The following is an 85,705-nucleotide window of genomic DNA, read 5'->3' on the forward strand; positions in this document are numbered from 1 at the left end:
CCGCCTTGAGGGGGCGGTTTCTTCTTTGCGATCCAGGCTTGAGGGGCCTCGGCTCGCGTATTCACTGAGTGCAGTCACGCTATAGATCCTATATAGCGTTTAGCTAAACGTCAACTAAACACCCCCCCACGCCCATTCACAAGCCGCCCGTCGGGCAGGTATGATGCCGCCAGCTTGCTTGTGACCCCTCAGTGAGGCGGGACCTGGGTGTCAAGATTTTAGGAGAGAACACCCCTCCGACACGATGTGAGAAACCGTGCCGGCAAGCTGCACTTTGGAGGGCCAACCAACTGGGTCACTTCACTGAGTGCAGTCACGAGCACTCCGAAGGCGTTGAAGTGCCGGTTAGACGCTGGAAGAGACCTGCCTGTACGGAGGTAGGGTATGAAGCGCATGCTAAATATTCTGAGCCACGTATGGACTGCCTACAGAGCCCTGAGCACGCTCAACTCTGTATGGGAGTTCCTGCGTGATCAATACGACGGCTTCTAACAGCTCGTTTTATTGATGTAGCTTTGATGTAAAAAAGGCCACCCGAGCGCAAGCAGAGGTGGCCTTTCTGGTTCCGGCCTGGGATCAGCCGTTGTGCCTGCTGGCCCGCCCGATAGCTCGGATCAGGACAATCTTCTTCCATTCTGGGTTGCTTCTCTTGGCTTCGGTTACCAGGTAATCCATAGCGGCATCCCCGCCCGCTTCACCAAGCGCCTCCAAAAGGCACTGCTCTATGTCATCAGGATTCGATCGCTTGGCCTGTTCAATCAGGTAGGCCACTCCCTTGTTCGCCTTGATCACGTTACTTCCTCTGGTTCATTGCCTGGTGCTGTCTCTGCGTCCACCACCAGCTGGTTGAGGCCGCCTATCAGCTCCCCTACCGCGTCGGTGTATGCAGCGTCAGCCTTGCCCATGGCGCGGAGCAGCTTTGCCCGCTTGCTATGCGACATGCTCATTACGTCGCTCATATCTGCTGTGGCCTTGCGTCGTGCCTCGCCGGCCTCATTGACCGGGTCCAGGAAGCGCCGCAGGGCTATCGTATCAACCTTGGCCATTGGCATCCTCTGGTAGCGGATCCAGCTCGTGCTTCAGCACGTACCGGGCGATATCGATGCAGCCTGGGCAGTCGACCAGGGCATCGGTGGGTAACCCCTTCTGTTTCGGATCGGTCCAGTCGGTGAACCGGCACAGCGTTGTGAAGCCGCTGGACGGGTTGCCGGCATAGTGGGTCACGTCGCGGTAGGGGTCATACACCCTTTCCACGAGCGGTAAGCGCTTGGCCATCTTCCCCTCCCTGATTATCTGGCACGAAGCCTCGCCCGTCGCACACGGTGCAAGTTTCGCGGCTGTATAGTGGTTCGTGGCCGTTGCAGGCCGGGCAGCCATTGAATGGCGAAGCGTCCACCCAGGCGCGCAGCATGTGAGCCAGACGGCGGTGCGGGCTGGCCTCGGCCTGGACGCAGGCTTCGAGCAACGCTGAGTAGACCTGCATGTCAGTGGTTGGCTCGATCAGCACCGGCCCGTACACGCCTGAAGGCTCCTGCTTGAAGCAATCCAGCTCTTCCAGCACCGGCACTGTACAACGCTCGCAAAGCGGCCCAACCGGCGGTGAGCCGACCTGATGCCAGCGTTGTGCCCCGCATTCCGTGCAGTCAGCTGCGCGCACGCGCTGTTTTGCTTCCAGCCGCCTGCGGGCGTCCTCCCAGCTTTCACCAGGACGCGCGCCCGCCTGAATCTGTGCGTCTGTGAGTGTGTATTGCGACACACGGCCTCCTACAAATCGGCGCCAGCACCTGGTCGCGGCCTGGCTGTGCCGATCATGGCATAAAGTCACAACATCACAAAAGAGCCGAATGCGCCTTTCTTTGCCAACCGTCCCGGGCCCAGGACGTTTGCGGCAAACCTACGGGCGCAACGTTGCGCTACAACTCAGTCGTCGTAGTGAAGGCGGCATTGCAGGATGGTGAGTACGTCGGCCTCGTAGAAGTAGACCAGACGGTGCTCTTGGGTAATGCGGCGGGACCACAGGCCGGAAAGATCGCCCTTCAGGGCTTCAGGCTTCCCGAGGCCAGTGAATGGAGTGCGGCGGCACTCATTGACCAGGCGGTTGATGCTTTCGTGAATCTTGGGATCGGCTTTCAGCCAGTGGCAGTAGTCATCCCATGCTTCGTCGGACCACTTCAGGCCGGCGATCTTACGTGCTTCATCTTTGTTCTTCTGCTTCTGCTTGCTCATTTGTGATCAATTCCTTGGTTACGGCTTGGCCGGACCGGAGTTGAGCAATGGATGAGCGGAGACGCGCGGCGTTTTTGGACGAGGACAAGAGGTGCAGTGTCTCGTTCATGCCGTTGTAATCTTCCAGAGAAAGCATTACGACGGGTTCGCCACGCTGTCGCGTGATTATGGCGGGCTCGTGATCCCGGCAAACATCATCCATTGTCTGCTTCAGTTCGGCGCGAGCCTGGCTAAAAGTCAGTACGTGCATTAGGTATCCTCGGCTGCTTACTTGCCAGCCAATAGCTCTCGTAGAAACCTGCAATGGCAAGGCTACGATGACGGTGTTTCAAATGGTCATTGACCCGCGTCGTGGACAGTCCGGGTGACCCGTGAAGTGCTTAGCGCTAAATCACCAACAAGGCCAAAAGCTAATGAGGCTTTACAAAAGGCCTTGAAGCAAGTCGCCGTGTGGCAACGATTGAATAGTACAAAACGTTGTACCATCTTGTCAATAGTAGGTTGAGAAATACCTTGACATCCGTGTCACTCGACGTTAGCTGCTCTTCACTGCCTTGAGCTGCGTGGTCTCGCAGCAGCTGCCGCACACTACTCGCATTGCCCCTGAGCGCGTTTGCTTGAGCGGCCCGCCACACTGGCATTTGTTGGCTTCCAGGAACCTGGCCACTGCCGCGTTGATGGCAGCGCCATTGTTGCGCCTGGGCATGACGTGGCCCAACGCCTTGGCCACACGTTTGTAGTCACGGCGAATCCAGCCACCGCCGGGTTCGTCGGCCAGGCCGTCACCGATCATGTCGCCCAGCTTGACCAGGTCCTTGTAGAGGCGGGCCTTGGGGTCTACAACCGGCGCTGGTGCCGGCTGCGGTGCGGGAGTGCCGAACAGATCCGGCTGGATATCATCTGCTATCACTCGCTATCCCTCGGTATCCACTGTGTGGGCAGCGGGTTGACCATGCACTGAATCTGGGCCGTGGCCTCGCCCATGTAACCGCCCAGGCAGAATCCAGCTGCAAGGCACAAGGTGGAGGCGACGAACACCAGCACCAGCGCAGTCTCAATCTTCAAGGCCCTGCTCCTTACGCGCTGCTGCAAGCCTCACCGCGTCAACCCCGCTCGCCATCTGGTCATTGTGGGCTCGCAGGCGATCGGCCAGGGTGTTTAGCGCCGCTACCCCTCTATTGTGTGTGTTTTTAAGCTCTGTCAGCTGGTCAACTACCGCCTTTACACGGGATGGAATGTCGGAATGGCTGTAGCGGGTCAGTGGGGGCTCAGGGCCGCGCAGCACGATTGCCACTTCACTCAGCAGCGCCGCCTGGCGTTTCACCAACTCATTGAGTTCCTCGCATTCTTCACGCAGTCGCTCAACCTCGCGCGCACTGGCCTGATCGGTATGGCCTGGCGCAGCAGCTGGCAGTGGCAGCCAGCCAATCGGCTCGCCTTCACCGTCGCGGAAGCAATCCTGCTCCCAATCCCACCCAGCAAACTGCCAGCTGTCGTGGCCGGTATCGCTCAGTGCGTTGGCGCCGATCGTCACACACACTTCCTGGTCATCGGTCGGGTTGTCACGGAAGCGCACGAGCAGCAGCACCAGCGTGTTGGTTTTGGGGGCGGTGGCCATGTCCAACCAGGACGTGGCCGACACTACGCCGAATACCTGGTGCTGGACTGCCTGAAGGGTGCTGATCAGGAACGATAGTGATTGCAGACCAATCAGCTTGGAGCGTTTGCCATTCAGGTGAACCCACAAGGCTCCGTCGCTGTGCTCAAGCTTATCCAAGGTCCCTACTGGCTCTGGATAGGCGTTAGGTGCATCAAGTGGGAAGTACTGCGCAGATACGGCGTTCATGCTTTCACCTCATCGCTGGTCGCACGGCGGATCGGCAGCATGCCCCCGCGGTTGAAGGACATCCCATTGAAGATGCCTGCCCCTACAGGCAGCCAGGTCACGCCATCCTCTTCCAGGTACTGGTCAGTGGCCTTGATGACATCCCCATGGTTCAGCAATTGGTACGCTGCCGGGCTTGGTTCAGCACCGGCGCTGGCGAACAATGCAGCGCGCAAAATGCCTTGAGCCATGTCTACGGTGCAGAACCCTGGGGTGAACAAATCCATGACTGCCGATAGAACGCGGTCAGACGGCGAGCGGAGGCTGAGCAATTGAGCCCGGAACCGGTCATTGCACTGCCTTGCAGACTTGAGGTCATCTTTGACTGCCTGGAGGCGCGCTTTCAGCCGCTCGGCCTCGCAAGGAACGGCGGATGCTGGTGGCTGGAGGTAGACATAGGCGCTGCCATCTTCGTCGCACAGGTCATTTGCTTCAGCCATAGCGAACAGCACTTGCTCGGGGAACTCCATTTCAGCGATACCGCCCTCCAGCAACCACTCCAGGCGCAAGCCGTCCTCATCATCTTTGCGAGTGACTGCCACGGCCTGTATCAGTATCGGCCCGCCCTGTTGCTCCTCGAGCGTGCTGGCGACGTCGATTGGCATGTCTTGGGCAGAACTGGCTAACGTGTACAGGCTCCACGCTCGGGCGTATGGGTGGAATTTGTAGGTATCGCCTTCGCGGTTGGCCTGGATGCCGCTTAGCAGCATCTGCCGGACATCTATGTCTCCTAGATCCTTGTGGTCTTCAGTCATCGCCATATCGAAGTCCACATAGGACGCTTCAAAATGCTCTCGGCTTGGTACCGGCAAGCCGTTGCTGAGTAGGGTCGGTGTGCTGGTCATGCGCGGTTTTCCTTTTGGCGTTCTACGTCGATTTGTTCGTAAAGGGCATCTACCCTTGCTTGCTTACGTTCCAGCGCCTGATAGCGCTTGCGGTACTCTGCAAGCGCCTTCTCGAATGGCTCTATCTGCTCTAAGAGGCGCAGACGCTCCGCCGGGTCTTTCGACTGGTTGAAGCAGGTGGCCAGCCGGTCACGCTCTTTGAGGTCCATCGCCTGAAGGTTGCGGTTTTCTTGCTCCCGGTCTGCCTGCACAGCTGCCGCCTGCTTTTCCCAGCGCATGGACAGCACATGGCTCATCTTGGGGCGCTCAAAGAAGACACGTTCCCGGATCCAGGTAACCAGTTCTTCCTTGGTCATCTGGTCCAGCACGTCTTGCTGGGGTTGGCCGCGCTTCATGCGGCCTCCTGGGTGCGTTCGTTGGCCAGCCGGCGGAATTTCCAGGGATCGTTAGCCTTGGCGAAAGCCGCCATGGTCCCCGGGCTGACGCTGTTGCCGCACATATGGGTTTGCTCGCTTACTTTGAAGGGCACACCGTCATGGCCATGGCTGATGATGTAGGTGGCTGGAAAACCTTGGGCCAGGTACAGCTCACGGGGACGGAGCATGCGCATGCAAAGGTCGACAATCGCCCACTGCTCACCTGCAATCCACACGGTGACCAGCGCCAGCCGGTCCTTGGTGGTGATAGTGGTCACTGGGTCATTCATAGCGGCCCACTGGCCGCCCGTGTGGTGGTAACGAATCAGGAATGCCGCAACCCGCAAAGCGCCCTCCATGTGCTCTGGGGACAGCGGCAGTTGCTCAAGGCTGGTGCTGGCCAGCGCATGGTGCTCCCCTCCAGTGAGTGTGCTGATAGGGTCATCTACGGCACGCCCGTAACTACCGTTGCGTAAGGTCACCAGGTGGGCCGTGGCCAACTGTTGCTGGCTGCCTGAGGTGGTAATGGTGCTCATGCCCTTCGTCACGCTGTGGGCCGCTGTGGTGTTCTTTCCGCCATTGCATTGCACCAGGACGGGAGCCACCAGCGAAAAGTGCCCACCTTTGACAGCTGCGCAAATGGTCGGAATCGATGTATCTACCGGCATGACGCGCTGACGTGAAGCATTCGCGTGCTCAGTGAGGAATGGTGCAAGCAAAGGGGCCGCAGACGTCAGGTCAGCACGCTGCGCCGGGGTTACATTCGGGAAGCCTCTATCGCTCACGAACTTGGATGGAACGAAGAACGGCCTCTCCTTCTCGATCACCTCACGCACTACCCCCTTGGCCAGCCGCGCCAGGGTCTTATCAACCAGGGGGTTCTTGCGTTTGAAGATCGACTGACCAAGGTCGGAGAAGTCGATGCACTCGGCAGCGGTGCGGTATGGCTTCTGGCCCTTGGCCGGTTTGGCGGCGTGGGTTTTGGGCGGCGCCACCGGCTTCTGGTCATCGGCGGTGGCCACCATGTACAGGCGCTCGCGGGTGGTCGGGTCGCCGTAGTCGCAATTGCGCTCTACCCAGTAGTTGACGTTGTAGCCCAGGCGCTTCAGCTCGTTGATGAAGTGGCGCCAGGTGCGACCCTTGCGCTTTGGATCGGGCACCAAGAACTGCTCGTGACGCGGCACACGCTCGCCCACGGCTGCCACAGAGCCATCCAGCTTGACCACGCGGCCTGTGTCCTTGTCGCGCTTGGCGATCATTGGGCCCCACTGCTGGATTTGCTTGACGTTTTCGAGGCTGATAACCCACGGGCCCTGGTTGCGCTTGCGCAGCTTGCCGGCGTACTTGATCACCACCCAGCTCAGGTCGCGGATTTCTTCCTTGCGGGCCTGGCCTCCCAGCGCCTGACTGAAGTGCCGGCAGTCAGGCGATGCGTGCAGCCAGCCAACGACACGCCCCATGGCCGCTACCAGCGGACACACGCCCCAAACATCGTTCTGGTAGTGCTTGGCATGCGGGTGGTTGACCGTGTGCATGCTGATGGCTTTGGGGTTGTGGTTGATGGCCACCGCCACCTTGCGCCCCAGGCCAATCTCCAGGCCGGTACTGGCACCGCCGCCGCCGGCGAACAGGTCGATAATGATGGCCTGGTCGTTATCGTCCAGGGCCAGGGTGTACTGCGTTGTGAAGTCCAGCTGGCGTGGTTTCTGAAGTACGGACATGGGGAATCCTTACCGCTCTTGGCAATTGCTCGAAATTTGGGAGGAAGGCGCTGACCAGCAGCGCCTGTAAGGTCAGGCGGTGATGCGCTCGCCTATGACCTTGGTGGTGTAGGACACGGAGTACTCCAGGCTCAGCTCGAACTCGCCTTCACAGACATCGCATGACATGTTCTTGTCCTGGTGGTCATCGCTTTCAATGTGGATGACCGACGCGCAATGCGGACACTTGCACTGGTCTTGGGCCCGGTAATCCCACTCGTCGTAGGGGGACTCCGCTACCTTGGCCAATGCAGAGGCTTTCTCGGCAGCGCGCTGAAGGTCATTGCACGGAACGCATAGGAACCCATTACGCACACCGTACGGCGTCTCGGTTAGTTTCGAGCGGTGGGTGCCGCAGCCTTCGCACACGTTGTGCTTATCGCACACGATGTAGCCCGAGCCATCGTGGTCACCGCTGCACTTCCGGCAGCCGGACACCCAGTACCAGGCATTGTCGATACGCTCTGCATACAGGCCCTTCTCTGGCGGCTCCAGCCTCACCTCAGGCAACCCGTTCGAGTGTGGGCGGTCATGGCTCATGCTGTTCCAGATGTTGGTATGGCCGGAGCGGGAGCGCTCGGTCCATGCTCCTGGAATCTCGGTGATCAGAATTTTGGTGTTCTTGTCCATGTGAGTCCCCTTCAGCCGGCGTTGCGCTTGAGCTGGTCGACCAGCACCGTTGGCAGGTTGCGAATCAGCAGCGTGCCGGCCTCCTGGTCGTACTCGACCTGGTCGCCCAGCAGGTGCGCTTCAAAGCTGATCGACAAGCCGTTCACGCGCCCGGTGAACCGGCGGAACTGGTTGAGGGTGCGCTTATCGGCAGGGATCACGGGCGACAGCCCATAGTCGGCGTTGCGGATGTGGTCGTAGAACGACTTGGGGCGATCCTCGTCAAGCAAGGTCGACAGCTCTTCCAGGCTGATCGGCTCACCCATTTTGGTCTGGGAAGTGGCGTAGGCGACCAGGTCCTGGGTTTTCTCGCGCGCCGATTCCTCGGGCAGATCTTCGCTTTTGATGAAGTCGCTGAAGGCCTTGAGCAAGGTGCGAGTTTCGCCAGCGCCGTCGATGCCTTCTTGGCAGCCCACGAAGTCACGGAAGTAGTCGCTGATACGGCGGCCGCTTTTGGCCTTCAGGTAGGAAATGTACTGCCGGGAGGCGGGGTTGTTGCGCCACTCCGAAAGGTTGATTCGTGCCGCCAGGTGCAGCTGGCCCAGGTCCAGGTGCCGCAATGGGGTTACGTCCAGATCCGCGCTTACCGCCACGCTCTCGCTGTGCCGCAGCAGGGCGATCATCAGGTACTGGGTGAGGCCTTGCTGGTAATGCACGAAAAGGACGTGGCCACCGGTCGACAGGTTTGACTCTTCCATCAGCTTTTGCAGGTGTTCGACGGAATCGCGGCAGAACTCGACGTAGGTGCTTTGGTCGTCCAGGTACTTCTTCAGCCACCCGCTCAGTGGGTAGGCGCCAGACTCACCGTGGAAGAAGCCCCAGCCTTTGCCGGCTTTGGCGTTGTAGGCGTCATTGAGGTCGGCCAGCAGGTTCTCCAGGGCATCGCTGGAAGGCAGCTCGGTATCACGAGCATGCAGCACCGCGGGGCTGCCGTCGGGCTTCTTGTCGATGTAGTGCACGACGGCGTGGCGAATGGGCATGTGTTGCTCCTTGGGTGAACGGCGCACGATCCCCCGCGCGCCAGCAGTTGATCAGTCGTAGGTAACGTCGTCTTCTTGGCAGTCCAGGATCAGCTTCGAGGCGCCGAAATACAGGCACGCCACGAGTTTTTGCCACTTGGACTTCATGGAGAAATTGCGCCCGATCGGCTCGCCCTCGATCAGTGCGCTGATGACTTCGCCCACTTCAAGGCCACGGTCAGAATGGCCGGTAATGCGCACAACCAGGCGGTTGGCGTACTCCATGTCACTGCGTGGGCGTTCGCGCAGCGCATTGCGCTCACGGAAGGCACTTTCTGGCTCAGCGTCGAAGAAAATGTGGATGTAGCGCGCCCGCTCGCCATCGCCTTCACGCATGGCGACGTGTGGCAGGTGCCAACCGCGCTCAGCGGCCTTGCCCTGGTGGACCTCGGCAAACGCCTCAAGCACCGACCTCAGGCTGATCACCTCAGGGATGAAGTCGGTGTTCAGGATGTCGTCAATTGCCGCCACAGCACGGCGCAACAGGTCACCAGTGGCGCCGGCTTCGGCCCAGCGCTCACGCAACGCGGTGGCAATCAGGTCGTTATAGCGGGGTAGGTCAGCGATCTTGGACAGATTCGCCGGCAGGGCCTTGGCCAGCTCTTCCTTCAGGTTGGCGGCAAAGGCGCCGTGTGCGCTGAAAGCCTCGCGGCAAACCTCGGTGAACAGCTTTTCGACGTGTGCGCCAATGATTTCGGCGGGTCGGTCGCTTTCGGAGAAGGCCTGCACCTGGTTAACCAGGATCGCCTCCAAAGTCATCTTGCGGGCTGCGTTCATAGTGCTACTCCCTACTTCACACTGATGGATTGGTGCCGTTGACTGATCAACCGCAGTGACATAATGGCATAAAGTCACAATATCACAATAGCGTTTTATTGGTGTTTTCACGCTATCCCGCCTGCCTATTGTCGTGGTCGCGGTACTGCTGGCTCTCGTACCACTTTGCGAGCAATGCCCGGACTTCAGCCGGCACCACCCGCCCCGCCGCTTCCACCATCCGCACACAGCACTCCACCAGCTCAATCTCCCGCGCGTACTCGGCAATGAACTCGGCCTTGTTGCCGTGCACCGCCTTCATCGACTTCAGCGGGCCATTCCCGGGCTGGTGATGGCCAGCGCACAGCGGCAGCACATACCAATGCGCATGGCGCTTCGTTCGGCCATCGCAGTGATGGATCGATACATAGGCCTGCTCTTCGTAATTGCGGGGGCGGCCATCGAGGATGCAGCAGATGCACCCGCACACGTCCGCCACGGTGTCATGCCAACGCACCTCACCTACCGTCCTGGTCCGACCTTCCATCACTCACCACCCCTATGCGGTCAGTTGCTTGTTCGTTTCGCTCCACCTGGTCTGAATCTGGTGGCAGCACCTGGTCATCACCGCACTCCACTCCCCGTGGTACCGCAGGGCTTTGGCTGTTCAAGGCGGGCACGGCAGGGTCAACAGCGCCGCCTGTGGGGGCTGTTATCTGATGTGCACCATGCTTAACGCTTGCGGCTTGGCCCTGAGCGCCCTCCGCTTTGGCCTGGCGAACCTCGGCCAGGACGGTGATTTTCTTGGGCTGCTGGACGTCGACCAGGACGTGCTGGTACTTGCCCACGGTCTGGCGGGACAGCTGCGCCAGGCGCGCAACGGCGGCCTGGGTGATGGCCTCACCACGCTCCAGCAGGCCGACGCATGCGGCGCGGATCTTGGCCTCGGTAGCCTTGCGGCGTACGTCGTGGGTGCGTTCTGCGGCTTGCTTCTGGCGCTCTGCCAGCGGCAGGGACGGATCCAGCTCCATCGAGCCGCGCACGCGCCCGCTGCCGGTGTAGCGGTACCAGCACCACCTGGCCACGGAGCGGACAGTGGCGCGGATCGAGGACAGTGGGAGGTCGCGTGCGGTGAAGCCGGCACGAGCGAATCGATTCTCGCTGTGGGCGTACTGCTCAAGCTGGCGGGTAAAGGACTGGAAGGTGCCCCGATCGCGCTCACGGTTCGTGATGCTGTAGGCGAAGTGGCGCAGCTTCTCGAACATGATGCAGTGGCGCGAATGCGACACCTGGTCCAGGTCCGGGCCTTTGCGCCAGGTAGGTAGTTTCAGCTCGACATACTCGGCCAGCTCGCCCAGGTCGTAGACGTGTGCGTGCAGGTCCGTGGTCTGCCACCACGGGTGGCCAGGCGTCTTGGCCACAGGGCCGCTGTGATAGTCCTCGTCGGCCTGGAGGCGTTCCGCGAAGGCGGCGTACACCGCTTTCATGTACCTGACGGGCCGTTCGCGCGCCTTTTCCGACGTACAGATAGGGCTGATGGCGTAGTAGAGGTGCGCGTGGCCGTTCTTGCGGTTGCGAACAATCAGGTTCGGTGCCGGCAGGCCGGCGTCATCCCAGGACAGCGCGTTGGCGTGGTCCAGGTCGAAGATCAGCCAGGACACCATGTCGCGGCGGTTGATCTGCATGTAGGGGAAGTGGGCGGCAGCATGCTCGCGGGGGCGGACAAGTGCGGCGGTCTTGTTGTCGCTGCAACGGGCCAGGTAGGGGGCCTCGTGCATGAAACGCTCCATGGCGGTAGCGAACGTAACGTTCTTTACCTGGTAGGAGTCTGGCGGGGGTGTAAGGGTGAATTCCATTGTCATCGCCATTCCGGCGGCGAGCAAACTACGGCGCTTCACCGGCTTGCAGGAAGCCGAAGTGACAGCCATAATTGGCCCACCTGAAGTGGTTGAGCAGACCTGTCCTCGTCAAAGTTCGGTCTGTTCAGTTTTCCAAGAAGCCCCGCCTGCGAAGCGGGGCTTCTTGCTTTCTGCTATTCGGACTTACATAAGGTTTGGCTCCAGTCGGGCGACGGTCGCCCCGATGTCATCGATAATCTCGGACAACCAACCTGCCCGCCCCGGATCGCTCTCCAGCGCGTAGTAATCGCGCAGGTCAGACAGCGCCTCGGACAGGGCGGTGAAGCTGGATTCATCAAGGCGTGGCGCGGTGGCCGCGGTGCTGTTCGTGAAGGGCATCATTTGACCCAAGGCGCCACCCTCCGGCTTGTGAGCGATTGGATGAAGGCCCTGGGACGGGCGGAAATTTGCGGAAATGATTAATGCGCAGGCGCCGCGACCACCCCGTTTGGATGGATTTTGGCGTGGAGACTGGGCCAATTGGCGGCCCATATCACATTTTTTTGCCGGCAACGAGGGCGAAGTGCCGTCAGAGGCTTTGCTGCTTGACCAATTATGGTAAAGTCCGGTCACGATGCTGCGCTCCCCTGTTTAGGTGAGCACATACGATCTCCACGGCATAGCGCCTTGAAAAAGGCCCGCCCAGAGCATGGAAGGCTTGGTGGTGCGAAGGGTTTAAGCATCGTCTGTGTTAAAAAAGAACCTACTGCTTGCCGGCGGACCAGGTTCTTTTTTTTCGCCTCGATTTTGTGTTCGGTGATAAGCAGGCCGCCTGTATACCATACCGGCCATCTGCCATCCAGTTAATCATGTATCCCCGGACATTGTAATACTGTTCACATGAACAGCGTCACTGATTTCTTTCCTCCCGCGGCAGTTTCCTCAGGGCCTTCATCGCCTTCTCATAGAACGCGGCGGACACGCCCCGCTGCCCTTCACACGCCAGCTCCAGCTGCTCGAACTTGCGCTTGCCGATCGCTACCACAGCCGCCTCCCCGCGCGGCTTCGCATAGCGCATAAGGCGCCGTGCACGTACCAGGGAAGCCCGTAATTCTGGGTACGGGTAGGGTTGCTCAAGATAGCCATACGGCAAGCCAGACGCCTCTTCCACCCTGCGCGCCAGGTATTCCGGGAAACCTCCCTTGGCCTGTGACGCCTGGATGATCTGATTTGACAGCGCTTCGCCTTCAGCCTGCGGCAGGTGCGCCAGCAAGGCGCGCATGCCCTTGGGGCTATGCAGGTCCTTGTACAGGTTGAATCGCTGGTACCGCGCTCGCTTGCTGGCGTCTACCGCCTCCCTGGCGGTCTCGGCACCCTCAAACACTTCTAGGTTCATGCTCTCGCTTCCATTGGTAAACCGTGGGTAATTTACGCAATACACCATAGAAACGCTATTAAACTTTGATAAACCTGTTTACTCTGCACGGATTGGGGAGTAAGGGCGCAAACAGATAGGTCCGGGGATCGTTCTGGACCGGACATGAAGCGCCCCCACTCGCCACCCACCGCAAGGAGAACCCATGTTTTTCAAGCACCTGAAGCTCTTCCGCCTGACACAAGAAATCCCCCTCGATGTCGACACCCTGGAGGCAGCCCTGGCCAGCAAGCCGGCACGCCCCTGCGCCAGCCAAGAGCTGAGCACCTATGGCTTCACTGCGCCATTTGGCAAAGGTGATGACGCCCCCCTGGTGCACGCCAGCGGCGAATTCCTCCTGATCGCTACCCGCCGGGAAGAGCGCATTTTGCCCGGCAGCGTGGTAACCGAGGCACTGCGCGAGAAGGTCGAAGAAATCGAGGCCGAGCAGATGCGCAAGGTCTACAAGAAGGAACGCGACCAGCTCAAAGACGACATCATCCAGGCCTTCCTACCCCGGGCATTCGTGCGGCACGCCCTGATGTTCGCCGCCATTGCTCCCCGTCTCGGCCTGATCGTGGTGAACACCTCCAGCGCCAGCCGCGCTGAAGACCTGCTGTCGACCTTGCGCGAAGTGCTGGGCTCGCTGCCAGTACGCCCGGTCACGGTGAAGATTGCGCCAACCGCCACCATGACTGACTGGGTCAAGTCGCAGAAGGCCGCCGAAGGCTTCTATGCGCTGGACGAATGCGAGCTGCGCGACACCGCCGAAGATGGCGGCATTGTGCGCTGCAAGCGCCAGGACCTGACCGGCGAGGAAATCCAGCTGCACCTCGGTACCGGCAAGCTGGTCACGCGGCTGGCCACGGCCTGGCAGGACAAGCTGTCGTTCGTCCTGGACGACAAGCTCGGTATCAACCGCCTCAAGTTCGAGGACTTACTGACCGAGCAGGCTGAACAGGACGGCGGCGATGACGCCCGCGGCCAGTTCGACGCCAGCTTCAACCTGATGATGCTGACGCTGAAAGAATTCCTCCCTGCCCTCCTGGAAGCCCTCGGCGGCGAGGAACTGCCGGCTTCCGTGTAACTGCTTTGCAAGGCGGGACCGCCCGCACGCACTAACGCCAAGGATTAGCGATGATCGTGAGTTTTGATGGACGCCGGGAAAGCAGCACCGGTGACAAGCCGAACAACCTGGTTCGGTGGACAGGCCAGTTCCTGGTCGCGGACGCAGACGGAAACAAGCTGGAGCACAGCTGGGAGTCGAACGGGGTGCCCCGTATGAACTACCAGGGTGCTCGTAACAGCGCCTCGCAATTGCTCGACCGCCTCACCGCGAGGCTGTACGAAAAACATCTGCGACCGATCCGCAAAGCGACCTACACCCTAACCTCACGATGAGGTATCACGATTTAAGCGCAGAGGCTTTCCGCTTGCCTCAGGTCCTGGTTCCGCCGCAGGTGTGCGGCAAGATCCAGGATCGGACGGCAGACAGCTTGATCCTGCCCCTCCAGCCGCAGCCCGACTTCAGGGCTGCCGCGCTAGCAGGAATCTCCGCCGGCACTCTGCTGGCGGAAGCGCGCCTTGCCTTCGGTCAGGGGCTCATACCCCCACCCATCCGGCTAGGTTACGCTTTTGAAATACGGTCAGAAGCCGTACCAGGAAAATTACAAAAAATTGGTACGGGGATAGTTGGAAAAATAGGTATAACTGGGCTTCAATATATAACCGATTCGGACTTATTAAGTGCTGGCTATATGACATCACAGGAACTAAGGGCGTTCTGGCACCAGGTTGCAGGCGATGAAGTAATGACGCCGGATCCGTGGTGCTGGCTGATCGAATTTGTTTTCAAGGGGTGAGCATGGCTATTGCAATCATTTCAGCGGTGCTGGTCCACGTTGTGTGGCTTGTGCATGGCTACAAACACACGTCGCCGGAGACAGCCCGCAAGGTGCGCACCGCCGCCGCTTTTACGTCACTCGCGCTGACAATCGCCCTGTTCATCTTGATTCAGCGGGAGTTAGCCGCATTTTTGACGCTATACGCATCAGCGTCAGCACCTGTCGCGATTGAGCTGATGGCACAGTGACGCTCGTCTGCAATTACTTGACGTCATGCTTCCGTGGCAACTACCGTTCGTCGGACCAGCTTACCAATCATGAACTTATTCCATAAATTGACACCACACCCTTGTGTGTGGGGCCAAGTGTGGGGCTGGAATCCTCCGTTATCGGGGAAATCCCTACCCCACAAGGGCTAGAAGGGTGGTATTCCGGGGATAGTGTATCCCCGGAGCTTTCGTTAAAATCTGAGCCCTTTTTACCTACAGAAGTATACGGACCAAGCTCTAAATCTACCCCTGTCACTGGTCCGAGAATGGAAGCTGCAAGCAATGCGAACCCAAGCCGTTACACCCTGCAAAAAGGTCGAAAACTATGTCGCTCTCCCAAAAAGTTATCGAGAAGATAACTACTCCCGGCAATTACCAGGATAGGAACGGGCTGATCCTCAAAGTCAGGCCCAGCGGGTCCAAATCTTGGATCTTGCGCTACCAGGTCAACGGCGAACGCCACGACATGGGCTTGGGCAGCTTTCCCGGCCTGAGCCTGGCTGAAGCCCGTAAAAAGGCCATCGAACAACGCGCCCTAATAAACCAGGGTGTGGATCCGCTTGAGCAGCGAAAAGAGGACGCCCTTGCGGCGATCACTCTCCAGGACGCGGTTATGGCGTTTATTGAGCGCCACGCCGCAGGCTGGTCGACCAAGCACACCAGCCAATGGCAGAATTCCATGCAGGAGCATGTTTTCCCATTAATTGGCACCGTGCCTGTACGTGACCTAGAAACACCGCACATCATGAAGGTGCTGGACCCCATATGGCGTAACAAGCACGAGACGGCCAACCGCGTGCGCAACCGCCTGGAGCGCGTCATTGACCAAGAAACGGCACTGAAGCATAGGTCGGGCGAAAACCCTGCGCGCTGGAAAGGCCACCTGCAAAACCTCATGCCGATCGTTCAGGCTGTGCCAGAGCCACTGGAAGCCATGGATTACAGCCGCCTGCCATACTTCATGCGGGTGCTGGACGGCGAGGATTCCCGCGCAGCGCGCTGCATGCAATTCCTAATATTGACAGCGTGCCGGACCACAGAGGCTATGGGCGCCCGCTGGGACGAAATTGACTGGATCAATAGGGTTTGGACCATACCCGCTGCGCGCATGAAGGGCGGTGAAGAGCACCAGGTGCCACTCAGTGAAGAAGCCATTCAGGTACTGAAGGACACCGGCACGCGCAACCGGTCCGAGCTGATTTTCCCTGCCGCACGCTCGACCAACATGCTGGCCGACAACGCGCTGCGCAGGCTGATGAAGAAGCTGGGCGAGCAAGCCACGCCGCATGGCTTCCGGTCGACCTTCCGCACCTGGGCCGCAGAGAAGACGGCTTTCTCCCACGAGGTATGCGAAATCTCCATCGCCCACGTCGTCGGCAACGCAACGTCTCGTAGATATATACGTGGTAACCAGCTCGAAAAGCGCCGCCCCTTGATGGCCAAGTGGGCGAAGTACGCAATGGAAAAGGTGACGCCACACCACCCCGTCATGGCCAAGCGCTCAATGCCTGAGACCAGGACGTACATGTGATAGAACAAGCCCGGCGGGTGGCCGCCGGGCTTATCAATACACAACTTACGCAAGTGATGCCACTTAGGTCACTTGCGCATATGACGCAAGCTACATCACTTACTCAACTTCAATCACTTGAGTCGCTTGGATCACTTGCGCAGGTGGTGCAACCCAGAAATGCGCCAGCACGATCGGCTCAGGGGTAATCTTAACCTTCACCGCCCATTCCTCGGGCTGCTTGGTCACTTGCGAAGCCACAGCGAAAGCAACGCCGAGCTTCTTCCAGAGGATATGCAGCACGTTATCAACGATGTCATTCGGGCCTTGCGCAGCCTGGTAGGCCTTGTCGAATTCCTTCACCGCCCGGACCTTCAGCTGCTGGGCCAACTCAGCCTGGTCATTGTTGAACTCTTTAGCGAGCGACGAGCCATCTGCGATCAAAGCGGCGGCGGCGGCCTCAGCGTTCAGGAAAAGAAACTGCATCGGTAACTCCTTCAGTGTGTGCACCCCGCGGTGATAGGGGCGCGCTCACTATGAAACGATGCTGTATGAGTGTCCAGTGATTCAGGCTCAGTTGCTTGACCTAGAGGCTTCGCCACTATCTGGGGGCTGAGGTTTGAGCAGTAGATGACCTGGCAGCGGCACTTCGCGGTTCTGTTTGGCAATGCACCCCAGCACCTGGGCCGCGCAGGCCTTCAGCTCGACCTCCAGCTCATCTACGGCTTTCGGCCAGTCCTCATTCTGCCCGGGCGCCGGCCGTCCCGGCAGACGGCACGGCACCAGGTTGCACGATTGCAGGGCTTCCGTAGGCCCGGGGGTCGGTTGTTTCGGGGCGCTCGTACAGCCGGCCAAGGCGCTCAGGGACAGCGCCAGCCAGATACTGCATGGTCTCTTGATCATTTCGCTTCAGGTCCTCGAAGGCGCGCGCCTGGTCGCTGTTGTACTTGCGGATGTCGACACTCAGTTGGCTGACGGCCAGCTCAACCTGGTTAAGGCGATCGGCCTGCACCTGGTTGGCAAGCAACTGGGCGTTCTTGTCCTCGATCGTTGCCTTGGCGCTGGCCAGGTCCTGGGCGCTGCGGGCGGCGCTCTGCTCGGCCAGGTCAATGCGTGGGCCCAGCCCCCACCAGACCAGGCCGGCGCCAGCGCCGACCAGAGCCACCGCCAGCACGCCATAACCCAGCGCGCGGCGTGCTGTGGGGCTAGCCAATACAGTCACAATGCTCATTGCTGCCCCTCGCTGGTGCCCTGCCCTGCCGGCGGCCTGCGCTCGACGGCTTTGCCCCCGACATAACCGGCGGTAACCGCTGTGAGCACCATGCCGGCGATCACCTCAAGTGAGCTGGCGATGATCCGCGCCAGCTCCAGCGCCTGGCCCGGGCCAGCGGACCAGGTCACACCGGCCAGCACCCCACCGAAAAGCGCCATGACAAACGACAGCACAGTCACTGACAGCAGTAGGCCGAAGCGCTTGGCCGAGGGGTGGCCACTGCGCCCCTCTTCGCACACCCGCATGAGCCAGGTGGCCAGCAGTACCAGCGCCCTCATGACAGCACCTTCAGCACCCGGGCCAAGTAGGCCTTGCGGTCTTCGAGGCCCAGCAAGGCCTTGCCATTGATACCCTCGGTCACAGCCCGCACATCGTTGGCATCAGCTGCCGCATTGAGCTTACGATCGGTCCAGTACCAGCAGGCGGCGTGCACCCCGTGCACTGGCACTTCCAGCAGCTCGGGATAGTCGACCAGGTTCTCACCGATCCCTTTCCCGCACTGGGTGTAGTTGGAGCGCCCGGTCAGCTGGATCAGGCCGCGCCCACGGAACTTGAACCCGTCGCCACTCGCCTCGGGGCCGTTGCCATTGCGGTTGGCATAGGCGCGGTTGGCCAGCTTCTTCGAGTTGCGGGTATAGCCCTTGGCGAACTCGACTTCAGCAGGGTCAATCTTCTGGTTTTTGTTCAGGTCGAAGCCCGACTTGAAGATTCGCGCCACTCGCTCGGGGTCGGTGTAGTAGAGGCTTTCTGCCTTGGCTGTGAACTCGCCAGACTCATGCGCCACCTGAGCGATGAAGTGCCCCACCCGAAGGCGCGAATTGATCTGGTACCGCGCCATCAGCTCGTTCAGCGCCGGCACATAGGCCGCACAGGCATTCTGCCCGGCAGCCGTGATGCACACCGCTTGCAGCTGGGCCAGGGTGATTAATGGCTTATCGGCCATGGCCACCATCCTTTTCCAGCTGTTCAACCTGGAAAATGATCCGGGTGACACGCTGTTCAAGCGCATCAGCCTTGCTCTCGACCTTGCTAACCCGCTGTTCCAGAACCACGGTGTCGCGCTGCTGCTGCACCTGGGCAGCTGCGATGTCAGCAATGGACTTCACCACACCATCCAGCTTGGCGCTGAAGTTGGTCACCGACGTCGTGATGCTTTGGCCGACCCACATAATGAAGGCGATGCACAAGGCCTGCGCCACGCCCATCACCCACTTCATCCCCGGCCTTTCCAAGGCTTGCGAAGTCTCTGTAGCCATATCCTGAACCCTTACCCGGTAAGCACATGGCCACCATTTTCAAGGGCCCACCGGATACACCCCGGGGCGGGTTTGCGCCCTACCGGCGCCCGCGGCTCAGTACATTGCCAACCATGTTCAGGCCCTTGATCACGTTGTTGACGGCATTGATGATCGAGGACACACCTTTGCTCTTGTTCTCCTGCGCCTTCTTCCAGTTCTGGAACGACTGGCATTCAAACAGCGCCGTAACCTCGGTTTGCGTGAGTCGGCCTGCGGTCGTCAGGTCCTGGCCGTAGTACAGCGCCAGGTCAGCCTTGGTGTTGGTCAGTTGCTTCCAGGAGTTCACACGCCCCGCGGCTGATTCCGGCACGGGGATGAAATCGGGCCAACCCCAACTGGGGCACCCCCGTTTCCGCGTCCGGCTCGCTCACCTGCGCGGCAAGAATGCCGTCCTTGTTGAACACCGCATGCACGAAGTGCTGAAGCCTCAACGACGCCTCTGAATAGGCCTCATGCAGGCTCACAAACTCGCTTTCTGGTGCTCGCCTGAGGATTTCCACCCGCTCCATCAGTGCTTTGCTGTAGGCCACAGGGTTTTCGTACACGAGGGGCGTTTCGTTCACACCCCGGGTACAGGCGGCCAACGCGCCCAGCAGCCAGCCGTAATACGACTTCGGTACCTTGCCGGTCAGCACCATCTGCTCGATCGCCTCGGCTTGATAGCCCAGCAGCGGCGTGCAGATCATTGGCTCTTCACCGTGCATGAATTCGACTTGCTCGACGTAGTCCGTCTCCCCCAGCAAGTAATCACTGAGGTGGCCAGCGCCCAGCGCGAAGTTTGGGCCGTCATCGAGCATGGCGGCCAGGTAGTAAATGACCACGTTCATGCGCTCATTCACCGACCACAGCAGAGGGTCCACGACCTGGAGCTTGCCGGCAGGCCGGGGAATATGTTCACAGCACGCCCGAATAAACGCCGTGATAGTGCGTTGCTCAAACTGGTAGGGAATAGCGCACAGATCCTGCACTTGGCCGATTTGCAGCTCGCGGGGCTGCACGGAGATACGTGCGGTATGCACCGGCTGGATGGATTTCATAGGGCCCCTAAGGATTCGTATTCGATAAACGTCAGGTTCAGCTCAGCGAAGTCGTCTATCTTCCGGGTTTGCGCCACCTGCATGCTCACCGGTACCAGCACCATGGACTTTTGGTAGCCGCGCCCTTCTTCAAAGGCACCATGTGTGATGGTGAACGTGTTGGCATACTCGCTGGGCAGGCCGAAGGTCCCGTCAGGGTGAGCATGCAGGCGCTTGAGGTTTTCAAACCAGGTCTTGATTTCGCCGTCGACGTCGTAGCAGGTGAGGGTCAATTCGATCGGATCAGCGCCGCTTGCAGCGTGGGTGAAACCGGACCCGATCTTCTTGACGTCGTACCCCAGCTGGACGCCGTTGTAACTGACCTCGGTGGCCAGCAGGTTCACCCGCGGCGCCACCACCCGGCCAATGGGCTCGACCAGGACATGCCAGAGGTTCGTGCGCTCGCGCAGTACGTTTTGCGACTGCTCGAACATCGTCAGCAGCGTGGACCAGCTGGAGCCGGCCAGTGCAACGGTTTCGGCGGTGCGGCCATAGGAGCTATACGCTCCCAGGCCAATGTCCAACAACCCGCCGGCAGCGCCAGCAAGGTCGCCATTCAGCAGCTTGCCGAACGCGCCGGAGTACTTCACGACCTTGGCCGACGGGTTGACCGGCTTCGTCACGCGCTCTGCAACCTGGTAGCCGATGCGCTCGAAGATACTGGCCATCAGATCGTTACCCAGTCTTCGCAGAACGCCAGGGCTGGCAGCCTGGCTTCATAGTCGATGATGCTGGCCTGAACCTCGGACACAGCACGCCCATAGACTTCAGCGCCCTGCGTCCTTGATGCCTCCAGCGCCGTGCTGTTTTCGCGCTCCATGTACAGCAGCCACAGCGGCTTGATGATCGACAGTTCGCTTTCGCTCACCTCAACATCGTCGCCGGCCTCGCCCAGCGCCAAAGCGCTCACGCTGCCCCCTGAAGCCAGGTCAGCGTGGCCACAGTAAAACCGCGTGGCATCACGCAGGCTGCGCAGCACCTGGTCATCAGTCAGCACGCAACCGATGGGCAGTACCGCCATGTACTGCGCCACCAATACGCTCAGCTTCATCGTTCAGCCTTACTTGTTGGCGAACCAGTGGAAGTGGATGGTGCCGGCGAACATCAGGGCGGTGTCGTTCTCCCAGTCACGGTCCGGCAGGTCCATCACCAGGGTGCAGCGCAACAGCTCTTCCTTGCGCGAGTGGTCTTCAGGGCGCCCAGCGTAGACAGTGGCGTCGAACTGCGCGCCGCTTTCGATCAGGGCGATAAGAGCATCAGCCACAGTGCCCGGATAAACTTCGTAGAACGAGATTGGCCCCTCGAACTTGGTTTTGTTGTTCTGGGGTTGGACCATCAACTGTCCATTGGGCCCGTAGTGCTCGATCATGTCCTTGACGGTCGAGATTGGCCACGGGAACTGCTTGGTGAGCAGCTGAAGGTTTTCGTGGCCATGAATGACAATCATCGCGTCAGCGGTCGAGGCTTTGCGGCCCAGGTCGTTGACGTTCTGGAAGGTGGTGGATAACACCGAATGGTTGTTTACCGTCATGTGACGCCCCTGCGTGAGTGTGTAGTCAGGGGAAATGATCAGGGATAGAAAACCCCGCTCTTGGGCGGGGTTTGCGCGGTTTTGCTACCCAAGTCGGGCGAAAAATCGCTTGATGTCTGGCCTGTCCAGAGCGGTCAGGGTGGCCATGGATACCTGGACCGTCAGCTCGGTGTAGTTGCCCCGGGAATCCTTGGGCGCCGACAGCGGGTAGCTGATCGATTCGATAACCATGGGCGCCGCTGTTCGCCCGGCGTAGGTCATACCGAGCAGCTTGGGGGCATAGGACGGGAACAGCGCCTTGATGAAGCTATCCACGTCGCGCGTGGTTTGCAGCACCTCGGACAATATCCCCTCTTCAGCAAGCTCCTGGGGAAACACCCACTCCATCAGGCGCTGCAATGGGGCCTCGACTTCCTTGGCAGCGTCCGCAATAGCCCGCAGCACCAGGCTGAAGTTCATGCGCACTGGGGGCATACCAGTGAAGACCTGCCGCGAATTCAGCTTGGTCATACCGGTGCGCCCTTCAAGCTCACGTACCGCGGCCTTCAGCTTGTCGGCGCTGGCGTCCAGCACCCCGCCAACCGTGCCATTGGGGCTAGGGTTTACCGCCTGAAGCGCATTGAGCACCGGCACCAGGGCGCCACTTTGGAGCATCGCCGTCAGTGCCGGCGCCTTGGTCTCGGGCCCCATGTTCTCGAACGGGCTTTGCCAGTTGAAAGTAGCCTCAAACGAGCCTTCTTCCATGGCTCCGTAGACACCCTGAAGCTCCTGGATGTCGGGAACGCCCTTGGAGTTGCAAACAAAGATCCGCGCCAGCAAGTGGGGCGACAGGTTGCCCCAGTTACTGCCAAGGTCGTTGTTCGATACCCGCAGCCCCAACAGGGAGTCGACGTTTTCACTGAAGATCGAGCCACCCGAGCTGGTGTCGAACAGACCGCCAACCGAGCTTTTGATCTTCTCCCCGACATCCGCGAAGGTCGTTTCGCCATTCCAGAGGTCCGAGACGGTGCTGGTGATGCTGGAGGCGCCAGACTCCAGCATCTTGAGGTTTTCAGCACCGCCGACGTATGCCCCAGCAGTATCTCGAATCAGGCCTACGCCGCCCTTAATCAGGCCATCAGACACACGCCCTGCCGCACCGGCTGCCGACCCCAGTATCTTGTTTGACGTGCTGCCGGCGGGGATGCTGGCCACCCCCTTGATCGTGCTGGAAACCAGCTTGCCGGCGGCGTCAAAACTGAGGTCGATCGCCACGGCTTACAGGCCCATCTTCTGGCGCAGGCGCATGGACTTCGCCCGGCGGATCTTCGCTGCGCCGCTGAAGGCCTTGCGCTGCATCTTGCGAACAGCGGACTTCTGGGCGGCGGTCAGACGCACAGTGCCGGCAATGCGCTTGTTCATGCGCACCTTTTTGCCGCCACGCACTGCGAATACCTTACGGTAGGTCGCATCGAGCATGTCAGCGTCGTCACCGTCCACAAAGCGGCCAGCATCGTCCAGCATGGCTTCTTCGCCATTTGGCATCTTGTCCAGCAGCGCCTCATGGACGCGCTCGGCCACGTCGTTGTTGAACTCGCCGTCACCCAGCAGCGCGTCGACGTCATCTTCAGGGATTCCCTTTTCCACCAGGTAATCGCCTACCAACTCTGCCACCATGCCGCCGTATTCGATTTCATCGTCGGTCAGGTCGGTATCACTGTGGGCGGCGGTGCCGACGATCAGCGCGAGCAGGCGATCGCCATAGCCTTCATCGGGGCCCAAGTCCTCGCTTTCCAGCCACTCACGCACCACGCGCACAGCATCCTGGCGCATGTCGTCGGAGTAGACGATGTCCGGTACGTCCGAGTTTGCCCCGTCCAGCATGCCACCCGGTTGTTTGAGCGGATCTTGCTGAGGCGTTGCCTGGTTGGCCTTTTGGACCGCCAGCGCTACAGCATGGGTCTGGGTCAGGACGCTATTTACAAAGTTCATGGTGAGTCTCCTTAGCCCGCACGGACGATGGTTTGGGATCCGCGGGTAACGCGGTTGGTGCCGTCCCAGCTGACGTCGTAAAGCACGTCCATTTCGTCATTCGGTGCCAATGCATTGCGAAGAACATCAGCCTGGTAATAGCCGCCGTCCAGCTCGGCAGATGGGGTCATCCACTTCGCGGAAGACATCGCCTTCAGCAGGTTGGCCAGGTTGCGGCGCATCATGTCGATGGCGTCAGCCATTGGGCGTTGCAGCGATTCCTGGCCCAGCGCGGCGACTTTGTCGTCCAGGAACGTCGCCATTTCGGTCACAGCAATCAGCTTGGTACCACCCGTGGTCTGCGCCCCGGTCAGGGAGTCGACCCAGGCGAATTTGCCTCCGCTGGCGTAGTCCTTGAAGATCACCGGGTTGATCTGGTTTTCAGCCAACAGCTCCAGCTCATTATCATCAGGGGTGTAAGTCTGGGTGATGCTGGTACCGCTCAGGCCATAGTCACTGCCCGCAATCGGGTAGTTACGCGGCGCGATGCCCTGGCCGTTGATCTGTGCGTTACGCGCGCAGCGCAAGCCGATCTGCTGGCCAGAGGTGCCGAAGAACGCCTTGCCGCCCGCAATCGGGTTGATACGTTTCAACGGTGCCCAGTAGGCCTGGCAGTACATGCTCTTGACGCTCGCACCGATCGATTGCACGAACGCCACCGCAGCAGCGGGCGCCAGGCGCCCCGGAACGTCGAAGATGAACTGTTTGTTGATTTCCTTGCCCAGGTCCGCCAACAGGCCCAGCAATGCCACGTTCTCGCTACCGCCGGCACCCAGGTAGGTGAAGTTCGGGCGCGAACGGCGCAGACGGTCGATTGCCGCCGACATTTCTGCGTTGGTGTAAACGGTGCGGCCTTCGCTGAAGTAGAACATTTTGCCGCTGGCAAACTTTGGCTTGTTGTTGGCCTTGCCGTAGAACTGGCTGTCTACTGCTACCGTGGCGTCCTTGGCCACGTCGATGACCTTGAGCACGTCGGTTGCCTGCTCGATCACATCCGCGATGTACGAGCTGTTGTTGTATTCGTCCTTAGCCAGCGGGTCGAGCGAACCAGTGAACGGCCCGATAATGACGGCATTGGATACCGGATCCAAGAACTGAACGGTGATGATCTTCGATGCCGCCGGCACGCCTGCGGATTCAGCCGCTTCAGCATTGATTTCGCAGATCAAGCCGTCGTTGAAGCACTCCAGGTGCTTGAACGCGATCAACGAGCCCGCCGGCAGGCCGGCGCTTTCCAGGCCAGTCGACCAGACAGCCGGGCCGGTACCGCTGACGTCCAGCTTGCTGGACTTGGCAATCAGGATCTTGTTCACAGCATCGTCAGCGACCAGGCGCGAGACGATCATCTGCTGCGCACCATAGCGCAGCGACTCGTAAGCCTGGACTTGAGCCTCGCCGGTTGCCGACACCGTCAGGCTGACAGGCGAGCCCAGCAAGCGCTCATGCTTTTCGCGGGAGACGGCAAAGACCTGGTCGATACGTCCGCGAGTGAAGCGCCCGACGGTTGCGGCGCTGTAATCGCCGGCCACAGAGCCGATGGTCGATTTGTCTTGAATGAAGTTCTGCTGGTAGCCAGAACGCTTGTTGACGCTACGGGACAGTTGAACGGTCATGTGACCCCCTTATTCGGCGGCGCCGCCGGCAGCACCGGCAGTTTGATTGGCTGGCTGTTCCGCTAGCGTTTCAGGCGCTGGCGGGATGGTGAGGGTTACGAAGTCTTCGGCTTCGCTGCCGTAGCGCTTGGCCAGGGCTGCAACGTCGGTCACCACCACCCAAGCCTGCTCAAAGCTCTTCACCTTGAACGGCACGGGCTCGCCGGACGGAATCAGCTCGTCGTGGCGCGTGGATGGCACCACGAGCGGCTTGTAACACTTGTGCTCCAGGTGGACCTCGAACGGGAACTCGCGGCCTTCCACGATGGCTTGAGCCAGCTCGGCAACCTTCTCGCCAGATGCAGCGCCCAGGTTGATTACGACCACGCCGCCGGCATCGACGGTCTTGAGGGCAGCAGCGGCAGCCTGCACAAGCGCCGCGGTGTCACTCGCGGGGCCCGCGGTGACCACGGCAGCATTGGTGCTGACCTGGACAACCTCAACGCCCTTGTCGGCGCTGTCCACGCCTGCCTTGGTGGTGCTGTCGACCTTGTCGACGCCTTTACTATCGTTCTTCGCCATATTTCACCTGTAACCCGATGTCTGAATCCCAGCACTCGCGCAGTGCTCGTGTTGCCAGCTCGCGCGCAATCTCCTGGTACTGCGCCGCTTCCTGGCACTGCACGGTGACCTCACCGAAACGCCTCAACCGCACACCCAACGCCCGGACTACCAGGGTGTTGCGGGTGTTGTTGATTAGCGTCAGCTCGGCAGGAAACTCGGCAATGTCAGGCAGTGCCCACGCCAGAGACTGTACGGCCTGTTCAAGGTCCGACTTTTCGGGGGTTTGCGTGGGTTTCCAGTCATCAGGAAAGCGCCCCATGCCGAAGGAAGTCCCCGGCTGGGACTCGCCCGCCAGGGCCGATGTGTTGGTAGCAGCGTCTGCCTGCCCACCTGGTGTGGAAACGGGCGCTTGTGCGCCCGTGTCCTTGTCCTGGTTGGCGGCGGTGCTGCCAGTCGACTGACGCGGTTTGCGCGGCGCTTTTGTCGCCTTGTCCGCAGCAGTCGAAGCTGGAGCCTTTGCCATGCTCGCCTCCTATTAGGGAACCAGGGTGTCGACGTTCTTGACGGTGATCAGTGCGCAGCCCATGGCCGATGCCTTGTGCGGGTTCACTTCGGTCAAGTTGCGGCCATACAGCGCGGAGCCCGACTTCAGGTCGCTGATCAGGGCCAGCGGTACCATGGTCGGCGCCACTGCGTCGGAGAACACGATTGGGTTACGAGCCACCTGCGCCGCACGACCCACTGCCAGCATCTGGATGTCGGTTGTGGTCTCCTTCAAGCCACGCGGGGTGTAGTAGACGTCGTACTGGTTCTTGTAGCGGCCTACACGGTAGATGCCTGGGCGGGCTGTTACACCGGACGGCACGAAGTCGTCGCTACCCATGGAGCGGTAGTTGGCAGCACCTTTCTTGCCTACCCACATGATGCCGAGGCCGAATTCGCCAGTGTTGTTCGCAACCTCTTGGTCGACCTCACCGAAGAAAGCTGCGAAGTCGCGCCAGCGCTGGGCACGGGACTTCTCCAGCAGTTGGTTAGCTGCGTCGTAGTCGAATTCGCGGTGGGTGAGGCGCGCAATCTCGACCAGCTTTTCCAGCGCGGTGTAGTAGCGCTCGTTGGCCAGCTGGGCACGTGCCGAGTTCACCGCCACGCTCAGGAAGTCAGTACCCAGTTCGGCCTGGCCCTGGCTGCGGGCGCCCGGGGTGGTCTGCATCAGCACACGGTATTCAGCGCAGTACAGCGAGAAGGTTTTGGCCTCGGTCTTGATCGAGGGCGTCAGGGCTGGCTTCGCCTCGTAGTCGATGAAACCGACAACCTTGACTTCGGTACCTTCTGGCAGCGCAGGGTTGAACGCCAAGGAGCCGGTGCCGGCGGCGAAATCTACCGAACCGCTGATTGCGTGTTTGGCACCGCTGATATCGACTTGACCGGCGATCTGGCGCTGAGCTGCCGTATCGTTCGCGTCGAGTTCACCGGCCACCTTGAAGCCACCGACTTTTACATAGGTGCGCGTCGGCAACAGAGGAACTGCGGCACCGCCACCTTCCAGCAGGGTCTTGAACGCGAAGGTTGCCGTGGTGCGGTCACCCGCCAGGGCCGCGACAACAGTACGCTCGGGGCTGATGTAGCGAAGACCGCCGCCCACGCCATCCAGGATCGAGCCATCCTTGTACGCGCCAAAGTCATTGCCGGCCTGGCTGTTGACGATGGACAGGCGGGATTCGTTGGAGCCGATATCGGATGGCAGGTAAGCGCCAGCTGGGAACGCCTCAGCAATCGAACCGCACAGCGCCACCGAAGTGCGGTTTGGTTGGTGGGACAGCGGCGAGGACTGGAGGGAGCTGCTAACGCTATCGAGGGTGGCGCCGCCTGGCAGGATCGGAAGCGAGCCGTTAGCAGCAATTCCGGCCTGATACAGGGCCGCGTCGATGATGTCGGCGGAAGGAGTGTAACCGTGCTCGTACTCGAAGCGACGGATGCCGTCGAGCATGGCCGCAACCACCTTCGGCTTGTCGTCTTTGTCCATCATTTCCAGCACCGACACCATACGAGTCGGCAGCAGGTCGCCAGGGTTCTTGATCGCTTCACCGATGGCGCCTACGCCGCTCGAAGACACGCTATCGAGCATGCCACCGTCGTTGCGGACCATCTTGGCCAGCTGGCCAACCTTCTGTTCGTCTTCCGCCAAAGTGGTGTTGGGCGCATAAATAAAGGTCATCGTTGTTACCTCGTTCCTGATGGTGGGCAGCGCCCGTGCAGTTCAGGAACAATGGTAAGAGCGGCAAAGCCCCCGATTTCTCGGGGGTTTGCATGGTTTGCACGCTCGAAGCGATTACTTGCGCAGCACAATCAGACGGGCATTTGCGGAGGTTTGCGCCAAAAGCGCGTTGTCCTGGAAGGTGCCGCCTTCCAGCTTCTCGACCTCGGCGCCGTGCTGGTCCAGCCAGTCCCGGAAGTGCTGGGCAGCCTTGTCCGAACCGAAGAACACGCCTTCACCTGCGATGGCCACCAGGGTGCCGCCAGCGGCCAGCATCCCGAAGGCGCGCATGATGTGCTCGGCATCCTGGCGCTTGCTGAAGGGCGGGTTCATCAAGATGGCCTGGTAGGGTTGCTCTGGGGTGAAACCCATGAAGTCGTGGTCGACCACGGCATAACCCTTGGCAGTCAGGATGTCCCGTAGTTGGCTGCTGATTTCAATGACGTCCACTTCGCCGCCGGCAGCCGCCGCCGCGTCGGCCAGGTTGCCATTGCCCGCGCTGGGCTCAAGCACACGGTCACCCTTCCCGATCCGCGCCAGCTTGGCCATACGGTGCGCGACCGCTGCCGGCGTCGGGAAGAAGTCGATACCGACCTTTTGCCCAATGATTGCGCGCTCGGCCTTGGCCACCGCGCTTTCCTCCTGCTTGGCTGCCAAGTGGGTCAGTAACGCCCGGCATGCGTCCTGAAGCTGGGCGTCAGTAGTGATGCCCATACGCCTCAGGCGCTCGGCCTTGGCCAGCACTTCCATCGGGGCTTCCAGGTACCAGCTTTCCTTAACGGTCTTCAGCACCTGGTACGCCTTGCGGGTAATGGCGATATCGGCGTCTTTTTCCAGGCTCCACCGTTCCACCCGTCCCGCCATCTTGGTCAATGCAGCAATCAGCCTGCTGTTTCCCGTCGGCGCCTTTCTGGTCATTTCCCGGGCAGCATCCCGGTACCAGGATCCCCACACCATCCTCGACGGCATACGCACCAGGTGAATCACTTCCTCGCCTACTGGCTGGCCCTGCCGCGCCAGCTGGTCGGCGTAGGAAAGACCGGCCTCCGAATCGCTCTTGGCCCTGCTCAGGGCGCGCTTCAGCTCCTGCAACTGGGTGCGGCTGGTCAACCCAGACAGCGCGCCAGCGGCGCCGACCTCAATGGCATCGGCAATACGGGTAAGTGTTTGCCCTTCGGCCTCGTCATTGGCAGCCCGGGCGAAGGCGCTGGCGGCCATGCCGGCACGGCGTGATGTGTTGGTCTTGCGGTCGGCTGTCATCCCCTCATTGCCGCTGGCAATCGCCTTGGCGCCAGCCTGGCGCAGTTTATCCGCCTGGGCCGCGACGGCCTTCTGCTGGCGTTCCAGGGCCTCGCGCTGGTCACGCTCCTGCTTTTCCGCCTCCTGCTCGGGCGTCAGCACCACCGGTACCGGCGCGGCCTGGATGGCGCTGGTATCCCCCTCCAAATGCTTCTCGCGGATGAAGTAGCCGCCATTCATGCGCCAGGTATAGGGGTCGATGGCTTTGGCTTCGGCCAACGTCAGGTCGGTGCGGATGATGCCGCGCAGGATCTTGTCGCGCTTGGTCTTGTACTCAATGATTTCCGGCGCAGGCTGCTGGGCCTTCTTCACCCGCTCGGCCAGGTGCTGGTCAGCCCATTCCCGGATGTAGGCCAGGTAGGCGTCCTTGTTGGTGGACGGGCGCCCCCTGCCAGCGCGCTCGAACTCGCCAGCACGGATACTTGCCCACCCCAGAAAGCCCGAATTGCCCTGCTCGAAGGTGGGCAGCTCTTCCAGAGTGTCCAGGTAGGCTTGGTAAATGGGGTTTTCGACTTTGCCGGCGCCGACGGTGCGCTCAAAGTCTTCCCGCGCCAGCTGGTTTTGTCCGGCAATCAGCGCATCCAGCTCTTGCTGCTTGGCAGCCTGGTCAGCGGCCTGTTGGTGCGCTTGCTGCTGGACCTGAGCGGCGGCGTCGGCTTCAGCTTGGACATTGTCCCGCTTGCGCTGGGCAATCTCGGCCTGGTCCTGTTCGTAGGCCTCGATGTCAGCGGCGTCAGCATCCTCACCGAAGACCGTGCGGTACTTCTCCGCCCCCCAGCGCTGCGCCATTGCGCTTTTCAGTTCGGGCAGGCTCCGCGCGATGCCGGATAGCTCACCCTCGAAGGCAACCGCAACACCGATATCATGTGATATCTCTGAGTATCTGTAGATAACAGCTCCGCTGGCCAACTGCTCGGCGCCGATCGGGAAGTACTTCACCTTGTCGGCCTGGCCCTTGGTCAGCACCAGCCCATCACCCGCTTCAGTGAACTTCACCAGGTCTAGATACTTACGTGCGTAGGTGGCCAGCGCAGCGGGGTCACCCTGCAACAGGACACCCCCGCCTTTCTGCTGAATCTGGCCAGTAGTGACGCCAAGTTGAGTGGCTTTGGCTGCGCCTGGCACTTCGTTGGCAGCAGGCCCCTGTGGCTCGACAACAGCCACCGCAAGGATGGTGATATTGAGGTCGTCGTCTGCTACAGTGTCCTCGACGGTACGTAAATCCTGCTCTCGCTGGGTGGAATCCAGCGTGCCGTTGTCGGCGTCATCGGAGCGGGGCCCTACCCCCGCATAATCCGTGGCGCCGTTTTCTTTTGCCTTCCAGGCTTCACGCCCTTCGTGGGACACGTTGTAGAACAGGTTGCCCCTGCTATCCTCCGCAACCGTCACTCCCGCCGTTACCAGCAGCTCATCTACCCTTACCTGTTTCTGGATGAAGTGGAACGCCACGAAGTCATCAGTGCGCACCTTGTGCGGCGCCTGGCGCTGGCCGGCGGTACCGGTTACCAGGATTTCTTCAACATGCTCGATCAGCTTGGCCTTCAGGGTGTCCGACTTCATGCCGAGCTTCGCCTTCTTCCAACCGGTACCGTTAATCTGCACCGGGCCAATCACCGACTGGATGACCCGCCCCTTCAGATGCTGCTGGTAGAAGGTGCGCGCCGCCTCAAAGGCAGCTTGGCCTTCCTCTGGCGCAGCCTTGGGAGCGCCCAGCAAGTCACGGATGGCCAGAGCCCTGGCGCTAGCCCGGGCCCGCTCGATCGGGGAAAGCGTGTTGCCGACCAACTGGCCGCGGATCTGCAATAGCTCGGCGCTTAGGCGCGCGCGCTCGATGGCTGGCAGAACGCCGGCCTGGCTCAGGTCAGTCATGGAAGCCTCGGAAAATCGAATCAAGTAGTGCGGTGTTGGCCAGCGCCGTCTCGAAGGCCTTGCCTTCGCGCAGGGCGGCGAACAGCTGATCGAAAGCAGCGCTGATACGCTGGCGCTCTTCCCCCTCCGGGTATGGCTTGAAGGGCTCGCCTTGAGCGGGGAAGTAGTGGTGCTTGTTGTCGGCCAGGCAGCTCAGGTAGTCGTTCTGGCGGTCCATGCTGGCCAGCTTGTCTTCCAGGTAGGACTGGAACGCCCGGGCGGCCATTTCAGGCGCCGACGACCAGTATTTGCCTTCCTTCGAGCCATCCAGGAATGCCGCCTCTGCCATAAAGCTGGACACGGCCTTACCGGTGTTCAGTTGCACCTCGGTCGTGCCTTCAGGCGTGAAGTACGCCGCAGCGAGCGTGCGCCAGGTCTTCTGGTCCTTCTGCGCCCCGCGGTAGTTGCGCCCAGCGTAGAACCCATCAACCACCAGCACCGCGGCTTCGGCGCTGCCGGCGGCCTTGATACGCTGCGCCAGCTGCCCGCGCGGGTTGTCCAGGTTCAGCTTGGCGTTGGCGAATGTGCGCGGGGTGAACTTGATGGTTTCCGGCAGGCGCTGGGTGCCTTCGGTCATGGCCGTTTTCAGCGCCGCGAAGGCGTCTCGCACTGGCCCTTCTGGTACCAGCTGCGGGTTGTCCGTGGCGAACTCAGTGGCTGCGCCAGGCTCGCCGCGCAATAGCCCGGGCAGGATGTTGTCCAGGGCGTGCATCTGCTCATGGCCAGCACCGCCGCCGCCGTTCATCTTTGTGATGTTGATAGCGCGTAGTACTGGCTCGTATTGCGCGGTGGCTGCGCCCTTCCCGCCCTTGCCCCGGGCGCCGAATGCAATCCCCAGGCGCCCGCCGAAGCCCAGGTGCTCTTCACTGATCCCCAGGACATCGGCCATATCCATCATGGCGCCAGCGAACTGCTCCACATGCCATTTCGCGCTGTCTGGGTCATCCAACACCCAGTTGCCAGACTGTACCGCCCGGAAGCCACACAGCTGCTGTAGCGCCCTGGTCGAGTTGACATCGACCGCGCGCCCGCCTTTGCGGTCGAACTTGTCCACCACCCGCAGCGCGAAGGTCTGCCGCTTCTTGGTTGGGGCCTTGGGAGCGCCCAGCATTACCTCGCCGCCCTTCTTATCGGCCCACTCCCAATCCTTGGGGTCGCCGGAAAGGGCGTTGGATACGTGGCGCGCGAAGGCCTCGGAGCCGGAAGTGCTGCGGAACATCAGGGATTTGACGAAACGATCACCCAGCGACATCCATGCCCGGTTGATCGGGGAGCCCAGGTTGCGCGCCTTGGCCACACCCATGATTTCTGCACGTTCCTGACTCAGGGCGCTCGAAGCGGCGCGCAGTTGCTTCAGCACTGGCTTGTTTTGGTCCAGGAGGTCCGACCAGGCCTGCATGGCTTGCTGATACTCAGTCTCGGCAGCCTTGGCCGCCTGCTCGTGCTCGGCAGTGATTGACCAGCCTCGGGAGGCTCGGTTGTCCAGGTCGCGCTTGGCCTTGTTGTTGAGATTGCTGGCGGCATACATGGCGCTTTGCGCGCGGTTTTCGTCGTTCTGGATCGCCGCAATCTGCTTGCCGATAGTACGCTGCCGCTCGGTAATGGCCTGGTACTGCTCGGCCTCGTCGGCGTCCAGCTGCGAGCCAAGCAGCTCTTCCCGAATGTCGGTCAAGGTGGCCACCACCTCTTTCGAGGTCCGGCACAGCTCAAGGCGCGTGCGCAAGGTCTCCAGGCCCAGCACATAGGCTTTGCGCGCCTCGGCGCTGTCCTCGGTCGGTTCCTTAGCGATCGACGCATAAACCCGATCCATGAGGAACGCAGCCGCGGGCTCGGTGCCCTGCTCTTTCAGGCCGTCCCAATCAACCACGCCAAACAGGTTGGATTTGACGACCAAGGCCCGGGCCTGCCGTGGTGTTTCCTCAATGGCTGCGAAGTCGATGTCGGTGCTACGCAGCATCCGGCCTTCGGTGCGCGCCTTACGGATTGCGCCAGCGGCCTCTTCCTTGCGGCTACCTGGTATGTAGCCCACGTCCGCATAGCGGTAGTTGGGGCTGTTGGGGTCATCACTGAGGCCGTCGTCGGCCTCCAGCTCGGCAGCGGTCTCTGCATCGACCACGGGCGGTTTCAGGTCCAAGGCGCCCAGTTGCTTGCGAATACTCAGCGCCTCGGCGCTGACGCGGGCTTTCTCCAGCGGCTTCAGCGTGCCGGTCATCAGTTGTGCGCGCAGCCGCAACAGCTGGCCGCTCAGCCGCGTTTTCTCGATGGGGGATAAGGACATGGTGACGTGCCTGTACGGTTCCAGGCGCGTATTTTCCGGCCCCGGTGAAGGGGTCTACGGGGAGGCTTTGCGCCAGCCCGCCAATAAAAAAGCCCCGCCAGGTGGCGGGGCTCTGTGTTACTTACGAGTCGAGACGATCAAGCATGTCCAGCACTCCGCTGAACAGGCGACCGACACTGTATGCGCCGGCAATCGCTCGCAAACCACGCCATAACTGGCGCAATGAAAGGGCTATCCCCATGAGGGAGTTCCTTGTCTGCGAGAACCCTTGGCACCACCCGCCTCTCCGGGCTTGGCAGATGGTCACTGAAGAAGAATTGTAGGTTCACTTCAGTACGCTAGGTATTCGGTTTTTCGGCCCATTCCCGGCACGGTTCCCACCGCGGTTGAGGGGCCAAGCGACGGCATGCCATCGCGTGCAATCTTTTTACCACTATCGATGCCGTTACCTGTAGCGCGACAGACGGCCCAACGGCAATCTGACCAATATTCCCGACGAACGGTATGCCGTATTCAACAGGCAGTTGAATAGGCTTCAGAGCTTCAGACCATCACAGTAAAATGTACGGAAAAGACACTAATTTAGGGTCAAAACGCCAATAACAGGCGTTATTTACGATTTTGCGCTGATCTGCGCAGAAATCGGATGGTGCTTCCTGAAACGTCGCTAAACGCGCTCCTAGGCTGATTAGCGAGCGCTAATCACTTTGACACCCTTGACGGGTGACACTAGTGGCACCACTATCGCCTCGTAGGTTCACTTCAGTACCACTTCCGCAGGCCCCATCCAGGCCAAGCGGAAGACAGACAAGCCGCCCCATCCAGGCGGCTTTTTTGTGCCCGCCTTTTAAGCCCGCTCAGAATACTCCCCTTGGAACTGTTTTTGGGGAAAGCTGCGGGCAAGTCACGCACGACCGCTCGTCATAGCACGCGACTATACCAACGATGAAACCACGTCCTTACAGGCGGCGCGCAGGCGAATTTTTCCGCCATCATCCAGCTTCACAGCGTGCACACTCCCATTCTAGCCGCAGCGTCAGTCGGGCTAAACATCCATGAAGGGCCAGCAGCTGTTAAAGAGATGGAAAAAACGCTACCGCAGTTACGGTCAGCGGATCTCAACGAGAAGGGATGGCTCAATAGCTCTGGGAGAGATCGACGTAAGACGATCGTATGCGCCTGGAAAGAAAGACCCCGCCATTTGGCGGGGTCGAGGGTTATTGCATGTTGTGGTCGTTCCAGCGATCTACCAGCCAGAAAAATGCCCTGACTGCTTGAATCACCTTCATCACGCCACAGGCGCACCGCCAGCAAAAGCTGACCGAAGCTTTTAACCATTCCATGGAGAAAGGTTTCCTGTATAGGGAACCTTGGCGCAGCTTGCCCTTACCGGCCAGAGCAAGCGGCTACTGAAAGTGTGTCAAGTACTTCAGTACGCCAATGTTCGAGTGGACCCACCTTGCGTGACCGGCACGTCTTCCGGACGTGGTTGCAAGGGCCCAGTGCAGACGCAAGCGGCTGCGGTGCTAGTTTAACCACGCGCGCCTGAGCGCTGCGGCAAATTTTTCAAACTTTTTTCAACTATCCGACGAACGGTATTTAGTTTATTAAACAACTTTGGTTAACACTTGCTCCCCGGGCACTTAGTTGCACTGCCCGGGGGGCTGCCCGGGCTTAACCCCCGGTAAATCAAGCCTTTCGCTGCGTTTCACGCAAACCGGCCGATTTGACGCTGTCTAACGGTCCATACGCTACGGAGAAACTTCCGTAACGCAATTGCGCCGTTATTCAAATATGAATAACCATGTACGCCCGGGCAGACGTATTGCGTACCTTTGACGCACTGTTTATAGTCGTGTTCGTCAAGTACTTCAGTACGTCGTCGGCGTGGCCTCCAACCCGCCGGCCAAAGAAACCGCCTTCCAAGGCGGTTTTTTTGTGCCTGCGATTCGGACCCGAGATTACCACGCGCCTTGGCGAGGTGATCGACCGAGGATCATTGGCAAGCACAAGATGCGATTGCCGGTAGCTTGAATTCGCCCTTTCCGGGCCCGTTCCAACGACCTTCTGTTGCGCCTACTGCACCCTCTACGCCGCCGAATCGTCAAGCCACTTTACAGCGCGCCGTCAGCATACCGCGCAGAGCGGCGCCGATACTGAACGGGACCATTGCAAAAAAATGCGATAGCGGGGGTAAAGAATACCACGGTGCCAATCACCAGTCCGCGCAAAGCGTCAGCCCATTCCCAGAAGTATATGTCGGGCGTCTCACAGTTCGACCCGGAACCCTTCTAGCCCGGCCTCTTCGGCAAACTTCACTAGGGTGTCCAGCTTCGCCCAGGTCTTCACTTGGTCACGCTTGGAGCGTACCGGTATCAGCCCCGACGTGGGGCCGCCGACGCGGATGCTCAGCGTCCACTGACTGCGGTCGTCTACCCAGCGGCCGGCCACCGCATCGCGCACCTGGCGGGTGCTGGCCAGCACGCGCAGGATGTTCACATCCACCGCCTGGCCGATCACTGCATGGCCCCCAGCACGGCCAAGCGCTGATTGGTAACGTCCTCGATCACCAGGTACAGACGTTCAATATGGCCGGCCGGGATGCCATGGGTCACGGTCTCCAGACATTCCACCATGCCCTCGGCGCGCGCCTGGGCGATCAGGCAGTTGACCGGGGTCGCGGCGTCCTCAATGTCGGCCAGTCGCCGGCGCAGCGCCGCCTCATACGCCGCCGGCAACACCAGCCCGCCCGGCAATGCGATTTCGTTACGCATAACGATTCCCCTGTGTCGCATGCGACACGGGGGCAATCTCAAAATAGTCGCCGCTCTCGGAAATACCCTGCACCGCGCCGGCCAGTACGGTGCCGTCGGGCAGCACCAGGGTGGCCCGGCTGACGCCCGGGGCCAGCAGCAGGGCCACCCCCAAGGGGCGGTCGACCAGCACCGACACCGGCGCGCCCCCGCTGGGCCGGCTCACCACCACGTCGACGCCCGGGCGCTCGGAGCTGGGGCCGAGCCCGGCCGCGGTGCCGTAGGTCAGGGTCAGGTCGGCCGGTCCCCGATAGGACAGCGCGCCGGCGCTCATCGCGCCTTGACCTGAGGCAAAGCCCGCATCAGATCTTCAAACAGCTTGCCATCGATCACATTCAGGCTGTAAGCCGTGGTGACGCTGCCAACCGCTTTGCCAAAGCTCACTCCCTGGTCATAGTCGCTCTCGGCCTGGCTGTGGTGCAGTCCAAACAGCGCGTTGCCCAACATATGGCGGAACCCGTCGGGCGTGTGTTCCAGGCGGCGGCGCAGGTTTGCCGGCAGCAGTGCCAAGCCCTCGGCAATTTGTAGAGCAAGGCGGTCGGTGGCTTGCTGCTGAGTTTCGCGCATGGTGGACAGTTCCTGATGTGATGGGGTGGGATACGCCGAAATCACTTTAGCGGTTTTGGTCGCCCATTTCCGTCGTTTTGGGAACCACGGACAAAAGAAAGGCCCCCGCACCTTTCGATACGGGGGCCTCTATTTAACGGAAATCTGTTGTGGACAACGACGCCACCACGGACCATCACGCCTTGTCGGCGGCTTCCTCGGCGGCAGTTTTGCTGCACCAGTCGCAGGTGTCACCAAAAGCAGGGTTGTAGCGCTGCTGGCTGACAATCTTGTGATCGGGGCCTGCTTGGCTGTCCTCGGACACGCAATCGTCACACAGGGGCACGGTCGGGTACTGCTCGGCGGCGCTGTCAGCCTGCATGTCGCCATACACGGTACAGGTTTTCATCGGTACTGCTCTCCTTGCTGGAATGATAGCCAAATGAAATCATTTTTCTGACGACTGGAGCAATCGGCCTTCAGCGCGCTGGCTCAATGCCTCGGCCAAAGCCACAGCAGCCCGTAGTGCCTTGCTGCGCGACTCGTTGTCGGGCTGGGTCGTCTGAAATTTTTGCCCCGGCCGCTGCGCGGCATACGCCTCCTGCCGATAGGTATTGAGGTCGCGCAGTTCATCCTGGCTCAGAGTGAACTCAAAGGGTTCAGTCAGCAGCGCCGGTGCTGCTCGGTGCGGGGTTTGGGAATTCATGGGGTGGGTTCCTTTCCTTTATCAAACTTGCGTGTTAAATGCGGGCTTCGACCACCTTAACTTGGGTGGAGCCTAGAAAGTCGTGACAACTAAATAGGTGTTCCTTTTCAATACTGGGACACCCATCATGCGCTACCTCACGTGGCTCCAACGCTCAGCCTATGCATTGCTTTTCACTGTGACCCTTCTGGCCGAGCTGACAACGATCATTCCAGACGCGCCTCCCGGACCAGTGACCCTGCCCTTACCCGCTCCCGTCACACGCTGCTCTGATTACTGACGAATCATATGGTCTGGCGTTCCACAGGGTCACTCAGGTATCGCTCGATGCCTGACTCTTTGACTGTGCGAGGGTGGTATACGCACGCACAAGGTGGGCGAGCCTGCCAGGCACAACGGATGCCTTTTTTAGGGCCGTATTCACATTGTGCTCTTGCCATATATCCATAAGCACTGTTTCTTTAACGCCGGTCTGCTTCAAAATGTGATTAAAAATCTTAGGAGGGACCTTGGCAATCACGTACTGCTCGAGACGAGTGTTCTTGTAAAGCGGCAGCCACGCTTTCAGTGCCTCAGTCAACTCATCGAAGCGCGTCTGCTCAATGAGGATTCCGACAACGCTCAAAATCACTCCAGACTGGCTACGCCCTTGCGGATCACTCAAGGCCTCCGCAATAAGGTCGGCCAAAGGCTTCTGCTGCACATCAGGTTGTTGCGTTGTCATGTAGACCTCCTGGAATGAAAAGGGCCGACCCAAAGGCCAGCCCATTTTTGCGTAAAGCCGCCTTAGTCAGGCTGCTTTTGGTCTTACGGTGATATCAATTTCCAGATCTGCGCTGGCCAGCATGTTCACCAAGGCGTCCAGGGAAAACTTGTCGATTTTCCCGTTTAGCAGCTCGCTCAAGCGAGGCTGAGTAACGTGCAGCTGTCGTGCCGCTTCCTTCTGCGGCAGGTCCCAAGACCGAACGGTTTTGGTCAGTACGCGCATCAGCTTCGAGCGTAGCCGAAGATTCTCGGCCTCTTCTGGCGAGTCAACCAACGCATCCCACACGGAGGTAGAGCGTTCGATTGCCATCATTAAAAATCCTCTGTTTTACATCTTTTGCATTCAGGAATAGTACCTCGAGTCGACTGATCTAGATCTATACCCCTAGGTGCATGAAGGGGTAGCTACCTCCCCCCGGTTTTCACCAGGGGTATTGCAGTCCATCAGTCCAACGACTTATAGCGATCTTTTGCCAGATCAATGTCGCGCTTTTCCGTCTTTTCAGTGGTCTTACGGAACGCATGCAGGATGTAGACAGCATCCGGTCGGTTAACCACATAAAACACGCGAAAAGCCCCGTCTTTACATTTGATACGAATTTCCCGCGTTCCGGGCCCTACGCTCTCCATAGGTTTCCAGTCTGCAGGTTCCTCACCCTCTTGGATCAGTTCCAGTTGATAGCCAGCACGCTGCTTTGCCACCACAGGAAAATCCCGCAGGTCTTCTTTACTGCTGCCTACCCATTTGAGCGGCTTTTGCGACGGTCGTTCGTCTAGCATCGTTGAGGTTCCTTAATCGATGTCGGTGTCGATGTCTGAGCGCTTTGGCTGCTTGGTATGCGGTCACGTTGTTGCCCCTGTCTGGTCATTAGGAATGTGCTGATCCTCTCGCTTGCCAGCGCGAGCCTCTCAGAATCAGCAAGAAAACCTTATATCGGTTTCGAGATACAGTCAAGTGTACGTCACTATTTCTATATCGAAACCGATAAACGACAAAAACCCACCGCCTAGGCATCTCCTATACCTATTGTGTGGGTTTTTGTGGGCGGTCCGTCTGCGCTGAGCGAGTGGGAACGCTGGTGAGCTACTCCAGCACTTGCACTGATTGAGGTTCAGTACCGGCAGCCTTCAACGCTTGATATGCCGCTAAATTAGCAGCGTTGGCCGCCTGCGAAAGGTCGCGGGCCTCTTCGGGAGTGAACAAACCAACGATCCGTAGTTCATTGATCCTGCCATGCAGACTTCCATGCCGGAAATGCCGCAGACCCGGTTGATCGTTGACTCGCAACCTTTCGATCGCAGATAGGATCGATTCCAAGCGCTGGGCTTTCACTTGCTCCCATTCAGGCCCCTGTACCCTCGTCATGGCTACGCTCCTCTGCTCAATTGACGATCGATACTGTATCGATCGCTACGGCAGCCGTAAGCAGTGCGTACAGCTGCCGCTGAATTTTTGACTGGACCATGGCGCCGCCCCGAGCCCAGCCGCGGTGTGTATCGCCCTGACCGATGTACTTCCTTTAATGGTGGGCTCAAGCGCCTTGGATGGCACGGCGCCATGATGGGCCGAATTCCGCACCGGTGCAAGATCAATATTGTGCAACTTGCGCAAGTTGCTCGCATTGCTACGCTTGCGCAAGTTGCACACGTTGCGTATCTTGCTCGCCATGCGCAACTGACAGAAGCTGCGCAACACTCCCCAATTGCGCAAGTTGCGCCATTTGGGTAACTTACCCAAGCTGAACAAGTCGAGGACTGGCAATGATCATTCTTTTGGGCTCCGAGAAAGGCGGCGTAGGCAAAAGCAACCTGGCGCAGAACCTTTCTGTACTCATCGCTCAGTCGGGCGGTGACGTCCTGTTGGTGGATGCTGACCCGCAGGAAACAAGCTATGAATGGGCAGCGGAGCGCGAGAGCATGCGCGAGAAGTATCCCAAGGCCGCCCTGGTGCACTATGCGAAAGCTAGCGGCGAGATCCGCGAATGGCTGAAGGAAAAGGCCACCCGCTACAAACACATCGTGATCGATGCGGGGGGTGCGGACTCCAACGCACTGCGTGCGGCAATGACCATTGCGGACTACATGATCATCCCTTTCAGGCCTAAACGCCGTGACCTGAAGACCTTGCCGAACATCGCCAGCCTCATGCGCATGGCGTTGTCGCTGAATCCTGAGTTGCAGGTGCGGGCACTCGTGTCGCAGTGTCCGGCTCTTCCGAGCCAGGTCTATCGCATTCTGGACGCGAAGGCTGCATGCGAGTCTTTCGGTCTTCCGACCCTCAACGCGATCACCATGAACCGAAATTCGTACGATGACGCCGAGGAAGATGGCCTGAGCGTTCTCGAAAACAACATTGATCCGAAGGCCGAAGAAGAGATTCGCGCCATCGCACTGGAACTGTGGGGTAACAGATCATGGCAGGATTAAAAGGGCTAGACGCGGCAAGTGTCGCTGCTCGCCAGGGTACGGTGAATGAAGAAGACCTGAAAAAGTTCATAGGCGGGGCACCCGTACAAGCCCAGCCTGAACCTGCACCCGAACCTGCCAAAGCAGCCAAAAAGCCGAAAGGGCCGACGTTCAAGCGCACTAACTTTTCGCTGGATGAAAAGACAAACAGGCAGATCGACAAGTTGTCGCTGGCACCGCGCACGTTCAAAGCATCCCGAAGCGACGTAATCCGGGCTGGCGTGAAAGCGCTCACGGCAATGCCCCGTGCCGATCTGGTCGCCCTGCTGGCCACTGTGGTGGATGCAGATGCGAGCGGGGAAAGCGAGCAAGGCGAGTAAGTTGCGCAAGTGATGCCAGTGACGCAACTGATATCACTTACGCAGGTGGCGTAACTTGCCTAAGTTAGATCACATGCGCAATTTGCATTATTGCGTAAGTGACACCAGTTGCGCAGCTTGCTCCCATTACACAACAAAAAGCCCGCACACCGCGGGCTTTCTGGTTTCTAGCCGATTAGAACTCGTCAGCTGTTGCCTTCAGCGCGTGCTGCGCGAATGCCTCAGCGGCGTCAGCGAACAACCCGCTAAGCTCACCTTCGCCATAGGCCGCGTAGATTTCTTCAAGGCGCTTCATCACCTTGTCCGGCACGCTCATATCAGCAGTACCTTCAATCACGCTATCCAAATAGGCCTTGGCTTCCTTCACTGCATCATCCTCGCTTTCGTTCTCGACTACAGCAGGTGCCGCCGGCTGGGCAGGAGGCGCCTGGTTGAAGAGGTCATTCTGCTCGATCGCAAACACGCCTTCACCGAATTCCTTCTCCAGCTGCTCATTGGCCGCTTTGACGATGTCCACAAACCGGGCAGGCTCGTCACCAAACAGGCCGGCTGTCTGCTTGCGCTTGGCCTCAGTTTCAACGAACTGGGCCATGGCCTTGAACGCGGTACCCAGGCGCTTGGCGCTGCGGTTGTTCTTGCTGATGAACATGGCCATGGCTGCCACAGCGGGATCTACGCCGCCGAACATATCGCCCTGGCGCAGGAACTCTTCCAGCCCCATGCCGCTTTCCTTCGCCTTGCGCAGCATGTTCGTGGCATCAAGGATGGCATTGACCGCTTCCTGGTCCAGGGAAAGCTCCAGGGAGTCAGCCACCTTCTCGGCGGCAGTTTCGGCGCCGACCTGGTCCAAGTCTTTCGCCCGCATGAAGTCGGGGGCGGCCATGTTCAAGGCGCTGACGATGTTGGCGATTTCAGGCTTGCTGACGTCGGCGGTCAGTTCCAGCAATCGATCGTCGGAGTAAGCGCCAGCGAAGAGGGCGGCTTGAACCCGACTGATCAGGCTCGCGGTTGGGTTTCCATCGCTGGTCAGGTACTGCGCCGCCTCGGCATCACCCAGGCTTTGCAGGAAGGCATTCACGAACGAGCGGTTGCCGGCGCTGGACAGGTCCCCATCGGCCAGTTTGGCCATCATGGCGCTGTCCAGGCGCTTGGCATCGCTACGGGCCTTCTCGGTGGCGGTCATAGCCAACTTGTCATCCTGATTGGCCTCCACAGCGAATTCCGCGCGGTTCACTTCGCTGGTCCGCACACGCACCAGCACAGGCGCTTTCATCGCCTCGATCTTGGCCGTACTCACCTTGAAGTAGTCCGCATGCTCAAGCAGCCATTCCCGGTATTCTTCAGCCTGGCCGATCCGGTAAGCCTCGCGGATGGCCATTGCACGACCATTGCCGGACTCGACCACACGATCCGGTCCTACGATCGGCGCACCGCTGTCGGCGCGGTTGGTGCGACCCAAGCTGTCGGGGTCCAACGACCGGGCAGTCTTCTGCACCCAAGCCTGCGATGTCGCACGGGCGCGGTCTCGCGGCTGCAACTCACCCGGGTAGTCCGGGTTCGCCGTGCCATCGGCCTCATGACTGATGATCAGGTTTTTGGCCTCGATCACCCGGAAGCCCGTGACTACCTTGGTGCCCTTGGCCGTTTTAACGGTGTTCTCCCGGCCCTCAGGGGCGATATCACCGGTATCGTCATCTTGGACAACCGATGGGGCAGGGGGCGGCTCTGCGGCTTGAGCAGCGGCTGCCTGAGTCGCTTCATGCGCTGCCTTGTCCATCGCCGCCAGGCCAAAGCCATCCACCTTGTTACGGCCTGCACGCACCAGGTCACGGCCTACGCCCGACAGAATCTCATCTACCGTGGCGGAAACACCCAGGCTGAAGCCTGCGTCAGTTACCAGCTTGCGCAACACTGCGGGATCCTCAAAGCGCTGAAGCAGGCTCAACGCCCCCAGGCTATCGCCGGCCTTGAGGGAGTCGGTCAGCTTCTGCAAGTCGCTGCGGTTGTCTCGCAGCGATGGATCGTCGCCAAGCATGTCGGGCTGATCAACCTGTGCAGCCTTCTTGATGAACTGAGCCGCAGCCTCTGGGGTAGCGCCAGCCGCGAACTGGGTGTCGACCACCGCTTCGTGCGCCTCCATGACACCAGCTGCATCGCCGTAGGTGGCGCGCATGCTATCGGCCAACGCTTGGGTCACCGCTTCTTCCCAATCGGTGCGATTCTGCGGCTCTGGTGCTGCCTGGATGGCTTCAGGGCCTCGATAGCCTGCGTCCCAGAGTTGCGTGGCCATGCCGGCGATATCCGTGGCCAGGTTGCCGTAGAACGCATCACCAGGGGCCATACCAGCCAGTTTGGCCCGTGCGGCGGCCAGCATTTCCAGCAAGCGCGCGATCTTCTGCGCTTCAGCGTCGTCGGCGCCGTTACCATGGTCCTGGTTCTCGGTGCCGCCGGCCTGCTGGGCCTCCAGCTCGCGCAGCTGCTTGGACAGGTGATATTCGTAGTTGTTGGCATTCACCGGGTAAGTGATACCGCCTTTGTCGAGCGCTTCCTGAACCTCAACGATGCCCTTTTCCAGCCAGGCAATGGCCGCCTTCTTGGTCCCGCCCTTGCCGACCACGCTGCGTGGCTTCACCGTGCCGGCGCGCACGCCCGCTAGTGTGTCCTGGTATTCCTTCAGGCGTTCGGTCAGGGTGTCCATGCTGAAACCTAAGCTTTCGCCGCCGTTCACCTGCGCCATGAACTCTTCACGGGTCATCGGGGTGACGCCTTGGGCCTTCAAGCGCTCGGCGGCGGCATCCGCCTTGGCCAGCGCCCGCTGGGCGTAGCTGACATCCTGAGCCGGGGGAGGGGAGCTGCCATCTTCAGCCGGCTCAGCGGATGCCTTCGGCAGCGCGTCGATTTTGGCCTGCAACTCGGCAATTACAGCGTCCAGCCGTTCCACTTCGGCCACTTTCTCTTGCGCCTGGGCCTTCAGACCTTCCAGCTGGGCTGTCTTTTCCGCGCTGGCGCCAGCAGCCTGAGTGAATTTGGCGCTGTTCTTCTGCACCAGGGCCATGATCCGGCGCACGACCTGGCGTGGGCTGATGTCCTGGCCACGCTCTGGCGCCACCACAACAGTGATGTCCTTTTTGTTCAGTACCCACTTCCAGCTGATCAGGTCGTCAGTCGGCGCCAGCTTGTTCGGCGTGCTGTCTGGGTTGTGGAAGAAGACTGAAACGCTCTGCCCGTCGCTCATGCTGAAGAGCATGGCCACCTGGGTAGTGCCGCGGTTCTTGAAGGGCTTGCTGACCTCGACCGACTCGGCCTTCACTTCGCCAGTATCAGCCTGCATTACGCGCAAAAGCTGATTGGCCTTGCGGTCGAACTGGGCGTACTCGATCACCATGGCGTCAAGCATGCTGCCGTCGCTCAGCAGCTCGGTGATGTCGGCCATGGTGGCGCTGTCGAGCATCAGCTTGTCCTGGTCAAGCCGTCGCAGGTCATAGATAACGTCCCCAACCGTCACGCCTACTGGTAGGTCGTTCTCGCCCCAGGTCACGAACGCGACACTGGTGGCCTTCAGCTGGTCCTCCACCAGGTCACCCGCAGCCAGTGGCTTGCTGAACTTGCCAGCCTTCAGCCAGGCCTTGAACTGGCGGACGGTACACACGACATAGCTGCCCATACCGCGCCAGTCTTTCTGGTAGCTGTTGCGGTAGGCAGTCAGCGCCGTATCGACGTCGTGGAAGCCCAGCACAGCCTTGTGCTCGTCAAAGCTGCCGTCCTTTTTCACCTGGTTGACCACGACCACCAGCGTGCTTTCCGGTACCGGCCCCACGTAAACATCGAAGGCATCGCCGTCAGCGCCTTTGGTGCCGTTGATGTAGCCGTAGTTGGCCATGCACACGATCGACCAGGGCTGACCGTCTTCCTTGCCGGTGCGTGGGGTGAACATGGGGGTTTCGATGGTGATGGGCAGGCCATGCAGCCGTAGGCTGCCCTTGGCGTAGTTGCCGGCACGGACCTGGTCCGCTGTGGGGGTGCGCTTGGCACCGAGACCGAAGGCGCCACTGTGGGCGGCGCTGGCCAGCTGGGTGTAGGAATCGCTCATGCTTCACGGGCTCCGCGGGAAAGTCCCACGATAGCCGCGGCTTGAGGCCTCCCCCGGGGAGGGTTTTCACCCGTAAACGGTAACTACCAACGCTCTTTCGAGGAATGGAGCCGTTCAAAGTCGCCGGCAAGTGAAGATATCCCTGAATACATTCGGTTGAATCTCAGGGTGCCTTGAATGACACCAATCGACTCCAGGAAATGTGGCGCGAATGCACCCAGCAGCTGCCTCTGGATATCAGAGGCTTGCTGCGGATCAAGGATACGCTTAGCGATGATAGAGGCCTGAGCCTCACGGAGTGCGTCCGCCGTCGCCAAGTATCTAGCCTGCTCTTTGGAGCCGTTCTCGTGCCGATCAGCCAAGCCGTTGAGGACTTGGACAACCTCGCATACAGACTCGTAGTTGACCCTTCGCTTGTGCGATCGGTAGATAAAAAAGGCAACTACGCCTACGACGACCAAAAGCACTGGAGTAGACGTATCCATACCTGCTCCCCAACCTTCCCTGTCAGTACTGGCGATCAGCCCAGCTTGATTTTCGGCTCTGGAGCCTTATCGATCAGCTCGCCCACGATTGTCGACTCAGGCACGTTGCGCGCGAACGCCAGCCCGCGAACCTTCTCAATCTGGGAAGCGGTCAGGTAGAAGGCTTTCCGGCCCTTCTCTTCCTTGGGTTCGGCCTTCGCGTCGGTCTTTGCCATGAGGGGTCCTAAGTCGTTGAGAAATTGTGCCTTTATGATATGTCACATTCTCAGCGATACGCCATGCCGGCGGTGAAGAAAGCAGCCGACGGCATAGCGAGTTGTCCGGGGACTGAATTGGAAAGGCCCTGCGCATTGGCAGGGCCTTCTTTTACAGCGAAACCAGCCGCTCCCCCGGGGTTAGGTCTGGTGCTGGGCAAATCATGCCTGGCTTCGGCTCCCACAGGTCATCGCGCACCATCTGGCAATACAACTCCTGGTATGCAACCTCATTCTCGTAATCGCTCTGGCCAACCCATCCGTACCCGGCCATAAGCATTCCGCCTAGCAAACCCCAAACAAGTTGCTTGGGGACGATCCCTACAATCTTTCGCATGACGTTTTCCTTCTCTCGCTGGTAGTCGCACTCCGCGACGAGGAAAACATTATAATTTTCTTGGTTTTCTTACAAGGGAAAACATTACCTTTTTATTGGTATTTTTAGCCATGAAGATCATGTCATCCGCTACCGGCTACTCAGGGGACCCCATAACGCTCATAGCAATGCTCGATCCGGCTACCGGCGTGCTGGCGATCGTGAAACGTTCTGAAGAGTTTCGGGAGGAACCCCAACCAGGCTTTGCCTTCGTCACCAATGTGCGGTGCGAGGCCTATGATTGCCTGTTCCAGGAAGAGCATTGGGACGATGCCATCAGGGCCTACAAGCAGGCCGAGGGCAACGAAATGGTGGCCTTTGACGACGAGGTGGCGCGGTACACGCCGCGCATCGAGGTGGACGGCATTGACGAGAAGGGGCAGCAATACCGCTTGCACCCCGATCTACAGAACGGGGAGGTTGCAGTCCTGGGGCTGGTTCACTTCCAGCAGCGCCAGCGGGGAATCCTGACCGCTGAAGAGGCCATGGACGAGTGGTTTGACCTGATCAGGATTTAGCTTCGGATTCTTCCGCACCGTCTTCGGTTTCGTCAGGATCTTTGGCTTCAGCCGGCGGCTCGCCTACCTTCCACTGATCTGCGATAGCCCGGTGAACCATATGCAGCACTGGGCCGTCCTTGCCGGGCTCTTCGACCAAGGCATATTCCGGCAGGTCGTTCACCTTCACCAGCTCCCGGACCGCTCGTGTGAACTCTTTGAACGTCCCGGTGCTGCCGCTGCGGTCAAACAGGGTCTTGAACCCCCAAGCGGCAGTGCCCCGGCCAGCTGCCTTGCGCGCCAGCCGGTAGATGAACCTGGCAATGCCTGACTCGCGCAGGAAGTAGTCAGGATGCACCGTCAGCACGTCCGGGCGGCTGCCCTGAGTTATCTCGTTGTACATCCAGTCGGCAATCTTGATTTCGATGTACTCGACCTTCTTCTTCGCGTTACTGACGGTCTTGAATGGGCCGATCAGGTTCTCGCCCTCGTTCACGGTCACCACCTTGCCGCGCACCTGGACAGTTCGCTCGATGCCGACAAAGGTAGTGCTCAGGCGCTCCAGCGCGCCCACGACCGCGTCCTTCTGGTTACCACCGTTGTCCTTGCGGCAGAACTTGAGCACGTCACCAATGTGGGGCTTGAAGATCTGCGACGGCTTCTCGCCTTTGCCGTTCTGGTACCGGTTCATGGCCTCAGTGAGGTGCGACACGGCCATCAGCACAATGTCGTAGTCCCAGACTGACGCCATACCGTGCGGGCCGGAGGTGACCACCACATGGCCATCGGGTAGGTCGTAACGAATCATCGCGTTCTCGCGCTTGTCTTTCTTCGACAACCGGAAAACGGCCACGTCCATCACGCCGCGGCTGTCCTTGGCGCCGACGTCGTAAAGCACGGGGGTGAAGAAGTCTCCTTGAGTACCGGGCATGTCGGCCTTACGGCGACTCGGCTTTTCGGCCTTGGGCTTGGGCTTGGTTTTCCGCTTCGATGGGGCTTCGGCTTCGCCAGAGGCCGGCGCTTCGACTCTTTCCGCAGTGGGGGGCGGCGCTGGAGCCTGTTCGGGCGACAACAGCTCGTGCTGCACTTCTGCCCGCTTAACGGATGACTTGCGCGCCTTTCTCACCGCCCCCTTCTCCTGGAGCGCCTTGAGGCTGCGATTCAGCCTGTCATCTGGGCCAGCAGTAGAGGTTTGAGAAGCCATCGGCAGTTCCGTCCTGATTCGATCCGTAAGTACACCCGGCAAGGAAGCCGAGGCTGGATGATAAGGCTTTCACCTGGTGTGAGAAACCGCCATCGAAAATCGGAGGGTCGCGCGGTGGGTAAATTACGGAATTTTTCGGCCAAACCCGCATAAACCGGGCTCTGGAGGGGTGCCGCACACCGTAATTTACCCACCAAGGGCCTTTCTGGAGGCCAGGAGTAGCGCGGTTTCCGTAATTTACCCACCCACCACGGAAAAACGTAATTCACCCACCCAAACCAGTAATTCACCCACCAAAAAGCGTAATTTACCCACCCGAATCAGTAATTTACCCACCCGCCCACAGGGTTGTGCACATCCCGAAAACCGCGCGAATTATGGCGTTGAGCCACTTATTCACATTGCCCAAAACTATATTTAAAACGTTTCTAAAACTAATAAAACGTCATTTACCCACCGGTTTTTGTGTGCGGCACCCTGTTGGGCCGTAGTCCTGACAGCGGTAGCAGCGACAAACGAGGACTTGCAGGCCGGTGGTTCGGCAATAAATTGGGGCGCTCATGGTGTGTCAATTTCCAATAATTCAGATTCAGTGAAGGGGATGTCGTAGAAACCCAGCTGCCCCTTCACCGGGGTAAAGGGCAATGGCACGGCATCACGCAGCACCAGAGCGACATAACCCATGTACCAAGGCGATGGGCTGAAGGGCAGGCAATCGACCAAATCAACCGCACCCACAATGCCGCCCCGGGCAAGATCGTTGAACGGCGGCAGGTCAACGCCGCGCGAGCGGGCGAACGCCACGCAATCGGTGTATTCGTCCCAAGTCATGCCCTTAGATGCCACCACCAGGAAGCGACCACGGAAGTTGGTACGCCTGGTACGGTTCTCGATGTCTTTGACCAGGCCTGCGGCCACAGCCGCTGCACGCTCTTCAGCGTTCACCAGGTCAGGCCTGGTGATCAGCCAGGCCCACGGTTGACGAATGCTCAGGGCTTTCATGCAAGCTCCATCTGTTCACGAAGGGGAGTAGGTTCAGCTGGATCGGCCACAGCAACGTTGTTGTCTTTGAGGAACTTGGCCGCCAGGTCGCGCAGCTTGTTCCCGCCGGTATCCAGGCGCTCAAGCAGGTTGTCTTGAGGGTTTCTCACCCCTTCGATCTGCTCGCGCTTCACACCCAAGACATCCGAAACGATTGGGTCGCTACCCTCGTCGGATATCAGGAAGTACGCCATTACGGGGTTCTGCTGGCCGTCACGGTGTACACGGCCCGTGCACTGCTCATGCACGCCCGGCGACCAATCCAACTCACCGAACACGACGGTGCTACAGACGTGTTGGAGACCGTCGATACCAGCGCCAGCACGCAGGCTGATCAACATGACGCGGCTATCACCGCGAATGAACGCTTCTTTGGCTGCCTGCTTCTGCGCAGCAGACTCACTGCCGGTGTACATGCACGGGTTGTATTCGGCCAGTTTCTCGGCCCAGATTTGGTACACGTCACGGTGCCAGCCGAACAGCATCACCTGCTCACCACTCTCAACCAGGAGCTTGACGAACTCCGCCACATACGGCGCTTTCGCCACACCGGTCGCGTGCCGTACCAGCAGGTCCAGTTCGCCAGCGGCCTGCATCTTCTCGCCGCGGTAGCTTTCGTTCTTGGCCATGATGGTCCTGGCCAGCGCCACCGCATTTCCGGTGATGCTTTCCAGCACCTTGGCGTCGGCTTCGATTTCGTGCGGGATCTTCGACAGCGCCGGCAGCTCGCGCCCGACTTCTTTTCGCGTGCGTCGGAGCATGATGCCTTCACGGCGCAGGTAACTGCCGAACAGCTCGGCATCATCCAGCTTGGGCTTGTCCCCAAAGCCGCTGACGCACCATTCCCGGATGAACTCGTCGTAATCGCCCAAGGAGTCCGGTAGGAGCACGTTGACGACGTGGTAGAACTCACCGCCGTAGTTGTAGATCGGCGTTGCAGTGAGCCCCATGCGCAAGCGCGCCCGAGCGGCCAGATACTGGCAGGCACGGTAGATATCGCTGCCAGGGTTACGCAACTGCTGGCATTCCTCGAATACCACGTACTGTGCTATCTCACCCAGGACCTCAGCCCAACCTCGGAGCTTGTGATAGCTGACCAGGATGACGTCAGGCAGGGTGTCCCACAGGTCTTTGATCCGCTGGCGGGGTTGCCTGGTCAGCGGGTATGGCTTGCCGGCGCGGATATGGTGCACCCGTAGGTTGGGCGCGAACTCGGCCATTTTCTCAGGCCAATGGTTCGGCAGCGCCGCGGGGTACACGACCACAGCCGGCAGGTTGGCCGGAATGGCCATTGGGCACATCCCCGTAACGGTCTTACCCAGGCCCAGGTCATCAGCCAGCAGCAGGCCGCCACGAATCTCCAGCTGGGTCGCAGCAACGCGCTGGTATTCACGGGCAGGCTTGGCCAGCTCAAATGGTGGGATGGCCAGCCGTCCTGCAACAAGGTCGGCCAGGCTCGTCTCCATTTGCACATGCTCAGCGGCCAGTGCCTCAAGTTTGGCACGCACGTCTGCCGCCATATCCATGGGGTAACGCTGGAGGAACCACAGCAGCTCACGGCTGTTTTCAGCGCTGGCGAGCAGCTGCTGGGTATCCGCCGCATGCTGCGCCATCCGTGGGAACACGCGCTTGAGCCGGGAGCGCACTTGTGGCTCGCAGCTGACGAACCAGCTGCGGCCATTGAAGTCGACGGCACCGAAAGTCATAGGTATTGCCTCACCAGGCGGACCATTTCAAAGGGTTTGTTTTGCCAATCCGGCTTTTCCACCAACGGCTGGGACGCCCAGCGCGGCGTGCCGGCGAGAATCACGCCCGTCACTTGGGGAAGGTTGATATACCGGTCTACCTGGCGCAGGGCGTCGGACATGGAGCCGTCGACCTTCACTTCGATCACGATGCCGTCCACCCAGAAATCCACGCGGTTGCGTGCGTCCAGGGCGTACTCACGGGTGAAGGCGAAGCCGTTGTCTTCCAGCACCTTGGCCATTGATTCGTGCAAGGCGACTTCGCTGCTGTAGCGGTAGGCGAAGCGGGTCAGATGGTTGGCAATCGCACGCAGCGCCAGGCGGGGCTCAGACATGGGCGGCCTCGGCGTCGATCGTCAGTGGCGTGTCGTTCCACAGCGTCACCAGCTTGCCCAGTGAATGCCCGCCATTGTGGGGGAGCTGTACGTTATGCCCGCAGCCAATACACACCAACCAGTTCCGCTGGGGGTGGGTTGAACGAATCTCTACCTTGCCAGGCTCTATCTCTGCACCGCAGGCGCGGCAGTCACGCATAAGCGAATGCAAGAGGCGCAATTGTCCGTCGGTATCAAGCTGGCTGGCCGCAATATCAACTGCGCGCTCGAATTCGATATCAGTGTCATAGCTGGCGCGATCAAGGCCCCGCTTTCCGTGCATACAGTCCCCCAAAATGGCCTGGCAGGCCTTAATAAACTATCCCCGGACATTATGCGCGAATTTTACAGGCATTTCGCTAATGTTTTTTGAGGATCCTTTGTGGGACAGCAGGATCAGAAACGGCGCCAATGGGCGCCGTGGGGGAGGGGATCAGGACTTGCCGCCTGGCTTGTGCGTTTCCGCCCAGCCTGGCCGGCCTCGCGGTGGTTCTGCGGGCGGTGGACGGCGACCAGGTGCCGGCGGCTCAATGGCAGCTCTGTCACTGCAAATACGCCTGTAGAACCCATGTTCAGCGTGCGGGCCCTCCCATTCCTCGGGCATGCGAAATTGCAGTTTGTGCGCCAGCCCACAGGGGTTGTAGTCGGCTGGCGGCTCGCCACGGCGTGCCCAGGGCTTGAAGCGGGCGCAGTCGTGGCAGTATTCGACGTTGTCCCAACCCTGCTCCTTTTCAAGCCGCCGATTCAAGAGCTCGTCTATCAGGTTTTGGTCGGTGTACTGGTCCAGGCTCAACCGTGCTTCTCCAGCGCGCTCGCCACAGCCTGGTCCAGCGCTTTGCCGTGGAGTACTTCACCCAGGCCGCACCGAACCACCGGTACGTCGCCGCAGCTGGCGCGCGCGCTCACCGCTTGGTCACGCAGGAAGCGATAGGCCTCAGCGTCAGGGCCTGCGGCCTTCCACATTTTCCAAGCGATGGATTCCAGGTAGTGCAAGTAGTCGCCGCATGGCTTTCGCTGGCTCAGTGAGTGCTCTACGGTCGATCGGAAACCCTCACCGCAACGGCGCAGCTGCTCTTCCATGTAGGCGGCCTCAAAAGCCTTACGGCTGCTCATGCTTTACCCTCGGGGAACAGCTGCATCATTTGTTCGACCTGGCCTTCAAGCCTATCCAGCTCGTCAAGCGCTACACGCAGCGCGCAGTCGGCTTCGTAGCGTTCGCGGTATGCCGCAAGCGCCTTCTTTTCGAGGTCCGAGCAGCGCCTGTACCAGAGCGTGCCGGCGAGTGCCCCGCCGCTCAGGTAGCCGCACACCAGCCCCAGCAGCACGATCAGTAGAAATCCATCCCAATCAAACACTGCCACCCTCCTGGGCGGCTTTCGCTGCCTCCTTGGCTTGGCCAGCTGCGATGGTTTCCTGTTCCTTGTCGCGCAGGTTGTCGCAGAAGAACACTTCGGTATTGAACTCGTCGGTCTTGAACCGGAGCAGCTTGATAGCCCGGTCACCCTTGCGCTTACTGTTCAACCGGCGCAACGCCCCGGGGCTCACCCAGCCGGCGGGCTTCATCGGTTGATCCGCCCGTTGCCGGTACAGGCCAGCCTCGGCATGCGGCAGCAGCTCGCTCAGGTCTTTGACACTCAGTTCAATGCGGCGGGCGCCTTCGTTCTGTGCTCTGTGCACCAGCGCGCGGACGTAGGCCAGGATTTCTTGGCTCATGGGTTCAGTCTCTCTTCTGGGTCCAGGCGGAACTCACGGCACAGGGCGTAAGCCTGGGTCGAGGCGATGGCGAAGTAGTCACGGACCAGGGCCCAGCGCATGGTGGGGACTCGGGTAGGGCGCATCTTGCGCATTGCAGCAGCGAGCATTTCGCGCTCGTCTACTTGAACGCCGGCCAGGATCATCGGACACCCCCGATCGATCCCAGCAGGTTGAAGCGGTCACATTCCTTTTGACGCATAAAATTATCCCCGGACATTTATGCGCCGATTAAACAACAATTTTATAATGTTTTCGATAGTCTTTTTTGCTGGTGTGCTTCTTCACTCTGTGAAGGGCTCGCCGTAGGCATCCATTCCATTGGCATTGAGGTGCTGCCGGCCTTCCTCGGTGAGGAAATAGATACCCTCGGCAACGTCCACCATCGACAGCGCCAGCAGGGTCGCCAGTGCGTCCTGGTCTTGAATCTCGTCCTCGGTTGCAGCATCTGCCTTTGCGATGGCCACCAACTGCGCCAGCGCCTGGTCATCCATCTGGCGGGTACCGGCGTTGTCCAGCATGGCAATGGCCGCTCGGAATGATTCAGCCATGTGCAACTGGTGGCGCATCTGGGCGATATCGCCGCTCTCCAAGCTGATCGGGGCGTTGTGCTCCACGATCTGAAGCCCGATTTGCAGATAGGCCTTCGCGCCTTCGGTTGAGGCGGTGGCGCTGTCCAGCATGGTTCCGGTGGCCGCGGCCAACTCGGTGGCTGCAACGTAGGCGCTGGCGAATGGAAGCACCCCCATGGGCTCTCGCACGCTAGTGTCCGCGGCTGTCGGCGGTTCTTCGCGGGCCACTGCATCCAGCATCGCGGCGCAGGTTCGGCCCTTGTCACTCAGTACGTTCTCGCCCTGGTCGGTGTAGCGGTCGACCATGCCGAGGTCTACCAGGACGTCACGACCAGCCTTGCTGGCCACCTGACCATCCTCCAGGACATTCCCGTCTGCGTTGGCCAGCTGCATCAGCACTTCTCGTGCTGCGCCGTTCTGGTCGTCCAGTTCGCGCGGAACGGAATCGGTCATTGCGCCGCCGTCCAGCTGGGCCTTCAGCTGGGCAATGGTGGCCTGCTTGGTGCCGATCTGGGCGTCCAGGTCCGCAATTTGCTGATTGAGCACATCGACCTGCTTGGGCTTCGGCGTGCTCATGCCCTTGGGCAGCGCCACAGCCTTGCGGGCCTGGGCTTTTTGGAAGGCTGCCTGGTTCTTCTCGGCCATGCCTGCAATCTCGGCTACGGCCTTGGCGGTGTCGGTGTGCTCCCTGAGCGGCTTTACCGAGCCGTTCAGCAACACCTGGTAGATGTCACCGGTACCGTTCACGCGCAAGGTGATGGTCTGCCCGCTGGCCAGCACCAGCAGCGCCTCGCGGTAGGTGGTATCGGAGGAGCGGCGTGGCTTGGGGCTGAATTCGGTGGAAACTACGGCCTGCCCGGCACGGCCCAGCAGTTGGCTGACTTGCTTGAGCGCGGTTTCGGCGCCAGCAGCGGTAGAGAAGTCGAGGGAGTTGGTTTGCGGCACGGTGGACCCCTGAAGATTGGTTTGGGGTCCATTGTGCGGCGGTGGGCGGCAGCCACCTGGTGGGCGTTTGCTAGTTGGCCATCACATTCACAGCGCCGCTGGCGGTGTGGCCACAGCTTGAGGCGTCACCGGCCCGGCATACGGGAATACCGCCTGCCATGACGGTCGCGCTCGATCCAACCATCACCTGGGCAACGTGCAACCCGTGCGGGTCGACTTTGGCGCCCTTCACTGCGATTGGCGCCCCGTTAACGAGGACATTGGGCACCAGCACACCGCTGATGGTGCCGCCGGCCTGGTCGATACCTGCTCTTGATACACCTGGCATGGTCCTTTCTCCTTAGTTGAGGCTGATTAGCGCGGCTATCTGCGCGATTTGGGCCGGGGTGATGGTGATAGTGCTGGCGCCTACTTGCAGCAGTATCTGGGTACCCGCCGTAATGGTGACCGTCTGCCCGGCATCGATCGCAACTGTTTTGCCTGAATCCAGATTGATACTGATACCGGAATTCAGCGTGTAATCCTTGTCTGCATTCAGCTCGAAGTTGTCGTGGTTCCAGCGTCTGGTACCGACCTCGTTTCCCACGTTCACCGGGCGGTGCCCCATGATGATCGGGTAGCGCTCATCACCACCACGGAAAGCCACCCACACCGGCATATTCACCACCACGCGGATTTCCGTATTGGGGGAGTCGTCGCCAATCGGGTAGCACATTTCGGCAATGGGCCATTCGTTGGCGCCATCGGTGTAGGGTGGGATTTCTACGCGAATTTCCCGCCGGCCACGGTCTACGGCCCGCACAAAGGCCGGTACAAGGCTAGGTAGCATTGATCAAACTCCCCAGCCACAAGCGGCTGTAGCTCTCCATGGCGCCCGTCTTTTGCACACCAGCGTGCGCCGCAGTCATCACCACCAGGTTTTCCCCGGCTACGTTCAGCACATGGCCGGCCTGTATCTGCTGGCACTGTTGCGAGTCGACAGTCTTGGTGCGCACCAGGACGCACGACGAGTTACGCAATTGGTGCTTGTCTCCGCGTGGCAGGAACTGCACCACCCGCGAATCACCCATCTGGCCGGTGACGATCGCGCCCCTATCATCCACGGTGTACCAGCTGGGTACGTGCTGGCGTTCCAGGAATTCGCTGTCGATCTTCGCGCTGCTGTCGACCTGGCCAATGGTGTCGATCGCCGTTTGACGCGCCAGGTCGGTGAGACGCATGGCCTGCAACTGCCCGCCGGCCATCACCAGCACCGCACCTTCTTCCTGCAACACCGTGGCAAGGCTGTAGCTGGGCTGCTTACCGCGGAAACAGGTGAACCTCGGTACGTTGAAGTCGCCGTCACCAATACGCATGTAGGCGCCACAGCTGCGCAGTACGTTCGATAGCGCCGCATTGCGCAGCACTACTGCCTTGGCCAGCGGCTCGGCCAGAGGGGCGCAGTTTTCCAGGAGTGCGGTCACGCTCATGGATTGCTGCTGATCGCGGCCCTGAACTTGACCTTGGGGCGGATCACGCAGCGTTTTGACGATCTTGTACGGCAGGTTCTCCCGGCCAGACCACACCGTGACGCCCTTCTTCAGGCGCTCTTCCACGCCACTGATTAGCTTCACGGTGAATTCCAGGTTGCGCGGGATCGGCGTAAGGTCGGAGCGGTTCACCCAGCGGATTACCACGTCCGTAGGGATCTGGTCGCCCAGCTCACCGCGCTCACTCAGAAATACGTTCAATGTGCTTCACCATGTGCTCGCGGTCGGGGCCTGAGCTTTGCTGCGCGTGAACCTTACGGACTACCGGGTAACCTGGTGGCACGTTATCCGAACCATCGTTCTGTTCGTCTTCACCCGGGGCCCGGAATACAGGCACAACGCACTTTAGGGCCACGTCCCCGGCCAGAATCTTGATGTTCTTCAGGTCGTGTTCTGCCCGCATCCAGTCAATGCGCTTGGTCTCCAGCTGTATCGGCGCCGGCACCTTGTACTGCCCGAACTGGTAGGTGGCATCGAAGTATCGGTGCTGGGGCTCCTGCATGTAGGCGCTGAGCTGCGCGGCAATGGATTTGGCGGTGTCTGGGTCGCTGGCGAAGATGACGACCTGAATCCGGCGGTCGTGCATGTCCTGCCGATGGTCGTACCAGGAACCACCTTTCAGGATCTGGATACGCTTGAAGCCGGTGTGCTGGCCGCCCCAGTCCGGCCCTGTGCCCAAGAAATCATCGTCCGTGGCCAGAATGACGATCGGCAGCTTGGTCGTTGCCGCCTTGGGCCCGTTCTCGTTCTTGCGGTACTGCGCCAGCATCGCCTCGGCCTTGTCGATCATGCGAGACGGCGCCCACTGCATGGCCTGGGCAGGCGGGCGAGACTTGAATTCCTTCAGCGCAGGGGTATCGGCGTACAGGCCCTGGAACCACTTGAGCATGTACCAGCCGAAGGCCTCTTTCTGCTGGATGAAACTTCCGTTGAGTTGAGTCATTGGCACCCCAAAAAAGGGACAGCCCGTTACCGAGCTGCCCTGCGCCCCTGGAAGAGCGTATGTGTTATTCCGCCGGCTCTTGCGGCTCTTCTACTGGCTCAGGCTCACCTGCTTCTTCTGCCAGCTTGGCCTGGTCGGCAGCCTGCTTGAGCGCCAGGAAACTGATGGTTTCGCCCTTCATGGCCCGGTGCAGCATCTTGTACACCTGGGTCTGCATGAGCGGACCAGGCCAGTAGAGGCCGTCCAGCTGCGCCAGCACGTTCTGGTCCATGTTCTCCCGGATGAAGGCCACCGGAATCCACTGGTTTTCCACCATGATCACTTCCGCGCAGGCGGCCAGATCGACGCCGCGCTCGCGCAGGGTGTCGGCATCCACGATCAGGCCCTCGTGGTCATAGATCTTGAGGTTGGCGAAGCCCGAGGCCTCGGCGCCCATGCGCTCGATGTCAAGAGTGACGGTCTCGCCTTGGGTGAGGATTGCGCGCTGGAGCACGGCGCATTCTTTATCGTCCAGGCCAGCATCGCCACCAGGTACCACGTTGTCGCCGGCATTGCGGATGGCTGCGAGCAGGCCTTCTACGGTTTGAAAGCTGGACCATTGGCCGGCGACGAAGGCGATACAGATATTCAGGTTGCTCATGGGGTGTGCTCCTACAGGGTTGAGGCGTTGATAAAGAGTTCGTCCAGGTCACTGGAGGTCATGCCGATTTCGCTGGTGATGGCGTTCAACCAGGCGTTCTGGCGCGACCACTCAGCGGTGTCGAATTCGATTTGCGCTTTGCGCTTGTCCACCGGGCTTGCGATGCCCGCAATGGCCGCTTCGAGGTCGTCCAGCATCCCGACGTCCAGGAGCGCCAGCAGGCCTTGGCGCCGCGTAATGGTTGAAGGTACGAGGCGTGGTGCGGTGCTGGGGTCGTAGGCCTTGATGTCGCCAGCGGCGCCGGCCATCAGCGCGGCATGCGTCTCCCGGCCCATGGGCTCACTGTCATCGGGCGAAGCGGTGAACTTGATCCATCCCAAGGTTGGGTGCTTCAGCTCGCAGTCGATGGTGCCCACGGCGTTGAACGCCGGGGCACGTACTTCAATCTGGGTTTCCAATTACGCGATCCTCATAAAGGTGCCGGACTCGTTCGGGTAGGCGTAGGACATGCAGCGCCAGGTACCCTGCGGGACAGTGATTGCCGGTGTGTTGCTGCCGCTGTAGACCAGGCTTGAGCCCGGCACTTCGTCGCCAATGTTGATGATCGACGCGGTCTTGTTGCGCAGGAACGAGTAGGTGCCCAAGCCCCCAGCGCTCTGCCCGGAAATCGCCACGCCGGCCTGTGCAGGGGTGATGGTGACGGTGATGTTGGCCGAGCCATCGAACGCAACGCCGTTAATATTGCGAGGGGTGGCCAACCTGGTTGCGGTGGTGGCGGTAGCGGCGTTACCCGTGGTGTTGAGCGCGTAGGTGCCGGTGATGGTGCCGCCGGTGATGGTCACCGCGCCGTAGTTCTGGCTGGCCAGCGTGCCCAGTTCCAGCGCCGTGCGGGCGGTGGCTGCGGTGGTGCCAATGTTCAGCAGGCCCAGGCGAGCAGCTGCAATGGTGCCGCTGGTTACCTGCGAGCCGTTCAGGCCGGTCAGCTTGCTGCCGTCGCCCTGGAAGTAGCTGCACTCTACGGTGACGGTACCGCCGCTGGCCGTGTTGCGCAGCGCCAAGCTCGAAGCGGTGCCGTTCCAGTAGGCGCGCATGGTGGAGCCGTCATCCATGGCCGCGCTGAAGGGGAACATAGTCAGGTAGCCGCTGGCATGAGACAGCTGGGCTTTGACCGCACCACCGGTCACGCTCACGGCGTCCGCGTTCTGCGTGGCCATGTTGCCGAGCGCCAGCGCTGTGCGTGCAGTAGATGGCGTGGTGCCGATGTTCAGCATGCCGATGTAGGCCGGTGCAATCACGCCCGAGTTGACTGCGGAGCCGTTCAGGTTTTGCAGGTTAGTCAGCTGGCTGCCGTCGCCCTGGAAGTAGCCCGCCGCGAGCGTTACCGGGGTAGCACCGTTCGATTTCCTCAAGGAAATGGTCGAGGTGTTGCCGCTCCAGAACAGCTGGCCGGTGGTGCCATCGTCATATGCCGAACCGTAGGCGCCGATGTTCATGTAGCCACTGCTGTGGGCCAAGGCCGCTTTCACCTGGCCACCGGTCACGTTCACCGCGCTGGCGTTCTGCGTGGCCATAGAGCCCAAAGCGAGCGCATCACGCGCCGTGGCGCTGGTGGTACCGAGGGCCAGCTGGTTCAGGGTGTGCCACAGTTCGCTGCGGGTAATGGTGCCGCCCGTGGCCCCCTGGCGAATCATGAAGATCCGGTGCGCAGTACGGGCGAACATCAGGCGGAAGAATGCGCCACCAGAGCGGGCGATGTTCAGGATGCCGTCGCCATAGCTGGTCAGCTCTTGGGTCGGCGGGTTCGCGTAGTTGTTGCCGGTCTCGTAGAAGCCGGTGCGCAGGTCCTGCTGTTCGACGTCAAGAATGACCGGGGAAGTAGCACCGCCCAGACCGAAGTCGCCCACGCGAGTCATACGGCCCGCCGTTGCGTCCGTGCTTCCGGTGGTGGCGTCGGCCTGTGCGGCGGTACCGAGCCCCAGCGCTGTGCGGGCCGTGGCTGCGGTGGTGCCGATGTTCAACAGCCCCAGGCGATCTGCTGCGATGGTCCCGGTGGTGACTTGCGAGCCGTTCAGGTTGCTCAGCTTGCTGCCATCGCCCCAGAAGGCGCCAGCGGTCATGGTAACTGTTCCGCCGGCAGCGGTGTTGGCCAGCACCAGGGTAGCCGCGTTGCCGTTCCAGTAGGCCCGCATGGTTGAGCCATCGTCCATGGCTGCGCTGAAGGGCGCCAAGGTCATGTAGCCGGCGGAGTGATAGAGCTGCGCCTTGACCGAACCGCCGCTGATGCTCACGTTGTCGGCGTTCTGGGTAGCCATGGAGCCGAGCGCCAGCGCCACGCGCGCTGTGGCCGGGGTGGTACCGATGTTCAGCAGGCCCAAGCGCTCTGCGGCGATTGTGCCGGTAGCGACCTGCGAGCCATTGAGGTTCGTGAGCTTGCTGCCGTCGCCCTGGAGGTTGGTCAGTTTGCTTGCATCGCCCTGGAAGTAGTTGGCTTCAAGAGTGACGTAGCCGCCGCCTGTGTTGCGGTAGGACAGGGTTGCGGCGGTACCGTTCCAGTACATGCGCAGCGTGGAACCATCGTCCATCGCCTGGCCGAACGGGAGCATGGTGAAGTAGTTGCCCGAGTGGGTCAGCTGCCCCTTCAGTTGGCCGCCACTGACGTTCACGGCGTCGGAGTTCTGGGTGGCCATGGTGCCGAGCGCCAGCGCAGCACGCGCCGTAGAGGCTGTGGTACCGATGTTCAGCAGGCCCAGGTAGGCCGGTGCAATCACGCCCGAGTTGACCGCAGAGCCGTTCAGGTTCTGGAGGTTGGTCAGCTTGCTGCCGTCGCCTTGCAGGTTGGTCAGCTTGCTCGCGTCACCTTGGAAGTAGCCGGCCACCAGTGTGACAGGCGTATTGGCGCCCCCGGCTTTCCTGAAGTTTAACGATGATGTGATCCCGCTCCAGTAGATCAGGCCGTTGTTCCCGTCGTCATATTCCGGGCCATACGCCGCAACGTTGATGTAGCTGCCAGTGTGAGTCAGTTGCGCCTTAACCTGGCCGCCGCTGATGTTGACCGCGTCTGCGTTCTGGGTGGCCATCGTGCCAAGCGCCAGCGCAGCGCGTCCGGTTGCCGGGGTGGTGCCCAGCGCTAGCTGGTTCAGGGAGTGCCACAGCTCGCTGCGGGTCAGCGTGCCACCAGTGGCGCCCAAGCGGATGTAGAACAGCCGGTGAGCCGTGCGGCTGAAGAACATCCGATAGAACGCCCCGCCGGAGCGGGAAATGTTCAGAATGCCGTCGCCATAGCTGGTCAGGTCAGGTGCTGGAGGGTTGGCATAGGCGCCCCCGGTTTCGAAGAAGCCTGTGCGCAGGTCGGCCTGCTCTACGTCGCTGATCAGGGGCGAGGTGGCGCCGCCCAGGCCGAAATCGCCCACGCGGGTGACTCGCCCGGCGGTGCCGTCGGTGTTGCTGGTGGTGAGGTCTGCCAGCGCAGCCAGACCAAGCTCCAGAGCCTGGCGCGCGGTGGCCGGCGTGGTACCGATGTTCAGAATACCCAGGCGCGCCGCAGCGATGATGCCGGTGGTGACTTGGGAGCCGTTCAGCCCGGTCAGCAGGCTACCGTCGCCAGCGAACCCCGAGGCCGCCAGAATCGCCGCCGTTGGCCCGGTCCCACCTGCCGACTTGAAGAAGATCAGCCTCCCGGCGTTGCCGTCGAAATAGGCGCGCATGACCGAACCGTCGTCGCGCGCGGTGTCGAAGGGCGCGAACGTCATATAGCCCGATTTGTGGTTGAGCGTGGCGGTGACCACGCCACCGGACACGTTCACAGCGTCTGCGTTCTGGGTGGCCATGCTGCCCAGTTCCAGCGCAGCGCGAGCCGACGAAGGCGTTGTGCCCAGCGCCAGCGAGTTGAGACTGGTGAAAAGGTCGATCCAGCCAGTCCAGGCCACGCCGTTCCAGGTGCGGTAGGCCTGGCGGTTGTTGGTGGCGGAATACACGTTGGTGACGGTCTGCTTGATCCCGCCAGCCGCAGCATAGCGCTCAATCTCGACCGTGCAGTTGGTGCCGAATGGGTTGTCGGGGTCGGTTTGGAGGACGCGATAGTGCCCGATCGGTGTGGTGGAGTCGGCCAGGGTGATAGCCCGAGGCGAAGCGGCCCCCAGACCGTGTGCGCCGTTGAGCAACAGCACGCCCACGGTATCGTCCGCAGTGTTCAGCTGCACGCCCAGCAGGGCCGCAGCGCCCAACATCAAGGCGGCCCGCGCGGTAGCCGGAGTGGTGCCGATGTTCAGCAGGTTCAGCCGCTCGGCTGCGATCAGGCCGGCGGTGATGTAGGAGCCGTTGAGGTTGCGCAGCTTGCTGCCGTCGCCTTGGAAATAGTTGGCGCTCAGCGTGACGTAACCGCCATCGGTGTTGCGGAACTCCAGCACCTCACTGACGCCGTTCCAATACATGCGCAGCAGCGAACCGTCGTCATAGGCTTCGCTGAAGGGGGCCATCACGAAATAGCCGCCGGAGTGCGACAGCATGCCTTTGACCTGGCCGCCCTGGATATTCACGTTGTCCGCGTTCTGCGTGGACAGGGTGCCCAGCGACAGGGCAGCGCGCCCCGTAGCGCCAGTAGTGCCCAGCGCCAGCTGGTTGCCAGCGTGCCAGACGTCATAGCCCTTGATCCTGACCGCGGCGATATCGGCGCCCAGGTTCATCAGTGCAGAGGTCACAGTCAGGTAAGTTGCGCCCCCGAGCTTCAGGGCCACGCTGGCGGCGTCCAGGGCCAGCTTCTCGTCATTGAGCTTCTTGCCCATGGCCGCGGTCAGCGCTTCAGTGGCGCTGGTGGAGGTCAGCGTGTTGTTGAGCATGATGGCGCCGGCCTGGCTCGCCAGCTTGAAGCGGGTACCGTCGTAGATGGCGTCATAGACCGCCCCTTTGACGATATCGCCAGGGGTCAGCGCCTCGCCCGCGTTCTTGACGAAGGCCTTGGCGCCCAGGCCGTTGACGTTCACGCTCACGGCCCCGGTGTTGCCGTAGGCGGCCATGAAGCGGAAGGTCTGGCCGACCAGGTACTCTTGAACGTCGATCCCCGTTCCCATGGTCAGCGCGATGGCATTGGCGGTGCCGGCGACGTTTTTGGCCCACACGTACGACATCGCGTCAGGGAAGCGCGACCAGGGCAGGTACTGGGTGTGAGGGTCAGCTGATTCGACTTCGTGCGACAGCAGTGCTGCCAGCGCCACGCTTTCGGTCGGATCAATGACAAAGCTGATGCTATTCGGCGCCTGGTCAGCAAAGCCGAGGTCGCTGAAGAGCACGAACGGCGCGCCGTCGGTCTTTACCGTCAGCGCGTTGTTGACGTTATCGACGGCCCAGACGAAGACAGGGACAGCGCCCTGCCACCAGATGATTTCGGTGATAGGGACCTGGCCGACATCCTCGTTCCACACGCTGATAATGCGCAGCTGGTAGGGGTTTGGCCGAGCGCCAGCACGCACCGTCACTTTGGCGCCGACTTGCGACTTCATGGCCGTCTCGTTCCCGGTAGGCTTGTACAAGCCCTTGCCGAAAGTCACCCCGTCAATCTTGAGAGCAACCCCAGACCCCGAGGCGGCCATTGCCTTCTTGCCGGCCAGTGTCAGGGTGGGCGAGATCGTTCCGATAGTAGCCATACAGCCCTCAATGCGTGCATACGTGCGTTTGGCTGAATGGTACGAGCTGCAAAAAGGGCTACAGGAGGTGGGTTTGCATGCTTCGGCGGAAAGGCGTGCGACCGACTTTGGCGGAAGAGGCGGCCATACCTACACCCAGATCGAAGCGCACGCGCTTGGCCACGCGAATCTCCAGGACAATGCGCGCCGGTACCGCCGTTCGGGCGGCCATCAGTACCCGCGTGGGAACAATCAGCGTGTCGATGTCGACGCGCACCCGACTTGTCAGGAAGTAGTTGTTCAGGGAGTGCCCGAGCGTCTGTACCTCGGTTTCGCTGATTGCGTCCTTGGGGTACGTGCCATTTACTGGGCACCACAGCTGGTCGATCGAGAAAACGTTGCCGAAGAGCGCTGTGAGGTAGGTTTGCAGGAACGCGGTACCGCGCTGGGGGTTGAGGTAGCGCCAGGCGTTGAACAGCATCCTTGTCCTGGCGTCCGTCGTGTCGTTCATCAGCGCCAGCCCGTCGTTGTTCAGCTCCCGGCTGATCAGCGAGTCAGGCCCCAGATGCGGCATGCCCAGCGATGCCGCTTCATCCAGCTGGCTGCCCAGGCGCTTGCGGTACAGGCTCAGGAACAAGGCCTTGAACTGGGCTTCGAGATTGTCGAATTCAGCGCTCTGCTGTAACGGCTTCAGTTCCATCACGCGCCCTCCGCCAGTACGACAAGGCTTTCCTCAGTCACATACCGGAAATATTCCGGCAGGTCGTTTGCGGTGCTGCCGACCGAATCCACGGTGATATCAGCGATTCGCTGCGTCAGCGCCGGCACGTTCTTGCGCAGCAGGTCGTAAATGTCCTTGCGCAGAATCTTCGCCTCGCCACGCTTGGCCCACGACGAATCACGCCCATAGTTGGCCAGCAGCACCTCGCGCACCGTTTGGCGCACCGCAGCCACGTCGTAGGTCGAAGGCACATAGAGCGTGAGTTGCAGCGCGATCGGCTTCTCGACCGCTTTGACAAAGTTGACCCGGTAGCTATCGTCTGCGGCCTTGATGATGGCCCGCACCTTCGTCTCCAGGACCGCATTGGTGACCCCGTTCTTGAGCACAGAGACAAACAGGCGGTTCATGTTGGTGACCTTTGCCCCGCGTGCTTCCTCTTCCTTCAGCTCATTCCAAACGTTCAGGAAGACGACGGCCCCCAGATGCTTGCGCACCAGGAAGTCGAAGTTGGAGCGGAACACCGCGTTTTCGCTGTAGATGCCAGGGTAAGTACACACCTCACGCAGGGTGGTGAGGTTCATGGGCGCCTCGCCGGCCTGGCTGACTTCGGTCAGCTCCATGGTCGCTTTCTCAGTGGCGGCGCCATATTCAAAGTAGAACGCCATGCCCACGCTCGGATCGATGTCGCCCTCTGTGTCGTAGATCGAGATTTTCAGCGCCAGCCCCATGTCGGGCTGTTTGCCGGCCAGGCCGTCCACACCAAACACCAGGCCCAACTCCAGGAACTCGTTCGACTGAATGTGATAGATCAGGTCACCGTCCTGGACGTTGCAGAATTCAGGGGTGTATTGCCAGCCTTCGACCAGCACTTCCGCGATGTGGCCAATGTCGGGCTCTGGCACGGTCACAACGTAGAACGGTTGGTTTTGCGCCACAGTGTGAGTGATCGTCCGCAGCGCCACCTGGCGCGCCACGATCTTACCGGTGGCGCTCGCCGCGATTTGGGCACCCGTAGTGACCTGCCACAGGCGCCCGTTCTGGTCGCGCAAAACCCGCCCGGCGATGATGTTGAGCCTGGCGGCACCGGTATTGGTGACAGAGATAGTCGCCACGCACGGCACGCCGTAGGGCAGCACGCCTTTCACCGCAGCATCAGCCAGCACAGTGACGTCCCTGGCTTTCAGGTAAACCTCACCCGTGGTCAGTTCGACCTGCTCGGAAAGGTCGCTGAGCATGGCGGCCATTGCCGCAATGTGCATCTTGATCAGGGGGTCGCCAATCTGGAATCGCCGCGCCAGGTCTGGATAGTTGGCGATTTCGTTGACGGCATCCTGAACGAACTGCTCCTTAGAAATTGCCACGGGATACCTCGGAAAGATCGGAAAGCTGGATCGACTGGCCTGCAAGCTCGATGTGAACGTCTTTGATGTCGACGCCCTGCTGGTCGACGTACAGATTGAGCATTCCCGCCGGTAGCGCCCCCAGAACGGGGATGTCCTCGATCATCTTGGCCAGGTACCAGTCACCAAGGGACGTGCTCAGGGGCTTTTGTAGGAGGTCGTCGGCGGGGTTGCCGTAGGTGCTGCCGTAGTAGGTGTTGGGCTTGGTCTGCCACCAGTGCGCGATCATGCGAAACAGCAGCTCGGTGTTTAGGGGCTCGGCCATGGTGGGTGCTCACAATGCTTTGCACCCATCATGGCTCAGATTGCTGGCGCCCCCGGCCAGCGGTTTGCGGCCCTATCGCATGTGCATCCCAATGCCCCCGGCTGCGGCGTGGGCAATGGACCGGTCGCCAACGTCCTGTGTAAGCGGCACCTCAAGGGTAAATCCAGGCGGAGGATTGCCCTTGCCACCGCTCGGCAGCGGCGTTTTCACCTCGGACACCGCCGGGATCTTGGCCTGGCTGGCGTCTGCGGCAGCTGGTGCATAGCTGCGCAAGGTCGGCGCGGCTATTGCAGCAGGCATGGCCGATACGGTTGGGGCCACGCTCTGCACGCGGGGCTGTGGGAGCGCCATCACGCCGATTGGGGTCACCGTGGGAGCCGCTGCCGTGGCTGCCGCTCCAGCTGGCGTTGCCGGCTTGGCGGCGGTCACTTGCGAACCCGGCTGTGCTGGCGCCAGCACGCCAACAGGCTCGGCACCAGGTTGGGCGCCAGCGCGTGGCCGGCTTGGCTTGATGGCTGCAATGGTGGTGGCCACCGCCGCCTTGACCGGCTCGGGGGCAGCAACCTTCATTTCATCCGCGCGCCGGGTGGGCGTCAGTTCGCCGGCCTGGGCCATTGCCAGGTAAGTGTCCTGATACTTGGCTTCGACATCGCCCAGGCCATTGGTACCGCCGTTGGTGCGCTTGCGGGCGCCAACGATATCGCCGGCTTGGGCAGCCTTGTCAGCGCCGGAGGCTTTCCAGTGCGCCACTGCGATCTGTGCCGAATACTTCGGGTCGGCAGCCAGGTCGGGGTTGTTGACCAGGTCAATGCCCAGCTTCTTGCCCATCGCTTCATACTGCGCCTTGCCGGTCAGTTGCAGCGCCCCGCGGCCCCGGTACTTGAACCCGTCGCCCGCCTCGGTATTGCCCATGCGCCCACCGTATACCCGGTTGGCAATGGCTTCAGGGTTGCCGGCGTCCGCCCGGGCGTCCTCGACGTTCTGGTAGTACTTGGGGAATACCTGCTGGAGGCGCTTGGCGCTGTAGTTCAGGTTTTCCTCGGTTCTGGTGAAACCGCCGGTCTCGTGGTCCACGTTGGCCATCAGCATGGCTTTCGACTGCGGGTCAGTGATGCCGCCCGCGTCCATCGCATGGATCATCTGGTCTTTTGCGGCAGCTGAGCCCGCTTTGCCCAGCCGGCCACCCGTGGCCTTGTAGAGCACGTTACGGCCAGTATCGGTAACGCTGGTGGCCTTCTCGCTGACGTAGGACTTGGCGGTGTAAACCTTGTCCGAAACCGTATCGCGGGCCTGTAGCACTCGCTCGGCGGCCTTGCTCCAGGTGTCCTGTGCCCACGCCACCATACCCGTCAGGGCTCTGGTACCGGCGCCGACTAGGCCCGCCCAACCGTCTTTAACGGCCTTGAATGCAGATTCGGCCATGCTGCTCGTGCTGCTGGCCAGCGACCCGAAGGCAGATTTGATCGACGTGATGGCGGTGTCGAAATCGATCTTGGCCAGCCACTCGCCGGTTGCGGCCCCCAGACGCTCACCGACGATGCCGCCCATGACGGCGCCAACCGGGCCACCCAGCATGCCCACAGCGCCACCAATCAGGGCTCCAGCGCCCCCGCCAACGTTGCCCCACTTTTGCCGCTTGTTCTCGTCCTTGGACAACGTAGGGTCATCACCGGCCATGGCATCGGCTGCGATCATTCCCCCGCCGATCAGCGCGCCAATGATTGGCAGCTTGCGCAGGAGGCTTTTACCCGTCCGGGCGGCAGCGCTGCCAGCGGGCCGCGGCGACTCGGTTCTGCCTGTCCTGGTCCGTTCGGTTTCAGGGGCTCCCCCCTGCCTGCCGGTACCGACGGTTGTAGTGCTGCGGCCACGGCGGTTACGGCCAGCGCCACCAGCACCTGGTGTGCCCCGCGCGGCACGGCCAAAGCGCCCTGGCAGACGCCCGGCCAAGGCTTTACCCAGCGTGGCCAGCCCCAGCAGGCGGCCCAGCGCAGCCAGTGGCGCCAGCAAGGCCGCCAGCACCGGCAGGAGCATCGCCAAGACACCCAGCAGCCCCCGGCCTCGGCTCTGCTTGTTCGCGTCATCCTGAGCCCGCCAGATTTTGCGCCACCAGCTCACGCTTTCCCGGTGCTGTTTGGCCTGCTTGGTTTCGCTGTTGCGGCCAAAGATGCGCCCGAATGGCTTGAACATGGTGAGCACGGGCGAAACGATCGCGCCCACTTCCTTGCTCGCCTGAATCGACGGATCAACGCTGTCAGCTCCGGCGCCGACGTTGCCCCGCAGGTCACGCACAGCATCCACGATGGCGCCACCCACGGCTTTAACCCCGAGAACAGCCTTGGACTCGCTCGAAGAACCGCCACCCTCACCGGCGCCGGTCGGGCTTGCACTGTCTGGCGCCCGGCTGGAGACGAAGCGCCCAGAGGCGTCTCGGCTGCCGGCCTGGCCACGTTGTGCTGGCGCGGTCGTGGGCTCAGTGCTGTCGGTTGGGGCAGCTGCGGCTCGTCTGTTGCGTTTGGCGCGAGCGGTTGGCTCTTCCGGTGCTGCACCCTCTACGGCTTGCTGGTGCGGGCTAGCCGTTGCTTGCACTAGGTCCTGAGGGGCTGCCGGCGGTGTGGTGGTTGCGTCCTGGTGCTCGACTGGGGCCGAAACCTTGGGCTGGCGTGGTTCAGCGGGTGGGCGCTGGGCGTCCGGGCCTTCGGAGGTGGCGCGCTCGGGCAATTGCTCAGACGTTGCCATGACGGGCTGTCGCGGGGTGACTACTGGCCCGGGAGCCTCTTGCGCAGTCGGGGCCGTGGGCGCTGTGTTTACCGGGGCGCCTGGCTGACGTGACGTTACTGGTGCGCTGCTCGCCTCCACGTCGGCCACGGTCGACCGCTGGGCTGGGGCGGTACCGGCAGCCACGTCGGCGCTCACCTGACCAGGAGCGACGGTTACTGCAACCTCTACCGGGGCAGCCTGGACCTGGACCGTAGAGCTCGCACCAGCGTCAATGGTCTGTGCGCTGTCTTGCCGGGGTTGGCGTGGCGCCACTGTTGTCGCTGGGGTTTCTGGTGCGCTGTGCACCTGGTCATTGGCCGCGGCTACCGGCGCCGTTGCTGCCACCTGTTGGGGTGCAACTGGCGCCTGTGCCTGTACGGTGTCCGTCGGCGCCGGTCGGCTCACCTGGTCGGCACCAGCAGATTCGAGGCTGCCAGCCTGGCGCGGAGTGACGATATCGCCCCGTGGCTGCATCAGGGCAGCAGCGGACGGCGCGGCAACCGCCAAGTCTCCCTGGTCACCACCTTGGCTGTTGGGCTTGGCCTCTGCCGGTGTGCCGGGCTGGCGCGGTACCACGGTCGTGACCTTGACCGACACCAGATTAGGCGCGCGCTCGACACCATCGTGCATCAGGTGCGGTGCATTGGTCTCTGGCGAGGCCGCGCCAGCCACGGGCAAGCCGATGGCTGCACCAGGTGGCTCAGGCGTGATGGCGACACCGGACGTGCCCAGCTGCATCAGCCGCTTGGAGATATCCCGGGTGTTGGCCTCGATGGCGCGCAGTAGCTTCAGCTCCTGTGCGTACTTGTCGATGTCATCGGCAATGCTCTCGCCGCGTAGGAAGCCCGTGGCGGCGTCGTGTTGGAGTGCCATGGGTCAGCCCCTGATAACCGAGCTAATAACGGCCATGGCGCCCTTGACGCCCCCTGCGATGGTTGCTGCTACCCCTTTGTCCTTCTCTGCATCCGCGGGGTCCGGCTCGTAGCCCGGCAGCTCCTTGCACGCCATGAAGCGGGCGGCGCTGTCGAGCATGCCCTGGCCCTTGTCCATCGGAATTCCGCGCTCCATCTTGTCGGGGGAGGTACTGCCGGCGTTGTCGAGCATCGCCGCGCCCTGATCCAGTTGGCGCAGGCGCTCCAGCAAGCGCGCGTTCTGCTCAATCAGCTCGTCGTTTTGCTTGCACTGGTCTACATAGTCCTTGCTGATCGATGCGGCCAGGCTTTCGACCTGCTGCACATGGCGGTCGATCGAGTCCAGGAGGGCCGCGCTTTCGCTGGCATAGTCGTATTCAGCGCCAGCACCGCCCGCGCTCACGCTGTCCAGCATCGCCGGGCTGCGGTTGGCCACGAAGTTGGGGCCACGCACCAGGTCCATGCCGAAGTAGTTCTTCGGGGTGCGCATACCGCCTTCATCAGGGGCATAGAAAACGGAGCTGAAGCCGTAGGCGCCGCTTTCCCACAAGCGCTGGCCAATGCGCCCCGCCGCGGTGTCGAGAAATTCCTGTTCGTGCTCAAGGGTTCCGTCGGGGTAGCACTTGATGAAGATGGTGCGCTGCGCCGGCTCAAGAATGACCGGCGTACCGTTCACGATCACCGACTCAGGTGTGTCCAGGCCGAACTTCTCCCGGTACTGGTGACCGACGTAGCCGACGATATCGCCATTCTTCACCGCCTCCTGCACTGCCGGCCCGTTGACCACGCGCATTGCGGCGTCGATATCGACCTTACGCGGGGTGCCGGTGAAGGTCCGCCCGGTTTCGTTCATGTTGTAGCGAATAACGCCCGTGCGCGTACCCATTAGTCCTGCTCCCCTTCGTTTTCGTTGTTGCCGTTGTCACCGCCGCCTTGCGGGATCAGGTCGATACCTTCATCACCGCCAAAGCCACCAGGCATGCCCATGCCCGGCGGTACGGGTGGTTTGGCGTTGGCAAGGCCCTTGGCCAGGGTGTCTGCCTGCTCCTGGTCAAGCTCTGCCGTCTTGGCCAGCACGTAGCTGTTGGTTTTCTGGTCCATGCCCACTTCGCGCATCTGCGCCAGCACCTGGACCAGCACCGCGGCCTTGTTCATGGCGCGCTCGGAGCTGATCTGCTTTTCGGCTTCAAGGGCGGCGATGGAGCCGTAGAAGTTGATCGTGTAGGGGCGGTCATTCTCGGACCAGCACTTGCCGTACTTGGCCATCATGTGGCGGTCGATGGTGTCGTTGGCCATCTTCGTGTAGCTGGTGCGCAGCATCCGAGCCCGCTCGGCGCCCTGGCTGCTGGTGCGGTTGAATCCGCCCTCACCAAGGCCACCGCTCAACTGATCGGCAAAGCCCAGCATGGAAATGTCGGTACCGAGCGTGCCCGCCAGCTTCTTGGCGTGGAACAGCACGTCTTCAACGCCTAGACCCTGCCCGGTAGCGCCCGACTGGATGTCGCTGACCTGAGTGAGCTGTTTCTCGCCCCAGGTGGGCATGATGTTGAAGTTGCGCGAGGTCGAGTAAATGCCTTCGCTGACCTGCTTTTCGGCGCGCTCCTTCATCGCAAGGATCATCTTCGAGGTGTTCTCGACAATCTTCTTGCGCTGTTCCTTGGTCGTGTCGGCCAGATTGAGCGCCAGCAAAACCTCTTGGATCGAGGCATTGATCCGCTGGCCAACAAGCCCACGCAACGCGGCATAGAGGTTGTCGAAATCCTCTTCAGCGTTCTGTAGGAGCGAGCCGCCGACCAGGCTGGGCAGTGGAATGATGTCGCGTAGGTCCTTCGCGTCCAGGTTGGTCTTCTGGGCGTTCTCGATGGCCTTCATTTGCGGCACAAAGCCCATGCGCGGCATTTTGAGCCGCACCATGTCCATATGACTGAGTCGGCTCTGGATCTTGTCGCCCAGGCTCACCACATAGCCAACAGTGCGGCCCAACTCTTCATAGGGCTGCACCAGCGGCGGCAGGATCGATTCATGCTCGAAAGCCACAATCCCTACTTTCGGGACGGTGTAGGTCCTGGCGTAGGAGTCGCCAAAGCCAGCGGCGTTGTAGCACATGGCGTGCGCGCTTTCGTTGAGCAGGTGAACGACACCCTTCAGCTCTTCGAGCATCTTCTTGTCGGCGCTACTGATCCCTGGCTTGGGCTCCATGAAAATCGTTTCGCCGGTCGTCTCGTGCCCGCCCAGCGCCATCTGCACGTTGTTGCGCAGCGCGGTGGAAATCAGGCCCTCCTGCATCATGAACTGGTACTTCATGTACAGCTGCGAGCGGTTGCGGATCGGCTTGCTGGAGCTGCCGGTGAGCATTTCGATGCCGACATAGTCCGCATCAAACTGGCCGATGGCGTCCAGGCGGCTGGCGGCCTGCTGATTGGCCTGGGTGGGCGTCATGTCGGCAAGCGAGCCACCCAGGAGCAGATCACCTGCTTTCCGGGCGCCCCTGGAAAGGCGATCACGCCACCCTGCTTTCTGTTCGGTTGAGTTAGCCATTCACGTACACACAGAGGCTTGATTTAGCCTCCAGCGTACCGGCGCCACAGAGCCCTACCGGGCGCGTGTTTGCGTGGTTTGGCTACTCGTTCAGGCCCTCGCTGGCGTCTTCATCCGGGGCCGGGTTAAGCAGGTAGTCGCGGGTGTACGGCGGGATGTTCACGGCACCGGTTACGTCGACAATCTCGAAGTTGATGATCACGCCATCACCCATCAGCACCGCGACCAGCATGCGCTTGCTGGGCTGCACATAGCCTTCCTCGTCCGGGTCCTTCACCGGCTCAATAGAGGCTTGCAGGATGCCGTCTGCGTAGTCCAGGCGGGTAGAGTCGTCGGAGGTGTTGCCCAGCGGTGCGGCGTACCCTTGGGAAAAGTGGATCATGGCCTCGGCCACTTCCTTCCATTCGTATTCCGCTTCGTCCTCGTCGCTCATCACCCCCAGCGGGCCGATGGTTGGGTAGCCGTCAAAGCTGGCTTTATCGCTTGTCCTGGTCACAACCTTGTCGAAGAGCACGCAGGGGATGGAGTTGGGGTCGCGCAGCGTGCGCTGGCGCTTGGCCCGGTTGATCTGGATGGCCACGTTACTAAGCATGTCTTACCCCTTCACCTTGCCCACGGCCTTCAGCGCCGCGGTGATTTGCTTATCGCTGAACCCTTGCGCCTTCATGGCCGCCATGAGGGCCTGGTGCTGCGCATTGGAGGCCGGCCTGTTGACCTTCGAGGCCTTCGCGCCATCCCGTAGCTTCTGGTTTGCCTTGCGCACCGCGGCCTTATCTGCCGATGTGGCCTGACGCGCGGCCAGCTGGCGCTGGTATGAAGGCTGCGCCTGCCGAATCTCCCGCTTTTCCTCGTCGGAGCGGATGACCGAGCCGCGCTTGGCGTTCTTTTGCGCCCTGGCGACCTGCTCCACGAACTTCTGCTGCTCGGCCACGGTGACGGGCGTCATCTTGTTGCTGAGGGTGCGCCGGCCTTGCTCAATGATCCGCTTGGCGTACAGGTTGAAGGTGCCGCCAGCGTTGATGGTGGCCATCACCCGGATGATGTGTTTGCAGGCAATCCCCATCAGCTTGGGGTTTCGGATCTTGGGGAAACCGTCTTCCGGTCGCCCGTAGTTGAAGTTGCCGATCGTGGCGATGTACCGGTACCAGTAGCGATGGCGCTTGCAGTCGCATTCAAACTTCAGCTTGCCCGCCAGCATGCGTTTGGCAGCCTCAAGCGAGTTGCTGCCGTCCGCCACGACCTCGTCATAGTCCAGGAACTGAATAGTGATGGCGTGGCGGGTGACATCCGACTTGGCGCTGGCATTGGTGGTGAGCTGCACCACGCCGCCCCGGTTGCTCACGGGAATCACCGTGCGGATTTCTTGGGAGGCGCGCGAGCGGTCATCGGGCGACGACAGGTTGATTACTTGCTTGGCCAGGATCCCGCCGCCGGCACCTGGTGTGGGCACGTTGCCTTTGCGCAGGCCGTGCCGGCGCTGGATGTCGTGCACCGCAGCTTTGAACGCCACCAGGTCATCTACGGTGATGGGCCTGAAGTCGCCGCCAAGGGTGGTGAATAGCCCGCGCTTGCGGTCGTACAGCCCCGCCATGTCGTCGGCGGATAGGATCTGCGCCTGGTTACCGAGTCGGCTAAGCCGGTCGGCCTCGAAGTGCTTGCGAGCGTCAGCGCTGACCCTGGTAGCCGGGGCCACTTGTGCGTCACGGGTGGGTTTCTTGACAGCCATCAGCGCACCGACCTTTCAGCGGTCACAAGACCGGCGCGTTGCTTGAGGTAGACCAGGTGCTCACGGGTGGGCAGCACAACATCTTGTTCGACCAACTCGGAATCGACGGTCGACAGGCCGGCAGCTGCTCGGATCACCAGGACCTCGGTAGCATCCCCATACACGCGCAGCGCCATCATGGGGATATGGAAGCGCTCATTGGGCAGGCTGCGCACGACCTGGCGCCGGCTGGAATAGGACGGCTCATTGAGCGCGAACTTGCGCACCTCGTAGTAGAACCTGGCTTCGGGAATCATCATCCACCCCTCTCTGAACTCAGGTGGATTATCCCGGCCCGGGCAGCGCAGCCCGGCTGGCGCTTTGCGCCGTTTTTGAGGTGAAAAAATGCTTTAAGAGTTTTAGAAGCGTTTTAAATATAGTTTTGGGCAATGTGCATAAGTGGCTCGCCGCGCTGTAGCACTTGGCTTGGCCCGTGTGCACAACCCTGTGGGCGGGTGGCTAAATTACTGATTTTGGTGGGTAATTTACGCTTTTAGGTGGGTAAATTACTGGTTCTGGTGGCTGAATTACGTTTTTTCAGGCAAAACAAACCCCGCGCAAGGCGGGGTTTTTGCTGTTGGGCCGATCAGGCGCAGGGGTAGGCAGTGCGCATGAAAAGGAAAGCGCTAGCCGAGCTTTCTTCAGCCTTGAGCTTGTTTGTCATGTGAACCCTCGACCAGCCTACAAAGTGCTCTATCAGGGCTTTGTTAGTTACGGTCGAAGGGATGCAGATAGGACCCCGTTTTCCTAGGTTATGTTGGTTGTAGGCATCTGCAATGGTCCAGGTATCTCGCCAGGTCTGAAACTGCATCAGGCACAGCATGAGGCCGGCAACCTGAAGTTCGCTGGCCTTCCCCTGCGGGATACTCACAGCGTTGCAGTTCTCGATCAGCCCGCGCCCGGTAGACCAGTCCTCACTCGCTGCCATGGCTTGAGCACTCACGCCTGCGGTAATCAACGCGCCCAAGAGCGCAACCAACCTAAATCCCTTCACTATCGGCTTCCTGTCATTCATTGCGGGCGCGACGACCGCGCCTCCATGCGGGTGCGAAGGCTACCACGACCCGATAACCATCCCATCGTTGTGCTCGTGCTCTTCATCCGCATAGACCATGCAAAGTGCGCTCATGTCGCGGTCCATACCGTTGGCAATGCCATCCAGATAGCAGATCCCGTTTTCGTCACGCTTGGGGGCGGCGTCCATTTTCTGCTTGGCCAGGGTGCGCTTCAGGGGATGCTTGATGGCGCCAGCTTCTGCCGCCTGGGCATAGCGCTCGAAGGCCAGCGAGAAGTTATCGCGGTGGTGCTGGCGTTCATCCTCGTTGTGAGGCATGAACCCGAAGTTAGCGTCTCGCCAGCACAGCGTGCCGGGCATTTCCAGCAGCAACGTGCGCGCCAGGTCGCAGCAATAGGACAGCCGGTCGATCATCACGCGCGGCTGGCCAAGGGCTGAAGCGTACTCCACCAGCTTCACCGCATATTTCTGGTCCAGCAGCGCATTGCCATGCAGCGTCCGATCGGTCAGCAGCACGGCACGGCGGCGGCCATCTGCACCAGGTGCTACCAGAAAGTGGTACGTGTAGAACTTGGCAGCGTCACAGGTCACCGCCAGGAAGTGCTCAAAGGCATCGCCACGCTGGATTGGCCCATCATCGGCCAGCGCCGCCTCGACCAGGCCGGCGACATCAGCAGGCACCAAGGAAGTGCCCGTAGGCCGAGCAACGCGGCGCTTTTCCTTGTTCGGTACCGCCCAGATGCCTTGGGGCCGGGAGCGCTTTTCATTAATGAGCTGGCCTGTGCGGAACAGGTAGTCACGGTTCTCTTCGTGTCGGCTGTGCTTCTTCGCGCTGATCATGCTGCCACCGCCAGGCCGAGGCTGCTGAAGCCGTGTTGGGCTGCCCGTGCGCGGTACTGGTACTGAAGCGACGACTTGTGCGCATGAGATACCGGGAACTCACGCCCCAGCACCACGCAGAAATGCTCAGGCGATTGGTCTGCGCGAGACATCAGCCGGTCGACGGCTGAAACCAGCACCAGCGCGCGGCGGTGTGCCCGCGCAAAGCCGGTCACCTGGCCTTCGATGTCCCTGAGGGTAACGCGCCCCGCCAGCTTCCACTCAACGCCCTGCCGGTCCAAGGCAATGATGGCCTTGGCATCCGACCAGAACGCTACGAACGCGCTTGAATGCACGGCCTCGGTCTTGCGCCCGCCTTTGCTGTGGCGACGTAGATCCATGTCTCTATCTCCGAAAAAGTATCCCCGGACATCCTAAGGCGGTTTTACGCCCATAAAATCGCTCGAATTGCGGGGCAATCACCCAAGCGCCAGCGGAATATACACAAAAACATATACGAAACTATAGTTATTTATGCGACGTCAGCCAGTGCCGCCTTGGCGCGCTCCATTGCCGCCTTAGCACGCGAGGACTTCGAAACCACAGTTTCTTCAGCGCAGGCGACGTAGTTGACGTCTTCCAGGAATGCCATGCAGATGGTGTCGAAAAGGTCCGGGGACGGCAGGCCGTCAGCCGCCATGCTCTCTTTGCTGGCGATCTTGAAGCGCCCCATATCGTCAAAGGCATAGGGCAGGCGCGAGCCCTGGTCGATGAGGTCGCGCTTATGCTTGGGCGACAGCTTGACCACACCGTCTTTGATGGCCTCGGTGGCGTGCACGGTGCACTGGGCGCGCTGGTTGATGAAGCGCTGACGGTAGGCGTTGGAGTGGTTGCGGGCGCCCCACAGCACGCCCTGCACGATCATGTTGCCCTCTTGCAGCTCCTGGAGCCGGCGCATGAACTGCACGCCCATGGCGCTCACGTCGATGACAATGGTGACGTTCGGGAAGCGCATGGCGTAGTCGCGCAGTTTGACCGCCAGCGGCGTCCAGTCCTCGGTAGCGGTGTAGATCGGGATGTCGACAACCTCGATCTTGCGGCGCCGCTCGTTGGCCATCCGGTCGCCCTTGCCGCTGATCCGCATGTGGGTGGCAACGGTCTTGTCTCGCCCCATGCCGGCGGCGACGTCGACCACGATGACATGCCCCCACTCTTCCCCGGGCAGGATCGGGCTGGCCGCTTCGATGGCGCGTTCCAGCATGGTCGTACTGAGCAGGTACTTGCTCAGGTTGGTGGGGAACATGCCCTTGACCTTGATCTGGTACTCGGCCTCGTCCGCCCCGCCGTACTGCTGGCGCTTTTCCTTGATGAACTTCAGGGAAACGATCGGGCTTTCTTCGGAGTTGAACACCAGCGACGTCCAGGCGCCGCCGCGATACTTCGACAGCCCGTGGTGGGTTTCCCAGAAGAAGCCCGTTGACCTGGTCGGCTGGCTGGCCATGACGAAGCGGTTGCGCTCGTCGGTCAGCGCGCCACCGATGACACCGAAGTTTTCGTCGGGGATACCAGATGCCTCGTCCGCCAGCCAAAGCAGGTAGTCGGCGTGGGTACCGGCCAAGTTTTCAGGGTTGCCGCGGGGCGCAGTTCGGGTGGTGACGTACCAGTTGGCGCTGTAGCCGGCGACATAGACCTTCTCGGCCTGGATAACCACGTAGTCAGCAATCCACGCATGCGGGCCCTTGCGGATCTCTTCGAGCATGGTGGCGATTTCTTTCCACACGCCCTCTCGCACCGTCTTCAGCTTGGGCGCGGTCACGTAGGTCAGGGAGTGCTGATAGCACAGAAGGTGCCACAGGCAGGTGACACCAAAGGAACGGGTCTTGCCGGTACCGTGGCCGGAGGACACAGAGACACGGCAACCGAAGACTGATGCTTCGTCGAAAAGCTCTTGCTGCTGCGGGGTGACGTCCATCTGACACACCTCGACCGCGAACTTGTACAGGTCGAAGGCGTATCGTTCGATGAAATCAGGCCACCGCGGGTCTGCCTTCAGGCGTAAGACCTTAGGCTTTGGCTTGGCCATGGATTCCTTGCACTTAGGGGCCGGAGCCCAGCCCCATCACTCTACGGGCGCCAGCTACTCACCCCGGGGCGTGGTTTGCTTCAGTGCCGGCCCATCTACCGCGAACTCGTCCCAGTTGTGCCAAGTCGCCCCGGGCACGTCGCCGCGGTCGATACTCCAGCCGGTCTGCGCCGATATCAGCCATGGGCCGGTGCTGTCCTTGAACGTCGCGCCAGCAGCGGAGAAGCACACGGCGTGTGCCAGGTGGGCGTCTTCGATGATCCAGCCGGTGTCCTGGCTCCATGCGGTGTCTATGCGTTCAGGGGGATTGGCGCGTGCTGGGGCGAACTGAATACATGCGCCCTCGCCCGGCCTGCCCAGCAGCACATAGTCGGTACCGATCCTGACGTAAGGGGCTACCCATTCCAGGCGTTCCATGGCACGCATTACCAGCAGGCGGTAGCCATCGGCAACGTTGATCAGGTGCCGCGGGCAAGCCACAGCGGTATATGAATCGGGCTTGAAGAACAGGCGCCAGACCCCTACAGGGGCGAAGGGCGTCACCGGGCAATGGCCAAGGCTGTCCAGGTCAGACGTCACTGTCATGCGTGCGCCTGGCTTTGTAGCGCTGCGCAGCAGCATGGCCATCTTGGGCGACACCTCCAGCTGAAGTACTTCCCGGGCGAAAGCGACGATGTCGTTGGCGTAGCGGTCCACCAGTGCGGAGTAGTTGGGGTGCTTCTCGTAGCGAACGGTCATTCTGGCGCTTCCTGTGGTTCTGTGGCGGTGATGCGCTCGTGCTCGGCAATGAGCAACGCGCCAGCCTTTTCGAGCGTGCGCAGGCGGGAGGCCTTGCGCATGGGCTCGCTCGGCCATGGCCAGAGGTTCTTGGCGTAGTCGGGCATCAGCAGGTCGATGATGTACGCCCCCGCCGCGCGCAGCAGCTGGTGGTCACGGAAGCGCTGGTCGCGCACTGGGTCGAAGCCCTCGACGTTGACCTGGCGCTGGCGCTCACGTAGGAACGCCTCCGCGCTGGGGGAGACGGCGGGCGGTGATGGCCACAGCGGCACGGGTTGTTCCCAGCCGATGGCCTCCAGCGCCGCCCATTCTTCCTGGGTCTTGCGTTGGTAAGGGCGCGGTACCGAAATGCCCTGGTCCTTACCACGGCGGCGGGTGAGCCACGCGACCGGACCCCGGCGAACAAGGCGGGTCTGCGCCAGCGAGTCCCACACCAGGAATGTCTTCTGCGTGTGGGGGTTGGTGTAAGCGCCAGCCTCAGGGTCGAAGGCCAGGTCGATGATCCCGGCCCGCCGGCACTGGCGCTCAAATTCGGATCGATCGTGGAATAGGGTCATAGGGCTGTTCCATATGCGGCCAGGGGGACGGCTGGTGCCAGCATTGGCACGTCGTCTACGGCTGGCAGGGTGCCGACGAAGCGCCAGCGCTCAAGCGGGAGGTGGATGCGCAGGGCATGCTCGATGTCGTCGTGCATGTTGCGCAGCCATAGGTGCTCGCCCAGCTCCAGCTCAACCTTCAGTTCTTCGCCAGTGAGGCGGTTGATAACGCGCGTGCTCATTCGATCTTCCCGTCTTCCTTCATGACCGGCTTGAGGAACACACGGGAGAACCGGAATTCAGCGATGATCCGTTGGAAGTCGGGGATTGCCTGCTTGAAGTGGCGGTCGCCATTGCCCAGCAGTGCGCCGACCAGCGTGCCCGCCGGCATGCTGCGCCCGTCCTCGATGTAGGTGGCCAGGCAGCGCAGGAGGCGCTGGTGGGCGTAGCTGCCACGGAACATTGGCCACAGGCGCTCCTGGCCCCGTACCGCGGTGTTCATGTTCACCGGCTTGGCGCCAGCGATGCCCTGGACGAAGCTGAAGCCGCCGGTTGGGATCGGCTCCAGGCGCGCCTCGCCCCCTTCGGTACCGAACACCGGCAGGCGGCAGCTGGCCAGCGCCTTGATTACCTGGTTGGCGGTCTCCAGGCGGTGCATCTGGCGCTCATTGAGCACGGTTGCAGCTGGCGCTACAGAAACAGCGTGCATGTTCGTCTCCTAGATCTTGAGCCGCAGCTGGGCCCGGTCACATTCGTTTTCGCCGTGGGGCAGCTTGTGGGCTTGGGCCTCACTGTTGCGCCGCCGGCAGTCTTGGCAGTAGGTGTAGGCGGGGCCGTTGCGAGGCCTCCGCCACTTCACTCGCTCGCCTTGGCAATGTCGGCACTTCATGGCGTCCGATCCCCAAGGGTCCCCGGACTACCGAGGGCGTGCGTCGAGCATGGCCTGGGCGTATTCCCAGCGGCGAACAGCAAAGGCGGCCAGCGTCTCGCCCTCGGCCTGGGTCAGCGGGCAGGTGATGGCGAAGTCGTCGCGCAGGTCGATCAGGTCCTGGCTAAGTTTCTTCGGCGCGGCTTCAGCGGCTGGCGCTGGCTTTTCTGCCGGCGTGGGCACGTCCAGGTCGTGGAAGAACATCGCCAAGGCCTCAAAGTAGTCGGGGCATGGCAGGTCCTTCGCTGCACGCTCTTTCGGGCTGGCCACCTGGTGCTGCTTGTGTGTGTTGATGGTGTAGGGAATGCGGCAGCCGAAGCGCTCCAGCACCAGGTTGGGGTTCTCACCTTCAGGCCATTTGAGTTTCACGCGCCCGACCTTGATTGCCTTGGCCGCCAGGACGGAACACTTCGAGCGGCGGTTGAAGTAGCCCGCGTCTTTGGGCAGCGGCGCCCCCATCATCAATCCGTAACGGTGCAGAACCTCAGTACGCCCCAGCTCTTGCAGCGCGTGGTAGAACTGAAGGCCGATGCCGGCGGTGTCGACCAGGATGGTTGCCGACGGCAGCTTGCTGGCGCGCTCGTGGAGTTCCTTGGCCAGTGGCAGCAGGTCTTGAATGTTGGTATCGAATGGATACTCCACCACCTCAACAACCTGTTTATCGCCCTTACCGTAGATACGCGCATGGATGGCTACTGACGCCCCGTCACGGTCGTCGCCCGCAAGGCGCACGGCGAAGACGTCGTGTGGCTCCAGCACGGTACCATGGTCGCCCCATACCGGCCCTTTCAATGGCGGGCCGGAAAGTGCGTCTTGGATATTGGCCTGGCTGAGCAGGTAATGCGTTGCTACCGGCGCTGAGGCGCATTTGCTGACGGCGGTGGTCTGGGCGGTGCGTACAGCGTTAGTGAGCGGAGACGTCAGGAAGCGCTCGATCAGCGGTCGCAGCCGGTGGTGAGTCTGGGCATAGCGTTTCTGGCGCCCAGAGCCCTCCTGAACTGATACGACCTTGGGCTTGGCCTTACCTGGTACCGGCACAACCCAGTAGTGCACACCTTGGGCGCTGTGGGCCGGCTCAGGCTCACGGACCTCGATGCCCTGCGCCTTCAGCCATTCCTTGAACGCCGAGACGTTGCTGGCCAGCAACAAGTCCTGGTCGTGCTTGTGACTCGATACCGTGGTGCGTGCTTGCATCATTGCTTTCCTTTCGAGGTGGCCGCGAACGGCCTCAGGTTTTCGACTCGCCCGCGGTGTTTGGACGCGCGCGCAGGTGTTGCAGTGGTGGGCTGTATCCAGAGCTGCCCCGTTTTGATCAGGAACAGCTCCCATAAGCCCATCTTGATGTTCGTTTCGCCCTTCTCGTACAGGCGCCAGGACTCGCGGCTGACGTAGACCAATGCGCCGGCAGCGGTCTCGCTCATGCGCAGGCTCAGGCGGGTACGGCGGATGTTGTCGGGGGTGGGTTGCAGCTCGGGCCTGATCGTCATACCTCACCGCCGTTGTCCAATGCCGCGATCTGGGCAGCGCGGTCGGCCATCGCCTCGCGCTGTGCCTGTGTCTTCTCCAGGGCCCGCGCATAGCGTTCGTCCAGCTCTTCCTGGGAAACGACCGCAGCTACTGGCACAACCGGCTCAATGTTCATGTTGAAGATCCGGCCCAGCAGGGTCAGGTACGGCAGTTGGTCGCCTACCTTCACCTCAATGCTGCCGTCCTTGTTGATCTTCACCCCGCCGAACAGGCCAAGCGCACCAGGTGACAGGTAGCGGGTGTCGTTGATCTTCATGGTGCGCTCGCCCACGCCGTTGCACTCCGGGCATTCCGGGTGTGGGTCACGGGTTTGGTCGTAGCCGAGGCCGCCGAGGGGGTCGAAAACCGGAACCTTGCGCTTTTCTGCCTTGGCCAACGCCACCTCTTCCTGGTGACGCTGTTTTCGTTGCTCCATCTGCCGTGGAGTCATTTGGTATTTGAACCCCTCCCCCCAGCAGTAACGGCAGCAGGTGTAGATCACCTCGGCCAGCTCGCGGGGATCGGCCAGGGCCGCGCCGTAGACGCGCTCAATGACGCGGTTCTGAATTTCCTCAGTCTTGGCAAACAGCTCAGCGCGCTTTGCTTGCGTGTAGGGATGTTCCTTAACCTTTCTTAACAACCTACTGGCAGCTGACGCCGCCGAGTTGGGATTGCTGCACTCAAAGCCGGCGTCCAGGTAGGCCTGGGTGGCGTTTTGCGTGACCAGCCACAGGTCAATGAACTTGGCCTGGCGCTCGTCCAAACCGTGCAGATTCCCGGCCTGCAAGGCCTCCAGCTCGGTCGGGGTGAGCTGGACGGTGGGTTTAATCTTGGTAGTGCCGGTGCGGCGACGAGGCTTTTTCTCCGCGACCTCGGCGCCTTTGGCCAGCGCCTTGGCTACTGCCGGAGCTGGCTTGTTGGGTCTTTTGGGGGCCTTTTGAGCAGCCTTTGGAGGGGCCTTTTTGACCACTCGGCCACCGGTGACCTTAACAACTGGCTCTTTGGGGGGATTTTTGCGGCTGCGCGCGGGCTTGTCCGGTGTGACTTTATCCCCGGACAGCTCTTTTGGCGCTTCGTCTGCTACCTTCTTCTTCCCTGCCACAGTCAACAACCTTTAATGCAAAGAGTCTTGGCTATCAGCCACGGAAAATGTGCAACATCCGGGGGCGCCTGGCGCAAAAAAACCCGCAACCGCGGGCCTCTATCCTTGGAAGGATTAGCCCGCCGAAGCGGGCTCCCCAGCACCGTGTAGGGGACGCCACGGTAGGCGCTGCAATGGCCGTCGATGCCACTTCCCCAATTTTGACCGTTATCCAACAGCGGGTACCTCATGGCGAAGCCCCTGTCAGGTACTTCCCCAAAAGCTCTAGGCCGTGTGAAACAACCCTTTGCCCAGCACCATGCGCACGACAGCCCGGCATGGCCACCCCTAACCGGGTGGCTGGCTACTGACCGGTGAAATCAGCAAACAGCGCTTGCTGAACAGCCTTTTCAACCTGCTGCACCGTGCACACAGGATGCTCGAACTCAATGAGGGCTTTTTCGGCTTGTTTGCGCACGATTCGCGCTTTGACGGAAACCTCCAGCTCGGCAATCAAACGCTCAAGTTTGGCGCCGCCGCGCAGCTGCTCGAACACGCCTCCATGGTGCCGGCGGATCAGCGCCAGGCTGGCGCTCAATTCGATTGAGGTGGTGGCGACCTGGTCCAGCAACGCCCGATCTGTGGCTGCGCCCTCGATGGCCACCGCCGTGACCTTGGCCAGGCCGGTCAGGTAGCTCTCGTGATAGGCGGCCATTGTCCCCTTCACCACGCCAGCAATGAGCGCCTGGTTACCCTCTTCCGGGGACAGGCCCAGCTCGTCGGTGCGTAGCAGTAGGTAGTCGGTGGTGACTGAATACATGTCAGCCATCGCCTGGAGGTTTTTGAGGCTGGGGGAGCGTTTGCCGTTCTCAAACAGGCTGATCATCGTCAGGTTCGCGTGGCCCAGGCGCTGGGCGACGTCGATTTCTCGTAGGCCGGCGGCGCGGCGGGCGCGGACCAGGCGCTTGGCCACGGCCTCGCGCATTGCCTGCTCTTCCTCGCGCGCCAGGCTGCTCGGGCTCATGCCTGCGCCGCATTCGTCATCGCTGAAGAGCGATTCGGGCTCGCGCGGCAGCAGTTCGCCTTCGATCGCGGCCTGTGCTTCCTGGTTGTGATCTGTCGCTGACACTTCAATGCACCTTCCAGCACTGTGGATTGGCGCCATTAAATTGTATCCCCGGACATTTCACAACCCCAGAATGCCCAAAAAGTTCCCATGCTACCGAGCGGCAGTAGCCAACTTTCTAGGCTTCCTCACCCTTCATTTGCTCGTGAATCTCGATCATACGGGCCTTCAGGTCGTCGCAGGTCACGGAATCAGTGGCCTCAATCTGCGCCAAATGCACGCGCCTGGTGTGTAGATCGCGCCCCATCAGGTAGTGAGCCAGGTAGTCGACGTGAAAGCGCAGACCATAAAAACAATAGCGTTTTGTTGGTGCGTAACATCCTTTGCACGCCATGATGTGGTTTATGTACTGCTCATGCGCCTCGCGCTCGGCCTGCTCCAGGTCCATCAGAACTCTTCCCGAACCCAGTCAGGCCCAGGCGCTGCGCCACGCTTGGGCTTCTCGGCCTTTTTGATAGCGACGAACTTGAACACCGGGAACATGCTGGCCGCGACCTTGATCTTGACCCTGGCGTCATCCATCCAGAAACCCTTCACCTCATGCACTTCAAGGTGACCGCTCGCCAGCTGCACCAGGAAATCCGGCGTATAGGTGGTCTTGGGCGCCAGCAACAACTTGAACGGTTCGAACTGGTACCAGACGATTTCGCCAGCCATGCGCAGCTGCTCCAGATGCGCGCGGTAGGCTTCCTCGGTTTTGTTCAACTCACCGGCTTCGAGACGCCCGAGCGCCTGCATAGCCTGCATACCGCCAGCCTTGGGCTTGGCCTTGCTGCTACCGGCAGCGCCAGCTGTTGCCCCGGCCATGCGCAGGTGCTCCGGCTCTTCCTTGGGTTGCCGGGATTTACGGGCTGTCTTGGTCATGTAGTCGGGCAGGCCGGCAAACTCTTCCTCGGACATCCTCATGCCACAGCACCACCACAGCAATTGCAGCTGCGCACAGAGGCACGGGCACGCAGCCAGCGCAGGTAGTCGCGCTGTACGCCTTCGTCCTGGTATTCCTCGGTCGGGCGCCCCATCACACCCTTCACGCGCTCGAATGGCCCTTCGTGGTCGGCCTCGAAATCACTGCGCGCTTCATCGACTTGATCAAACGGACTCACAGCACACTCCCCTCATAGAATCGCCCCAATCTACCGGGACATAGCCCGGCGCTGACCTGGTGGTTTGCCGGGTACAGCGTTAAGCCTCGATCACCTGCCGGCGTCCCTGTGATCCACTCCCCTGCCAGCGCAGGTAGGCCGCAGCCAGGTCTACGGAGAAAACAGACACCTCACCTGTGTCTACGGCGAGGTCATGCAGCCACTCCCGCGATGCGCTCTGCATGCGGTGCCAGCCACCCTTGGGAAAGAAGGCGAAGAACGTGAGCGCATAGGTGGACGGGCACAGCTGGAAGTGGGTGGCCATCGACTCTTCACCCATTACCCGCTCCAGCTCTTCCAGGTGGTGTGGCCCCAGCTCACCTGGTAACGCCTGGCCGGTGTAGTCGATCGGCGCCTCAAGGCCTTCAGTTGCACAGCGCTTGGTGTGGTACTCCACCGATCGGACAGGGCCGGTGAGGTCGTTCACGTTGAAAGCAGCGTGGCGGAATAGCTTGCGTACCCGTGGGGCCTGCTCTTGCACAGTCGTCTCTACAGGCACCTTGGCCCGGGGCATCAGCTTCGGGTTGTCGGTGTGTGTAGTACCGCCACGGGTTGGCGCCGGCACTGCCTTGGGTTTGGCCCCTTCACGGGGTGTTACCAGCTCTGGCCGCTCCCGCAGCGGTAGAAAGCCGTCCTCCCCGAGAATCACGCTTCCTACGGATCGCCCCTGCTCCAGCTGGTCCAGGACGAACTCGACAAGCGCCAGCCCGCGCGCCAGCAGCAGGTTGAGGTTCTGGTGGCCGCAGCGCTTCAACAGCGTAGTGGTGCGCTGCATGCTCTGGGCGGACATGGTGAACAGGACTTCGTGCCGTTCCTGGGCTTGGGCGTGCTGCATTGCGGGTGCCTCCTACAAACTGCGATAAAGACATAATGGCATAAAGTCACAATATCACAACATGGCAGATTGGCAGATCCAGCTTTGCCGGGCGCCAGGCACAAAAAAGCCCGCGCTGGGCGGGCTCTGGAGACAAGGTTGGTGCCTGCTCCCCTGCGTGCGGGCAAAAAAAAACCGCCTTGAGGGGGCGGTTTCTTCTTTGCGATCCAGGCTTGAGGGGCCTCGGCTCGCGTATTCACTGAGTGCAGTCACGCTATAGATCCTATATAGCGTTTAGCTAAACGT

100 protein-coding genes are annotated in these 85,705 nt (G+C 61.0%); 8 read left to right on the forward strand and 92 right to left on the reverse strand.

Translation table 11 applies throughout. The features are described 5' to 3' along the window. Positions 1 to 576 precede the first annotated feature (576 nt). The 19 genes from ACNFBR_RS26930 to ACNFBR_RS27020 form a co-directional block, all read right to left on the reverse strand. Complete coding sequence (locus ACNFBR_RS26930) at positions 577 to 792, reverse strand: hypothetical protein (protein ID WP_416737546.1); 216 nt, start codon at positions 790 to 792, stop codon at positions 577 to 579. Further along, positions 789 to 1,046 (reverse strand): hypothetical protein, encoded by a 258-nt coding sequence (locus tag ACNFBR_RS26935; protein ID WP_416737547.1) that lies wholly within the window; start codon positions 1,044 to 1,046, stop codon positions 789 to 791. Before ACNFBR_RS26935 ends, ACNFBR_RS26930 begins: the two co-directional genes overlap by 4 nt. After that, positions 1,033 to 1,275: a hypothetical protein gene (locus ACNFBR_RS26940; RefSeq protein ID WP_416737548.1), complete on the reverse strand. Its 243-nt coding sequence runs from the start codon at positions 1,273 to 1,275 to the stop codon at positions 1,033 to 1,035. Before ACNFBR_RS26940 ends, ACNFBR_RS26935 begins: the two co-directional genes overlap by 14 nt. Further along, positions 1,238 to 1,756 carry a hypothetical protein gene (locus tag ACNFBR_RS26945; protein WP_416737549.1) on the reverse strand — a complete coding sequence of 173 codons (519 nt, stop codon included), beginning with the start codon at positions 1,754 to 1,756 and terminating at the stop codon, positions 1,238 to 1,240. The genes ACNFBR_RS26940 and ACNFBR_RS26945 overlap by 38 nt, the downstream gene beginning before the upstream one ends. 164 nt (positions 1,757 to 1,920) lie before the next feature. Continuing rightward, a complete protein-coding gene (locus tag ACNFBR_RS26950; RefSeq protein WP_416737550.1) occupies positions 1,921 to 2,226 on the reverse strand; it encodes a Txe/YoeB family addiction module toxin in 306 nt (101 codons plus the stop codon). Next, a complete protein-coding gene (locus ACNFBR_RS26955; protein ID WP_416737551.1) occupies positions 2,195 to 2,476 on the reverse strand; it encodes a type II toxin-antitoxin system Phd/YefM family antitoxin in 282 nt (93 codons plus the stop codon). The genes ACNFBR_RS26950 and ACNFBR_RS26955 overlap by 32 nt, the downstream gene beginning before the upstream one ends. Before the next feature lie 285 nt (positions 2,477 to 2,761). Further along, a complete protein-coding gene (locus ACNFBR_RS26960) occupies positions 2,762 to 3,136 on the reverse strand; it encodes a hypothetical protein (RefSeq protein ID WP_416737552.1) in 375 nt (124 codons plus the stop codon). Then, on the reverse strand, positions 3,133 to 3,291 hold the full coding sequence (locus tag ACNFBR_RS26965; RefSeq protein WP_416737553.1) for a hypothetical protein: 159 nt from the start codon (positions 3,289 to 3,291) through the stop codon (positions 3,133 to 3,135). Before ACNFBR_RS26965 ends, ACNFBR_RS26960 begins: the two co-directional genes overlap by 4 nt. After that, positions 3,281 to 4,072 carry a hypothetical protein gene (locus ACNFBR_RS26970; RefSeq protein WP_416737554.1) on the reverse strand — a complete coding sequence of 264 codons (792 nt, stop codon included), beginning with the start codon at positions 4,070 to 4,072 and terminating at the stop codon, positions 3,281 to 3,283. Before ACNFBR_RS26970 ends, ACNFBR_RS26965 begins: the two co-directional genes overlap by 11 nt. Further along, a complete protein-coding gene (locus tag ACNFBR_RS26975; RefSeq protein WP_416737555.1) occupies positions 4,069 to 4,956 on the reverse strand; it encodes a hypothetical protein in 888 nt (295 codons plus the stop codon). Before ACNFBR_RS26975 ends, ACNFBR_RS26970 begins: the two co-directional genes overlap by 4 nt. Then, positions 4,953 to 5,351 carry a hypothetical protein gene (locus ACNFBR_RS26980; protein ID WP_416737556.1) on the reverse strand — a complete coding sequence of 133 codons (399 nt, stop codon included), beginning with the start codon at positions 5,349 to 5,351 and terminating at the stop codon, positions 4,953 to 4,955. Before ACNFBR_RS26980 ends, ACNFBR_RS26975 begins: the two co-directional genes overlap by 4 nt. Further along, the gene (locus ACNFBR_RS26985) at positions 5,348 to 7,093 is read right to left on the reverse strand and encodes a DNA cytosine methyltransferase (protein ID WP_416737557.1); all 1,746 of its coding nucleotides are present in this window, start codon (positions 7,091 to 7,093) and stop codon (positions 5,348 to 5,350) included. The genes ACNFBR_RS26980 and ACNFBR_RS26985 overlap by 4 nt, the downstream gene beginning before the upstream one ends. Before the next feature lie 72 nt (positions 7,094 to 7,165). Next, entirely contained in the window at positions 7,166 to 7,762 is a 597-nt protein-coding gene (locus ACNFBR_RS26990; RefSeq protein ID WP_416737558.1) for a hypothetical protein, read from the reverse strand. A gap of 11 nt (positions 7,763 to 7,773) precedes the next feature. After that, entirely contained in the window at positions 7,774 to 8,781 is a 1,008-nt protein-coding gene (yejK, locus tag ACNFBR_RS26995) for a nucleoid-associated protein YejK (RefSeq protein WP_416737559.1), read from the reverse strand. A gap of 51 nt (positions 8,782 to 8,832) precedes the next feature. After that, positions 8,833 to 9,597 (reverse strand): hypothetical protein, encoded by a 765-nt coding sequence (locus ACNFBR_RS27000; RefSeq protein WP_416737560.1) that lies wholly within the window; start codon positions 9,595 to 9,597, stop codon positions 8,833 to 8,835. A gap of 112 nt (positions 9,598 to 9,709) precedes the next feature. Beyond that, positions 9,710 to 10,093 (reverse strand): Ref family recombination enhancement nuclease, encoded by a 384-nt coding sequence (locus ACNFBR_RS27005; RefSeq protein WP_416737561.1) that lies wholly within the window; start codon positions 10,091 to 10,093, stop codon positions 9,710 to 9,712. A gap of 1 nt (position 10,094) precedes the next feature. Next, complete coding sequence (locus tag ACNFBR_RS27010) at positions 10,095 to 11,432, reverse strand: replication initiation protein (RefSeq protein WP_416737562.1); 1,338 nt, start codon at positions 11,430 to 11,432, stop codon at positions 10,095 to 10,097. Positions 11,433 to 11,618: 186 nt separating this feature from the next. Further along, a complete protein-coding gene (locus tag ACNFBR_RS27015) occupies positions 11,619 to 12,047 on the reverse strand; it encodes a hypothetical protein (RefSeq protein ID WP_416737563.1) in 429 nt (142 codons plus the stop codon). A 277-nt stretch (positions 12,048 to 12,324) separates the two neighbouring features. After that, positions 12,325 to 12,810 (reverse strand): hypothetical protein, encoded by a 486-nt coding sequence (locus tag ACNFBR_RS27020; RefSeq protein ID WP_416737564.1) that lies wholly within the window; start codon positions 12,808 to 12,810, stop codon positions 12,325 to 12,327. 184 nt (positions 12,811 to 12,994) lie between these two features. Here ACNFBR_RS27020 and rdgC point away from each other — a divergent pair, with 184 nt between their 5' ends. The 5 genes from rdgC to ACNFBR_RS27045 all read left to right on the forward strand — a co-directional run bounded on the left by rdgC (position 12,995) and on the right by ACNFBR_RS27045 (position 16,472). Further along, positions 12,995 to 13,915: a recombination-associated protein RdgC gene (gene rdgC / locus ACNFBR_RS27025; protein ID WP_416737565.1), complete on the forward strand. Its 921-nt coding sequence runs from the start codon at positions 12,995 to 12,997 to the stop codon at positions 13,913 to 13,915. A 50-nt stretch (positions 13,916 to 13,965) separates the two neighbouring features. Further along, positions 13,966 to 14,229, forward strand: a complete 264-nt coding sequence (locus tag ACNFBR_RS27030; protein ID WP_416737566.1) for a hypothetical protein — start codon at positions 13,966 to 13,968, stop codon at positions 14,227 to 14,229. 32 nt (positions 14,230 to 14,261) lie between these two features. Continuing rightward, entirely contained in the window at positions 14,262 to 14,690 is a 429-nt protein-coding gene (locus ACNFBR_RS27035; protein ID WP_416737567.1) for a hypothetical protein, read from the forward strand. 2 nt (positions 14,691 to 14,692) lie between these two features. After that, a complete protein-coding gene (locus ACNFBR_RS27040; RefSeq protein WP_416737568.1) occupies positions 14,693 to 14,920 on the forward strand; it encodes a hypothetical protein in 228 nt (75 codons plus the stop codon). Positions 14,921 to 15,266: 346 nt separating this feature from the next. Continuing rightward, positions 15,267 to 16,472, forward strand: coding sequence for a tyrosine-type recombinase/integrase (locus tag ACNFBR_RS27045; RefSeq protein ID WP_416737569.1), 1,206 nt, complete (start codon positions 15,267 to 15,269; stop codon positions 16,470 to 16,472). Positions 16,473 to 16,571: 99 nt separating this feature from the next. Here the strand turns inward: ACNFBR_RS27045 and ACNFBR_RS27050 are convergent, their stop codons facing one another. The 29 genes from ACNFBR_RS27050 to ACNFBR_RS27190 all read right to left on the reverse strand — a co-directional run bounded on the left by ACNFBR_RS27050 (position 16,572) and on the right by ACNFBR_RS27190 (position 39,730). After that, positions 16,572 to 16,937 carry a hypothetical protein gene (locus ACNFBR_RS27050; protein ID WP_416737570.1) on the reverse strand — a complete coding sequence of 122 codons (366 nt, stop codon included), beginning with the start codon at positions 16,935 to 16,937 and terminating at the stop codon, positions 16,572 to 16,574. A gap of 87 nt (positions 16,938 to 17,024) precedes the next feature. Beyond that, positions 17,025 to 17,306: an Rz1-like lysis system protein LysC gene (gene lysC, locus ACNFBR_RS27055; RefSeq protein WP_416737571.1), complete on the reverse strand. Its 282-nt coding sequence runs from the start codon at positions 17,304 to 17,306 to the stop codon at positions 17,025 to 17,027. Beyond that, positions 17,191 to 17,682, reverse strand: a complete 492-nt coding sequence (locus ACNFBR_RS27060; RefSeq protein WP_416737572.1) for a hypothetical protein — start codon at positions 17,680 to 17,682, stop codon at positions 17,191 to 17,193. Before ACNFBR_RS27060 ends, lysC begins: the two co-directional genes overlap by 116 nt. Continuing rightward, a complete protein-coding gene (locus ACNFBR_RS27065; RefSeq protein ID WP_416737573.1) occupies positions 17,679 to 18,002 on the reverse strand; it encodes a hypothetical protein in 324 nt (107 codons plus the stop codon). The genes ACNFBR_RS27060 and ACNFBR_RS27065 overlap by 4 nt, the downstream gene beginning before the upstream one ends. After that, the gene (locus ACNFBR_RS27070) at positions 17,999 to 18,667 is read right to left on the reverse strand and encodes a glycoside hydrolase family 19 protein (protein WP_416737574.1); all 669 of its coding nucleotides are present in this window, start codon (positions 18,665 to 18,667) and stop codon (positions 17,999 to 18,001) included. Before ACNFBR_RS27070 ends, ACNFBR_RS27065 begins: the two co-directional genes overlap by 4 nt. Beyond that, positions 18,657 to 18,980: a hypothetical protein gene (locus tag ACNFBR_RS27075; protein ID WP_416737575.1), complete on the reverse strand. Its 324-nt coding sequence runs from the start codon at positions 18,978 to 18,980 to the stop codon at positions 18,657 to 18,659. Before ACNFBR_RS27075 ends, ACNFBR_RS27070 begins: the two co-directional genes overlap by 11 nt. A 79-nt stretch (positions 18,981 to 19,059) precedes the next feature. Further along, positions 19,060 to 19,308, reverse strand: coding sequence for a hypothetical protein (locus ACNFBR_RS27080; protein ID WP_416737576.1), 249 nt, complete (start codon positions 19,306 to 19,308; stop codon positions 19,060 to 19,062). After that, entirely contained in the window at positions 19,271 to 20,059 is a 789-nt protein-coding gene (locus ACNFBR_RS27085) for a hypothetical protein (RefSeq protein ID WP_416737577.1), read from the reverse strand. Before ACNFBR_RS27085 ends, ACNFBR_RS27080 begins: the two co-directional genes overlap by 38 nt. Beyond that, positions 20,056 to 20,766 (reverse strand): hypothetical protein, encoded by a 711-nt coding sequence (locus ACNFBR_RS27090; RefSeq protein ID WP_416737578.1) that lies wholly within the window; start codon positions 20,764 to 20,766, stop codon positions 20,056 to 20,058. Before ACNFBR_RS27090 ends, ACNFBR_RS27085 begins: the two co-directional genes overlap by 4 nt. After that, positions 20,766 to 21,149 carry a hypothetical protein gene (locus tag ACNFBR_RS27095; RefSeq protein WP_416737579.1) on the reverse strand — a complete coding sequence of 128 codons (384 nt, stop codon included), beginning with the start codon at positions 21,147 to 21,149 and terminating at the stop codon, positions 20,766 to 20,768. The genes ACNFBR_RS27090 and ACNFBR_RS27095 overlap by 1 nt, the downstream gene beginning before the upstream one ends. A 9-nt stretch (positions 21,150 to 21,158) precedes the next feature. Next, entirely contained in the window at positions 21,159 to 21,629 is a 471-nt protein-coding gene (locus tag ACNFBR_RS27100) for a hypothetical protein (RefSeq protein ID WP_416737580.1), read from the reverse strand. 84 nt (positions 21,630 to 21,713) lie between these two features. Beyond that, complete coding sequence (locus ACNFBR_RS27105) at positions 21,714 to 22,883, reverse strand: hypothetical protein (RefSeq protein ID WP_416737581.1); 1,170 nt, start codon at positions 22,881 to 22,883, stop codon at positions 21,714 to 21,716. Between the two features lie 3 nt (positions 22,884 to 22,886). Beyond that, the gene (locus ACNFBR_RS27110; RefSeq protein WP_416737582.1) at positions 22,887 to 23,600 is read right to left on the reverse strand and encodes a hypothetical protein; all 714 of its coding nucleotides are present in this window, start codon (positions 23,598 to 23,600) and stop codon (positions 22,887 to 22,889) included. A gap of 11 nt (positions 23,601 to 23,611) precedes the next feature. After that, complete coding sequence (locus ACNFBR_RS27115) at positions 23,612 to 25,252, reverse strand: hypothetical protein (protein WP_416737583.1); 1,641 nt, start codon at positions 25,250 to 25,252, stop codon at positions 23,612 to 23,614. 9 nt (positions 25,253 to 25,261) lie between these two features. After that, positions 25,262 to 25,813, reverse strand: a complete 552-nt coding sequence (locus ACNFBR_RS27120; protein WP_416737584.1) for a hypothetical protein — start codon at positions 25,811 to 25,813, stop codon at positions 25,262 to 25,264. After that, a complete protein-coding gene (locus ACNFBR_RS27125; protein WP_416737585.1) occupies positions 25,797 to 26,318 on the reverse strand; it encodes a hypothetical protein in 522 nt (173 codons plus the stop codon). Before ACNFBR_RS27125 ends, ACNFBR_RS27120 begins: the two co-directional genes overlap by 17 nt. A gap of 12 nt (positions 26,319 to 26,330) precedes the next feature. Then, a complete protein-coding gene (locus ACNFBR_RS27130; RefSeq protein ID WP_416737586.1) occupies positions 26,331 to 28,010 on the reverse strand; it encodes a hypothetical protein in 1,680 nt (559 codons plus the stop codon). 114 nt (positions 28,011 to 28,124) lie between these two features. Further along, positions 28,125 to 31,217, reverse strand: a complete 3,093-nt coding sequence (locus ACNFBR_RS27135; protein ID WP_416737587.1) for a hypothetical protein — start codon at positions 31,215 to 31,217, stop codon at positions 28,125 to 28,127. Continuing rightward, entirely contained in the window at positions 31,210 to 33,534 is a 2,325-nt protein-coding gene (locus ACNFBR_RS27140; protein WP_416737588.1) for an LPD1 domain-containing protein, read from the reverse strand. Before ACNFBR_RS27140 ends, ACNFBR_RS27135 begins: the two co-directional genes overlap by 8 nt. Before the next feature lie 2,268 nt (positions 33,535 to 35,802). Beyond that, a complete protein-coding gene (locus ACNFBR_RS27145; RefSeq protein ID WP_416737589.1) occupies positions 35,803 to 36,033 on the reverse strand; it encodes a hypothetical protein in 231 nt (76 codons plus the stop codon). Between the two features lie 17 nt (positions 36,034 to 36,050). Then, positions 36,051 to 36,308 carry a hypothetical protein gene (locus ACNFBR_RS27150; RefSeq protein ID WP_416737590.1) on the reverse strand — a complete coding sequence of 86 codons (258 nt, stop codon included), beginning with the start codon at positions 36,306 to 36,308 and terminating at the stop codon, positions 36,051 to 36,053. After that, positions 36,301 to 36,621, reverse strand: a complete 321-nt coding sequence (locus tag ACNFBR_RS27155) for a hypothetical protein (protein WP_416737591.1) — start codon at positions 36,619 to 36,621, stop codon at positions 36,301 to 36,303. The genes ACNFBR_RS27150 and ACNFBR_RS27155 overlap by 8 nt, the downstream gene beginning before the upstream one ends. Then, positions 36,618 to 36,914 (reverse strand): hypothetical protein, encoded by a 297-nt coding sequence (locus ACNFBR_RS27160; RefSeq protein WP_416737592.1) that lies wholly within the window; start codon positions 36,912 to 36,914, stop codon positions 36,618 to 36,620. The genes ACNFBR_RS27155 and ACNFBR_RS27160 overlap by 4 nt, the downstream gene beginning before the upstream one ends. A 175-nt stretch (positions 36,915 to 37,089) precedes the next feature. Further along, on the reverse strand, positions 37,090 to 37,302 hold the full coding sequence (locus ACNFBR_RS27165) for a hypothetical protein (RefSeq protein WP_416737593.1): 213 nt from the start codon (positions 37,300 to 37,302) through the stop codon (positions 37,090 to 37,092). A 39-nt stretch (positions 37,303 to 37,341) separates the two neighbouring features. Beyond that, positions 37,342 to 37,599, reverse strand: a complete 258-nt coding sequence (locus tag ACNFBR_RS27170) for a hypothetical protein (RefSeq protein WP_416737594.1) — start codon at positions 37,597 to 37,599, stop codon at positions 37,342 to 37,344. A gap of 313 nt (positions 37,600 to 37,912) precedes the next feature. Next, positions 37,913 to 38,323, reverse strand: coding sequence for a hypothetical protein (locus ACNFBR_RS27175; protein ID WP_416737595.1), 411 nt, complete (start codon positions 38,321 to 38,323; stop codon positions 37,913 to 37,915). 66 nt (positions 38,324 to 38,389) lie between these two features. Beyond that, on the reverse strand, positions 38,390 to 38,674 hold the full coding sequence (locus ACNFBR_RS27180) for a helix-turn-helix domain-containing protein (RefSeq protein ID WP_416737645.1): 285 nt from the start codon (positions 38,672 to 38,674) through the stop codon (positions 38,390 to 38,392). Between the two features lie 134 nt (positions 38,675 to 38,808). Next, the gene (locus tag ACNFBR_RS27185) at positions 38,809 to 39,144 is read right to left on the reverse strand and encodes a type II toxin-antitoxin system RelE/ParE family toxin (protein WP_416737596.1); all 336 of its coding nucleotides are present in this window, start codon (positions 39,142 to 39,144) and stop codon (positions 38,809 to 38,811) included. A 304-nt stretch (positions 39,145 to 39,448) separates the two neighbouring features. Then, a complete protein-coding gene (locus ACNFBR_RS27190; protein ID WP_416737597.1) occupies positions 39,449 to 39,730 on the reverse strand; it encodes a hypothetical protein in 282 nt (93 codons plus the stop codon). 395 nt (positions 39,731 to 40,125) lie between these two features. On the opposite strand from ACNFBR_RS27190, the gene ACNFBR_RS27195 reads away from it, so the two are divergent. Together ACNFBR_RS27195 and ACNFBR_RS27200 are read left to right on the forward strand one after the other, a co-directional pair. Further along, a complete protein-coding gene (locus tag ACNFBR_RS27195) occupies positions 40,126 to 40,791 on the forward strand; it encodes an AAA family ATPase (RefSeq protein ID WP_416737598.1) in 666 nt (221 codons plus the stop codon). Further along, positions 40,779 to 41,150 carry a hypothetical protein gene (locus ACNFBR_RS27200; RefSeq protein ID WP_416737599.1) on the forward strand — a complete coding sequence of 124 codons (372 nt, stop codon included), beginning with the start codon at positions 40,779 to 40,781 and terminating at the stop codon, positions 41,148 to 41,150. Before ACNFBR_RS27195 ends, ACNFBR_RS27200 begins: the two co-directional genes overlap by 13 nt. Positions 41,151 to 41,325: 175 nt before the next feature. On the opposite strand, the gene ACNFBR_RS27205 is transcribed toward ACNFBR_RS27200, so the two are convergent. Both ACNFBR_RS27205 and ACNFBR_RS27210 read right to left on the reverse strand, forming a co-directional pair. Beyond that, positions 41,326 to 45,240 (reverse strand): hypothetical protein, encoded by a 3,915-nt coding sequence (locus ACNFBR_RS27205; protein ID WP_416737600.1) that lies wholly within the window; start codon positions 45,238 to 45,240, stop codon positions 41,326 to 41,328. Between the two features lie 520 nt (positions 45,241 to 45,760). Further along, the gene (locus ACNFBR_RS27210; protein WP_416737601.1) at positions 45,761 to 45,940 is read right to left on the reverse strand and encodes a hypothetical protein; all 180 of its coding nucleotides are present in this window, start codon (positions 45,938 to 45,940) and stop codon (positions 45,761 to 45,763) included. Positions 45,941 to 46,426: 486 nt separating this feature from the next. Here ACNFBR_RS27210 and ACNFBR_RS27215 point away from each other — a divergent pair, with 486 nt between their 5' ends. After that, positions 46,427 to 46,873, forward strand: a complete 447-nt coding sequence (locus ACNFBR_RS27215; protein WP_416737602.1) for a hypothetical protein — start codon at positions 46,427 to 46,429, stop codon at positions 46,871 to 46,873. Here the strand turns inward: ACNFBR_RS27215 and ACNFBR_RS27220 are convergent. The 42 genes from ACNFBR_RS27220 to ACNFBR_RS27425 form a co-directional block, all read right to left on the reverse strand. Further along, the gene (locus tag ACNFBR_RS27220) at positions 46,863 to 48,056 is read right to left on the reverse strand and encodes a replication initiator protein A (RefSeq protein WP_416737603.1); all 1,194 of its coding nucleotides are present in this window, start codon (positions 48,054 to 48,056) and stop codon (positions 46,863 to 46,865) included. The two genes, ACNFBR_RS27215 and ACNFBR_RS27220, sit on opposite strands and share 11 nt — an antisense overlap. 558 nt (positions 48,057 to 48,614) lie before the next feature. Continuing rightward, on the reverse strand, positions 48,615 to 49,058 hold the full coding sequence (locus ACNFBR_RS27225) for an ASCH domain-containing protein (RefSeq protein ID WP_416737604.1): 444 nt from the start codon (positions 49,056 to 49,058) through the stop codon (positions 48,615 to 48,617). Then, entirely contained in the window at positions 49,055 to 50,803 is a 1,749-nt protein-coding gene (locus ACNFBR_RS27230) for an SNF2-related protein (RefSeq protein ID WP_416737605.1), read from the reverse strand. The genes ACNFBR_RS27225 and ACNFBR_RS27230 overlap by 4 nt, the downstream gene beginning before the upstream one ends. Continuing rightward, entirely contained in the window at positions 50,800 to 51,177 is a 378-nt protein-coding gene (locus tag ACNFBR_RS27235; protein ID WP_416737606.1) for a hypothetical protein, read from the reverse strand. Before ACNFBR_RS27235 ends, ACNFBR_RS27230 begins: the two co-directional genes overlap by 4 nt. Beyond that, positions 51,170 to 51,499 carry a hypothetical protein gene (locus tag ACNFBR_RS27240; protein ID WP_416737607.1) on the reverse strand — a complete coding sequence of 110 codons (330 nt, stop codon included), beginning with the start codon at positions 51,497 to 51,499 and terminating at the stop codon, positions 51,170 to 51,172. The genes ACNFBR_RS27235 and ACNFBR_RS27240 overlap by 8 nt, the downstream gene beginning before the upstream one ends. Before the next feature lie 506 nt (positions 51,500 to 52,005). Further along, entirely contained in the window at positions 52,006 to 52,329 is a 324-nt protein-coding gene (locus ACNFBR_RS27245; protein WP_416737608.1) for a hypothetical protein, read from the reverse strand. Next, a complete protein-coding gene (locus ACNFBR_RS27250) occupies positions 52,326 to 52,571 on the reverse strand; it encodes a hypothetical protein (protein WP_416737609.1) in 246 nt (81 codons plus the stop codon). The genes ACNFBR_RS27245 and ACNFBR_RS27250 overlap by 4 nt, the downstream gene beginning before the upstream one ends. After that, complete coding sequence (locus ACNFBR_RS27255) at positions 52,564 to 52,929, reverse strand: hypothetical protein (protein WP_416737610.1); 366 nt, start codon at positions 52,927 to 52,929, stop codon at positions 52,564 to 52,566. Before ACNFBR_RS27255 ends, ACNFBR_RS27250 begins: the two co-directional genes overlap by 8 nt. Beyond that, entirely contained in the window at positions 52,926 to 53,078 is a 153-nt protein-coding gene (locus tag ACNFBR_RS27260) for a hypothetical protein (protein ID WP_416737611.1), read from the reverse strand. The genes ACNFBR_RS27255 and ACNFBR_RS27260 overlap by 4 nt, the downstream gene beginning before the upstream one ends. 174 nt (positions 53,079 to 53,252) lie before the next feature. Then, a complete protein-coding gene (locus ACNFBR_RS27265) occupies positions 53,253 to 54,485 on the reverse strand; it encodes a hypothetical protein (protein WP_416737612.1) in 1,233 nt (410 codons plus the stop codon). 70 nt (positions 54,486 to 54,555) lie between these two features. Continuing rightward, positions 54,556 to 54,813, reverse strand: coding sequence for a PAAR domain-containing protein (locus ACNFBR_RS27270; protein ID WP_416737613.1), 258 nt, complete (start codon positions 54,811 to 54,813; stop codon positions 54,556 to 54,558). Between the two features lie 12 nt (positions 54,814 to 54,825). Then, the gene (locus ACNFBR_RS27275; RefSeq protein WP_416737614.1) at positions 54,826 to 55,314 is read right to left on the reverse strand and encodes a hypothetical protein; all 489 of its coding nucleotides are present in this window, start codon (positions 55,312 to 55,314) and stop codon (positions 54,826 to 54,828) included. Further along, positions 55,304 to 56,215 (reverse strand): hypothetical protein, encoded by a 912-nt coding sequence (locus tag ACNFBR_RS27280; protein ID WP_416737615.1) that lies wholly within the window; start codon positions 56,213 to 56,215, stop codon positions 55,304 to 55,306. The genes ACNFBR_RS27275 and ACNFBR_RS27280 overlap by 11 nt, the downstream gene beginning before the upstream one ends. Further along, positions 56,196 to 56,957 (reverse strand): hypothetical protein, encoded by a 762-nt coding sequence (locus ACNFBR_RS27285; protein WP_416737616.1) that lies wholly within the window; start codon positions 56,955 to 56,957, stop codon positions 56,196 to 56,198. Before ACNFBR_RS27285 ends, ACNFBR_RS27280 begins: the two co-directional genes overlap by 20 nt. 64 nt (positions 56,958 to 57,021) lie before the next feature. Continuing rightward, a complete protein-coding gene (locus ACNFBR_RS27290) occupies positions 57,022 to 57,597 on the reverse strand; it encodes a hypothetical protein (protein ID WP_416737617.1) in 576 nt (191 codons plus the stop codon). 11 nt (positions 57,598 to 57,608) lie between these two features. Further along, entirely contained in the window at positions 57,609 to 58,055 is a 447-nt protein-coding gene (locus ACNFBR_RS27295; protein WP_416737618.1) for a hypothetical protein, read from the reverse strand. After that, entirely contained in the window at positions 58,056 to 63,236 is a 5,181-nt protein-coding gene (locus ACNFBR_RS27300) for a beta strand repeat-containing protein (protein WP_416737619.1), read from the reverse strand. A 58-nt stretch (positions 63,237 to 63,294) separates the two neighbouring features. Then, positions 63,295 to 63,915 carry a hypothetical protein gene (locus tag ACNFBR_RS27305; RefSeq protein ID WP_416737620.1) on the reverse strand — a complete coding sequence of 207 codons (621 nt, stop codon included), beginning with the start codon at positions 63,913 to 63,915 and terminating at the stop codon, positions 63,295 to 63,297. Next, positions 63,915 to 65,297 carry a hypothetical protein gene (locus tag ACNFBR_RS27310; RefSeq protein WP_416737621.1) on the reverse strand — a complete coding sequence of 461 codons (1,383 nt, stop codon included), beginning with the start codon at positions 65,295 to 65,297 and terminating at the stop codon, positions 63,915 to 63,917. The genes ACNFBR_RS27305 and ACNFBR_RS27310 overlap by 1 nt, the downstream gene beginning before the upstream one ends. Continuing rightward, positions 65,284 to 65,601, reverse strand: coding sequence for a hypothetical protein (locus ACNFBR_RS27315; RefSeq protein ID WP_416737622.1), 318 nt, complete (start codon positions 65,599 to 65,601; stop codon positions 65,284 to 65,286). Before ACNFBR_RS27315 ends, ACNFBR_RS27310 begins: the two co-directional genes overlap by 14 nt. Before the next feature lie 72 nt (positions 65,602 to 65,673). Next, positions 65,674 to 69,231 (reverse strand): glycoside hydrolase family 19 protein, encoded by a 3,558-nt coding sequence (locus ACNFBR_RS27320; RefSeq protein WP_416737623.1) that lies wholly within the window; start codon positions 69,229 to 69,231, stop codon positions 65,674 to 65,676. Between the two features lie 3 nt (positions 69,232 to 69,234). Further along, on the reverse strand, positions 69,235 to 70,155 hold the full coding sequence (locus tag ACNFBR_RS27325) for a hypothetical protein (protein ID WP_416737624.1): 921 nt from the start codon (positions 70,153 to 70,155) through the stop codon (positions 69,235 to 69,237). After that, entirely contained in the window at positions 70,155 to 71,708 is a 1,554-nt protein-coding gene (locus tag ACNFBR_RS27330; protein WP_416737625.1) for a hypothetical protein, read from the reverse strand. The genes ACNFBR_RS27325 and ACNFBR_RS27330 overlap by 1 nt, the downstream gene beginning before the upstream one ends. Positions 71,709 to 71,889: 181 nt before the next feature. Continuing rightward, positions 71,890 to 72,399 (reverse strand): hypothetical protein, encoded by a 510-nt coding sequence (locus ACNFBR_RS27335; protein WP_416737626.1) that lies wholly within the window; start codon positions 72,397 to 72,399, stop codon positions 71,890 to 71,892. 3 nt (positions 72,400 to 72,402) lie between these two features. Then, positions 72,403 to 73,500 (reverse strand): hypothetical protein, encoded by a 1,098-nt coding sequence (locus ACNFBR_RS27340; protein ID WP_416737627.1) that lies wholly within the window; start codon positions 73,498 to 73,500, stop codon positions 72,403 to 72,405. 32 nt (positions 73,501 to 73,532) lie between these two features. Next, positions 73,533 to 73,832: a hypothetical protein gene (locus tag ACNFBR_RS27345; protein WP_416737628.1), complete on the reverse strand. Its 300-nt coding sequence runs from the start codon at positions 73,830 to 73,832 to the stop codon at positions 73,533 to 73,535. 326 nt (positions 73,833 to 74,158) lie between these two features. Continuing rightward, entirely contained in the window at positions 74,159 to 74,587 is a 429-nt protein-coding gene (locus ACNFBR_RS27350; RefSeq protein ID WP_416737629.1) for a hypothetical protein, read from the reverse strand. Between the two features lie 39 nt (positions 74,588 to 74,626). After that, complete coding sequence (locus ACNFBR_RS27355; RefSeq protein ID WP_416737630.1) at positions 74,627 to 75,427, reverse strand: hypothetical protein; 801 nt, start codon at positions 75,425 to 75,427, stop codon at positions 74,627 to 74,629. Then, the gene (locus ACNFBR_RS27360; RefSeq protein WP_416737631.1) at positions 75,424 to 75,807 is read right to left on the reverse strand and encodes a hypothetical protein; all 384 of its coding nucleotides are present in this window, start codon (positions 75,805 to 75,807) and stop codon (positions 75,424 to 75,426) included. Before ACNFBR_RS27360 ends, ACNFBR_RS27355 begins: the two co-directional genes overlap by 4 nt. Before the next feature lie 131 nt (positions 75,808 to 75,938). Continuing rightward, positions 75,939 to 77,489 carry a hypothetical protein gene (locus ACNFBR_RS27365; protein WP_416737632.1) on the reverse strand — a complete coding sequence of 517 codons (1,551 nt, stop codon included), beginning with the start codon at positions 77,487 to 77,489 and terminating at the stop codon, positions 75,939 to 75,941. A gap of 54 nt (positions 77,490 to 77,543) precedes the next feature. Then, on the reverse strand, positions 77,544 to 78,227 hold the full coding sequence (locus tag ACNFBR_RS27370) for a hypothetical protein (RefSeq protein ID WP_416737633.1): 684 nt from the start codon (positions 78,225 to 78,227) through the stop codon (positions 77,544 to 77,546). After that, positions 78,224 to 78,823 (reverse strand): hypothetical protein, encoded by a 600-nt coding sequence (locus ACNFBR_RS27375; RefSeq protein WP_416737634.1) that lies wholly within the window; start codon positions 78,821 to 78,823, stop codon positions 78,224 to 78,226. Before ACNFBR_RS27375 ends, ACNFBR_RS27370 begins: the two co-directional genes overlap by 4 nt. Continuing rightward, positions 78,820 to 79,044, reverse strand: coding sequence for a hypothetical protein (locus ACNFBR_RS27380; protein WP_416737635.1), 225 nt, complete (start codon positions 79,042 to 79,044; stop codon positions 78,820 to 78,822). Before ACNFBR_RS27380 ends, ACNFBR_RS27375 begins: the two co-directional genes overlap by 4 nt. Continuing rightward, the gene (locus ACNFBR_RS27385) at positions 79,041 to 79,511 is read right to left on the reverse strand and encodes a hypothetical protein (protein ID WP_416737636.1); all 471 of its coding nucleotides are present in this window, start codon (positions 79,509 to 79,511) and stop codon (positions 79,041 to 79,043) included. The genes ACNFBR_RS27380 and ACNFBR_RS27385 overlap by 4 nt, the downstream gene beginning before the upstream one ends. A gap of 207 nt (positions 79,512 to 79,718) precedes the next feature. Next, the gene (locus tag ACNFBR_RS27390) at positions 79,719 to 80,927 is read right to left on the reverse strand and encodes a hypothetical protein (RefSeq protein ID WP_416737637.1); all 1,209 of its coding nucleotides are present in this window, start codon (positions 80,925 to 80,927) and stop codon (positions 79,719 to 79,721) included. Beyond that, positions 80,924 to 81,217 (reverse strand): hypothetical protein, encoded by a 294-nt coding sequence (locus tag ACNFBR_RS27395; RefSeq protein ID WP_416737638.1) that lies wholly within the window; start codon positions 81,215 to 81,217, stop codon positions 80,924 to 80,926. The genes ACNFBR_RS27390 and ACNFBR_RS27395 overlap by 4 nt, the downstream gene beginning before the upstream one ends. Then, positions 81,214 to 82,338 carry a terminase small subunit gene (locus tag ACNFBR_RS27400; protein WP_416737639.1) on the reverse strand — a complete coding sequence of 375 codons (1,125 nt, stop codon included), beginning with the start codon at positions 82,336 to 82,338 and terminating at the stop codon, positions 81,214 to 81,216. Before ACNFBR_RS27400 ends, ACNFBR_RS27395 begins: the two co-directional genes overlap by 4 nt. Before the next feature lie 343 nt (positions 82,339 to 82,681). Beyond that, the gene (locus tag ACNFBR_RS27405) at positions 82,682 to 83,446 is read right to left on the reverse strand and encodes a helix-turn-helix domain-containing protein (RefSeq protein ID WP_416737640.1); all 765 of its coding nucleotides are present in this window, start codon (positions 83,444 to 83,446) and stop codon (positions 82,682 to 82,684) included. A gap of 115 nt (positions 83,447 to 83,561) precedes the next feature. Continuing rightward, positions 83,562 to 83,831 (reverse strand): hypothetical protein, encoded by a 270-nt coding sequence (locus ACNFBR_RS27410; RefSeq protein WP_416737641.1) that lies wholly within the window; start codon positions 83,829 to 83,831, stop codon positions 83,562 to 83,564. Then, complete coding sequence (locus ACNFBR_RS27415) at positions 83,831 to 84,349, reverse strand: hypothetical protein (RefSeq protein WP_416737642.1); 519 nt, start codon at positions 84,347 to 84,349, stop codon at positions 83,831 to 83,833. The genes ACNFBR_RS27410 and ACNFBR_RS27415 overlap by 1 nt, the downstream gene beginning before the upstream one ends. Next, entirely contained in the window at positions 84,346 to 84,546 is a 201-nt protein-coding gene (locus tag ACNFBR_RS27420) for a hypothetical protein (protein WP_416737643.1), read from the reverse strand. Before ACNFBR_RS27420 ends, ACNFBR_RS27415 begins: the two co-directional genes overlap by 4 nt. Positions 84,547 to 84,625: 79 nt before the next feature. Further along, on the reverse strand, positions 84,626 to 85,420 hold the full coding sequence (locus tag ACNFBR_RS27425) for a hypothetical protein (protein WP_416737644.1): 795 nt from the start codon (positions 85,418 to 85,420) through the stop codon (positions 84,626 to 84,628). Positions 85,421 to 85,705: the final 285 nt, after the last annotated feature.

The sequence above is a fragment of the Pseudomonas sp. NY11955 genome, assembly GCF_048068035.1.
Classification (GTDB): domain Bacteria; phylum Pseudomonadota; class Gammaproteobacteria; order Pseudomonadales; family Pseudomonadaceae; genus Aquipseudomonas.

Coding starts and splice junctions, on each gene's coding strand:
- ACNFBR_RS26935 (WP_416737547.1), bottom strand. CDS start 1,046: ATGGCCAAGGTTGATACGATAGCCCTGCGGCGCTTCCTGGACCCGGTC.
- ACNFBR_RS26940 (WP_416737548.1), bottom strand. CDS start 1,275: ATGGCCAAGCGCTTACCGCTCGTGGAAAGGGTGTATGACCCCTACCGC.
- ACNFBR_RS26950 (WP_416737550.1), bottom strand. CDS start 2,226: ATGAGCAAGCAGAAGCAGAAGAACAAAGATGAAGCACGTAAGATCGCC.
- ACNFBR_RS26955 (WP_416737551.1), bottom strand. CDS start 2,476: ATGCACGTACTGACTTTTAGCCAGGCTCGCGCCGAACTGAAGCAGACA.
- ACNFBR_RS26970 (WP_416737554.1), bottom strand. CDS start 4,072: ATGAACGCCGTATCTGCGCAGTACTTCCCACTTGATGCACCTAACGCC.
- ACNFBR_RS26975 (WP_416737555.1), bottom strand. CDS start 4,956: ATGACCAGCACACCGACCCTACTCAGCAACGGCTTGCCGGTACCAAGC.
- ACNFBR_RS26980 (WP_416737556.1), bottom strand. CDS start 5,351: ATGAAGCGCGGCCAACCCCAGCAAGACGTGCTGGACCAGATGACCAAG.
- ACNFBR_RS26985 (WP_416737557.1), bottom strand. CDS start 7,093: ATGTCCGTACTTCAGAAACCACGCCAGCTGGACTTCACAACGCAGTAC.
- ACNFBR_RS26990 (WP_416737558.1), bottom strand. CDS start 7,762: ATGGACAAGAACACCAAAATTCTGATCACCGAGATTCCAGGAGCATGG.
- yejK (WP_416737559.1), bottom strand. CDS start 8,781: ATGCCCATTCGCCACGCCGTCGTGCACTACATCGACAAGAAGCCCGAC.
- ACNFBR_RS27000 (WP_416737560.1), bottom strand. CDS start 9,597: ATGAACGCAGCCCGCAAGATGACTTTGGAGGCGATCCTGGTTAACCAG.
- ACNFBR_RS27010 (WP_416737562.1), bottom strand. CDS start 11,432: ATGGAATTCACCCTTACACCCCCGCCAGACTCCTACCAGGTAAAGAAC.
- ACNFBR_RS27020 (WP_416737564.1), bottom strand. CDS start 12,810: ATGAACCTAGAAGTGTTTGAGGGTGCCGAGACCGCCAGGGAGGCGGTA.
- rdgC (WP_416737565.1), top strand. CDS start 12,995: ATGTTTTTCAAGCACCTGAAGCTCTTCCGCCTGACACAAGAAATCCCC.
- ACNFBR_RS27030 (WP_416737566.1), top strand. CDS start 13,966: ATGATCGTGAGTTTTGATGGACGCCGGGAAAGCAGCACCGGTGACAAG.
- ACNFBR_RS27040 (WP_416737568.1), top strand. CDS start 14,693: ATGGCTATTGCAATCATTTCAGCGGTGCTGGTCCACGTTGTGTGGCTT.
- ACNFBR_RS27045 (WP_416737569.1), top strand. CDS start 15,267: ATGTCGCTCTCCCAAAAAGTTATCGAGAAGATAACTACTCCCGGCAAT.
- ACNFBR_RS27050 (WP_416737570.1), bottom strand. CDS start 16,937: ATGCAGTTTCTTTTCCTGAACGCTGAGGCCGCCGCCGCCGCTTTGATC.
- ACNFBR_RS27060 (WP_416737572.1), bottom strand. CDS start 17,682: ATGAGCATTGTGACTGTATTGGCTAGCCCCACAGCACGCCGCGCGCTG.
- ACNFBR_RS27065 (WP_416737573.1), bottom strand. CDS start 18,002: ATGAGGGCGCTGGTACTGCTGGCCACCTGGCTCATGCGGGTGTGCGAA.
- ACNFBR_RS27070 (WP_416737574.1), bottom strand. CDS start 18,667: ATGGCCGATAAGCCATTAATCACCCTGGCCCAGCTGCAAGCGGTGTGC.
- ACNFBR_RS27075 (WP_416737575.1), bottom strand. CDS start 18,980: ATGGCTACAGAGACTTCGCAAGCCTTGGAAAGGCCGGGGATGAAGTGG.
- ACNFBR_RS27085 (WP_416737577.1), bottom strand. CDS start 20,059: ATGAAATCCATCCAGCCGGTGCATACCGCACGTATCTCCGTGCAGCCC.
- ACNFBR_RS27090 (WP_416737578.1), bottom strand. CDS start 20,766: ATGGCCAGTATCTTCGAGCGCATCGGCTACCAGGTTGCAGAGCGCGTG.
- ACNFBR_RS27095 (WP_416737579.1), bottom strand. CDS start 21,149: ATGAAGCTGAGCGTATTGGTGGCGCAGTACATGGCGGTACTGCCCATC.
- ACNFBR_RS27100 (WP_416737580.1), bottom strand. CDS start 21,629: ATGACGGTAAACAACCATTCGGTGTTATCCACCACCTTCCAGAACGTC.
- ACNFBR_RS27110 (WP_416737582.1), bottom strand. CDS start 23,600: ATGAACTTTGTAAATAGCGTCCTGACCCAGACCCATGCTGTAGCGCTG.
- ACNFBR_RS27115 (WP_416737583.1), bottom strand. CDS start 25,252: ATGACCGTTCAACTGTCCCGTAGCGTCAACAAGCGTTCTGGCTACCAG.
- ACNFBR_RS27120 (WP_416737584.1), bottom strand. CDS start 25,813: ATGGCGAAGAACGATAGTAAAGGCGTCGACAAGGTCGACAGCACCACC.
- ACNFBR_RS27125 (WP_416737585.1), bottom strand. CDS start 26,318: ATGGCAAAGGCTCCAGCTTCGACTGCTGCGGACAAGGCGACAAAAGCG.
- ACNFBR_RS27130 (WP_416737586.1), bottom strand. CDS start 28,010: ATGACCTTTATTTATGCGCCCAACACCACTTTGGCGGAAGACGAACAG.
- ACNFBR_RS27135 (WP_416737587.1), bottom strand. CDS start 31,217: ATGACTGACCTGAGCCAGGCCGGCGTTCTGCCAGCCATCGAGCGCGCG.
- ACNFBR_RS27140 (WP_416737588.1), bottom strand. CDS start 33,534: ATGTCCTTATCCCCCATCGAGAAAACGCGGCTGAGCGGCCAGCTGTTG.
- ACNFBR_RS27150 (WP_416737590.1), bottom strand. CDS start 36,308: ATGCGTAACGAAATCGCATTGCCGGGCGGGCTGGTGTTGCCGGCGGCG.
- ACNFBR_RS27155 (WP_416737591.1), bottom strand. CDS start 36,621: ATGAGCGCCGGCGCGCTGTCCTATCGGGGACCGGCCGACCTGACCCTG.
- ACNFBR_RS27160 (WP_416737592.1), bottom strand. CDS start 36,914: ATGCGCGAAACTCAGCAGCAAGCCACCGACCGCCTTGCTCTACAAATT.
- ACNFBR_RS27165 (WP_416737593.1), bottom strand. CDS start 37,302: ATGAAAACCTGTACCGTGTATGGCGACATGCAGGCTGACAGCGCCGCC.
- ACNFBR_RS27170 (WP_416737594.1), bottom strand. CDS start 37,599: ATGAATTCCCAAACCCCGCACCGAGCAGCACCGGCGCTGCTGACTGAA.
- ACNFBR_RS27175 (WP_416737595.1), bottom strand. CDS start 38,323: ATGACAACGCAACAACCTGATGTGCAGCAGAAGCCTTTGGCCGACCTT.
- ACNFBR_RS27180 (WP_416737645.1), bottom strand. CDS start 38,674: ATGGCAATCGAACGCTCTACCTCCGTGTGGGATGCGTTGGTTGACTCG.
- ACNFBR_RS27185 (WP_416737596.1), bottom strand. CDS start 39,144: ATGCTAGACGAACGACCGTCGCAAAAGCCGCTCAAATGGGTAGGCAGC.
- ACNFBR_RS27190 (WP_416737597.1), bottom strand. CDS start 39,730: ATGACGAGGGTACAGGGGCCTGAATGGGAGCAAGTGAAAGCCCAGCGC.
- ACNFBR_RS27195 (WP_416737598.1), top strand. CDS start 40,126: ATGATCATTCTTTTGGGCTCCGAGAAAGGCGGCGTAGGCAAAAGCAAC.
- ACNFBR_RS27200 (WP_416737599.1), top strand. CDS start 40,779: ATGGCAGGATTAAAAGGGCTAGACGCGGCAAGTGTCGCTGCTCGCCAG.
- ACNFBR_RS27205 (WP_416737600.1), bottom strand. CDS start 45,240: ATGAGCGATTCCTACACCCAGCTGGCCAGCGCCGCCCACAGTGGCGCC.
- ACNFBR_RS27210 (WP_416737601.1), bottom strand. CDS start 45,940: ATGGCAAAGACCGACGCGAAGGCCGAACCCAAGGAAGAGAAGGGCCGG.
- ACNFBR_RS27215 (WP_416737602.1), top strand. CDS start 46,427: ATGAAGATCATGTCATCCGCTACCGGCTACTCAGGGGACCCCATAACG.
- ACNFBR_RS27220 (WP_416737603.1), bottom strand. CDS start 48,056: ATGGCTTCTCAAACCTCTACTGCTGGCCCAGATGACAGGCTGAATCGC.
- ACNFBR_RS27225 (WP_416737604.1), bottom strand. CDS start 49,058: ATGAAAGCCCTGAGCATTCGTCAACCGTGGGCCTGGCTGATCACCAGG.
- ACNFBR_RS27230 (WP_416737605.1), bottom strand. CDS start 50,803: ATGACTTTCGGTGCCGTCGACTTCAATGGCCGCAGCTGGTTCGTCAGC.
- ACNFBR_RS27235 (WP_416737606.1), bottom strand. CDS start 51,177: ATGTCTGAGCCCCGCCTGGCGCTGCGTGCGATTGCCAACCATCTGACC.
- ACNFBR_RS27240 (WP_416737607.1), bottom strand. CDS start 51,499: ATGCACGGAAAGCGGGGCCTTGATCGCGCCAGCTATGACACTGATATC.
- ACNFBR_RS27245 (WP_416737608.1), bottom strand. CDS start 52,329: ATGAGCAGCCGTAAGGCTTTTGAGGCCGCCTACATGGAAGAGCAGCTG.
- ACNFBR_RS27255 (WP_416737610.1), bottom strand. CDS start 52,929: ATGAGCCAAGAAATCCTGGCCTACGTCCGCGCGCTGGTGCACAGAGCA.
- ACNFBR_RS27260 (WP_416737611.1), bottom strand. CDS start 53,078: ATGCTCGCTGCTGCAATGCGCAAGATGCGCCCTACCCGAGTCCCCACC.
- ACNFBR_RS27270 (WP_416737613.1), bottom strand. CDS start 54,813: ATGCCAGGTGTATCAAGAGCAGGTATCGACCAGGCCGGCGGCACCATC.
- ACNFBR_RS27275 (WP_416737614.1), bottom strand. CDS start 55,314: ATGCTACCTAGCCTTGTACCGGCCTTTGTGCGGGCCGTAGACCGTGGC.
- ACNFBR_RS27285 (WP_416737616.1), bottom strand. CDS start 56,957: ATGACTCAACTCAACGGAAGTTTCATCCAGCAGAAAGAGGCCTTCGGC.
- ACNFBR_RS27290 (WP_416737617.1), bottom strand. CDS start 57,597: ATGAGCAACCTGAATATCTGTATCGCCTTCGTCGCCGGCCAATGGTCC.
- ACNFBR_RS27300 (WP_416737619.1), bottom strand. CDS start 63,236: ATGGCTACTATCGGAACGATCTCGCCCACCCTGACACTGGCCGGCAAG.
- ACNFBR_RS27305 (WP_416737620.1), bottom strand. CDS start 63,915: ATGGAACTGAAGCCGTTACAGCAGAGCGCTGAATTCGACAATCTCGAA.
- ACNFBR_RS27315 (WP_416737622.1), bottom strand. CDS start 65,601: ATGGCCGAGCCCCTAAACACCGAGCTGCTGTTTCGCATGATCGCGCAC.
- ACNFBR_RS27320 (WP_416737623.1), bottom strand. CDS start 69,231: ATGGCACTCCAACACGACGCCGCCACGGGCTTCCTACGCGGCGAGAGC.
- ACNFBR_RS27325 (WP_416737624.1), bottom strand. CDS start 70,155: ATGGGTACGCGCACGGGCGTTATTCGCTACAACATGAACGAAACCGGG.
- ACNFBR_RS27330 (WP_416737625.1), bottom strand. CDS start 71,708: ATGACGCCCACCCAGGCCAATCAGCAGGCCGCCAGCCGCCTGGACGCC.
- ACNFBR_RS27335 (WP_416737626.1), bottom strand. CDS start 72,399: ATGCTTAGTAACGTGGCCATCCAGATCAACCGGGCCAAGCGCCAGCGC.
- ACNFBR_RS27345 (WP_416737628.1), bottom strand. CDS start 73,832: ATGATGATTCCCGAAGCCAGGTTCTACTACGAGGTGCGCAAGTTCGCG.
- ACNFBR_RS27350 (WP_416737629.1), bottom strand. CDS start 74,587: ATGAATGACAGGAAGCCGATAGTGAAGGGATTTAGGTTGGTTGCGCTC.
- ACNFBR_RS27355 (WP_416737630.1), bottom strand. CDS start 75,427: ATGATCAGCGCGAAGAAGCACAGCCGACACGAAGAGAACCGTGACTAC.
- ACNFBR_RS27360 (WP_416737631.1), bottom strand. CDS start 75,807: ATGGATCTACGTCGCCACAGCAAAGGCGGGCGCAAGACCGAGGCCGTG.
- ACNFBR_RS27365 (WP_416737632.1), bottom strand. CDS start 77,489: ATGGCCAAGCCAAAGCCTAAGGTCTTACGCCTGAAGGCAGACCCGCGG.
- ACNFBR_RS27370 (WP_416737633.1), bottom strand. CDS start 78,227: ATGACCGTTCGCTACGAGAAGCACCCCAACTACTCCGCACTGGTGGAC.
- ACNFBR_RS27375 (WP_416737634.1), bottom strand. CDS start 78,823: ATGACCCTATTCCACGATCGATCCGAATTTGAGCGCCAGTGCCGGCGG.
- ACNFBR_RS27380 (WP_416737635.1), bottom strand. CDS start 79,044: ATGAGCACGCGCGTTATCAACCGCCTCACTGGCGAAGAACTGAAGGTT.
- ACNFBR_RS27385 (WP_416737636.1), bottom strand. CDS start 79,511: ATGCACGCTGTTTCTGTAGCGCCAGCTGCAACCGTGCTCAATGAGCGC.
- ACNFBR_RS27390 (WP_416737637.1), bottom strand. CDS start 80,927: ATGATGCAAGCACGCACCACGGTATCGAGTCACAAGCACGACCAGGAC.
- ACNFBR_RS27395 (WP_416737638.1), bottom strand. CDS start 81,217: ATGACGATCAGGCCCGAGCTGCAACCCACCCCCGACAACATCCGCCGT.
- ACNFBR_RS27410 (WP_416737641.1), bottom strand. CDS start 83,831: ATGGACCTGGAGCAGGCCGAGCGCGAGGCGCATGAGCAGTACATAAAC.
- ACNFBR_RS27415 (WP_416737642.1), bottom strand. CDS start 84,349: ATGAGGATGTCCGAGGAAGAGTTTGCCGGCCTGCCCGACTACATGACC.
- ACNFBR_RS27425 (WP_416737644.1), bottom strand. CDS start 85,420: ATGCAGCACGCCCAAGCCCAGGAACGGCACGAAGTCCTGTTCACCATG.